At 43.8% G+C, this 115343-nt stretch carries 83 protein-coding genes and 1 pseudogene (1 of these 84 running past the window's edge); 44 read left to right on the forward strand and 40 right to left on the reverse strand.

Annotated features, from left to right (window positions below):
- From ABDW33_RS21015 to ABDW33_RS21070, 12 genes and pseudogenes are all read left to right on the forward strand, one after another.
- Positions 1–1460, forward strand: a pseudogene (locus ABDW33_RS21015) (hypothetical protein); the annotation flags it as partial.
- Positions 1461–1679: 219 nt separating this feature from the next.
- Positions 1680–2057 (forward strand): hypothetical protein, encoded by a 378-nt coding sequence (locus ABDW33_RS21020; RefSeq protein WP_343692065.1) that lies wholly within the window; start codon positions 1680–1682, stop codon positions 2055–2057.
- An 875-nt stretch (positions 2058–2932) separates the two neighbouring features.
- A complete protein-coding gene (locus ABDW33_RS21025; RefSeq protein ID WP_343692066.1) occupies positions 2933–6022 on the forward strand; it encodes a TonB-dependent receptor in 3090 nt (1029 codons plus the stop codon).
- A gap of 35 nt (positions 6023–6057) precedes the next feature.
- Positions 6058–7482, forward strand: coding sequence for a RagB/SusD family nutrient uptake outer membrane protein (locus ABDW33_RS21030; protein WP_343692067.1), 1425 nt, complete (start codon positions 6058–6060; stop codon positions 7480–7482).
- 276 nt (positions 7483–7758) lie between these two features.
- Entirely contained in the window at positions 7759–10137 is a 2379-nt protein-coding gene (locus ABDW33_RS21035; protein ID WP_343692068.1) for an ABC transporter permease, read from the forward strand.
- A 387-nt stretch (positions 10138–10524) separates the two neighbouring features.
- Positions 10525–11103: an RNA polymerase sigma-70 factor gene (locus ABDW33_RS21040; RefSeq protein WP_343692069.1), complete on the forward strand. Its 579-nt coding sequence runs from the start codon at positions 10525–10527 to the stop codon at positions 11101–11103.
- Between the two features lie 100 nt (positions 11104–11203).
- Positions 11204–12367, forward strand: a complete 1164-nt coding sequence (locus ABDW33_RS21045; RefSeq protein ID WP_343692070.1) for a FecR family protein — start codon at positions 11204–11206, stop codon at positions 12365–12367.
- Positions 12368–12778: 411 nt separating this feature from the next.
- Positions 12779–16123: a SusC/RagA family TonB-linked outer membrane protein gene (locus ABDW33_RS21050; protein WP_343692071.1), complete on the forward strand. Its 3345-nt coding sequence runs from the start codon at positions 12779–12781 to the stop codon at positions 16121–16123.
- A gap of 14 nt (positions 16124–16137) precedes the next feature.
- The gene (locus tag ABDW33_RS21055) at positions 16138–17598 is read left to right on the forward strand and encodes a RagB/SusD family nutrient uptake outer membrane protein (protein WP_343692072.1); all 1461 of its coding nucleotides are present in this window, start codon (positions 16138–16140) and stop codon (positions 17596–17598) included.
- Between the two features lie 68 nt (positions 17599–17666).
- The gene (locus ABDW33_RS21060; protein WP_343692073.1) at positions 17667–18917 is read left to right on the forward strand and encodes a TlpA disulfide reductase family protein; all 1251 of its coding nucleotides are present in this window, start codon (positions 17667–17669) and stop codon (positions 18915–18917) included.
- A gap of 18 nt (positions 18918–18935) precedes the next feature.
- Positions 18936–19385 (forward strand): protein-disulfide reductase DsbD domain-containing protein, encoded by a 450-nt coding sequence (locus tag ABDW33_RS21065; RefSeq protein WP_343692074.1) that lies wholly within the window; start codon positions 18936–18938, stop codon positions 19383–19385.
- 36 nt (positions 19386–19421) lie between these two features.
- Positions 19422–20567 carry an AhpC/TSA family protein gene (locus ABDW33_RS21070; RefSeq protein ID WP_343692075.1) on the forward strand — a complete coding sequence of 382 codons (1146 nt, stop codon included), beginning with the start codon at positions 19422–19424 and terminating at the stop codon, positions 20565–20567.
- A 92-nt stretch (positions 20568–20659) separates the two neighbouring features.
- Here ABDW33_RS21070 and ABDW33_RS21075 read toward each other — a convergent pair whose 3' ends face one another.
- Positions 20660–22213: a family 43 glycosylhydrolase gene (locus ABDW33_RS21075; protein WP_343692076.1), complete on the reverse strand. Its 1554-nt coding sequence runs from the start codon at positions 22211–22213 to the stop codon at positions 20660–20662.
- Positions 22214–22459: 246 nt separating this feature from the next.
- Between ABDW33_RS21075 and ABDW33_RS21080 the strand changes: the two genes are divergently transcribed.
- Positions 22460–25645 (forward strand): two-component regulator propeller domain-containing protein, encoded by a 3186-nt coding sequence (locus ABDW33_RS21080; RefSeq protein ID WP_343692077.1) that lies wholly within the window; start codon positions 22460–22462, stop codon positions 25643–25645.
- Between the two features lies 1 nt (position 25646).
- Positions 25647–26411: a response regulator gene (locus tag ABDW33_RS21085; RefSeq protein WP_343692078.1), complete on the forward strand. Its 765-nt coding sequence runs from the start codon at positions 25647–25649 to the stop codon at positions 26409–26411.
- A gap of 15 nt (positions 26412–26426) precedes the next feature.
- Here ABDW33_RS21085 and ABDW33_RS21090 read toward each other — a convergent pair whose 3' ends face one another.
- The 5 genes from ABDW33_RS21090 to ABDW33_RS21110 form a co-directional block, all read right to left on the reverse strand.
- Positions 26427–28337 carry a RagB/SusD family nutrient uptake outer membrane protein gene (locus ABDW33_RS21090; protein ID WP_343692079.1) on the reverse strand — a complete coding sequence of 637 codons (1911 nt, stop codon included), beginning with the start codon at positions 28335–28337 and terminating at the stop codon, positions 26427–26429.
- A 9-nt stretch (positions 28338–28346) separates the two neighbouring features.
- Positions 28347–31613: a SusC/RagA family TonB-linked outer membrane protein gene (locus tag ABDW33_RS21095; RefSeq protein WP_343692080.1), complete on the reverse strand. Its 3267-nt coding sequence runs from the start codon at positions 31611–31613 to the stop codon at positions 28347–28349.
- Positions 31614–31956: 343 nt separating this feature from the next.
- A complete protein-coding gene (locus ABDW33_RS21100; RefSeq protein WP_343692081.1) occupies positions 31957–33060 on the reverse strand; it encodes a glycoside hydrolase family 88 protein in 1104 nt (367 codons plus the stop codon).
- Positions 33061–33236: 176 nt separating this feature from the next.
- Positions 33237–34133 carry a hypothetical protein gene (locus ABDW33_RS21105; protein ID WP_343692082.1) on the reverse strand — a complete coding sequence of 299 codons (897 nt, stop codon included), beginning with the start codon at positions 34131–34133 and terminating at the stop codon, positions 33237–33239.
- Between the two features lie 353 nt (positions 34134–34486).
- Positions 34487–35293 carry an alpha/beta hydrolase gene (locus ABDW33_RS21110; RefSeq protein WP_343692083.1) on the reverse strand — a complete coding sequence of 269 codons (807 nt, stop codon included), beginning with the start codon at positions 35291–35293 and terminating at the stop codon, positions 34487–34489.
- Positions 35294–35904: 611 nt separating this feature from the next.
- Here ABDW33_RS21110 and ABDW33_RS21115 point away from each other — a divergent pair.
- Together ABDW33_RS21115 and yidD are read left to right on the forward strand one after the other, a co-directional pair.
- Positions 35905–36132 (forward strand): hypothetical protein, encoded by a 228-nt coding sequence (locus ABDW33_RS21115; RefSeq protein ID WP_343692084.1) that lies wholly within the window; start codon positions 35905–35907, stop codon positions 36130–36132.
- A 3-nt stretch (positions 36133–36135) separates the two neighbouring features.
- The gene (gene yidD, locus ABDW33_RS21120) at positions 36136–36399 is read left to right on the forward strand and encodes a membrane protein insertion efficiency factor YidD (protein WP_343692085.1); all 264 of its coding nucleotides are present in this window, start codon (positions 36136–36138) and stop codon (positions 36397–36399) included.
- A 314-nt stretch (positions 36400–36713) separates the two neighbouring features.
- On the opposite strand, the gene ABDW33_RS21125 is transcribed toward yidD, so the two are convergent.
- Together ABDW33_RS21125 and dxs are read right to left on the reverse strand one after the other, a co-directional pair.
- Positions 36714–37922 (reverse strand): MFS transporter, encoded by a 1209-nt coding sequence (locus ABDW33_RS21125; RefSeq protein WP_343692086.1) that lies wholly within the window; start codon positions 37920–37922, stop codon positions 36714–36716.
- Positions 37923–38034: 112 nt separating this feature from the next.
- A complete protein-coding gene (gene dxs, locus ABDW33_RS21130) occupies positions 38035–39966 on the reverse strand; it encodes a 1-deoxy-D-xylulose-5-phosphate synthase (protein ID WP_343692087.1) in 1932 nt (643 codons plus the stop codon).
- Between the two features lie 75 nt (positions 39967–40041).
- Between dxs and ABDW33_RS21135 the strand changes: the two genes are divergently transcribed.
- The 3 genes from ABDW33_RS21135 (at position 40042) to hxpB (ending at position 42815) form a co-directional block, all read left to right on the forward strand.
- Positions 40042–41448, forward strand: a complete 1407-nt coding sequence (locus tag ABDW33_RS21135) for a PLP-dependent aminotransferase family protein (RefSeq protein WP_343692088.1) — start codon at positions 40042–40044, stop codon at positions 41446–41448.
- Between the two features lie 126 nt (positions 41449–41574).
- A complete protein-coding gene (locus tag ABDW33_RS21140; protein ID WP_343692089.1) occupies positions 41575–42102 on the forward strand; it encodes an N-acetyltransferase in 528 nt (175 codons plus the stop codon).
- A 20-nt stretch (positions 42103–42122) separates the two neighbouring features.
- Entirely contained in the window at positions 42123–42815 is a 693-nt protein-coding gene (gene hxpB, locus ABDW33_RS21145; RefSeq protein ID WP_343692090.1) for a hexitol phosphatase HxpB, read from the forward strand.
- 272 nt (positions 42816–43087) lie between these two features.
- Here hxpB and ABDW33_RS21150 read toward each other — a convergent pair whose 3' ends face one another.
- On the reverse strand, positions 43088–45700 hold the full coding sequence (locus ABDW33_RS21150; RefSeq protein ID WP_343692091.1) for a glycoside hydrolase family 3 C-terminal domain-containing protein: 2613 nt from the start codon (positions 45698–45700) through the stop codon (positions 43088–43090).
- A gap of 336 nt (positions 45701–46036) precedes the next feature.
- Between ABDW33_RS21150 and ABDW33_RS21155 the strand changes: the two genes are divergently transcribed.
- Genes ABDW33_RS21155 through ABDW33_RS21170 form a run of 4 tightly spaced genes read left to right on the forward strand, consistent with a single transcriptional unit; the run spans position 46037 to position 48970 of the window.
- Positions 46037–46369 (forward strand): metalloregulator ArsR/SmtB family transcription factor, encoded by a 333-nt coding sequence (locus tag ABDW33_RS21155; RefSeq protein WP_343692092.1) that lies wholly within the window; start codon positions 46037–46039, stop codon positions 46367–46369.
- A 55-nt stretch (positions 46370–46424) separates the two neighbouring features.
- Complete coding sequence (locus ABDW33_RS21160) at positions 46425–47252, forward strand: arsenite methyltransferase (RefSeq protein ID WP_343692093.1); 828 nt, start codon at positions 46425–46427, stop codon at positions 47250–47252.
- An 11-nt stretch (positions 47253–47263) separates the two neighbouring features.
- Entirely contained in the window at positions 47264–48316 is a 1053-nt protein-coding gene (gene arsB / locus ABDW33_RS21165; protein ID WP_343692094.1) for an ACR3 family arsenite efflux transporter, read from the forward strand.
- A 9-nt stretch (positions 48317–48325) separates the two neighbouring features.
- Positions 48326–48970, forward strand: coding sequence for a protein-tyrosine-phosphatase (locus ABDW33_RS21170; protein ID WP_343692095.1), 645 nt, complete (start codon positions 48326–48328; stop codon positions 48968–48970).
- Between the two features lie 228 nt (positions 48971–49198).
- Here ABDW33_RS21170 and ABDW33_RS21175 read toward each other — a convergent pair whose 3' ends face one another.
- The 5 genes from ABDW33_RS21175 to ABDW33_RS21195 all read right to left on the reverse strand — a co-directional run bounded on the left by ABDW33_RS21175 (position 49199) and on the right by ABDW33_RS21195 (position 54829).
- Positions 49199–50179 carry an aldo/keto reductase gene (locus ABDW33_RS21175; RefSeq protein ID WP_343692096.1) on the reverse strand — a complete coding sequence of 327 codons (981 nt, stop codon included), beginning with the start codon at positions 50177–50179 and terminating at the stop codon, positions 49199–49201.
- A gap of 488 nt (positions 50180–50667) precedes the next feature.
- Positions 50668–52269 carry an alpha-L-fucosidase gene (locus ABDW33_RS21180; protein ID WP_343692097.1) on the reverse strand — a complete coding sequence of 534 codons (1602 nt, stop codon included), beginning with the start codon at positions 52267–52269 and terminating at the stop codon, positions 50668–50670.
- Positions 52270–52389: 120 nt separating this feature from the next.
- Positions 52390–52848 carry an ester cyclase gene (locus ABDW33_RS21185; RefSeq protein WP_343692098.1) on the reverse strand — a complete coding sequence of 153 codons (459 nt, stop codon included), beginning with the start codon at positions 52846–52848 and terminating at the stop codon, positions 52390–52392.
- Positions 52849–53060: 212 nt separating this feature from the next.
- Complete coding sequence (locus tag ABDW33_RS21190) at positions 53061–53783, reverse strand: NADP-dependent oxidoreductase (protein ID WP_343692099.1); 723 nt, start codon at positions 53781–53783, stop codon at positions 53061–53063.
- Positions 53784–53926: 143 nt separating this feature from the next.
- Positions 53927–54829, reverse strand: coding sequence for a helix-turn-helix transcriptional regulator (locus ABDW33_RS21195; RefSeq protein ID WP_343692100.1), 903 nt, complete (start codon positions 54827–54829; stop codon positions 53927–53929).
- A gap of 709 nt (positions 54830–55538) precedes the next feature.
- On the opposite strand from ABDW33_RS21195, the gene ABDW33_RS21200 reads away from it, so the two are divergent.
- From ABDW33_RS21200 to ABDW33_RS21225, 6 genes are all read left to right on the forward strand, one after another.
- Complete coding sequence (locus ABDW33_RS21200) at positions 55539–59885, forward strand: CusA/CzcA family heavy metal efflux RND transporter (RefSeq protein ID WP_343692101.1); 4347 nt, start codon at positions 55539–55541, stop codon at positions 59883–59885.
- 12 nt (positions 59886–59897) lie between these two features.
- Positions 59898–61100 carry an efflux RND transporter periplasmic adaptor subunit gene (locus ABDW33_RS21205; RefSeq protein ID WP_343692102.1) on the forward strand — a complete coding sequence of 401 codons (1203 nt, stop codon included), beginning with the start codon at positions 59898–59900 and terminating at the stop codon, positions 61098–61100.
- Positions 61101–61206: 106 nt separating this feature from the next.
- Positions 61207–62067, forward strand: a complete 861-nt coding sequence (locus ABDW33_RS21210) for a bestrophin family ion channel (protein WP_343692103.1) — start codon at positions 61207–61209, stop codon at positions 62065–62067.
- Positions 62068–62143: 76 nt separating this feature from the next.
- Positions 62144–62500, forward strand: a complete 357-nt coding sequence (locus tag ABDW33_RS21215) for a DUF805 domain-containing protein (protein ID WP_343692104.1) — start codon at positions 62144–62146, stop codon at positions 62498–62500.
- A 266-nt stretch (positions 62501–62766) separates the two neighbouring features.
- A complete protein-coding gene (locus ABDW33_RS21220) occupies positions 62767–63576 on the forward strand; it encodes a helix-turn-helix transcriptional regulator (protein ID WP_343692105.1) in 810 nt (269 codons plus the stop codon).
- Positions 63577–63655: 79 nt separating this feature from the next.
- Positions 63656–66121: a TonB-dependent receptor gene (locus ABDW33_RS21225; RefSeq protein WP_343692106.1), complete on the forward strand. Its 2466-nt coding sequence runs from the start codon at positions 63656–63658 to the stop codon at positions 66119–66121.
- A gap of 36 nt (positions 66122–66157) precedes the next feature.
- Here ABDW33_RS21225 and ABDW33_RS21230 read toward each other — a convergent pair whose 3' ends face one another.
- The 8 genes from ABDW33_RS21230 to ABDW33_RS21265 form a co-directional block, all read right to left on the reverse strand.
- Positions 66158–67042 (reverse strand): hypothetical protein, encoded by an 885-nt coding sequence (locus ABDW33_RS21230; protein ID WP_343692107.1) that lies wholly within the window; start codon positions 67040–67042, stop codon positions 66158–66160.
- A gap of 21 nt (positions 67043–67063) precedes the next feature.
- Positions 67064–67876, reverse strand: a complete 813-nt coding sequence (locus tag ABDW33_RS21235) for a hypothetical protein (RefSeq protein ID WP_343692108.1) — start codon at positions 67874–67876, stop codon at positions 67064–67066.
- 82 nt (positions 67877–67958) lie between these two features.
- Positions 67959–68819, reverse strand: coding sequence for an AraC family transcriptional regulator (locus ABDW33_RS21240; protein WP_343692109.1), 861 nt, complete (start codon positions 68817–68819; stop codon positions 67959–67961).
- Positions 68820–69007: 188 nt separating this feature from the next.
- Entirely contained in the window at positions 69008–71644 is a 2637-nt protein-coding gene (locus tag ABDW33_RS21245) for a PAS domain S-box protein (protein ID WP_343692110.1), read from the reverse strand.
- On the reverse strand, positions 71641–73701 hold the full coding sequence (locus tag ABDW33_RS21250) for a tetratricopeptide repeat protein (RefSeq protein ID WP_343692111.1): 2061 nt from the start codon (positions 73699–73701) through the stop codon (positions 71641–71643). The genes ABDW33_RS21245 and ABDW33_RS21250 overlap by 4 nt, the downstream gene beginning before the upstream one ends.
- Positions 73698–74939 carry a hypothetical protein gene (locus ABDW33_RS21255; RefSeq protein WP_343692112.1) on the reverse strand — a complete coding sequence of 414 codons (1242 nt, stop codon included), beginning with the start codon at positions 74937–74939 and terminating at the stop codon, positions 73698–73700. Before ABDW33_RS21255 ends, ABDW33_RS21250 begins: the two co-directional genes overlap by 4 nt.
- 5 nt (positions 74940–74944) lie before the next feature.
- On the reverse strand, positions 74945–75259 hold the full coding sequence (locus ABDW33_RS21260) for an STAS domain-containing protein (RefSeq protein WP_343692113.1): 315 nt from the start codon (positions 75257–75259) through the stop codon (positions 74945–74947).
- The gene (locus tag ABDW33_RS21265; protein ID WP_343692114.1) at positions 75240–76436 is read right to left on the reverse strand and encodes a response regulator; all 1197 of its coding nucleotides are present in this window, start codon (positions 76434–76436) and stop codon (positions 75240–75242) included. Before ABDW33_RS21265 ends, ABDW33_RS21260 begins: the two co-directional genes overlap by 20 nt.
- 932 nt (positions 76437–77368) lie before the next feature.
- Here ABDW33_RS21265 and ABDW33_RS21270 point away from each other — a divergent pair.
- Positions 77369–78574: a glycosyltransferase gene (locus ABDW33_RS21270; protein WP_343692115.1), complete on the forward strand. Its 1206-nt coding sequence runs from the start codon at positions 77369–77371 to the stop codon at positions 78572–78574.
- On the opposite strand, the gene ABDW33_RS21275 is transcribed toward ABDW33_RS21270, so the two are convergent.
- From ABDW33_RS21275 to ABDW33_RS21290, 4 genes are all read right to left on the reverse strand, one after another.
- Positions 78563–80134 carry a glycoside hydrolase family 2 TIM barrel-domain containing protein gene (locus tag ABDW33_RS21275; protein WP_343692116.1) on the reverse strand — a complete coding sequence of 524 codons (1572 nt, stop codon included), beginning with the start codon at positions 80132–80134 and terminating at the stop codon, positions 78563–78565. The genes ABDW33_RS21270 and ABDW33_RS21275 overlap by 12 nt on opposite strands.
- A gap of 1 nt (position 80135) precedes the next feature.
- Positions 80136–80666 carry a hypothetical protein gene (locus ABDW33_RS21280; protein WP_343692117.1) on the reverse strand — a complete coding sequence of 177 codons (531 nt, stop codon included), beginning with the start codon at positions 80664–80666 and terminating at the stop codon, positions 80136–80138.
- Positions 80667–81082: 416 nt separating this feature from the next.
- A complete protein-coding gene (locus ABDW33_RS21285; protein ID WP_343692118.1) occupies positions 81083–81775 on the reverse strand; it encodes a hypothetical protein in 693 nt (230 codons plus the stop codon).
- Positions 81776–81823: 48 nt separating this feature from the next.
- The gene (locus ABDW33_RS21290; RefSeq protein ID WP_343692119.1) at positions 81824–84097 is read right to left on the reverse strand and encodes a hypothetical protein; all 2274 of its coding nucleotides are present in this window, start codon (positions 84095–84097) and stop codon (positions 81824–81826) included.
- 153 nt (positions 84098–84250) lie between these two features.
- On the opposite strand from ABDW33_RS21290, the gene ABDW33_RS21295 reads away from it, so the two are divergent.
- The 9 genes from ABDW33_RS21295 to ABDW33_RS21335 all read left to right on the forward strand — a co-directional run bounded on the left by ABDW33_RS21295 (position 84251) and on the right by ABDW33_RS21335 (position 93558).
- On the forward strand, positions 84251–84457 hold the full coding sequence (locus ABDW33_RS21295) for a hypothetical protein (protein WP_343692120.1): 207 nt from the start codon (positions 84251–84253) through the stop codon (positions 84455–84457).
- 39 nt (positions 84458–84496) lie between these two features.
- Positions 84497–84661, forward strand: a complete 165-nt coding sequence (locus ABDW33_RS21300; protein WP_343692121.1) for a hypothetical protein — start codon at positions 84497–84499, stop codon at positions 84659–84661.
- Between the two features lie 108 nt (positions 84662–84769).
- Positions 84770–85375: a sigma-70 family RNA polymerase sigma factor gene (locus tag ABDW33_RS21305; RefSeq protein ID WP_343692122.1), complete on the forward strand. Its 606-nt coding sequence runs from the start codon at positions 84770–84772 to the stop codon at positions 85373–85375.
- A 75-nt stretch (positions 85376–85450) separates the two neighbouring features.
- Positions 85451–86476 (forward strand): FecR domain-containing protein, encoded by a 1026-nt coding sequence (locus tag ABDW33_RS21310; protein ID WP_343692123.1) that lies wholly within the window; start codon positions 85451–85453, stop codon positions 86474–86476.
- A gap of 76 nt (positions 86477–86552) precedes the next feature.
- On the forward strand, positions 86553–89699 hold the full coding sequence (locus ABDW33_RS21315) for a TonB-dependent receptor (protein WP_343692124.1): 3147 nt from the start codon (positions 86553–86555) through the stop codon (positions 89697–89699).
- A 9-nt stretch (positions 89700–89708) separates the two neighbouring features.
- Positions 89709–91229 (forward strand): RagB/SusD family nutrient uptake outer membrane protein, encoded by a 1521-nt coding sequence (locus ABDW33_RS21320; RefSeq protein ID WP_343692125.1) that lies wholly within the window; start codon positions 89709–89711, stop codon positions 91227–91229.
- Between the two features lies 1 nt (position 91230).
- A complete protein-coding gene (locus tag ABDW33_RS21325; RefSeq protein ID WP_343692126.1) occupies positions 91231–92352 on the forward strand; it encodes a hypothetical protein in 1122 nt (373 codons plus the stop codon).
- Between the two features lie 205 nt (positions 92353–92557).
- Entirely contained in the window at positions 92558–92992 is a 435-nt protein-coding gene (locus ABDW33_RS21330) for a hypothetical protein (RefSeq protein WP_343692127.1), read from the forward strand.
- 50 nt (positions 92993–93042) lie between these two features.
- Complete coding sequence (locus tag ABDW33_RS21335; RefSeq protein ID WP_343692128.1) at positions 93043–93558, forward strand: hypothetical protein; 516 nt, start codon at positions 93043–93045, stop codon at positions 93556–93558.
- 13 nt (positions 93559–93571) lie between these two features.
- On the opposite strand, the gene ABDW33_RS21340 is transcribed toward ABDW33_RS21335, so the two are convergent.
- The 11 genes from ABDW33_RS21340 to ABDW33_RS21390 form a co-directional block, all read right to left on the reverse strand.
- Positions 93572–94456 (reverse strand): glycerophosphodiester phosphodiesterase family protein, encoded by an 885-nt coding sequence (locus ABDW33_RS21340; RefSeq protein ID WP_343692129.1) that lies wholly within the window; start codon positions 94454–94456, stop codon positions 93572–93574.
- Between the two features lies 1 nt (position 94457).
- Positions 94458–95837: a RagB/SusD family nutrient uptake outer membrane protein gene (locus ABDW33_RS21345; protein ID WP_343692130.1), complete on the reverse strand. Its 1380-nt coding sequence runs from the start codon at positions 95835–95837 to the stop codon at positions 94458–94460.
- A gap of 18 nt (positions 95838–95855) precedes the next feature.
- Positions 95856–99041, reverse strand: a complete 3186-nt coding sequence (locus ABDW33_RS21350) for a TonB-dependent receptor (RefSeq protein ID WP_343692131.1) — start codon at positions 99039–99041, stop codon at positions 95856–95858.
- Positions 99042–99121: 80 nt separating this feature from the next.
- Positions 99122–100126 (reverse strand): FecR domain-containing protein, encoded by a 1005-nt coding sequence (locus ABDW33_RS21355; protein ID WP_343692132.1) that lies wholly within the window; start codon positions 100124–100126, stop codon positions 99122–99124.
- Positions 100127–100176: 50 nt separating this feature from the next.
- On the reverse strand, positions 100177–100776 hold the full coding sequence (locus ABDW33_RS21360) for a sigma-70 family RNA polymerase sigma factor (protein WP_343692133.1): 600 nt from the start codon (positions 100774–100776) through the stop codon (positions 100177–100179).
- A 171-nt stretch (positions 100777–100947) separates the two neighbouring features.
- Entirely contained in the window at positions 100948–103311 is a 2364-nt protein-coding gene (ppsA, locus tag ABDW33_RS21365) for a phosphoenolpyruvate synthase (RefSeq protein WP_343692134.1), read from the reverse strand.
- 6 nt (positions 103312–103317) lie between these two features.
- Positions 103318–104148 (reverse strand): universal stress protein, encoded by an 831-nt coding sequence (locus ABDW33_RS21370; protein ID WP_343692135.1) that lies wholly within the window; start codon positions 104146–104148, stop codon positions 103318–103320.
- Positions 104149–104158: 10 nt separating this feature from the next.
- On the reverse strand, positions 104159–104989 hold the full coding sequence (locus ABDW33_RS21375) for a hypothetical protein (protein ID WP_343692136.1): 831 nt from the start codon (positions 104987–104989) through the stop codon (positions 104159–104161).
- A gap of 126 nt (positions 104990–105115) precedes the next feature.
- The gene (locus ABDW33_RS21380) at positions 105116–105547 is read right to left on the reverse strand and encodes an Hsp20/alpha crystallin family protein (protein WP_343692137.1); all 432 of its coding nucleotides are present in this window, start codon (positions 105545–105547) and stop codon (positions 105116–105118) included.
- Between the two features lie 281 nt (positions 105548–105828).
- The gene (locus ABDW33_RS21385) at positions 105829–107256 is read right to left on the reverse strand and encodes a L,D-transpeptidase family protein (protein ID WP_343692138.1); all 1428 of its coding nucleotides are present in this window, start codon (positions 107254–107256) and stop codon (positions 105829–105831) included.
- A 3-nt stretch (positions 107257–107259) separates the two neighbouring features.
- Positions 107260–108081, reverse strand: a complete 822-nt coding sequence (locus ABDW33_RS21390) for a hypothetical protein (RefSeq protein ID WP_343692139.1) — start codon at positions 108079–108081, stop codon at positions 107260–107262.
- Between the two features lie 374 nt (positions 108082–108455).
- Between ABDW33_RS21390 and ABDW33_RS21395 the strand changes: the two genes are divergently transcribed.
- The 5 genes from ABDW33_RS21395 (at position 108456) to ABDW33_RS21415 (ending at position 112236) form a co-directional block, all read left to right on the forward strand.
- A complete protein-coding gene (locus ABDW33_RS21395; RefSeq protein ID WP_343692140.1) occupies positions 108456–108623 on the forward strand; it encodes a hypothetical protein in 168 nt (55 codons plus the stop codon).
- Between the two features lie 69 nt (positions 108624–108692).
- The gene (locus ABDW33_RS21400) at positions 108693–109838 is read left to right on the forward strand and encodes a site-2 protease family protein (RefSeq protein WP_343692141.1); all 1146 of its coding nucleotides are present in this window, start codon (positions 108693–108695) and stop codon (positions 109836–109838) included.
- Between the two features lie 77 nt (positions 109839–109915).
- Complete coding sequence (locus ABDW33_RS21405; RefSeq protein WP_343692142.1) at positions 109916–110320, forward strand: response regulator; 405 nt, start codon at positions 109916–109918, stop codon at positions 110318–110320.
- An 11-nt stretch (positions 110321–110331) separates the two neighbouring features.
- Positions 110332–111375 (forward strand): zinc-dependent alcohol dehydrogenase family protein, encoded by a 1044-nt coding sequence (locus ABDW33_RS21410; protein ID WP_343692143.1) that lies wholly within the window; start codon positions 110332–110334, stop codon positions 111373–111375.
- 12 nt (positions 111376–111387) lie between these two features.
- Positions 111388–112236, forward strand: coding sequence for a universal stress protein (locus ABDW33_RS21415; RefSeq protein WP_343692144.1), 849 nt, complete (start codon positions 111388–111390; stop codon positions 112234–112236).
- 73 nt (positions 112237–112309) lie between these two features.
- On the opposite strand, the gene ABDW33_RS21420 is transcribed toward ABDW33_RS21415, so the two are convergent.
- From ABDW33_RS21420 to ABDW33_RS21430, 3 genes are all read right to left on the reverse strand, one after another.
- Positions 112310–113365, reverse strand: a complete 1056-nt coding sequence (locus tag ABDW33_RS21420) for a response regulator (RefSeq protein WP_343692145.1) — start codon at positions 113363–113365, stop codon at positions 112310–112312.
- 114 nt (positions 113366–113479) lie between these two features.
- Positions 113480–113911, reverse strand: a complete 432-nt coding sequence (locus tag ABDW33_RS21425; protein WP_343692146.1) for a hypothetical protein — start codon at positions 113909–113911, stop codon at positions 113480–113482.
- A 318-nt stretch (positions 113912–114229) separates the two neighbouring features.
- Positions 114230–115343: the end of a sugar-binding domain-containing protein gene (locus tag ABDW33_RS21430; protein WP_343692147.1), read on the reverse strand. Its footprint extends 1718 nt past the window's final position; only the last 1114 of its 2832 coding nucleotides appear in the window; its start codon lies beyond the right edge, outside the window; the stop codon is at positions 114230–114232.

Consider the following 115343-nt stretch of genomic DNA (forward strand, 5'->3'; position numbering starts at 1 on the left):
GTATTCAAGGTGTAAAAGGAGATAAGGGTGATGCAGGAGCAACCGGTCCGCAAGGACCAGTCGGCCCTCAGGGGGCAACGGGGCCACAAGGAGACAAAGGGGATAAAGGAGATACTGGTGCCACTGGCCCGCAAGGTATTCAGGGTGTAAAAGGAGATAAGGGTGATGCAGGAGCAACCGGTCCGCAAGGACCAGTCGGCCCTCAGGGGGCAACAGGGCCACAAGGAGACAAAGGGGATAAGGGAGATACTGGTGCCACTGGTCCGCAAGGTATTCAAGGTGTAAAAGGAGATAAGGGTGATGCAGGAGCAACCGGTCCGCAAGGACCAGTCGGCCCTCAGGGGGCAACAGGGCCACAAGGAGACAAAGGGGATAAGGGAGATACTGGTGCCACTGGACTGCAAGGTATTCAGGGTATAAAAGGCGACAAAGGAGATATAGGAGCCACTGGTCCACAGGGTATTCAAGGTGTAAAAGGAGATAAGGGTGATGCAGGAGCAACCGGTCCGCAAGGACCAGTCGGCCCTCAGGGGGCAACGGGGCCACAAGGAGACAAAGGGGATAAAGGAGATACTGGTGCCACTGGTCCTCAGGGAGCAACGGGGCCGCAGGGTGCAACAGGCCCGCAAGGAGACAAAGGGGATAAAGGGGATAAAGGAGATACAGGTGCCACTGGCCCACAGGGAGCGACCGGTCCTCAGGGTCCCACTGGTCCACAAGGAGCTACCGGCCCACAGGGCGATAAAGGTGATAAAGGAGATACAGGTACAGGCTTTGCCAACGGGACCACCGGTGGCCAGATTTTTCTTACCAATTCCTCCTCCCCCTATTCCCCGGCGCCACCTGTAACAGTAAACGGAGACGCCACCCTGAATGCTTCCGGAACCATTACTATCGCCAACAATGCCATCACCACGGCCAAGATCAAAGATGCAAACGTTACGGTCGCTAAAATATATACTACCTCAGGAACCGCCAGCAGTTCTACTTACCTCAGAGGTGATGGTACATGGTCTACACCCGGTGGAGGTAAAATTGGCATAATTGCCGCTAACACCCAGTCTCAAAGCCTGGTTGCCGCTTCCACCACATCATATGGTAGTTTAACATTCAATGACTATAGTTTTCCTGCTACAGGAATGTTTGATGGAAGTCAATATACAGTATCTGAAAGTGGCGTGTATCTAATCACCGTCAACCTGGCAATCAAGTATTCTGGTTCTGGTACCGCCCGGCCGGGCATCCTTAACACGACAAAAGGAACTATTATAGCATGGGGAGTTGCAACAGATTATTCAGGGTCATACCATGCATCTGCTACTGCTACAGGCGAGGTCACAACAGTGGTTTCTTTAACTTCAGGCGATAGGATACAAGCTATTACATCGAGTACTTCTACAGCACAGTTACCCATCACTAGTGATGGAACAACAAGGTTGTCCATTATCAAGTTATTTTAACTGTGCATCCGCTCACAGGGATAAAGATGCCTTTTATCTCACATGGATATTTATATTGTCGATATAGAAATTTAAGAATTAGAGGCCGGATATATATCCGGCCTCTAATTTCGATACAACCATAATAAATGGTGAACTGTTATCGTTATTGATGTACCCACTGCTATACCAATACAGTCCTTCTCCCTAGCTTTATCCCTTCACCCTAAATATCCACTTATGTTAAACGTCCTTCAACTCACGATTTTACTTTGTAGCCTGTTCGCACACACCACCACTCCTACTTCTCAAAAAAACGTAAAATCTCCGGCAGCGGTTCTGACCTTCCAGTTATTCGTTTACTCACCCAGTCAATCTTACGCCGGTCTTGAAGCTACTATCCAGAACGTCAACACCGGCGAAACAGGCGTTTTACAATCATTCCAGGTCATTTCAGACAAGGGCGTTTTCCAGTTCGGTACAGCCGGTGACGAAGGACAGGTTTTTAACCTTACTGTAAAATCAGGTACGACTACAGTCGCTTCAGGTACATATACCATTACAGCTACTAATACACACCAGCATTACGTAGCAACCACAGTGTACATGAGTTATTAATGAAATCAAAGATTATAGTTATGTCGTTTACTGTTCTGCCAGCGGGTAGAGTGGTGATCTTACTATTTTAATACATAAGTTTAACAAAAATAACTCTCCATCTTTCCTGATCGCGTGTTTCATAGAAGCTGAAACGCCAGTTTGCATCGTTTTAGAAAAAGAATGCGTCTTATGTAGAAGCACCTTTAGCAATCAGTTTAACAGGAATTGCTGTTGGTTCAGGATTGGTTCTATCATGCTTACCCACAGTAAAAAATAGTTTATTGTAAGGGCCTGATAAACGATTCGTTGATAGGTTATATTTAGTACACAACCTCCAAAGATACCCTGAAAAATTCATCTTGATATTTTTCGAAATCATCGGTAAATATTGCCAGATCATTACCCTTTAAAGGTATAACCAAAGAAATCATATTCTACGATCTTGGTAGACTAATTTAAGTATCCTACCTTCGCAGCAGAGCAATACTAAATACAACAACTTGAACTTAAAGTGAACGATAAATACTAACAAGAAGGAGAATGCCCTCAACAAATGCCAACCACCATATTACGGTATTGTGTTCTCTTCTATTACATAAATCAAAATCTAAAAAACAGGCGATTTAAACAATTAATTAAAATCTTTCAATGTGCAATCATAGGCAATTTTATTTGCCTGGCAGTTGGCTATTGCTCATTTAAATCCAAACAAAAACAAAAAAACAGTAAACATGAATGGAGGCGTTAGTACTGCCGCCAAGGACACTCGTGCCAGCCCGAAAATACCAAAACCGAAACATACTAACATCTTTTATTAACTAACAACATTGTTGTATTGCATCGCACAATGCGGTGCAAGCTTTTATCTATCAACATAAAATCTAAAAGGATTAATGATGAGCAAAACAAAGAATTTTGCCAGGGTACTTGCTATTGCCTTTATGTTGGGGGGACTGCTTTCCCCTAACTTTATGGTGGCACAGCAAAGACACTCGATTACAGGAACTGTGACGGACACGAACGGCCAACCAATTCCAGGGGCAACGGTCCAACTGAAGGGAACAAAATCATTTGCAGTGGTAGGCGCGGATGGAAAATTCAGCTTAGAAATCCCTGCTAATAATTCATCGGATGAGGTAATAGTTAAGTCACTGGGGTTTGAAACTACTACCCAAAAATTAGCAGCTAATGCACAGATTCGCCTGAAGACAACTACCGGCAATCTTGGAGAAGTGATTGTAGTTGCATATGGTACATCACAGAAAAAACTGGTAACAGGCGCTGTATCTACGGTTAATGGTACCGAACTGGCAGACAAGCCATTTACTTCTCCTGACAAGACACTGCAAGGAACGGTTGCCGGCTTGCAGATTACCTCTTCATCAGGTGCACCGGGCTCAAATACCGATGTACGTTTACGTGGTATCGGTTCTATCAATGCCAGTTCCAGTCCCTTATGGGTAATTGATGGTGCGATCGCTAACTCCGGAGATCTTACCAGTCAAACTACGACAGCCAATGCGTTAAGCACACTCAACCCGGACGACATTGAAAGCATCACAGTGCTGAAAGATGCAAGTGCGACCACCCTCTATGGGTCAAGGGCTGCAAATGGTGTTATACTTGTCACGACTAAAAAAGGAAAAGCCGGGAAAAGCCAGATTAATTTCAGTGGAACATGGGGAGGTAATTCTAATGCATTCTGGAATGAGAATAACAGGCCTATGACCACTTCGGAATATGCGCGGGCATTCACACAGGCAATCATTAACGGTGGCGAGGCTTCCGGCACAGATGAGGCTAAAAAGGTTATGGTAGAAGATTATGGTGTCGACACGACCGTAAATACCAACTGGCGTGATATTGTTTTCCAAACCGGATTGCAAAGCCAATACAACCTTAGTTTATCAGGTGGTAACGACAAAACACAATATTATACTTCCAGCGGGTATTTTAACCAGGAAGGAGCTACTATTGCCTCCCACTTCAAACGCTACAACGGTGCATTATCATTAAATTCAAAGGTAAATGACCGGCTCTCGTTCAGTACCAACATTAATGGTGCGTATGCTGACCAGAGAACGCCCTCCAATAGCGGATATTTCTCGAACCCGGCTGGTGTAATCTACTTTGCCCTGCCCTGGTATTCTCCAAGAAACGCAGACGGGTCTTTAAATTACGGGTCTGCAAACGACTATGGTGGAGGAAATGGCAACTTTCCGCTTGTTGCCGGCGATAATTATAACCCGCTAATCATAGCTGCCTGGGATAAAAACGTTACTCGTAACGTGAACTTCAGGGGAGCGGTTTCAGGTGAATATAAAATTTTGCCGAATCTCAAATTTACCAGCAGGTTCAGTGCTGAATATCTATATATACATGAATATAAATATTACAATCCTTTCTACGGAGATGGTTATGCTACAGAAAATCCAGGTTTAGTTAAGATCTACAATACCAACATATTTGACTGGACATTTACAAACCTGTTAAACTATCATGCTAACCTGGACGACAATAAAGATTTTACTATCGACGTAACCGCAGGTCAGGAATCTTATAAATTCAATAATAGCTATGATAATGCAAGTGCGTCAGGTATGCCTTTGAATCTGAAACTTACCAATGCAGTCAACGCATCCAATCCACTATCTTTTGAAAACGGCACTGCATACAACGCCACCAGTTCGTACCTGTCCAGTGCTACATTCAGTTTCAGGAACAAATACGTACTTTCCGGTAGTTATCGTTTAGATGGTTCTTCTGTATTCGGTTCAAACCATCGATGGGGTAATTTCTTTTCTATCGGTGCATCGTGGAATATCAGCGAAGAAAACTTTGTCAAGCAGATCAACTGGATTAACCTGCTTAAGTTAAGGGCCTCCTATGGCGAAAATGGTAACTCACTCGGCTTTGGTAACTACCAATCCATCGGTACATATGGATATGGCTATAATTACGGAGGGGACGTAGGTAGTGCCCCTACCAATGTGAAAAATGACGACCTTACCTGGGAGAAAAATAAGAATGCAGACATCGGTGTGGACTGGGCGTTCTTCAACAACAGGTTGTCCGGTACCATTGATCTATATAACCGTAAAACAGCTAATTTGCTGGTAACAGTTCCATTATCTTACACCACCGGTTATAGTGGAGGAGAATTAATGAACGTAGGTGCAATGACAAACCGCGGCATTGAGTTCTCCATCTCCGGAACACCGGTAAAGACAAAAGATTTTTCCTGGAATGTATCCTTTAACATTGCGCACAACCGCAACAGGGTAAATAAACTGTATGAAGGCAACCCTATCAGCAATGGTAGTTTCATGATAGCAGAAGGACATGACGTCCAGGAATATTACCTGAGAAACTGGGCAGGTGTTGACAAGACAAATGGAAATCCGCTGTGGTATACAAATGGAGCCGATACAGCGACAACCAGCACAATATCAAAAGTCAGCAAAGACTTCACCGGAAAATCAGCATCTCCCAAATGGTTTGGCGGATTTACAAATACATTTACCTATAAGCAGTTCTCCCTTTCTGGTACATTCTCATATAATTTTGGGAACTACTTAGCTGATAATTATGCCTCCTACTATAACAGCGATGGCGCATATTACGGTTCAGAAGGCCAGTCCAATACGCAACTGCGTGCATGGACCCCGGAAAACACCAATACCAATATACCCAAATTGTCAACAACAAATTCTACCTCTTCCTATGCATATTCTACGAGGTATTTGTATAAAGGGAACTATATCAGGTTAAGAACCGTACAATTTACCTATATAGTGCCAGCTTCACTATTAAACAGGTTCAAAATTGCCAACGCATCAATTTATGTCAGTGCAACAAATTTCTGGACATTCGGAACAGACAAATACCTGCCATTTGATCCGGAACAGGGTATTAAGAATGTGGCCAATTTAAATGCTCCGGCAGTTAAGACCTTGTTAGGTGGTTTGAAAATAGGGTTCTAATAGCATTTATTAACTATTGACAATTCAGAATTATAATGAAAATACATACATATAGGTTTCTAATCCTGCTAATAACGGCATCATCCATTTTCGCATCCTGCTCAAAGGACTTCATTGAAAAACTGCCGGAAGATGCTGTTTCTACGTCTGAGGCTATTGTAGATAAAAGTTCAATGCAGAGCGCATTAAATGGTGCTTATGCGGCATTGAGAAGTCTTGGCGTCTATGGAGCTGACATACCGGTTATAGGAGATTTGCTGGCGGATAATTCCTTTGTACAAACAGGTAACACTGGTAGATTTCTAACTATTTACCAGTATACATTTATTAGTGATGATAGTTATTTTTCAACTATCTGGAATAATTCCTATACCGCCATCTTACGCGCTAATAACATCATCAACGCATCCCCGTCAGGAGATCAATCTGCAATTGCAGCACTCAAATCGCAGGCTTATGCAATCAGGGCTTTGGTGTATTTTAACCTGGTGAATATTTATGCGCGCAACTGTGATGACACTACCGGCTTAGGCGTACCAATTGTATTGGAAGACAATCCTGCCAATAAACCCAAAAGAAGTACTATCGGTACGGTGTATACTCAAATAGAAAGTGATCTACAAGCCTCACTTGCTAATATCGGAGACTATACCAGCTCTATTACTATCAGTAAATACGCAGTGAAAGCATTGCTGGCCAAAACATATTTTTATGCCAGGCAGTATAGCAACGCACTGGCGGCTGCGCAGGATGTGATTGACAATTCTGGTTTTACGCTGACATCATCAACGGCGGATTATACATCATTCTGGGCTAATGCAGCAGCAAAAACGGATAAAGTGGAAGTGTTATTTGAAGTAGATGCAGATGCGACAAATAATAATTCCTCCAACGATCTCGCACGCTTATATAATAATGGTTATAATGATATTTATTGTGATTCCACCTTTTATCGTTCCTACGCTGAAACGGATAAAAGACGCACATTACTGCTGGAAGGCACTACCAAGGTTGGCAAGAGTGCAATTGTCGTAAACAAATATCCCAATGGCGGAAATTCGGACAGGGACAATATCAAAGTGATCCGTTTAGCGGAGGTTTACCTGATTGCAGCTGAATCGGCAGCCAGGTTAGCACAAACAGATGTCGCATTAGGTTATTTAAATACGCTCGCGCAGAACAGGGATAACAGCTTGACTGCATATGCTTTGAGCGGGCAGTCCCTGATTGATGCCATCATCAATGAAAGGCGTAAAGAGCTGGCTTTTGAAGGGAATAGAATTTTTGATCTGAACAGGTTGGGGCTAACAGTTGTAAGAAGAGTTAACCAGGGCGGGCTATCGGTTGCCAGCAACTATCTTTCTGTAGCATACAGTGACTTCAGAAGGATTGGACCTATCCCTTATACAGAAATAAAAGCAAACTCAAATCTGGCTGATCAGCAGAACCCATCTTACTAATTATCTAAACGCCTGTGTCCCCTGGCACAGGCGTTTCTTCTTTTTACAATCCGCCCCCCGCCTCTCCCCGATCTGAAGCTGGCCAGACCGTCACCGATCTGACTAAAAAAATAATAGTGTTCAGAATCGGACGTTTTTTAATTGAAAACGAACACAGCGGCTTCGCAAGCACCTCTATAATCAACTGTAAATCAGCCGCATAATAATCCGGCATTGTCTTGGCATAGCGTTACCCCATATCCTGCCATTACATCTCAACGAATGAATTGATAGATCATGATTAGAAATATCTTCAAACTGGTTTACCGGAATTTTCTACATAATAAAGGTTTTTCTGCAATTAACATTATAGGCCTTGCAATAGGTATGGCGGCGGCAATACTCATTATGCTGTGGATACAGAACGAAGCGAGCTATGATGAGTTTCATGCGCATAAAGACAGGATATATGAGGTCTGGAATCGCGTGCCAATTGAAGGTAAGGTCACTTGTTGGAATTCCGTATCCTCCCTGACGGGTCCCATCCTGGAAAAGGATTTTCCTGAAGTGGAGCGGGCAGCCAGGGTAAAATTGAACAGCAATTTTCTTTTTTCAGTTAATGATAAAAAAGTAATGAAATCGGGAGCTACGGTTGATACCGGCTTTCTCCAGATATTCAGCTTCCCGATGCTAAAAGGCAATCCTGCTACTGCACTGAATGACGTGCATTCGATCGTGCTTACTGAAAAAATGGCTAAAAGTCTATTCGGCAACGAAGAGGCGATGGGCAAAATTATTAAAATTGAGAATAGGGATAATTTCACTGTTACCGGTGTGCTAAAAGATTTGCCTGGCAATACAAGATTCAATTTTGAATACCTGCTACCCTGGTCATCTTTAAAATACGGGGAGGGACAGGATTTAGGCTGGAACGACAACAGCACCCCTACTTATGTAATGCTGAAGCCGAATGTAAACTATGCTGCTTTCGCCCCTAAAATAAAAGAATTAAAACAGCATTACAGTAGCGAAGCTAAAATGATGAAATGGGAAATGTTTATTTATCCCCTTTCCCGCTGGCGCCTGTACTCAAGCTTCACTAATGGCGTGGAAGACAACGGCGGGCGGAATACATTCGTCAGTATATTTGGCATCATCGCCGGGTTAATACTATTGATTGCATGCATCAATTTTATGAACCTGAGTACCGCAAGAAGTGAAAAGCGGGCGAAGGAAGTAGGAATACGAAAAGTAGTGGGTGCAGGGAAATCCGCTCTCATCAGCCAGTTTATCGCAGAATCTGTTCTTATCGCTTTCCTGGCCGGTATTATAGCTATCATTATTGTTCAGATAAGTTTGCCCGGTTACAACGAGCTTGTAGAGAAAAAACTATTCATAGACTTTGGTAATGTATATACATGGGTTATATTTCCCGGGTTTGTCCTGTTCACCGGTTTACTGGCCGGCAGTTATCCTGCCTTCTTTCTTTCTTCTTTCCAGCCCGTTAAGGTGTTAAAAGGTACTTTTAAAAAAGCAAATGCATTGGTAACCCCAAGAAAAGCGTTGGTTGTATTGCAGTTCACCTGTGCGACTATGCTTATCATTTGTACGATCATTGTAAAACAACAGATAGATTATGCCACAGACCGGACAACAGGGTATAACAGAGACAACCTTATTTATCATTTCATGACGGGAGATATACCTAAGAACTATACATTAATAAAAAATGAATTGATTCAATCTGGTATTGCAACCTCGGTTACAAAAACAAATTCGCCACTTACTGAAAGGTGGAGCAATGGATGGGGACAGAACTGGGAAGGTAAAGATCCCAATGATAAAACATCTTTCGATCGGTACTTATCTGATGAAGGATTGGGGGTTACTGCAGGCCTGCAATTTATAAAGGGCCGTGACTTCGATCTGGAGAAATTCCCCACCGATTCAACCGGGTTAATCATCAATGAATCATCGTTGAAAGTAATGAAGTTCAAAGACCCGCTTGGTAAAGTGGTAAGCGATCTTGGCATTGACTGGCATATTGTAGGGGTGATTAAAGATTTTATTCTTACAAGCCCTTATGAGCCCACCAGACCCATATTGATATGTGGTGCGAAGAGCCGTTTCATGACTTTCAAGGTGATGCAGATAAAACTAAATGGGAATAACGCTACAACACAAAACCTGAAAAAGGCAGCAGCTATTTTCGCCAGGTACAACCCGGACTATCCTTTTGAGTATAAGTTCGTAGATGAAGCTTATGCGGAGAAATTTGATAATGAACGACGCCAGGGGACTTTAGCCGCTTTATTTGCAGGACTGACTATTTTTATCTCCTGCCTCGGCTTATTTGGCCTTGCTACATATATGGCAGAAAACAGGATAAAGGAGATTGGTGTGCGAAAAGTGCTGGGCGCATCTGTCACCAGCATTACGACACTACTGTCCAAAGATTTTGTAAAGTTGGTCATTATATCATTTTTAATTGCAGCACCATTAGCGTATTGGAGCATGTATAAATGGCTGCAAAACTATGAATATCGCGTTAGTATTCAGTGGTGGGTATTCTCGCTTGCATGCTTATTATCAGTGACAATTGCAATATTAACAGTAAGCTACCAGGCTATTAAAGCAGCATTATTGAACCCCGTGGATAGCCTGAAAAAAGAATAGCTTTCTATGAATTTATAGTAACCATACGTCTGAATTCACCAACATCCGGATGCAAGACAACGTGGACCAGTCGAGAGATCTAAATTATTTATATAAATATTATAGGAGGAGAATACAACTCCATCTTCATTGCTACCCTGATTTGAGTATCAGGTTTCCCTCTTTCCCCAGGAAGTTTGAGATTACCTATTGGTCGTATTATAGGACAGATCCTGTAAAAAATCAAGAAGTTATTTTGAATATTTAGACTTCTTTCATAAATTACGTACATTTTTTTGCGCTTAACGAAATGTATAAACTTACTGTGGCTTCATAACTGCCGTTTAGTATATATATTTAGAATGTGATTAATTATAATAATATATCGGGATACTTTATACTATTAGGATGCAAAAGCTAACATGTGAAAGGGAGCGGGAATTACTTAATGAGCTTACACTTGACAATGAGCAGGCATTCGCCATACTTTTTCACAGCTATAAAAATAAGCTTTATGGGTTCATTCTGGGGATTACCTCCTCAAAAGAAATTTCAAAAGACATTGTCCAGGACGTTTTTTTAAATATATGGAAAATGCGGCGCCGCGCAGGCGAAATTGAAAACTTTAATGCCTTAATTTATCGTATGGCAAGGAATGCCGCGCTTGATCATCTGAAGCGGGCTTCGCGCGAGTCTACGGTACTCTCACATCTAAGTGTGATCTCCAAAGAAACTACTTCTCATGATCCTTTCGAGGATATCAAAGCTGCAGAAATTAAAGCAAAATACGAAAACGCTTTAAAAAAATTACCCAAACAACAACGCCTGGTTTATGAACTTAAACATCTTCAAGGGATTGAATACGCGGAGATTGCTAAGAAACTGAGTCTTTCTGTTCCAACCATAAGAAGCCACTTTAGAAATGCGCTGAATGCATTAAAATCCAACCTCTTTCTTACCCTGGTCATCATAATTACCCGATTTTAAAAGTCAGAAAAAAAAATCCCGCATCTTTTTGCACGTTTTGATCTTTTGAGCGTCTTACAGATATACGCATGGGAAACCTGTGCTAACTAAGTTTAAAGAAATGTCTGAAGATAGAATAAGATTTTTACTGTCAAAATATATCCACCGCCAGTGTGACTCACAGGAAGAAGCAGAATTGTTCAGCCTCTTCAGGCAACTTAGCGATGAACAAAAAGACGAACTCCTGGCCAATACCTGGACTGAGTTTGAGTCCAGCCAGGAACTTCCGGAAGAAGAGGCAGAGCAAATACTGGATGCTATTCTGACCAGAAAGAGCCGTTTCCCACTTAAATACATCTCAATCGCCGCATCCGTACTGATTGGCGTGTCTATTGGTGCATATTTTTTACTGCACTCCCATAAGCAGTTATCTGCTGATAATGATAAGATTGCACTCGCTGATATCAGACCAGGTGAAAATAAGGCTGAACTCACCATGGGGAATGGCAAAAAAATAATACTTGGCACCGGCTCACAAAAAATTACTATTCCGAATACAGACGTTGTGATTCAGGAAAATGCCAATGGATCGCTTACTTATAATAAGGAGGCGATCACTGATAATGAGCAAATAATCTACGATACCCTCAGGACACCGAAAGGAGGTGTTTACCAGTTAAACCTGGGTGACGGTACTAAAATCTGGCTGAACACAGCAAGCGCCATCCGTTTCCCAGAAAAACCAGGACATAGGAGCCGCGATGTGGAGCTCCTTTATGGCGAAGCGTACTTTGAGGTACAACATCGGACAGATGCGCCTTTTACCGTTAAAACTGCAGCGGGTGTGATACGTGATCTAGGTACGCATTTCAATGTTAACACAGGGAATGGCCATGTCGCCGCTACCCTGTTGGAGGGTGCCATCCAGATTGAAAGAAATAACAGCATAAAGAGGATAAAACCAGGTCAGCAAGCCTTATTTAATAGCGAAAAATTATCCGTTCATGAAGTGGACGCTGAAGAAATGATTGCCTGGAAAGACGGATATTTCATGTTTGACGAATCCCTGGAAAGCGCCATGCAAAAGATCAGCCTGTGGTACGATGTTAAAGTTGAATATCAGGATGAGGGCATAAAAGGAATTCCGGTACTGGCCACCATCACGCGTTATAGCAATATCAGTAATGTCCTGAGCATTCTTGAAATGACGAAAAAGGTCCGCTTTAAAATTGACGGCAGAACAGTTAAAGTTTTTTATTTCAACCAAAATACTACTAATAAGTAAAATCACGATTACCAAAAACCAACGAACAGCATGAAAATAATTAAATGATCTTTTCTGTAAAAGGAAAAGGAGTGCTGGAACACTCCTTTTCAAACTTTTAAATCATTTCCGCTGTAATCGGAAATGAACGTTTTCTATAATTCACGATTTAAAAGCATGTAAATGTATAAAATTTCTGCAACAGATTTTATGCAGCACCCTCGCTGTGCCCTTAATATTTTAAGGAATGTAAAGCTATCTGCTATTCTTTTACTCTTGTTATTGCTACAACTGAGTGCTTCCATTCAAGCGCAAAGTATTACACTCAACCAAAAAAATATTTCCCTTGTAAAAGTGTTCAGAGAAATCCGAACCCAAACCGGCTATAGCTCAGTATGGTCAGTTACTGATGAAAAAGATAAATTAGTAAATGTGGCTTTTAAGAACACCCCCCTGGAAGTCGCACTTAATCAAATACTTACACCCTATGACCTGACTTATAATATTGACAGGGAAAATAAAGCCATACTGATCCATCCAATACAAACAAGTACTGCAACTACTGCTGCCGTGCCGCTCATAGATGTGAAGGGCATTGTGGTGAATGTACTGAAACAGCCACTGCAGGGCGCTACGATCAAGGTAAAGGGGTCAACCAGGTCTACGCTATCGGGTCCAGACGGATCGTTCCGACTGACGGGAGTTGCTACCGATAACACGTTGATCATCTCTTTCGTAGGTTATGCTAACAGGGAACTGAATGCATCGACAGATCTGGGTATAATTCAGCTTGAGTTTGCTGTTAATGATCTGCAGGAGGTAAAAGTTACCTATTCTACCGGTTATCAGACATTGTCAGAGGAACGAAGTGCTGGTGCTTTTTCTAAACCAAGTCTGCATGCGATGTATGACAGGTCTAACAGTACTAATATCTTGCAGCGGCTGGATGGCTTAGTACCCGGTTTAACAGTAAATAATGCGCCTGATGCTGGATCCAACCCTTTTTTAATCAGGGGGCTGACCTCGATTAATTCAACAAGAGGTCCCCTGGTAGTTGTTGATGGTGTTCAGGCTCCGGATAATTCCATCCAGAATATCAATATGCAGGACGTTGCGGATATCACCATACTCAAAGATGCCACCGCTGCATCTATCTGGGGTGCTAAGGCTGCAAACGGTGTAATTGTAGTTACAACTAAAAAAGGGAACCCCGGTGATAATCTGAAAATTGATTACGATGGATATTACAATTTTCAGGGTACTCCCGACCTAAGCTATATTCAGAAAATGAATAGTAGCCAGTTTATCACTACGGCAGAGAAACTGTTCCCTCAATACGTTGGTGGTAATTCCTGGAGTTCTGTACAGTTGATAGCACCTGTTACACCTCACTTACAATATCAATATGACGCATACAGAGGCCTTATATCGCAGGATCAGGCTAATGCGGAGTTAGACAGCCTTTCCCGTATTGATAATGCTGGCCAGGTTAAAAAGTACTTTTACCAGCCTGCGGCGACCACCAATCATACCATATCTGTTTCCGGTGGCGGAAAGGCATACGCTTTCTATGGATCGGCTAATTATATAGGAGTAGTAAGCAATACGCCTGGTCAGAAAGACAACCGGTACAAGCTTAATTTACGACAGGACTTTAAATTCAATAAAAACCTTCAGGCTTACCTGATAACCGATTTAACGAATCGCATTACAAGTAGCAACAATATAACCGTGCCAAGCCTGGATTTGGTACCTTATCAGCTTTTCGCCGATCCGGCAGGCAACCCGCTAACGGTGAACCATATGGGTAACTATAGTGATGAGCTTCGGGAAGATTACCAGGCAAGAAGCCGTATTAATCTGGATTATTCGCCGTTGCAGGAAATCAACAGAGGGTATTCTAAAGGAACGGCACTATCCACCAGGATCGTGAGCGGAGTAAAACTAAAGATTGTAAAAGGACTGCACTATGAAGGAACCTATGGCTATACTATCAATTCTTCAAAAAACAGGGTTGAGTTGGATCAGAACAGCTACCAGGTGAGGGATGAAGTGATGAGCTTCACGCAGGCGCCAACGATCAATAGCACACCGGTTTATAATGTTCCGGCATTTGGCGGACGACTTACGGCCACTGATGACATGCTGAGAAACTGGACTGTAAGAAACCAGTTGTTTTATGACAATAATTGGCAGGATAAGCATCAATTTACCGTCATGGCCGGGCAGGAAGCAACCAGCAACTCCCCAATTTCGACGACTGTGATTTATAGAGGATGGGATGATCAGCTGCAGATAGCAAGACCTGTCAACTATGAATTATTAGGTGCTGGAATTACCGGAACAGTCAAGGGAGGCACAATGACTTTAGCTAATAATATAACAGGAGGAGAAGGTGTTATAACAAGAACATCGTCCTACTACGCCAATCTGGGCTATACATATAATCATAAATATACCCTGAACAGCAGCTGGCGCGTAGACCGGAGTAACTTATTTGGCTTTGACAACTCAGCCCAAAACAGGCCGGTTTGGAGTATTGGTGGCAAATGGGCACTGGGCAGCGAACACTTTATGCAGCCTGTCACATGGTTAAGCCGTTTGGATGTCCGTCTGACCTACGGCATCACAGGTAATGCACCTACGCCTGGTACTGCTGCGTCCTGGGATATATTACATGCTGAAACAAATGTAAATTACCCGACAGGAGTAGGCCTGATCGTTACTGCTCCCGCAAATAAAAAACTATCCTGGGAACTCACTAAAAACTACAACTTCGGTTTTGACTTCGAGATACTGAACGGCTTATTGCACGGATCGGTGGATGCTTATCTGAAGAAGACAAATAATCTGATAGGAACCCTAAGCACGGCTCCACTTACGGGGTATCCTTCAGTTATTGGTAACTACGGAGACCTGGACAACAGGGGAATTGATCTTTCCCTCAATTCCCTGAACATCAGTACGGGCCTTTTCACCTGGTCTACTTCATTTAATCTGGGGTACAACAAAAATAAAATCACGCAACTAGCCAATCCTACTCCAATTACAACAGGACCGGGCATGATCTCCACAAGATTTTTGGTAGGACATCCTGCATTTACAGTATTTGCCTACAACTATGCGGGCTTAAACGATTCAGGCGATCCTCAGATAAAAAAGGCAGACGGAACCATTACCTCAGGGCCCAATGAATCGACAGCGCAGGACGTAGTTTATAAAGGTACTTCGCAGCCGGTTTATAGCGGCGGCCTGTCTAATTATTTTCGTTACAAAAACTTTGGCTTAGGAGTCAATATTATCTATAACGGTGGTAATGTCCTGTTTCGCGATGTTAATACTTTCTGGTCTGGCGTGCCTTACGCTAATTATATGCACAGTGAGTTTGCAAACCGCTGGAAAGCGCCAGGTGATGAGAAGTCTACAAACATTCCCCGTTATGCTGCTACAAGTGCAGTGAGCGGCAACAGGAATACAAATTATTACACCTATGCCAACTCCAATGTTTTCAATGCATCGTTTGCAAAAATCCGGGATATTACTTTATCCTACGATCTCAAGGGTGTTCTTCTAAAGAGAATTCACGCACAGGCTGTTTCATTCCGGGCACAGATTTCCAATCTGATGCTATGGAAAGCAAATGATCTTGGCATCGATCCTGAGTTCCAGTCTCTCGGAAACATTGGCCCAACGCTCACAGCTGGTAGTACGGGGGCAATAAGAAACCTGCGTACCGGGCAGGGAACAATAACATTAGGTGCCCATATCACACTTTAAAAAAGCTTACAGTCATGAAATCTTCAATACAATACTTTTTGATGACGTCGCTTGTCTGCGCCATGCTACTCGGCAGTTCCTGCAAAAAAAGTTTTTTGGAAATACAGCCCAAAGGATCACTGATTGCGCAAACTACGAATGATTATGAGCAGATATTAAATGGCATATACCTGCAAACTACACTATCGGCGCCCGTATATCTGGGGGATGATGTTGCTTTACAGAAAACTTATATAGACGGAGTACCATTAAGAGTGCAACGTCTCTTTAGATATGAAGACAGGGTGTATGAGTCTAATGAATTGCCGCAGGAGATAACTGCAGCTACAGGCTATATTCAGCGATTATACCTTTTTAACAAAATAATAAACGAGGTAATGACCTCCTCGCAAGGTACTGATCAGCAAAAAAAACAGTTATTGGCCGAAGCGAAAGTCGGCAGGGCTGTTTGCAACTTAGCCTTTCTAAATGATTTTTCATTACCCTATAACCCTTCGTCAGCTGCAACTGATCTGGGCATCCCAATCATAACCACATCTGATGTTACCCGCACATCTTTTACCCGCTCAAGTGTTAGCGAATGTTACTCGGCGGTTATTAAAGATCTTACAGAAGCATTACCAGATGTAGGCCCCCTGGTGCATAGACGCAGGTTTTCAAAAATGGCTGCTGAATTCTTCCTGACCAAGGTATATATGAATATGCTGGATTTCACCTCTGCCCAAACACATATTGACGCCGCATTTTCTGAGTTATCAGGATCGACGATTCCCCTGGCGTTGTATGATTACAATGTGGTCCTGGATCCTGATAACGACAGCACCTGGTTTCCGGTTAACTTTTTAGGAGCATTGTCAAATATGCCACTTGCAGCTAATAATAGTCAAACTATTTACAACATCTCAACTACCGTGTGGGGATTAGATTTTGCCGACGCAATAGTTTATACACCTCATGTCGCATCTCTTTTCGGCGCAACTGATAAACGTTTGTTGCTTTATTCTGACACTGAAATGTTCGGCACTTTCATTTACCCGAAACAAGTTCGTCGTTATCCGAACTTTTTCCTTGACCAGGGACCGACTTTACCTGAGATGTATTTAATGCGGGCGGAGATCAATGCCCGGAATGGTAATCTTTCAGACGCGAAAGCAAACCTGGAAGCGCTCAGGTCTAAAAGAATGCCGGCTGCAGACGCCACAATACCTTCCTCCGTTGCCTCTGACCAACAGGCACTGGTACACTTTATTCTTGATGAGCGGGTAAGAGAATTTGCGCTATCAGGCCTGCGGTGGTCAGACATGCGTCGTTTATCAGTAGATCCCGTTTACCATGATCATATTCGGCCGAATCATGAGCTCATTGACGCTGACGGGAATGTCGTACAATCTTATACATTAAAGCCGCAACGTTACGCCATGAAGTTCGGAGAACTTATGTTAAACCAGAATAAAGGGTTAGTAGATAATCAATAATAGTTCGTAGCGGATCGTTTGATCACGCTGCCTTTAAATTAAATATCATAAAATCTAAAATTCAAAATATGAGAATTAATTCATTGTTTAAGGTCTTCAGGGGATTGGGTATTGCGCTCATGATCAGTTTGACAGCTAACGCACAACAACCCAATCCTCTCGCGGACAAATTTGAAGAGTTCAAGATACTTGGTAAAGTGCAGGACCAGGAAAAATTTTATAACGATCTGATTAAAAAACAACCCATAAATACTACCAATCAAAAGATATATAACGCGTTCCGCGCTGAATTGGCCATAAACTGGCTGTCACAGGAAAACATAGAAAAATACAGAGAATACAGGAAGACGACCAATATTGATAACGGACTTCAACTTTTTGAATTAACAAATGTACTGGAGCCATGGGCAGATGATAAAAAACATCTTGATTGGATCACTGAAATCTCGAACGAATTTATACCTGGTCTCGAAAGCGGTGCAATTAAGGATGAATTTGAACGCGCACACGAGATACTCCTGGAAATATCCGCCCTGTCAGATAGCTACAATGGGCACACTCCGTCTGCTTTAGAAAAAATTCAAAAAGCATTATTGGAGCCTAAGATGAGGGATATGAATTATTTCAAGGATTCTAAACCCAATTTTATTAACCGGTACGCGATAATACTGGCAGCTTCAGGTCAGGACCAGAAAGCGATAGATACGCTATCTGCTGCCGTTCGAAATGCAGAATCCAACCCCAGGTTGCTGGCAACGCTTAAATCTATTTATGAGAAAGTACATCCGGGTGAGTCAGAAAAATACGCCACAGCACTTCAAACAGAAGCTTATCAGCACTATTACAATGAATTGGAAGCCAACTGGGAGGCAAATGGGAAGTCTGCACCAGATGTTGTGATTTATAAGTTGAATGGAAAAAACTTTAAAGTATCAGATTATAAGGGAAAGATCCTGGTGATTGATTTCTGGAGTACTATCTGCAAACCCTGTATAGCTGCTTTTCCTGCTTTTGAGCGTGTAGCAGCGGAGTATAAAGATCAGCCTTTCCAACTATATGTAACAGATATTGCAGAAGACCAGGAATCTGTTCAGGCATATGTAGACCACACCAGGCTTGCATTGGACGTATTACGGGATCCTGATATGAAGCTTTTTAAAGCGATAGGAGCAAAAGGAACGCCTCATAAATTCATCATCGACCCACAGGGAGTTATTCGTATGCAAGGAATTGGTTATGCAGGTTCTTCAGATCGCGAATATTATAAATTGAAAGCGATGGTAGAAATTACAAAAAAGCACGCTGCAATTAATAATTAATATAAATATAAGCTTTAAATGAAAAAATCTGTTGTCCTGCTGGTCATAATAACTCTTTTCACATTCAAAGGGTTTGGCCAGCTATTAGAACCGGTCAGGTGGAATTATACTGCTAAGAAAACAAGTAAAAATGAAGCTTCAGTATATATAACTGCTACACTGGATAAAGGTTGGCATTTGTATTCCCAGTATGTTAAACCTGGTGGACCGCAACCAACCAAATTTAAATTCGAAAAATCCGGGACTTATGATCTGATGGGTAATACGATTGAACCAACACCAACTGTTCGGCTGGAACCCGAGTTTATGATGGAAGTTGGCTATTTTGAAACTTCCGTAATATTTCAACAAAAGATAAAATTAAAGGGGAAAAAGGCAACTGTAAAAGGTGCGGTGAAATTCATGGTTTGCAACGATGAACAATGTCTCCCGCCTGAAGAGGTAAAATTTACCGTTGAAGTCCCTTAACTATAAAATCACCACACTAAAGTTTCAATAATTTATATGAAGAAATTAATGATTGCCGCCTGGTTAATGTCTCCGTTAACTGTATTCTCCCAGGGCAATGGCAAATATTTAATTGAAGGCAAGTACGGCGCATATAACGCACCAGTCAGGGCTTACCTGGCATATACTGTGAATGGTAAAGACGTATTGGATTCTGTAACGCTGAAAAACGGTTATTTTAAATTTACAGGTAAAACATACGCTTCGCCGGTATCTGCCACTTTAATTTTTGATCCGAAAGGGATTCGGACAAATAGTCTTGAACAGTGCACAGTTATTTTAGAACCGGGCACTATCAAGGTTGAGGCAAAGGACAGTACAGTTCAAGGTATCCAGGTAACCGGGACGCCTTCTAATAATGATTATACCGACTTTAATAACCTCGTAGATGCGGAATTTGATAAAATGATCCCTGAGGACAAAAGTTTCATGGAAGGCAAGGTATCGCCTGCATCCACACCGGATTATGAAGCTAAATTGGAGGCATTTAAAAAGAGGTATAGCAAACTGACGACTACCGCGTATACAAATTTTATACAGTCCCATCCTAATGCAATGCTCAGTTTAGAGATATTGCCGAAGGTGGCTTATGAACAAACGTATGATGCAGTAAAACCGTTGTTTGACGGGCTAACAGCGCGGGTAAAAAACAGCCCCGCAGGTAAAAAATTCGCGGAAAGCCTCCGGCAGATGAAGGCGACTGCAATTGGACAAAAGGCACCGGATTTCCAGATGCCTGATATAGGTGGAAAACCGGTTAAACTTTCTGCTTTTCGGGGCAAGTATGTACTTCTTGACTTTTGGGCATCCTGGTGCGGACCTTGCCGTGCTGAGAATCCTAATCTTATTAAGATGTATAATAAATTTAAAGACCAGAATTTCACTATTGTAGGTGTATCGCTTGACAGGCAAGACAGTAAAGCACTATGGTTAGCTGCGATCAAAAAAGATGGGTTGCTGTGGTTGCAGCTTTCTGATCTTAAGTTCTGGGATAATTCGGCCGCTAAGTTATACGGCGTTCGTGCAATTCCACAGAACTTCCTGATTGATCCCAACGGGAATATTATCGGCAAATCCTTATTTGGAAAAGAGCTTGAGGCGAAACTGACTGAAGTACTTATCCCGGCAGCTGCAAGTAATTAATCTGTGTAATACACAAGGTTTAAGAAGCGCCCCGATATTAATCAGGGCGCTTTTCTTTAAGAAAGGATTGGCGTGATATGCTGGTAACCTTATCAGTCACCTATCGGAATAGGAGTACTAACGCCCACCGCTTCAGCTATTCCAAAGTTGGGTGATCCGTCCGAATTCCACGTCAGCTTTTGTATCCTGGCTGTTCTGCCTCCGTTTGTAGTCGCGGCTACACTGCGCGCATGATATACAAACCAGTTTTCGGTATGCAACACATTGTTTGCGTCCGTATAACTACTGGTAAAAAAGCCATTGTGTCCTGGTCCGTAAACATTGTTCGCATCATTCCTGACAAACACCTGCTTCTTATTTATCCAGTTGGCCGCAACGGTGGGATCACCGCCACTTACTAGCTGTATCTGCGCCAGGCAATAATTATCACTCGTATAACGGCTTGCTGAATATATAACGAATACCGGGCTGCTGGCATCTTTCTGTAGCATGATGGGACCTTCATTCACACCCAGCCCTATTGAACTGGGCTCATATTTCTCCCAGGTATTGGTAGGCGATGATATTGCTACCCTCGCACCGCTAATCGTCCAGGGGTTAGACATCGGAGCCAGATAAATATGTTGTTTATATTTGGTAGCCACACTTTCCCAGCCTGACCATATGAAGTAATTTTTTGTGCCAATGGTCAGCACCGAACCGTCAATAGCCCATTGATCAGTTGAATCAGATATCTTTCCTTTGAATGTCCAGGTTCCGGTTGTAGGGTCGGCATTAGGATTTTCCAACACGAACATGCGGTGATTATCATCGCCTCCTGTATCATCCGCAGCGAAATATATATACCACTTGCCTGACAAGAAATGTAATTCAGGCGCCCAAATATTAGATGAATACGCTGTACCTGCCGGAGGCGTCCAGACGATGGTCTCAGGCATAGCCGCCAGTAGTGATATGGATGGGGTTTTCGTAATGCCTATTTTATTGCCTTTCGTATACAGGAAATAATAATAACCATCCCTTTGTGCTATGAAGGGATCGGGACGACTGGCTGTAACCAAAGGATTCTTAAAATTGAGGTTACGAAATTCAAAGAGATCCTGTGTACCCGTTACACCAATTTTCTGCCTGATTTTTCTGCCGGGTATACTATCTTCAGGATCAACCACCATTTTCATACCTGTTTGCTTGTTGGTCAGTGAAAAAACGTTATTACTGCCGGAATAGGCTATTGCCCATCGTTGCGCATCAGAGCCATCGTCAGTTCCCTGCAGTAATACATCGCCGGAAGTTGCCGATGGCGACTGGAGACATTTATTACTGGTGACATTGACCAGCTTATAATAAGTGGCATCGATTTTTATAAGTTTCCATTTCTGTCCGTTATTGGGGAACCAGTTCCACTGCTGAATTTTTGCACCTTCAGCCGTTGAATTGCCGGTTACTTCAACTACCGGGCCGGCTGGTAATGAAGAAATACCCCTGATGCGATAGATAGCACTATCCTCCAGTGTGCCTAACGGAGGTGCAACACTGATTGTTTTGGGGAGACTCAACTGGGTAATGCTCTCCGATTGCTTTTTGTTACAACCGGCCGTCAGCAATGTGATGACAACAACAGTGCTGGTAAATAGCTCGTTTTTCATAGAGAATTGTGGTTAAGTGATTGGGTTTAGTGCCTTTCAAAATAAACGAATGGATAGTACATAATCTGTTCAACTTTTTGTCGATTTATCTCAACTCATTTACGATAGTCAGCGGAAAGAAACCGGACGGCGATAGCACAGGTTATTTTGCAAATAAAGGCATTCCCCTGCTGAGCCAGGGTCCAAATTTTTATCTGAACAGGATAGGATATTTGATCTCATATAGTTATATTTGACTCCGGCATTATGAGATTTCCACGTTATAATATTTTGCTGATCTTACTGTTATTGTTCACAATTTCTTCCTGTTTTAGCCAATATTATTTTAAGCATTACCAGGTGGATGATGGACTGGTACACAATGCGGTAACTACTATCATTCAGGACCGTACGGGTTTGATCTGGGTTGGCACCCGTGGTGGTATCAACCGTTTTGACGGCTACTATTTTAAGGCGTATAAAAACAATAATGATCAATTCGGTAGCCTGGGCAACGATGCCATAAACTGTATTGCTGAGGATAAAAAAGGAATGATCTGGATAGCCACCGGCAAAGGGCTTTTTAAATACAACCCGTTCACAGAAGTGCTCACTGAGCTTGAAACTGATCCAAAAGAATATACCAACAATCTTGTCATTGATAAGGACAATAACCTCTGGTTCCTTATTAAATTCTCACTCTACAAATACATTCAGGCAGAGAATAAGGTCGTGAACCTGAAAATAAAGGCGTCCTGCATTGCGCTGGACTCAAATATGAATTTGTGGATGGGCGACGATGATGGTAACATTCATATGTACGATCCAAATGAAAAGCCCGGTACCAGGGTAAGGATCGTAGATAAAAATCTGCCTGCAAATGCTCGATCTATCAGCAAGATATACCCTGTTCCTAATAAGGAACTATTGATAGGTTGCTTTAAACAGGGATTAAAAAGTTATGATACTAAAACCGGTATCATCAAATCATTATCACTCGATACCGATAAGAACAAAGATATTTTTGTAAGAGACATTGCGGTAGATCATGATGGGCAATATTGGATCGCTACCGAGTTAGGGATTTACATTTATAACTTAGCCACCGACAAAAGCACCTGCCTGAGAAAAAGAGCCGGCGATCCTTATTCGCTGGCTGACAACGCTGTTTACGCTATATACCGGGACAACGAGGGAGGCATGTGGGCCGGTACTTTCTTTGGTGGGTTAAATTACTATTCGAAGGTCAATGCGCGGTTTGAAAAATATTATCCATTACCAGGCGCTAATTCGATTTCAGGCAATGCGGTCAGGGAGATCTGTGCTGATAGCAGCGGCCACCTATGGGTTGGTACCGAAGATGCAGGGATCAACAAACTGGATCTAAAAACAGGCATATTTACAAGCTATACTGATACGGGGAAAAAAGGAAGCCTCTCCTATTCCAATATTCATGGGCTGCTTCCCTGGGGTAATGAGCTATTTATCGGCCCTTTTTTACAGGGCATGGAAATCATGGATATGCACACCGGTTTAATTACAGATCGTTTTAAACTGATCAGTGACAGCAAGGGCCGGATAAGTGATTTTGTTATTTCATTCCACCGTACAAGGAACAATAAACTACTCGTCGGCACTGCCTACCGTAATGCGGGGCTATTTGAGTATGACAGGCAACACAAAACATTCAAACGCATCAACGAGATACCATACAACACTTACATCTTCGATATATTTGAAGACTCGAAAGGAAATATCTGGACAGGCAGTGTAAAGGAGGGAGCATTCTATTATAATCCTACAACCGGCCAGCACGGTAATATACGCTTCAGCGATACGACAAAGGGCCATACTATCAATGAATTCCCCGTGTATAAAATCTTTGAAGACAGTGAACATACTTTATGGTTCGCCACCACTGGCTGTGGACTGATCAAATTAAGCCCTGACGGGAAAAGCATCCGTAGATATACTACCGCCAACGGACTACCCAGCAATGTAATATATAGCATCCTGGAAGACGATTCAAAGCATTTGTGGATCAGTTCGTCCAAGGGTCTTATTTCATTCGACCTCCATTCTGAACAGGTAAAAGTGTACACTAAAGCCAACGGATTGATCACGGACCAGTTCAATTACAACTCGGCATACAAACATAGCGATGGTAAAATGTATTTCGGCTCCGTTAAAGGTATGATAGCCTTTGATCCGGCGCAATTTAATCAGCAGGAGCCCAGCCCTCCTACCTATATTACAGGATTCCAGATCAATAATATTGAAACGATACCTGGTGGGTATAACAGTCCCCTTTCCAAATCTATCTTATACACGGACACTATTATATTGAAATATGATCAGAATAATTTTAGTATTGAGTTTGCCGCGTTGAACTATTCATCACCTGAAGCTACGCGCTATAAATATTTAATGAAGGGCATTGATCAGCCCTGGACTTATCTCACGACTAACCGGAAAGCCTATTTTACGGATCTGAGTCACGGCACCTATGAGTTTGTTGTTCACGCTGAAAGCAATACCGGAAGCTGGGCGAGCGAAGAAAGACGCCTGGTCATCAAAATCCTGCCTCCATTCTGGAAAAGCAGGCTTGCTTACATTGTATACCTCCTACTCTCAGGCACGGTTATCATCCTTTTGGCCCGGTTATATCGCCGATACCTTGAGCGTAAAAACCTGCGTAAGCTGCAATTGTTTGAACACGAAAAAGAAAAGGAAATATACCAGGCGAAAATCGAATTCTTTACAGGTATCACACATGAAATACAAACACCACTTACGCTGATAGCCGGGCCAATAGAATGGTTGCTCAAGAAATTCAGTCAGGATCCTGCTATTAAGAACAGCCTCTCTATAGCGGAGAGAAACACGAGGCGACTGACAGAACTGACCAATCAATTACTGGATTTCAGGAAAACGGAGGTAAGTCAGTTCAGTCTGAATTTTGTGAAAACCGATATCATTGCACTGATCAGTGATCTGCTGACGAGCTTTACAGAACAAGCCGCGAGGAACAAAATTGAGCTGGAGGTAGTAGTACCGGAAAAACACTTTATAGCCTTTGTAGACAGAGAAGCCTTCGTTAAAATCTGCAGCAACATCCTGTCTAATGCCGTTAAATATGCAGCCAGCAGGGCCACGATTAACATACACCCTGTAAACGACACTGATGAATATTTTATCATCAGGTTTCACAACGATGGCAAAGGGATACCCGAAGAATTCAGAGAGGAGATCTTTAAGCCCTTTGTAAGGGTACGAGGTAATGACAAGCCGGGAACCGGTATCGGTCTGTCACTGGCCAAATCGCTCACTGAGTTGCATAATGGATCGTTGCGATTGATTTCCGGCGAAGCTGATCTGGTTATTTTTGAACTACAACTGCCCATACATCAAAAGTTTGAATTTCAATTAAGCAGTTGGAAAAAGATAAAATAGTATGACTGAAAGTATTCTTATTATTGATGATAATGAAGATATCCTGGAATTCCTGTCCGTAGTTTTGAGAGATGCTTATACTTTGCATCTTGCTGCCGATGGAGAAATCGCACAAAACATTTTAGACAAAGAGATCATTCACCTCATCATATCTGATATTATGATGCCTGGTATTGATGGGTTTGAGTTGTGCAAGCTCATCAAATCCAATGTGGAATACTGTCATATTCCCATTATTCTATTGACATCCAAGAATACCTATAAAGCGCACATAGAAGGGCTGGAAGTAGGTGCAGATGCTTATATCCAAAAGCCATTCTCGACAGAATTGCTGCAGATACAGATTGCTAACCTGCTCAAAAACCGCCGTAAGATAAAAGAACATTTTGCCAGTTCACCTTTTGAAGATGTAAGGATAATGGCGCATTCCAAAACCGATTATGCCTTTCTAAAGAAACTGGACGAATATATCAGCAATAATATTAAAGATCCTAATATTGATATTGATATGCTCGCCGGGCACATGTTCATGAGCCGAACAACACTGTATCGAAAAATCAAGTCCTTATCCTCACTATCTCCAAAAGAATTAATTGACCTTACGCGTCTTAAGAAAGCGGCAAATTTAATTGCCTGCAATGAATTTTCGTTGTACGAAATTTCGAAGATGGTCGGTTATAGCTCGCAAAGCCTTTTCAGCCGTAATTTTCTGAAATATTTCAAAATGTCGCCGAATGAATATGCGAATTCATTGCCAAGGGAGTAAGCAGGCAAGTCCTGCTTAATTTTTATCTTCATCATTTACAGCATCTTCCCACTTCGTCCACATTTCTATTCCAGAAGCATACCCGTTATAGCCGGGATTCTGGCTTAGCTTCCCATAGAGGTTTGCATCGATCGCTGATTGAGGAATCGGCCAATAGATGTTATGAGGTGCCATTGTATATGATCTGCCCTTTACAGTCACTTTGTTTTTGTTATAGTAATTACTGTAGTGCTGTATGCGCTGATACCAGTAACTATTGTCAGAGAGGGTCGCTGCATTGTAAGTATTTCCCCATTCATCACTTTTACCACTCAGGGCCAGACTGTAGGATATGCGACTTAACTCCATGTGCCGCCATTCTTCCATCCATAGTTCACGGCCACGTTCATTGACAATATCGCCGATAGTGACGGTCGCGTATAACTGCCGGCATTGTGCTCTCTGTCTTACAACATTTACATCCTTGGTGGCGGCGCCTATATTTCCTTTATAAAATTCCGCTTCAGCACGAAGGAGATATGTCTCCGCCAGACGATAGCAATACCAGTCTGCCGCCCCCCCCCTATTATTATTACTTGCAGCATTTCCTATATGATCAGGGTCGTTTACGAAGACTTTGTAATGCGGCCAATCGAACCAGTTACGTACTGTATCTGAGCACAAAATTTTACTGCCCTCGTAAAGTCGCAGGTTTTTACCGAAATACGCGGCATCAGAAGGATCATTATATTTCAGCGAGTCCATTCTTGCCCAGTTTCCCACCCTGCTGTTGTGCCGGAGATCGGCAGTATCATTGATCCCATTCACATACCAAAGATCCTCTGTTGCAAACCAGGTAGGCCGGATCATAGCTATACCGCGTCCAACAGCTGAGTTAAAATCAAGATTAGCCCGGTAGGATTTACTTGATGATGCGTAGCATTGCATAAATTTTCCAGCGGGTGAAACCAGGGTAGATATATTCCACATTGGCCCCCAGTTACGCATAGTGCGCATTTTTATGGCAGCATCTGTATTATCACGGTTGGGCATTGCAAGTATGGCTTCTTTATTTGCTATAATGCATTTGTTTACCGGGCGGTGCAGATCCCATATGACGTTCCTGGTAATATGCCAGGTAGCTTCCAGCGGGCTTTCGAAGGTACCAAATGGTGCTGTCATTAATGAATAACCTGAATTATTGATCAACGTATCGGCCTGTGCGATTGCTTTATCCCATTGGCCTGTGGCGAGGTAGCATTTGATCAGCAGCTGACGGCAGGCACCTTTATTGATCATTCCTATATGAGACATGCCGGACTGCTCCGGTACCCATTGCACGGCAGCTTCCATATCGTTGGTAATCATTTCTAAGATCGCTTCCCGACTGGTGCTTTTATAGTTCTGCTTGGGCGTAGAGGGAATCTGGGTGATTAAGGGCACATTGTTAAACTGAAAACACAAGGCAAGGTAACGAAAGGATCTGTGGAAGTAGGCCTTGCCGATGTAGTCATGTTTTGTTGCCTCATCCAAACCGGGTACTTTATCGATAAACGTGGTGATTGTATTGGCATACTTAATACCATTATAGGTTTCTCCCCAGAAAAAACTCATCATGTTCACATCGTTCGTGTACATGCCATCGGTAGGTGTAAGGCGTGTTGCCACATCTGCAAAGATACTTCCGTCATCTGTTTTTGCCGATACGGCCATGTCTGACAACATATACTCGGTATTTATGGGAACTGAAATATCCCTTGTTGTAATGTAGCTCCAATAGCTACGCAAATGTTTGTCGCACATCGCTATTGCAGCATCAAGGCCTGATTTGGTAGAAAAGGTTTTTTCCGGCTCATAAAAAGATAATGGATCCGGATCAAGGTATTTCTTATTACAGGCAGTAATGATCACTATGAAGAAAACGATTATTATATAGTAATTTTTCATGGGTAAATTTTAGAAGGTGAGGTTTAATCCAAGTGTATAGATACGTGGAGCAACGTCTCCGGTTTCTATATCCCAATAGTCCCAGTTCTTATCTTTTTTCCAGACGGCCACATTGCGCACTGTAGCGTATATTCTCAGGTTGTCGATCTTTGCCGGGGTAAGTAGTCTGTGTGGCATAGCAAAGCCAATAGTAAGGTTATCCAACCTGATAAAAGATCGATCGAATAGCCTGTTTGGGGCCGCTACTCCGGAAGGACCTCTGGCATCCAGGCGTCCGAAGAAATCACTGGGATTGTCAAGGGTCCAGTATTTCTTATAATAGGTATTGGCATTATAGGTAACCTGGGAAACACTATTGTCCTGGTTCAGGTAAGCAGTGCTCAGGCTCTTATTGCCCCAGTAAGAATAGATATTGAACGAGAGATTGAAATTTTTCCAGGTAAAATCATTTCGCAATGACCACATAACGGGTGCGGTTGTCTGGCCAATGAATTCCTTATCGCTATTATTATACACCGCTGTCGTAGTACCATCAGTATTTTTAGTATCATCTGCTGTATAATTATTTGCAACTTTAGGATCGCCGGGTCTTTGGCCGTACCTGGCAGCTTCTGCTGCTTCATTCACCTGCCATATTCCTGTTACACGGTAGTTCCAGATGGCGCTGATAGGTTGTCCGATAAACCATCCATTTGATATATCATCGGATTCTTTTGAGGAGACAACATTTCCATTCGCATCTAACACATCTTCGTAGCGGTAATACAGGTGCTTCACGGTGTTTTTGTATTTCGAAAATCCGAAGGTGGTATTCCAGCTAAAGTCGGGTGTTTTTATATTTTGAGTATTGACGGATATTTCAAAACCTTTATTTTGTACTTCTCCTAAATTGGTGGTGATATTGGTAAATCCTGAAAAATCAGGTAGCGACTGACTCATGATCATATTTGTTGTGGGCATGAAATAATAATCAAGCGTAGTACTAATCCTGTTGTTCAGGAAGGCGAGGTCTAGTCCTGCATTGTATGCGGTTGTTTTTTCCCAACGCAAATGTGGGTTTGCCATACGATCGATCCTTAGATAATAGTATTGGACATAATTGCCGTTGACATCGACGTATCCTTGTGTCGTTGCACCATTAGCCAGATTGGCAAGTGCGATATAGGGGTTGGCAAGTGACCTGTTCCCGTTCTGTCCATAGGACAAGCGCAGCTTACCATTATTCAATGGGGTCCACTTAAAGAAACTTTCATTCGTAAATGTCCATGCAATGGCTGTTGAGAAAAAAGTCGCCCGAGGATTGGAAGTGCCAAATGCAGAGTAGCCGTCACGACGCACGGAGGCGGTCACCATATAACGATCATCGTATGCGTAGAACAAGCGTGCAAGCATACCGTCAGCTGTTTCGTGAGAGTCGTCGGTGTTAAAACTGCTGTTAAGCGGATCACCGGTAGATGTTTCATGGAATCCCAATGCATCACTCGGCAGGATATTGCGGGCATTGATCACATCACTCCAATAGTGCCTGTCTTCTGCTTCCTGCACCAGGGTTATATTGACAGTATGCTTTTGTGCAATTGTCTTTTCCCAGCTGAGAGTATTATTCAAAGACCAGTCAAAACGTTTGCTCCAGTTGCGGTCTACACCATGATTAATGGCCAGCCAGTCGGGGTGCTCTGACGATTCAAAGTAGCGGTTATAATACCATTGATACCTGGGGGAAACATTGAAAGAGTATTTGATATTAAAAGGCAGTTTCACTTTGGCGGAGAAAATTGTATTTAGTACAGTATAGCCTCTTTCAAGTTTCATATACTGTTTATTGAAATCAAAATTATATCCTTTGTTTGCAGTCATCTCATCTCCCATGGGGTGTACTTCCAGGTTTCCGTCCTCATCTTTGTAAGCTGCAAAAGGGCTGTTGTTAATGATCTGTGATCCCCAGTTCACGGCAATATTTCCATCAGACCGGTCCTGGAAATTCACATTGGCACTGATATCCAGCCAGTCGGCGACCTGGCCATCCACTTTCAGGTTGGAACGTACCGCCCTGTAATTGTCACCAGCCACCACTCCCTGGTTAGACAACATACCGGCAGATAAATAGTAATTAATTTTGTCACTGGCACCGGATACGCTGAGGTTATAGTCCTGGTTAACGCCGGTGCGGAAACTATGTCTGTACCAATCGAAGGATTTATTCTGCAGATAGTTTTCCAACGTAGTGAATTGGAGACCTAAGCGTTCAGCCCGGATCCGGTCATCGGATGCGCCACTTGTATTTGTTGAATAGGCTCTCCATTGGTCGATAGTGATCCCATATTTATTGAGCATTTTGTCGGTGGGCATTTCATAATATCCCAGTTTACCTGCGGTGGCAGTTTCTGATATATATGGTTCATAGCTGCCTGTAGTGGTGTTGATGCCATAAGTACCGGCAGTATACCAGTCTTCGCGGTATTGCATATATCCTTCGGGCCCAAACACCTTCCTGTTTGCAGCCATTTTAGAAAGCCCGAGGTTGGTTGTCAGGTTAATAACAGGCTTACCTTTTTTGCCCTTTTTTGTGGTGATGATCAGTACACCGTTAGCGGATTTGGCGCCATAAATCGCAGCTGCAGAAGCATCTTTAAGGATGTCAATCTGATCAATATCATCAGGATTTATTTCAGACAATTCTCCGTAAAAGATCATACCGTCCAGTATGAGCAAAGGATCATTATGTCCTCCATCAGTATACACGGAGCGCTGTCCACGAATACGTATGGTACCTCCTCCTTTTGCAGAAGGATCGAAACCTACGCTTACTCCGGGTGTACCGCGAATGACGTCCTGGACTGTTTTCGGATTCTCATCTGCAATTTTATTGGGGCGAATGGAGGATATTGCCCCGGTAAGATCTTTTTTCTTCATGGTTCCATAACCAATCACGACTACATTATTTAAGTCGTTGGTAGCTGGTTGCATGATGATGGTAAGGGGTTTTCCAGCTGGTATTACTTCTTTGGTGATATAGCTGACGTGTGAGGCTCTCAGTGGCACTCCTTTGGCGGCCTGAATACTGAAGTTTCCGGACGCATCTGAGTTGGCAATCACGGTAGTTCCTTTGACTGCGATTGTAACGCCGGCAATTCCATTTCCCAGTGAGTCAGTGACGCGGCCTGTTATTACCTGATTTTGTGCAGCGGCATAAATGGGAAACAGTAAAAATAATAACGCAGGCAGTAAGTACCGCTTATACAAAGGAGAGCTTGTTTTTGTATAGTTTTGCTCCATAATCATCGGTCAATTTATTATTAGGTTGATTTTGGCAAATAGTACCCCGGAGCTATCTGTTGATGGCTCATCATGTGTGGAATTTTTTCTTCAAGCTATCAGGAGATAATACTTTAGGCCTGTCATAAGTGGAATATTCATCAGCGCGAACCCTGCAAGTGTTATCTTGAATTTTCTGTTAGTATTTATTTGATCCCTAATCTCTTTTTCTGATCTACGTGGTTGATATACTATTGCGAAGTAATCATTCTTTTTCTGTTTGGATTGTTCAACTTTTTGTCGAATCATTCCAAAGTAAGGTAACCGTTGGTGGGATTGTCCAGCGCCACCAACGGTATTGCAGTTATTTTCCCAGGAGTGCAGTTGCGCACCACAGGTAAGGGGCTTGTCCATGGAGGTCACCCGCATTGCGGGGGCGGTCATGATAATATTGTTTATCATTCTTTTTACCGGTACCAATACAAACTTCTGTTACATTATTGCGTTCATCAATGTGGGCAACCATTGCCTGCCATGCTTTCAGGGCTGCGGGCGCATATGCAGCTGCATCTAACCAGCCTTGCTGAACTCCTATTATAAATGCATAGGTAAACATTGCGGTGCCGGATGTTTCAGGCCAGAAATCGGCCTGATCGATCAGCTGGTTCCACATGCCATCCGGCCTTTGATATTCTTTCAGGCTTTTCATCATAGCGAGATAGCCTTCCATGATCCGTGGGCGGTCTTTGTGGTCTCTAGGCAGGTTGCGAAGCAGATCTGGCATGCCAACAGCCATCCAGCCGGCACCTCTTGCCCAGATGTAGAGAACATCAGGGGCGTGATAGAAAAGGCCGTTCGGGCGCTGTAATTTATCCAGGTAGAGGACCATTTCTTTTGCTGCCCTGTCGATGTACTTGCGGTCGCCGGTCACTTTGTAGGCTTCGTTCTGTACTACGGTGATCATGTACATATCGTCGATCCACAGGCGGGTTTGCCATGAATAACCATTGTCTGCCCAGGATTTCTCTTCCGGTTTTGCATTGTCAGGCAGTTCCCATTGGGAATCGGCGTAGGCAAGACCTATTTTTTTATAGCGTTCGTCTTTGGTGATCTGGTAGAGTTTAAGTGCCACGCTGCCGAACATATTGTAGTCAACATGATATTTAGGAGGCAGGAGTGGCTTTTCGCGGGTAAAGAACGGTTCAAATTTGTCTTGTAAGAGTTTGATCAGTTTTGGGTCTTTGGTTTTTACAGCATAATCCAAAGCCCCATTCCAGGTGCAGACTTCGGCATAGTGGATGTATTGGCCGGCATAGAGTTCGTGCCTGCCGTCGACGAAATGGTAGGCTAATCGTTTGCCTATATCATTAGGGCTGGACCCATTAGGAAATTTGGTAAAGGGGTTTTGCTGGGCGAATGTAAATTGGAAAGATAAAATTGTTAGTAAGAAAAGAAATAACTTTCGCATAACGTTTTATAAATTTTAGTTCTTGTTTATTCCCGATCAGGTGTTCGCATATTGCGACATCATTTTTACTGCACCGAGGCAGGAGTTATGCGAAGAAATAGAATATTTTTAACAGGTTTTGTTCAGTTTTTTGTCGATTCAGGTCAAAAATCAGGGTGGTGTTCTGCGTTTCCTTGCTATACCTGGTCTGCTTTTCGTTTCACAATTTCCTTCCAATAGCGGCAAAAATTTACCTTTCGCTTTAAAAGCACCAATCTGTTTTCTTTAACTACAAATTCAGTTACACCAAAATGATCTGTACTTTCGGGATTGTAATCCCAGGTATAACCCAAGCCGGTAAATGGATAATTATAGAAAAGGGCTACATCATCGTAAGACCCTTTTGTAAAAGTCAGATAGTATTTAAAGTACTGCGGATCGGGGTAATGTCCTGATAAAGAAACTTTCATCGCAGAATCAAAAGCTGGCCTGAACAAGTCTTCCTTCCTTACCCAAAATTCATAAAAGGTGTTATTTTCTGAGTTCGGCTTTAGCCCTAATAATTGCAATATTCTGTATCTCTTTAGAGAATCATTCAATTTTAACAGATCGTGAGTTGCTGCAAAATGCTCCAGATCATTCCGCGTAGTAAGAAATAAAGTATTCTTAAATAATTCACCCCCAGATTTATATATCGCTACCTTATCACTAAAATGCCTGACTGATACATCTTTTTCAAAAGTACTTTTTAATAGAGCTACCATTAATACATACGGCTCCCCATCAATGGTTGTATCATCTTTTATATCTTCAATTCTGGTCAACCTATCTGCGGTACGATTAAACTTTTCCGCCACGTTTTTTATCGCCAGCGCCTGGGCAATACTGTCCACATTAACCAGCTTCATATCAGCGTCCACCTTTCCCATCCAACATTGCCGAAGATACCAGGCTCTTATCTGACAAGGTTCTCCTGAAAGAATATTATTTGCTGACGCCTCATCCAATGCATGTATATATAACAACGAATCCACCTGTTGGCCACAAACACTAATAGAAATAAACAAAGAAGCAATGAATACGATAATCTTCATAGGTCATAATTTTAAAGGTTCAATAGTTAAAAGATCAATCAGTTTCGTACCGAACTTGCTGGCGGTTTTAAAAACGCGATTCCCTGCGAAAAAACATCATTAATAATGATTTACTACTATCGAAATTAAAACTTCTGACAATGATAGAAAACACCAACTACCTGGTATTTATTTCCCTGAAAAGGGAATAATATCTTTTGAAATTTTATCATCGGTAAGTTATAGTGTTGGAGATTATCTGGCAGAGATTCATCTGGACATATGGGGATCTCTAAGCAGAACTGATTGGGAGGAGGAATATTGTCACGGACTTTGGATATCTGAACGCCATTTTAAAGTAGCCCTATTTGTGCTTATCTACCTAAGAAAGGAAGAATAATACCGGATAGTATTTCTGCTTTACCCATCAGGCTAACATGGCTGCTATTCGGAATTATTGCCAGTTGTGATTTGGGTAGTCCTGCGAAATCTCCTATTATACCTCCACCTAGCAGTTGATAAGTACTGGCGGTGTATTCTAAGTCGACTCCGTCATTATCGCCCATGATCATTAACACAGGTGATGAGAGATGTTTGATATTATCATCTCCTAAATCAAAATCCTGACCTGCAAATTTGACCATTTTTGTAATGAATGCTGCCCAGTGAGCAGGATCGGGTGCTACCGAATCGTAGGCTTGTTTCATTGGTGTATTGGCAAACAGTTCCGGCGTTATTCCATTAATAGCTTCCCGTACCTGTGGCTGCCAGCCAGTCCTTTTGTATACACCCGAAATGATCACCAGCTTCCCTACCAGCTGTGGATATGCAATTGCTAGTTGATAACATACGGGAGCGCCGAAACTGTACCCGATTACATCCGCCTGTTTAATATTAAGATATTTCAGCAATCCAGCTACATCGTCTGCCAATGCTTTGTAGGAATAAGGGCGGTCAATATCGGCGGTATGGCCGTGCCCCTGCATTTCCAGGGCAATTACTTTGTGGGTTTTAGATAATTCCGGTATGAGCTGGCCCCAATTGGTACCAATGGTCATAAAGCTGCCATGGAGCAGTACAATCGGAGCACCCTCACCATAGGATTCATAATAGATTTTTAATCCATTAACGGGTGCGTATCCGGATGTTGTAGGTTTTTGCTGTGCTAAGGATCCTGTCATAATGAAAATTATCAATGATAATGAGAGTATGGTGTTTTTCATTTTCTGTATTTTACTGGTACAAACGTACATTGTTCTCTCAAAATCCAGGAGGGGTAATTACGACAATTGAGGGGGGGATTTGGAACATAGGAATACCAAACCTTTAAAATTTAGTAAAGGAAATCAAGCGATCTTACAAGTATGCGGGGAAAAGCGTCCTGGTACGCTGTCAAACCTATTCGGGGGGCTGGATCACTATCAGTTATCAGGCCATTAAAGTAGTGATGGTTAATCCTATAAAGAGCTTAAAAGTGAATAACATACATTCAATTTTAGCATAGGTGAGTATTTTCCTTCACTTTTCTGAAACTGATTCAGCAAAAATAAAAATTTAACCGACGGCGCTTCAATTACTTTGAAGCACCCTCAATTTTTTATTCAATCAGCTCCGGGAACTTAAATTAAACAAGTTGATTGGGTGTTAGTCCATTTTCTGCACAACCGGACAGCGAACTGAATACAGGATTTTTCCCCTTTTTCAGGTATGCAAATTATTATTTCACGCTATCAAAGTAATTTAGTGGAAGAAAGCAACCAGCAATTAACATGTTCAACTAAAAAAATAACCAATGGAATTCAAAGTAGTCCCTTTTATGGCACAAATAACAAGAAATGACACTTCGTCAACTGTGGCAAAACAAATGCAAATCATCATCGACAATTATGCTAATCAAGGATGGGAATATACACGTATGGATTCAGTAGAAACCCATATAGCTGCAGATCAGGGATGTTTTGGAGTAGGAGCTAAACCATCTTTTGTAACAACTTATACTGTACTCGTATTTAAAAAGTAATCTATGAAATGGATGTTTATTTTTCTCATACATATCTACTGGCTCATTCCCAAAAAATGGCGAAGGCATTGTATTTTTAAACATACCTGTTCAAACTATGTTTACCAAACGACGAAAGAACAGGGATTCCTTAAAGGAATTAAAGCCCTTAAACAACGCATGAAGCAATGTACACCTTATTATGCTGTATATATTATGCATGACCAGGAAGAATGGGTTATCTTACAGGATAGTGAAGTAATAGCCAGAAAGTTTACAAACGTATAATCGGCAACGGGCAGATTGACACAAGTCATACGATCAATTATGGCTGGTTAGATTACCTCAGACACTTACGTCAATTCCAAAGTCCCAATGTATCCGTTATGCATAAAAATACACATGCGGGCACTTTTCACAGGTCATCGAAAATCAGCAAATATATTTAATGTCTACATCTTCCTAGGTACGCAAATTGAGATTAGTAGATTTTTTAAGATGACAAGAGTTCCGGAATCAATAAATTCCGGAACATATAATTTACTCACAGGATTGCGCCATAATCAACATTCTATGAATGATCTGCATTAATCTCAAAACAATCACTTTTCCTTTCTAAATGCAAAAACAGATAATACACACCCCAGGGCAGCCATCAATCCAAATATCATAAAACTCTCATTCAACCCTATAGTTATAATAAGACTAAATACCAGGCTACCCAGGCCATAACCCATAAACATAACAAACGCAAATAACCCAATTGCCACTCCCTTCTGATTAGAAAGCGTAGTAATAATTGCCGCAAAAAGAGGATGTGTCATATCAAAGCCAAGCGACAAAGTAGCGATCAAAATACAGGAGAAAAATATTGAATAATTCATGCCCAGCAAAAATGCTGAAAGCGCCCCCACAAAAATACCTATTGGAATAATCCTGTTACGACCATAATTATCTGCCAGCTTGCCCAGAAAAGGACCTAATAGAAGCCCCGGAATGCCATATCCCAACAACGCCAATCCTACCCCTTTTTCGCTTAAATGATAGTTGCTGAAAAAGAAGTATCCGGTCCACGCAAATACCCCGCTATGGAACATTGAATTAAAGAGTACAAACATATAAGTTCGCCAGCCTCTTGGCAACAGGAGAATTTTTTTATACGAAATGAGTGTATTCTTCAATCCGAAAGGCTTCTCATTTTTCTCCTGGACAAATTTTTTATAATTTATCAGTAGAATCGCCAAAATAAACAAGCCTATTGTCGCCACAATCCAGAACAACATCTTCCATCCCACATAGGCCGTCAACAAAGCACCTGAACTGGAACCGAATGCCGTACCCCCAGCCATAAAACCAAAAAAAACGCCTAATGCATGCCCTCTTTTTTCGTAGGGAAACTGATCTCCAATCCAGCCAATCGTCGTAGGTGCCACCCCGCCGGCTATTAACCCTGTCAGTAATCTAAGAATAATCATTTGATTGATCGTATTTGCAAAACCTGTACAAGCGGTGATCACTATAAAGCCGGTAATAGAAAATATAATCACCGGAAACCTGCCATATTTGTCCGACAGAGGAGCATATATTAAAGTAGAAAAACCATAACTCAGTAAATAAGCAGGTTCAATAAAGCTCACATACCTGACAGACACATGGAAAAGTGAAGACAGTTGAGGTAAAATAGGGGCAACCATAAACCCCTGAAAGAAAACTATAAAAGTACCTAATGATAAAATCACGACAAGAGACAATGAAGGAGAGGTATTGCTCAAAGTGGCAAAGGTATTTCGGATTGCTTTATCTGCATTCATCTAAATAAACAATTTAACCGCACAAAGGAAATAAAGAAACTCATAGCACGACCGATACAGCAGCTGAATGTTTTACTGGTACAGTTGAAGTGCCCTATTCAAAATAGCTTATTCAAAAAGCCGGAAGTATGTTGCCTGTGTTTCCGGTCATAGCAAAACTGCCATGCAATTCCCTGATCAGGGCAACGAGCGTATTTTTATCATATCCATATATTTCATGGAGCTGCTGCTGTGTACCCTGGGTAGCGAATGTATCCGGCAATCCCAGCCGCTTTAAGACTGAAGAATATCCATGATCAACCATAAACTCCATTACACCGCTACCCACACCACCGGCAATACACCCGTCCTCTATGGTAATTACGATAGCAAATTTTTGAAATACAGCATGTAATAGCTTTTCATCAAGTGGCTTAAAGAACCGCAGGTCATAATGTGCTACTTCTATTTGTTCAGCAGCCAGTTCCTCATACGCTTCTTTCACATATTGTCCGACGGGGCCAAGAGACAGCACGGCTATGTTATTGCCGTCTTTAATCCTTCTTCCCCTCCCTATTTCCAATTTTCGAAAGACACCATTACTGTCGTTGTCTATTCCGGTTCCTTTAGGATAACGAATTGCAAAAGGACCTTTCTCCTGTTTGTCCTGTGCAGTATAAAGAAGATTTCTAAAGTCTTCAAGGTCCATTGGCGAAGCTCCGATGATATTGGGTATACACCGAAGAAAAGAGATATCAAAAGCACCGTGGTGTGTCGGTCCATCAGCCCCAACTACCCCTGCCCGGTCAATGCAGAATATAACATTTAACTTTTGTAAGGCAACGTCATGAATAACCTGATCATAAGCACGTTGTAAAAAAGTGGAGTAGATAGTACAGAATGGTATTAACCCATCAGCAGCGAGGCCTGCCGAAAAAGTGACAGCATGTTGCTCTGTAATACCTACATCAAAAACACGATCAGCCATCTCCTGCTTCATCGCCGTGAGGGCACTTCCCGAAAGCATGGCCGGTGTTATTGCTATTATACGTTTATTTTTCCGGGCGAGCGTAGTGAGTGTCTTTCCAAATACTTCCTGAAAAGTATTCATCTTATTACCCGGTGCATCTTTACATCTCACACCGGTCAATTTGTCAAACTTTCCGGTTGCATGCCAGCTTGGTGTATCTATCATCGCATGCTGAAAACCTTTTCCTTTCACAGTTACGCAATGTAACAATTTAGGTCCGGGTATGTGTTTGATTTTTTCTAACAAACCTGTTAGCTTTTCAATATCGTGCCCGTCTACCGGACCGAAGTACCGAATATTCAGCGCCTCAAAAAGATTACTATAGCTTAAAAAGCTGGTCTTTATGATTTTCTCCAATTGCCTGATCCTGGCAAATGGCCATTTGTCCTGTTGTTTCATAAGAGACAATAAATTTTTGATGTGTAATTTCAGTGCATTGTACTTCTTACCTGTAGTCAATTCCGTAAGGTAATTTTGAAGCGCGCCTGTGTTCGCATCAATCGACATATTGTTGTCGTTTAATATTATCAGCATATTGGCCTGTTCGAATCCGGCATTATTTAGCCCTTCAAATGCCAGCCCGGCGGTTATTGCACCATCACCAATGACAGCGATATGCTGGCGTTCATTCTCATTACGATACCTCGCCGCACAGGCCATACCCAATATAGCTGAAATGGAAGTGGAAGAATGGCCGGTTCCAAACGCATCAAACACACTTTCTTCTATGCATGGGAAACCACTGATTCCTCCCTGTTTTCTATTGGTATGGAAAAGGGGCCTTCTTCCGGTGATAAGTTTATGTGGATATGCCTGGTGTCCAACATCCCAGATAAGTTTATCTACCGGTGTATTGAATACATAATGCAGTGCTACGGTAAGTTCTACCACCCCCAGACTTGAACTGAAATGCCCCCCGTTCAATGAGATCTGGTCGATAAGATAAGCTCTCAGTTCTTCACAAAAACCCGGTAAAGACGATAGCGGAAGACGCCGTAAATCACCGGGGGTATTGATATTATAAGCCAAAGCCATTTCGTTAATTTTCTCAAAAGTAAATGCATTAAATTTGTGGTACAGGTACAGATTTGGTAAAAACTATCAATACAGATGACAACATATAAGTTCGAGGCGTTTACTACCATAATTGAAAAGAACATCCGGAGCGGCATTTTCAAGCCCGGGCAGAAGCTACCTTCTGTGCGGGAGATTAAGGAACAGTACCAGATAAGTATCAGCACTATACAAAACGGCTATGAGCATCTTATTATAAGCGGATTGGTGGAAAGTGTACCCAAGTCAGGTTATTTTGTTAGTAACCAACCGGAAAGGGCACACGAGCCTGTAAAAACCAAACATCGTCCAATAGCCAGAGATGCAACTTTTAAAAATAATCTTGCACTCACCACCTCGTTAATGATGGGAAGGAAAATATCCGAGTTTAACGTAGCAGCTCCGGGTGATTTGTTAATTCCGCAAAAGCTGTTGTTACGTACAATGCAGCAGGTAATAAGAGAAAAAGGTACCGGACTGTTACGCTATTACCCTTCAAACGGTTCGCATGAGCTTCGGGAAAATATCGTTAAGCGGGCAGCCACTTATCAAACCATCATCAATCCGGATGAACTAATGATCACAGATGGCGCATTGCAGGCATTGTACATTGCATTGGCGGCGATCTGTAATACAGGTGATGTCATCGCTGTGGAGAGCCCCTGTGTATTTTCAGTTCTGGAGGTAATAAGGGTTTTAAAATTAAAAGTGATCGAGATCCCTACCCGTCCGGCCACTGGATTTGATATAGACTTCTTTAGAAAAGCATGTCAGAAAAATGCTGTTAAAGCTGCCATTGTAACGCCTAACTTCCACAACCCGACAGGTGCAATATTAACTGATGAGCAGAAGAAAATGCTATTGTCTGTTGCCCATCAATATGATGTAGCAATCATTGAAAACGATATCTATGGCGATCTGTATTTCCAGGGACACAGACCTGCTACTATAAAAAGTTTCGATGACAGCGGGCTTGTCTTAACCTATTCATCATACGCTAAAACATTGGCACCCGGCATCAGGCTTGGCTGGCTTAGTGCTGGCAAATTTATGGAGCGTGCCGAACAGATAAAATTCGCTTTGGGTAGTACCATTTCACCACTGTATCAGGAAACGATCAACCGGCTGCTAAGCGGTAGTAGTTATGACCGGCATGTAAGGGCATTCAGGATGCAGCTGGCAAAAAATGCTTACTTCGCCATTAATTTAATTACAACCTACTTTCCGAAAAACACCAGCATTGCAACGCCATCAGGGGGATATAATATATGGGTCAGGCTACCAAATGATACCGATATGATTCATTTTTATAACCAGTGCGAAAAGATTGGCGTTCGATTTACACCGGGCTCCACTTTCTCGTTTTCAGATACTTTTGAAAAATACTTCAGGGTAGTCATTGCTGATACATTTTCCCCAAAGCGAATTGAAGCTATAAAGCTTGCCGGGCAGCGATTGCGATGAACTTAGAACCGCAATTTCTCAATAACCATATTAGCCTGTTAATATGCAATCTGTACCGGGCATAATTACAACATGTGTATTGCATATCCTCCTGATAAGGTAATTAGATTTGCCTAAAAAAGGAAAATGGATATCATCACAAAGTTTATAATAGCAACGGATGAAGGAAAAGGTGTTATATTGTCCTTAACAAGAGAACTAGCAAAAGAGAAATTCTCCTCAATTCTTGAACAAAAGATCTTAGAAGAATATATCGATAAGCATTTTAATAAAAAGCAACTGGTAGCAGAAATGAATGACTTATCAAATCAATGGCTGGTGGTATATGTTGATAATAATCCTGCAGGATATGCAAAGATTACCTCAAAAGGGGAAAAGCCCCGATCACTGGAAAACAAGCGTGCAGCCAGAATAGCTGATTTGGCAATACTCACAAAATATCCGGAGGTTGAAGTAAAGCATTCACTTCTGGACAAGTGCCTGCTGGTTTGCAAACATCATGAAGGTATCTGGATAAATGAATATGCTGCAAATCCATTGATTGATTTTTTTGAAAGTAAAGGTTTTGAAAGACAACCGGAAGCCAGTCGACTGGATGATCTGGCGCTACCATCTGTCTACCTGGTCTATTTCAATGATACAGGTAAAAAATAGGGATTTAGTACTTTAATAAAATGATTGAAGCTGTAATTTTTGACATGGATGGTTTGTTGATAGATTCTGAGCCATTCTGGAGAACTGCTGAAAAAGAAGTATTCGGAAACTTAGGCATTGATGTAACAGAGGAGGAAGCCACTGTAACCAGTCGGATGACCACCAGAGAAGTAACTGAATATTGGTATCGCCGTAAGCCCTGGGAGAAGAAAACTTTAGAAGAAGTAGAAGATGCCGTTATACAAAGAGTTGGCGAACTTATTGATCACGGTGGCGTAATAATGCCGGGCGTTATAGGATTACTTCAGCGTTTTAAACAATCGGGTTGTAAAATAGGCCTGGCTACAAATTCGCCGGATTGTCTTATTCCAAAGGTGCTACGTAAGCTAGCTATTGAACATTATTTTGATGTTACCATATCCTCGGATTTTGTAGCCAGGGGCAAGCCAAGCCCTGACATATACATAAAGGCAGCCTTCGAACTTGCTACTATCCCGTCAAACTGTATCGTATTTGAGGATTCAAAATCTGGTGTTCGTGCCGCTGTAGCCGCAGGAATGAGCGTGGTTGTAGTCAACAGGCAGGTAGACTTCAATGAGGCTGGATTTGAAATAGCTGACGTGAAGATCCGGACACTCAATGATTTTGGCGATGATCATATTGTGTTATTGAACAACAACAAGACAGGTTTTGAAATCAGGCCAACAGACTGATATTATATAGGACAGGGCCCGAAAGCATTTTACCTGGATGACCGACGTACTCAATTTAGATAATATTGTGGATTGTAGCCGATTTAACGACGCTTACAATGGATGGCAGATAGCGGTGAATCTTTACCTGGTTGCCGGTAAACGACGTATTGATGCCGGCAGCGCTCTATTCGTATTCGAAGGCATAGCAACTCATTATCCGGATTTAAAATATGAAGTCTCATGTTAACAACATAACATGAGACTTCATATTTTCCGGTTTTGCCGTTAATCTACCGGATCATCATTGTATGTGATAACACTTTATCCGTACCCGCATTCTCCACTCCGGGCTGCCCCCCTCCTATGCTGATGACTGTTTTTCCTCCGGGCTGATAGATCTTCCCATTCTCATCAACAAGCGAAAGCTCTTCCTTTGTAAGTGTAAAAGCCACTTCTTTACTTTCACCGCGTTTTAATGCTACACGTTGAAAACCTTTCAACGACCTTACAGGCGCATTCGCTACTGCCGGGTAACTTACATACAACTGCACCACTTCATCACCATCAAATTCCCCGGTGTTGGTCAATGCTACAGTGATATTGACAGGGTCCCCCTTACGGGCATTTTCCGGCGCCTTCAGCCGGCTATAGGTGAAATGAGTATAGCTTAACCCATATCCAAACGGATATAAAGGTTTCCCTTTGAAATAACGGTAGGTCCTGTTATGCATAGCGTAGTCTGTGAACGAAGGCAGATCTTTGTCGGAAGCATAAAAGGTCACGGGCAGGCGTCCTGAAGGATTATAGTCCCCAAATAACACATCAGCAATAGCGGTTCCTGCGCGCTGCCCTCCATACCAGGCATTTAAAATGGCGGGTATATGCGCCTGCTCTTCCGGAATGGCGATAGCACTGCCCGTCATCATAACAAAAATGACCGGTTTACCGGTTTGCTGTAAGGCAGTCAGCAGCGCTGTCTGTACTTTGGGTAGCATGATGGTTGTCCGGTCACCGCCATCGAACCCTGGCACCTGTACGGGCATTTCTTCTCCTTCCAGTTGCGGTGAGATACCGCCGGCAAAAATGATAGCATCTACATCCTTCAACCTGTTAGCTAAAGCGGCAAAATCTGTTTTTACCCTGTCGCCAGCTTTGATGCGGATGGAGGCATTTCCTTCATTTTGATAATACTCCACTACCAGTTTGTAACTGCTGTCTTTTTGAACGGGTAACGTGAAGGGCCTTGCTCCCCAGCGGTTTTTTGTCCAGGCATCAACAACCAGACTGTCGTTGATAAACAGGCGATATCCGTCATCTCCATCTATTTCAAAATTCATCGTTTCTGTAGCTGCTGCTTTCAGCGATGTGGTATACCTGGCTGAATAATGGATGGTCTTCAGATTGGGAGCAGGCGTTTCGCCCTCCGCCCAGTAATGATCAATATCCTTTTCTGTGATTGTCAGCACAGGCGCGCCTTCCAGCCGCTCGTTCGCAAAATATTCTGCCTGTACGCCCGGCCTGCCCTTAAACGAAAGCATAGATGTGAGATCCCGGTAACGCAATAGGGTATCATTGGTATGATTGATTGCCTTTTCGTAAATAATTGTCGCATCAGTTCCCAGTTTCTGCCTGATCCCTTCAACAACTGTCACTACGTTGGACGGCGTTCCGTTATAGTTGCCAAGAACAGCAATTTTATTATCGGCATTAGGCCCTATCACCGCTATCTTCCTGATCTTTTTGCTAAGGGGCAGTACACCGGTTGAATTTTTAAGTAAAATGATAGATTCTCTGGCCATTTTCAGGGCATGGTCATCATGTTCCGGGGCTTCCAATACAGAAGCCGGCGTTTGCGCGTATTTCACCTTTGATACCGGGTCGAACATTCCCAGCCGGAAACGGATGGTAAATAATCGTTTTAATGAAGTATCCAGTTGCGCTTCGCTTAACAACCCGGTTTTCACTGCGTTTATCAGCGAATAATAAACCGAGGTGCCGCACTCAATATCTGTAGAATGAATGAGGGCATCTGCAGCTGCGGCGGTAGCATCCTTATGCGTTTTATGGTATTTGAAAAAATCGTCTATCGCCCAGCAATCACTGGTTACGTAGCCGTTGAATTTCCATTGCCTGCGAAGAATATTGGTCATGAGCAAATCATTGCCACAACAAGGCTGACCATTTACGGCATTATAGGCGCACATCACGCCGGCAACGCCCGCATTGACAACGAGTTCGTGGAAAGCCGGCAAATAGGTATCCCAGAGGTCGTGCAGCGAAGGGTTGAAGTTATCGGAATGCCTGCTGGATTCCGGCCCACTATGCACGGCAAAATGTTTGGCACAGGCGGCAGCCTTCAGGTATGTGGGATCATTCCCCTGAAGTCCGCGTACAAAGGCTCCGCCTAGTTTGGCAGTCAGGTATGGATCCTCACCGTAGGTCTCCTGTCCCCTGCCCCACCGGGGATCGCGGAATATATTGATATTAGGCGTCCAGTAAGTTAACCCCATATACCGTTCATTGTTCTTTCCTTCTGCTGTTGCCTTATTGTGAACTGCCCTCCCCTCGGTGGCCGAAAAATCTGCCATCTGGAATATGGCAGCAGTATCCCAGGTGGCAGCCATGGCAATGGCCTGCGGATAAGAAGTTACATGATAAGGAGTGCGGGCAACGCCATGAAGCGTTTCATTCCACCAGTCATAGGCAGGTATACCAAGATGCGGAATGGCGGGAGCAGCGTTGAGCATTTGCCCAACTTTTTCTTCCAGTGTCAGGCGGTTCACCAGGTCGTTCACACGCTGGGATACAGGCAGGGTGTAATCCCACATGGGAAAGCTTTTATATTCCTGCCCCAGGGAAGTGCCGGTCACAAATATGCCTATAAACACAATTAGCTTTTTCATAACATGAATGTGGTTCTATTAATGGAGAATATCAACAACTGGGTTATAATGTCATTCGGACAATTATTAAACTTATTTCAAATAACCCAATTATCAAACTTATTTTTTATCAAACTGTATAAATAAAACCTGGTGTTCCGATAGTTATGCTTCTTCGTTCAGCATGTAAACTTCATCAGGGCAGTTTTTCAGCAAAGAAATAGCATTGAGCGGATCAAAAAGTCCAAAATTGACCGTAGTTTATTTTTACAAGTAATCGATATACCCGGACTTTCTCAATAATCCTGCAAAAAAAAAGATTTGTATACTTCAAAAAAACTATCGTAATATTGCGATATGGGATTAACTAAATCAGATCTGTTTACCAAAGAGCAAAACGAGCTGGCCAATATGGCAAAAGCCATCGCCCACCCGGCGAGGATTGCGATTTTGCAACACCTGGTAAAGATGAATGCCTGTGTAACGGGAGACCTGGTCAATGAACTCGGGTTAGCCCAGGCTACAACCTCACAGCATCTAAAGGAGCTCAAAAATGCGGGTATAATACAAGGGACAGTAGAAGGTGCCAGCGTATGCTATTGCATCGATCCCAGGGTCTGGAAACAGTATAAAAATGTATTTCATGCTTTCTTCGGTGAGGTAAAAATTGAGGACAGCCGCTGCTGTTGATTTTTTTTGCCCACAACCATCGCAATATTGCAATTATACGATAATTTAAATTGCTATGCAGACAAATGAACAACTCAAAACGTTAGTGAAACAAAAATATAGTGAAATTGCTTTGCAGGATAAGGAGACAAACCAGTCATCCTGCTGTGGGTCGGGCGCTTGCTCTACGGAAGTCTACAATATTATGAGTGAAGACTATAGCGAGCTGGGAGGATATTCCCCGGATGCTGACCTTGGGCTGGGATGTGGACTGCCGACGCAGTTCGCAAAGATCCAACAAGGTAATACTGTGATTGATCTGGGCGCTGGTGCGGGTAACGATTGTTTTATTGCTCGTCGCGAGGCTGGCGAAACAGGTAAAGTAATCGGTATTGATTTTACACCGGCCATGATTGAACGGGCAAGGGAGAATGCGGATAAACTGGGATATAACAATGTAGAGTTCAGGCTGGGTGATATTGAAAAAATGCCTGTGGGTGGTAACGTGGCAGATGTGGTAGTGAGCAATTGTGTGTTGAATCTGGTACCTGATAAGGATAGGGTGATGAAGGAAATTTTCCGGGTATTAAAAGCAGGTGGACATTTCAGCATTTCTGATATCGTTTTGGAAGGAACACTGCCAGGAAAATTGCGGGAGGCTGCGGAGATGTATGCCGGATGTGTATCAGGGGCTATCGAAAAACAACAATATCTGCAGTTGATCATTGATAACGGGTTTAAGAATATGACGGTGCAAAAAGAAAAAGCGATTCATATCCCGGACGATATTCTGGGGAATTATTTGTCTGCAGAAGAGATAGCGGCTTTCCGTTCGGGTACGAATGGTATTTACAGTATTACAGTATATGCCGAGAAGCCTTGTTGTGCTCCCGGCTGTTGTTAAAAAACAGATGAATGCAAAACTGTAATCCTGTTCATCGAAAAAGCCTGGGTTTTATAGACAGGTACCTCACGCTCTGGATCTTCCTGGCGATGGTTGCTGGTGTGACCGTTGGCTATTTTTTCCCATCCTCAGCGGGTCTTATCAATTCATACACTACCGGCACTACTAACATTCCAATTGCCATTGGGTTAATACTTATGATGTATCCTCCTTTGGCAAAGGTGCGATATGAAGAGCTGGGAATGGTATTTAGAAATACCCGTATACTTTCCGTTTCTCTTTTACTGAATTGGGTAATAGGACCTTTATTGATGTTTGGATTGGCCGTTTTCTTTTTGTCTGATCAACCCGCTTATATGACCGGCCTGATCCTGATTGGATTAGCAAGGTGTATTGCGATGGTAATCGTCTGGAATGAACTTGCAGAAGGGAACAGGGAGTATGCAGCAGGTCTTGTGGCACTGAACAGTATCTTCCAGGTATTACTATATAGTGTATATGCCTATCTATTCCTGACATGGCTACCGGGTTTACTGGGGCTTACAACGGCTACCGTAACAGTATCTATGGGTGAAATTGCACGTAGTGTGGGTATCTACCTGGGCATTCCCTTTGCCGCAGGTATGATAAGCCGGTATGTGTTGATCCATGTGAAGGGTGAACAATGGTACCAGGTAAAATTTATTCCTTTTATTTCACCCGTTACCCTTATCGCACTAATTTTTACAATTGTCGTGATGTTTAGTCTGAAAGGGCAAATGATCGTGGAGATACCATTTGACGTTGTGAAGATTGCAATACCGCTGGCGATGTATTTCACCATTATGTTTATAGTGAGCTTCTTGCTGGGGCGAGCTATGGGAGCTGACTACAGCAAAAATGCGTCAATTGCGTTTACCGCCGCAGGCAACAACTTTGAGCTGGCAATTGCGGTGGCAATTGGCGTGTTTGGCATTCATTCCGGGCAGGCATTTGTTGGGGTAATTGGACCGCTGGTAGAGGTGCCGGCACTGATTGCGTTAGTAAAGGTCGCCTTCTGGCTGAAAAAAAAGTATTACAAGTAAACGCTACATATGGATTATCAATTGTTGCCTGCGATCAGGCAGTATCTTTCAACGGCTGAAAAGGATCATGGTTTGATTGGGGCTGAGCGGAAAGCAGCATTACTTAAAATTGCGAACGGGGTTGCTGCATCATTAGCAGCTACGGAAAAGGCTGCACTTATCTATGTATGTACGCATAACTCGAGGAGGAGTCATATGGGACAATTATGGGCAATGGCAGCAGCAGCCTACTATGACATCCAGGGAATTACCAGTTATTCAGGGGGTACAGAAATCACTGCATTTAACCCCAGTGCGATTAAAGCATTACGGGAAGCGGGATTTAATATTCAGGTACCGTCTGCTGCTGTAAATCCACATTATCACATTGAATATGCATCGAATGCACCGGCAATTATTGCTTTTTCGAAGAAGTATATGGATGCTCCTAATCCAGTCGCTGATTTTATCGCTGTCATGACCTGCTCACATGCGGATGAAAATTGTCCTTTTGTAGCCGGGGCGACACTGAAAGTTGCGACTCCCTATCAGGATCCTAAAGAAGGAGATGGTAAACCGGAGCAGGAGCAGGTTTATAGGGAACGATGCAGGGAGATCGCTACAGAGGTATTATATACATTCAGATTGGTATCGGAAATGATAAAGCCGGTCTGACTACAGGCCGGCTTTATCAGAATCATTTATAAGATAGTTCGTTCATCTGCTGAAATAGTAAAATTCGGGTTTGAAAAGAACACATGTTGCTGAGATGACTGTTTAATCACAAAAGTATCAACGCCATGTTTGCAAATCGCCTGAATTAACGACTACGCGGGATATTACAGTTACCACTGCCCGGACGTCGGCAACAAGATAGCCCGACACCAAAAATCATCCCTCGTGTTATAACATCATCATTTCATTCCAGAACGTAGCAGGAATATCCGCCTTGGTCATTTTCAGATTTTTTTCTACCTGTTCCGGCCGGGTAGTGCTCAATGCAATACTTTTCACACCTGGGGCAGTAAGGCCGAACCTGATACAGGCGGTTGCCGGCGTGAAATTATATTTTTCGCAAAGTGCAAAGAATCTTTCTCTCCAAATCAGCTTTGCCTGCCCGCTTTCCGCCGTCTTATCCACCGGCTTGTAATTGTAATAATCCCCTCCTGTCAGGAAGCCGCCGTTAAACACGGCTGAATTGATGACAAATACGCCCTTGCTTTGCAGGTCATGCATGAAAAGTGCCAGCTCCACCGGATGATCATAGAGTGTATAACTATTGGCAAACATTACCCAGTCCAGTTGTACATCTTCTGATAACCGCCTGATGATACGCCAGTCTTTTGCCCCGACTCCCACAGCCATTACTTCTCCCTTTTGCTTCAGGTCGTTCAGTGCTTTATAAGCCAGTAAAATATCGTCATACAGGTTTTCTTCATGCGACTTATCAGTAGCTTTTGCCAGGTATTCATCCGGATCATGTACCGAAACAAAATTGGCCTTGTAGGCGCCCAGCAAATGATTGCCCTGTTCATAACACTCCAGGATGCCATCATAGCCGATACGCTGAACGGCGTCATATTTCAGCCCTTTCCATACACCCGGCTCAAAAGTAGGCTCCTCTCCTTCCAGCGGTACACGTAACCATCCGAGTTTGTTGCTGATGATCACATCGGCTGGCGAAACATTCAATTCCTGAAGGGCTTTGCCCAGGCATTCCAATGCAAGACCGGCACCGTATTTTCCGGCAGTATCAAAGGATGCAGGCGCATCGGTGTGGGTAATGAATTCTTTTACAATGGCAGTTTTGGTGGTCTGAGGTAGCTCCTGATATAAATTACCAAGGCAACTGGTTCCCATTATAACTTCCGGCAATTGCAGCATGTGCAGATAATTTTAACTGTCTAAGTATCAATCTTTCAAATATGTGACTTCTTCATAGAAATACCATTATACAAAAGCGACATTCTTGTATAGTATTCCGATGTCTGTTAGTTAAATTGCCTATCGCTTTCGATTTCTTAACAGGCACCGTTATGAGGAATCGCTTCACCTTCGCATTACTGAATACAGAGGTAACTAATTATCCCGATATAAACAGGCCTTCCCTGATAAATAGTAGCATTTGCCTGCTTTCAGACTGTGAATTACAGGTTACATTATAAGGTCGGCGCTATCTCATATGGGAATTACTATGCTTGGTTAACCTACCCGGTATCAGAGCGCACTAAGAAACAAATAAGGGGCATCTTCAGCAACAGGAACAGCTTTGGGTCAACACAGCATACTTTCAATGGCAATCATTCTTTAATGCTCATTATATAAACACCCGGTGTTTATTCAACAACACCGGGTGTTTCCACTTCTACGTTTTAACTAATTTTCAATGGCACAGCATAGAACGGCTTCACGGGTAATTCGACTGTCAATCCTTCCGTTGTGCGACTGAATGACAACGGCGCTTCACTTCCCGGAAGTGACACCTTGCTGATCGTGCCCGGGTAATGAGGACTACCGGCAGCCAGTGATTTTATCAATACTTTGCCGTTGTCAGGGAATTCCATGACGGTTGCATACAGGGAGTTCCCTTTGGTTACAAACCTGATATCAGCAGCTGTATAGGGCTTTCCCTTTCCTTCATTGAATCCCTGTGCACTGAGCGGAGCCGCTCCTTCCAGGGAAGGGCCTTCTCCAAATACCTTCCAGGGACGGGTGCCGTAAATGCTCTCCCCGTTTGCAGACATCCACTGCCCTATTTCTTCCACGATGCTACGTTCCTGCTCATCAATTGTACCATTTCCTCTCACAGGAATATTCAGTAACAGGTTCCCATTCTTACTGACGATATCGACCAGCATCTGGATAACCATTTTAGCACTTTTATAGCCTTTTCTCTCGTAGATCTCCCTGTCGTAATGCCAATCCCCTATACAGGTATCCGTTTGCCACGGAAGGGGCTCCACACTGTTACTCTGGCCCCGTTCAATATCCCACACCATACATTGTCTCTGTTGCTCGTCCAGGATCTTACCGTTAATTACCACCTCCAGCGATTTCCGGGTTTTGATACTCCGGTTATAAAAATGAGCCGCAATACGCAATCCGGCATCACTGACAGGCCATAGCGGCAATGCTGTATCGTCAAAATAGATCATATCAGGATCGTATTTATCGATCAGATCTATGGTTCTGTTGTAAAACTTTTCGCAGTAGGCGGTTGTCGGTGGGCAAACACCATTTCCCCAGCCCCATTGCCGGTGGATGGCTCCATTATCGTAGCTATTTTCGCTGAGTGCATGGTTCTGGGCATACAGATCCTGTGGATCCAGTCCATTCCACCACTTACCCGTTCCATCTTTTTTTGTCAGCTTACCATCGTAGGGAACACCGGCATAGGGTCCCTCCTTATCTGCCCGCTGGGCGGGCTCCATCCAGCTCCAGGTATGGGCCGCATGCACACTTACCCCGAAATGCAGTCCCTGGTTTCTGGCTGCTTTCACCCATCCGCCTATGATGTCTTTTTTGGGACCTACTTTAAGGCTGTTCCAGGCAGGTTGATATTTGCTGTTATACAAATCCAGGTTGTCATGGTGATTGGCCAGCGCCATGAAATATTTTGCACCTGCACGTTTATAAAGGTCCACCAGGGCTTCCGGTTCCCAGCTTTCTGCTTTCCATTCATTGATCACGTCCTTAAAACCGAATTTGGATGGATGACCATATTTCTGCAGATGGAATTTATACTGCCGGTAGCCCTCGATATACATATGCCTGGCATACCAGTCACCTGCCTCTGGCTGGCATTGCGGGCCCCAGTGTGCCCAGATACCAAACTTCGCATCCCGGAACCATTCCGGTGTCCGGTATTGCTGCAGGGATGACCAGTTTGGCTGGAATGGGCCTTTCAACATGGTTTCTCCACTGCCCGAAAAAGCAGCTAACCTATCTGAGAACAGCAAGGCTGGAACTGCCATGCCTACTTGTTTTATGAGCGTTCTTCTATTCACCGGATAATCGTTTATTGCAAGATAAAAAATCAGATAATGGATTCAATTGTACAAAACTGACAATTTTATGCACGATTCCGATGATGATTAATTGGACCGAACGGGCCATGCACCCGTTTGCAGCAGCATGGTCAGCCAATCTTCCAGGTGCCAGGTTTTTTCTATCCTGCCATTTTTCAGGTGATGAAACTCATGAATGGCAATGGTCAGTTGCCGGTGTGTCGGCGCGATTCCCATGAATTCATGGCTATGTGTGAAGACCATTTCCGCACGTACTCCGGCCCGTTCATACGTGCCAAAAATTTCAAGTATATTGATCCTTACATCCGGGAACGCCTGTGTGAATTCCTTTACAAGCGCTTTATATCCTGCCGGGCCTTCCTGTTGGCCGGGAGCCAGCGGGATATCCTGCCAGCCGGGGGCCAGCACCTGATCTGCTAAACTATAATCCCGGTTAGTAAAGACGCCGTAAAAGGCTTCTAATGTGTCGATTTCCTGTTGCGTTAAGGCGTGAACCAGGCCTTGTTCCGCTTGTGTTGTATTCATGATATAACAATATTGGGTGGAGAAATGAATTTACTTTACTTCAACTACTACCTTGCCGGTTGCCCGGCCTGAGGCGACCAGAATCTGCGCCTGTGGCAACTGGTCGAAAGTAAATACCCGGGTAACATGCGGGGTGACTTTGCCGGATTCTATCAGGGTGCTGATATCAGCAAGGAGCGATGCGGAGGAATTAACGAATACACCTTTGCCGGTTACACCTGCAGCAGCCAGCTGATCTTCCAGTGCACCTGCAAAATGAGGTTGTAAATATACCAGGCGGCCGCTTTTTTAATCACGGTAATTGAACGCGCGATATGGTCAACTGAATGGATGGTATCGATCACTACATCCACATCACTTATTTTCGTCTCAAACGGGACAGCCGTATAATCCAGGAATTCATCTACACCCAGATTGCGCACAAAGGCTTCGTTTTTGGCTGAGGCGGTTCCCGTTACATAAGCGCCCCGCGCTTTGGCAAATTGCACGGCAAAGTGGCCTACACCTCCGGAAGCGCCATGGATGAGGACCTTTTCTCCCTGTTGTAGCTGTCCCAATGTAACCACAGCCTGCCAGGCAGTCAGGGCTGCCATGGGCGTGGCGCCAGCTGCAACAAACGATAAATTTCGGGGCATGAAGCTTACCTGTTCTGCCGGAGCAACTACATGTGTAGCATAAGTACTACCGAGCCCCGGCATATTTATTAACCCGTATACTTCGTCTCCGGGTTGAAATGTCTGTACACTTCCGCCGACCTGTTCTACTATACCGGCTACGTCCCATCCCAGAATTACCTTTTCGGGATAGTTGCCACCAGTGATCATCTCCAGCATATTCTTCGCATCGCGCACCTGTATATCGATTGGATTTATACCGATTGCTTTGGTACGGATCAATACTTGATTTGTACCGATTGCTGGCGTTGGGAAGGTCATTTTCTTCAGGTTTTCGACACCTCCGTTCTATTCTAAAATATAAGCTTCCATTTCAATAACTATTTGTTTGTTGAAGCAAAATTAGTATTGAATGGATCACAGGAAAAGGCCGATTCAAACGAAAAATGGTACAAATCAAACTATTAAGACCTGAACTGATTGGGAGTAATGGCCCCGTGCTTTTTAAAGAACCTGACGAAGTTAGAGGTATCTTCAAACCCAATACACCAGGCAATTTCCGATATATTCCAGTTTGTATGTTTTAATAGTACGCGGGCTTCCGCTGCTAATCGTGCTGCAATTAGCTGGGTAGTGGTTTTACCAGTGGCTTCTTTCAGTACCCTGTTCAGGTGATTAATGTGCACATTGAGTTGGTTAGCAAATGCAGCCGCTGTCTTCAGGCGAACCTGTTGCATGGCAGACTCTATGGGGAACTGGCGTTCCAGGAGTTCATTGAACAATGATGCAATACGTATACCGGCATTTGAACTTATACCTTCATTCACGGTTATCGCAGGACTTAATTTGAGACCGGCATGAATCATTTCAAACACCTGGCTACGCAACACGTCATACTTATAGATGTAGTCTGAAGATATTTCCGTAAACATGGCGTTAAAGCGTTCCATGATCTGTGTTGCCTCTTCATCCGTGATGTCCAGAATAGGGGTGCCTCCCGGCTGGTATAACGGATAATCTGTGATGTTTCCAAAGCCTTTCATGTAATCTTCCGTGAACACACAAAACGCGCCCACCGGCTGTGTATTTTGCGGTGTCCAGTTGTACGGAATCTGCGGATTGGCAAACATGAGCATGTTTCGGTGCACCGTGTAACTATTGTCGGCGTATTCAACCAGATGTGCCCCTCTGATCAGGGCAATTTTATAGTAGTCCTTACGGCTATAGGGCATGGGGTAAGGTGCCATTGGTCCGGTGTAGTCCTCCATGGTAAACACGTTGAAATGCCCGGTTTTACGGAAAATTTCGCTGGGCAGGATGCCCATTTTGTCCCGGTAAAATTCTTCAAGTGACTCTGTCTTTTCCATCGTTTAAGTGAATGAAGCCGCGACACGACCAGCGCTGAAGATTTGTCCGGAATGCTTCCTTCAGTAAAAAGACAAAAACGGGCAATGTCTGTGGCGTAGGCCAAATGTACGACATAAAGTTACGGCTGTCGCCAGTTGAAAAATTGTCCGGATCAAACAGTCTGCGGTAAAAAACAAACAGGACGCTTTGGATCCGTGGCCGGGGTTAACCATATTTTTTTTATTACATGCAGTTAAACTAACAGATATATTTATATTTGCCGCATGAAATGGGCTTCATTCATATTTACTTTCATCATCCTGACGCAGGCCTTCTGGCCCTGTTCGGATAGTTTGCTGCCCAATATCGCCGTTCATGCAGAACATGCACAGAATGAAAGTAAGAAGGAGGCAGGTTCAGATCTATGTGGCCCGCTTTGCACATGCAGTTGCTGTGCAACCCCATCCATTATACAATTAGCTACTCATTTTGCAATTAAGCTGCAAATATTATCTCCTGTTTATTTTGAATATACACCCGCGGAATATCGTGGTGTTTCAATGAGCATTTGGCAACCTCCCCGGATGACAGCATAAATTTTAACAGCCCATACCGGGTATTTTCCAATTCAATTTATTGGTGCAATGATTTGCTATGCTACACTTATGCATGCCCGTAGGCAGGCACAAGTAGTATATGCGCATTGCCTGTTACTTCTACCAGAGCAGTATGCTAAATAAGATTATTAAGTTTTCGATAGAAAATAAACTGATCATCGGGTTATTTACGCTTGGATTGATCATATGGGGGATCTATTCCCTGAAAAAGCTACCTATTGATGCGGTGCCGGATATTACAAACAACCAGGTGCAGGTGATTACCTCCTCCCCTTCCCTGGCGGCGCAGGAAGTAGAAAGGCTCATTACATTCCCTGTAGAGCAGGTAATGTCTACCATCCCGCAACTGGAAGAGGTTCGTTCTATTTCCAGGTTTGGCCTCTCTGTGGTAACGATTGTATTTCATGATGATGTAGATATTTACTGGGCGCGTCAGCAGGTAAATGAAAAGCTCGCTGAGGCAAAGAACAGTATTCCGGGGAACCTGGGTAATCCAGAGATATCTCCTATCTCTACTGGTCTCGGTGAAATATACCAGTACGTAATTTCTGCCCGGCCGGGGTATGAAAAGAAATACGGTGCGAGGGAACTCCGCACCATCCAGGATTGGATCGTACGACGGCAGTTGCTGGGCACACCGGGGATTGCCGAAGTAAATAGTTTCGGAGGATTATTAAAGCAATATGAGATAGGCCTGGACCCTGAAAAACTCAGGAGTTATAACCTGAGCATTACAGATGTATTCGATGCACTGGAGGTCAACAACCGGAATGCAGGGGGCGCCTATATCGATAAGAAACCAAATGCTTACTTTATCCGGACGGAAGGACTGGTAGGGAGCATCGACGATATTAATAAGATTGTCATTAATAATACGGCTGCAGGATTACCGGTTTTAATCAGGGACGTCGCTACCGTACAGATCGGAAATTCTATTCGTTATGGCGCATTGACCCGCGCTACAACAGAGATGAACGGAGAGGCTGTAGGGGGGATTGTAATGATGCTGAAGGGCGCAAATGCCAACCAGGTGGTAAAAGAGGTAAAGGCAAGGATTACGAGGATTTCGAAAACGCTACCGGATGGGGTAATAATAGAGCCTTTCCTGGACAGAAGTGCATTGGTAGACCGGGCTATCGGAACAGTGGCGAAAAACCTGATAGAAGGTGCACTGATCGTCATCTTTGTACTGGTGTTATTCCTGGGTAACCTGCGTGCAGGACTGGTGGTGGCATCAGTGATTCCTTTAGCTATGCTGTTTGCCATTGCGATGATGAATTTATTTGGGGTATCGGGTAACCTGATGAGCCTTGGTGCCATTGACTTCGGACTGATTGTAGACGGCGCGGTGATCATTGTGGAGGCGACCATGCATCATTTGGGGATGCGGAATGCCGGACGGCTCAACCAGCAGGAAATGGATGAAGAGGTATATGCGTCTGCTGTTAAAATCCGTTCTGCCGCAGCCTTTGGGGAGATCATCATCCTGATCGTATACCTGCCTATTCTGGCATTGACAGGCATTGAGGGCAAGATGTTCCGTCCCATGGCAGCAACCGTCTCTTTTGCGATCCTGGGCGCGTTTATTTTGTCTCTTACCTATGTGCCGATGGTATCAGCCCTGTTTATGAACAGGCAGACCGCTCATGCCGCCAATTTCCCGGATCGCATGATGTCACATATCCACAAGGCGTATGCCCCCATTATAAAGGCTGCCATCAACAAAAAGTTGCTGGTGGTCTGTATTGCCGTCGGCATGCTCCTGGTCAGCGTATTTGTATTCACCCGCATGGGCGGGGAATTCATTCCCAACCTGGAGGAAGGTGATTTTGCAGTTGAGACCCGTTTACTTACCGGGAGTTCACTCTCACAAACCATTGACAAAGTGAACCAGGCATCTGCGATACTGGTAAAAAAATTCCCGGAGGTAAAAGAAGTGATCGGCAAGATCGGGGCAGCAGAAATACCTACCGACCCGATGCCTATGGAAAGCTGTGACCTGACGATTGTATTGAAAGACAAAGATCAATGGGTATCTGCAAAGAACAGGGAAGAACTGGCGGAGAACATGAGTGATGCGCTAAAGCTGGTACCGGGTGTAACGTTCGGTTTTTCGCAACCCATACAACTTCGTTCCAACGAGTTGATCTCAGGTGTGCGGCAGGACATAGGCATCAAGATCTTTGGCGATGACCTGGATGTACTGACAACATTATCCAGGAAGATCGGCAGGATTGCAGGCACGGTGAGCGGTGCGAAAGACTTATACCTGGAACAGGTGGAAGGTTTGCCTCAGATCATCGTCAGGATAAACAGGGACAGGATTGCACAATATGGATTAAATGTGGAGCGGGTAAACCAGGCTGTAACGGCGGCTTTTGCAGGACAATCCGCGGGGCTGGTGTATGAAGGAGAGCAACGGTATGACATGGTGGTCAGGTTCAATGAGCAACACCGCCAGGATATTTCAGATGTAAAGAACATTTACGTCACCGCACCGTCGGGTATCCAGTTACCGCTGGACCAGCTGGCAGATATCACTTTTGAACCGGGGCCCAACCAGATACAACGTGAGGATACCAAGCGCAGGATTATCGTGGGCCTGAATGTAAGGGGCAGAGACATTCAAAGTGTAGTCCATGAAATACAGCAAAAGATCGATCAGCAGATTAAATTACCTACCGGTTATTATATCACCTATGGCGGTCAGTTTGAGAACCTGCAGGCAGCGGGTTCACGTCTGTCTGTCGCTGTTCCCATTGCACTGGCACTCATCCTGCTCCTTTTATATTTCACGTTTGGATCGGTGAAGCACTCCCTGCTCATATTCAGTGCGATCCCCATGGCTGCCATTGGCGGCGTATTTGCTTTACTGCTGCGGGGCATGCCTTTTAGTATTTCTGCTGGTGTGGGATTCATCGCGCTGTTTGGTGTGGCAGTATTGAATGGCATTGTCCTCATCACCGAATTCAACCGTCTCCGAAAGGAACATACATACTCCCTGGCTGAAGTGGTACTAAAAGGAACAGAAGTAAGATTAAGGCCGGTATTAATGACCGCTACAGTTGCTTCCCTCGGGTTTCTGCCGATGGCAATATCTACCGCTGCCGGTGCGGAAGTGCAGAAACCATTGGCAACGGTGGTTATTGGTGGGCTGGTCACTTCCACGATATTGACGCTGATCGTACTCCCGGTGTTATACATCATTATCGAAAACTGGAAAGGCTTCAATAAAAAAGCCCTGATTTTACCAATTGTTTTACTGCTGTCGTTGCCTGCCATCAGCCAGGATCAACGACCGCTCACTATGCAGGATGCTGTTGAACTGGCGCTTCGTAATAACGCCGGCATCAGGTATGCGGGTCTGGAAGTAAACAGGCAACAGGCATTGAAAGGCACAACAGTGAATATGGGTAAGACCAATGTAGACTTCCAGTACGGACAGTTTAACAGCAATAACAGGGATAATAATATCACTATATCGCAGGGCATTCCTTATCCGGGCGTGTTTAAAAACAAGGGGCAATTATCCGACGCCAGAATAGAAGGAGCTAAACGAGGCCTTGCGGTCAGCAAAAATGATCTCACCTACGATGTCCGGAGTACGTATACACAGCTTAGCTATTTTTATGCACTACAGGTATTATATGAGCAGCAGGATTCCATTTTTGGCAATTTCCGGAAGGCAAGTGAACTGCGATATCAGACAGGTGAAACTACCCTGCTGGAATCTACCACTGCACAAACGCAATATAATGAGATCCGCAATCAGATGGAAAAGAACCAGGCAGACATCCGGGCATATACAGCCGCATTAAAACGCCTGTTGAATACAGACGACACGATTACATTGGTGAAGCAGGATTTTAAACCTGAAGAGTTCAGGCATGCGGATAGCTTATCTGCCGTCAATCCTGTTATTGCACAGCAGCAACAGCAGATTGAGATTGCAGACAAAAACATCCGGCTGGAGCGTTCACTGTCGGCACCAGATTTTACGATCGGATATTTTAACCAGTCGATCATTGGCATGCAGAACGTAAATGGTCAGGACGTCTATTTTGGTGGGGGCAAGCGGTTTCAGGGAGTGCAGGCTGGTATCGCTATCCCGCTCTTTTACAAGCCTTATGCCGCAAAGATCAAAGCGGCAAAGATAGAGAAACAGGCGGCAGAAAGCCAACTGGAGCTATTCAGGGCCAACCTGAAAGGTGAATTTAGCCAGGCGTACCAGGAGCTGCAAAAGAACGCGCGCAGTATACATTATTATGAAGAAAGTGCCCTGCCCAATGCGATGCTGATCCTAAAACAATCCCAACTGGCATTTCAGAATGGAGAAATCGGATATATAGAGCTGATGCAAAGTCTGAAGACATCCTCCGATATCCGTCTGGGTTACCTGCAGGCCATTAATCAATACAACCAATCCGTTTACCGAATCAAATACCTGGCTGGTATATAACAACATTAATGTATGAAAAAGAACCATCCTTTCATTATAGCTGCGGCATTTTTCCTGTGTGCATGTGGCGGAACTAAAACTGATAAAACAGCGGAAGCTGGAGAAGCAAATAAACCAGCAGGTGAGAACATAGTAGAGATCTCTCACGCGCAGTATGAAGCCATTGGAATTAAACTGGGTTCTGCAGAAATGAAGCCGGTGAGCGGACTCCTCAAGGTAAACGGCTACATAGATGTACCTCCGCAGAATCTTCAGAGTGTGACCACCCAGATGGGGGGGATCATTGTCTCTACACCTTTGCTGCAGGGGAGTAATGTCACCAAAGGCCAGGTAATTGCTACGCTGGAGAACCAGGATTATGTGCAGCTGCAACAGGACTACCTGGAGAGCAGAAGTCTGCTGGAGCTGAATGAAGCCGAATATGAAAGGCAACAAACACTGGCCAGTCAAAACGTAAATTCCCGCAAAACACTGCAGCAGGCAAAGAACCAGTACCAGGTAGCACAAGCCCGGGAAAGTGCCTTAAGGCAGCGCCTGCAGCTAATTAATATCAATCCGGCTTCCCTGACAGCGGCAAACATTCGTAGTCGTATTAATATTTACGCACCTATTAGTGGCTATGTCACCAAGGTGAATGTAAATAGTGGCAAATTTGTAAATCCGAATGACGTGATGTTTGAGATCGTGAATGGTGCTGAGCTGCATGTGGAATTGAATGTATTTGAGAAAGATGCGGCGTTACTGAAAGCGGGCCAACAGGTACGTTTCAAACTCGCTGGTGATAGCACGGAAAGACATGCAGTAATTCAGCTGATAGGCCGTGAGATCAAACAGGATAAAACGATTACCGTGCATGCTATCGCTACAGGAGGTAGTAATGCCTTTGTACCGGGCACCTACCTGACTGCAAAGATTGAAATAGGGCAAAAAGAAACGCTGACGTTGCCGGAAAATGCAGTAGTGAGTTACAGTGGTAAGAAATACATATTTATTGCTGCTGCGGCACCGGATCATGGAGATAAGGGGAAAGTGATCGCTGAACAAAATGACAGTGCAACCTATTATTTTGATATGCAGGAAGTAAGCGCAGGGGAATCCGATTCCGGGTTTATCCAGGTGGAATTACCAGCCAATAAAGACCTGAATGGGAAAATTGTGCTACAAGGGACTTATGACCTGTTGTCTAAATTAAAGAACAGTGAAGAAGAGGAATAACAGGTAACCAAAAACCAGGAGCCTGCATCTTTCTTTCGATACAGGCTCCTGTTACAGTGAACGGAATTGGAGAGAAATTTGTTATCCCTATTTAAATCATCCATGTATGTTATTAAACAAAAGAATCTCCATTTTATATTTTATCAATATCATCCTGCCGGACCTCATTGCCATCGTCCTGTACGCGATCCTGGTCGGCATTGCAGATATATATTCGTTCTTCAAATCGTTCTCCGTTCCCCTGGCTGTGACACTATCACTTGGTACAAGCCTGTCCCTGCTATTGGCATTCAGAACCGGGCAATCCTACGACAGGTGGTGGGAAGCAAGGCAGATATGGGGCAGTATAGTGAATGATTCCCGCACGCTGATCCGCCAGCTCCAGGCGTTCAGCAACAATGACCAGGTAGTTAAAGAGGCCATTGAGCGGCAAATAATCTGGTGTTTTGCTATGGGGGAGTACCTGAGAAAGTTACCTTTCAGTGAGCGTGTCAATAATTACCTGGCCTATCATGACATCAACCCGGATCAGGCCGCCAATTTATTGTTGTCCGAACACAGTAAGGCCATAAAAACTGCGGGGGTCAATGCTTACCAGCAGGTACAACTTGATAGTACAATCATGCGACTTTGCGACGCCATGGGAAAATGCGAACGAATCAAGAATACTGTTTTCCCACGATCGTATAGCATGCTGATTCATTTTATTATTTACGTATTTGCAACATTGCTACCCTTTGGGATTCCGGATGAAAGTCCCCTGATGGAGATCGGGTTGACTATTATCATCCCCGTTATCTTTATTGCCATTGAAAAAACGTCCATCCTCATGCAGGACCCGTTTGAGAACAGGCCTGTAGATACTTCTGTAACAGCCATTGCACAAGGCATAGAAAAAAGCCTGAAAGGAATGATCGGGGAGACAGTGAGTCTGCCACCGGCGAGTGACACCTACTATGTGCTATAGATCGGCATGAAATTAAAAAGATATTTCATATCTTTAGACTGTATAATCTCAACCTGTTATCCTTAAACTTTTGTGAATGTTTAAAAACCCGTTCTCTTTTGAGGGCCGTATCCGCAGACTGGAGTACGGACTTACAGCGCTTATGTATTGGGTATTAATGATTTTAGTTCAGGTGCTGGGGGAAACCGCGCCTTTTCTCTTCCTGATAATCCTTCCCGCCATCTGGGTGATGCTGGCACAGGGTTGTAAGCGATGCCATGATGTAGGTAAGAATGGTTTCTGGCAAATCATTCCTTTTTATTCCCTTATCCTGATTTTTCAGCAGGGAGATCCTGAAATGAATGAATATGGCTTTCCGCCGCTCAGAAGTGGTGAAATGAACAAAAGGTCACTTGAATCGGAGATCCAGTCAATCGGGGAAAAACCGGAATAATGGTCTTCAATATATCAGAAAAACCTGTATCATTTCTGAAGTGCACCCCTATAGTTAGGCGGGTTATAAATTAGTTACGCGGCTTGAGTTCGGTATTGCACTGGGCTCAAGCCGTTTAGTTTTTATAATTATCTATATAGTTCCTGATACAGGCATTTTAAATGCTGAGATACCGTTCTATTCAATGCTGCGGTCATAGTTTTATTGTTGCTGCATTTCTTTTTATACCTGTTACAGATCAATGTACTTTGTATCTTCGTAAAATCATGAGCGCCATCCCAGTAAAATCAAAGATCCCGGCTGACCAGCAACTCAAGATCAGTCCTTTCAAGGAGGTGATCAAACCGACGGTTCCCCACAAGCATGCCAACTACTATGAGTTGATTTTACTGGAACAAGGGGGTGGTTATCACCAGATAGATGACCATCAGTATGACGTATCCCCTCCTACTGCATATTTCCTGAAGCCCGGACAAACACATTGCTGGAACTTTTCATGCATCCCTATCGGTTTCGTAATTCTCTTCCGGGAAGAACTATTGACCCGGGAATGCCTGGATATTGTTTACCATCTGCCAACCACCATCTCGCTTAGCAACAGTCCTTCCCTGTTCGAGCTTGCTAAACAGTTTTGTCAGGATTACCGTATCCCTGCATCCCAGGGAGTTTTAAATACCTATCTACAACTGATCCTGCTAAAGATGAATGAAGAAATGGCAACGCCGGCACCAGGGCATCAGTTATTCAGTCCTGTATATTACCAGTTTAAAGCGCTTGTCAATGAGCATTTCCTGAAGATAAAGAAGATACAGGTCTATGCTAAAATGCTCCATCTTCCCCCGGCCCAGCTTACATCTATCTGCAAAACCGCTTCGGGCAAAACACCTGGTATGTTGCTGAACGAGCGCATCGTACTGGAGGCAAAAACGCTGTTGTCCAATACCCATCTTTCTATTAAAGAAATAACAGACGCCCTCGACTTTTCCGATGCTTCGAACTTTGTAAAGTTTTTCAAGCTCTACACGAACCTCACTCCAGGGCAATACCGCGAACTGGCGTTCAGCAGGCAACAATAAGATACCATAGAATCATGCTTAGGCACCATGCGAAACCCAACCGGTCAAATTACTTTTGGCTTTCGATAGCCACTTTTGTATGAAACTTATTCGCCCGGTTCTCCTTCTCATCTGTCTCTTTGGTCTTTCTTCTACAAACGCGCAAATCCTTTCTGTCAAAGGCAGGATACTGGATGCTAAAAGCCAGCTGCCTGTTGAATACGCCAGCGCGGCCCTGTTCAGAACGGTTGATTCTGCGCTGGTAGCAGGAAGTGTGTCTGATGCCAATGGCAAATTTGAGATAAAAAAAATCGTACCCGGCAGGTATGACTTAAAAATCACCTTTCTCGGGTACGAAACTAAAGTTATCAGTAACCTGGTAATAACCGACGCGGGACTGAATACAGGCGTTATCCATATCGCTCCGATGAGCAGTATGCTGCAGGAAATAGGTATTTCAGGTCAGGCGTCTAAAAATCTCAATAAAATTGATAAGCAACAGTACAATGCGGCACAATTTGAGGCGGCCCGGGGAGGATCTGCTATTGATGTCATCAAGAACTTACCTTCGGTGACTGTTAACTCCCAGGGAGAGATTTCCATGCGGGGAGCAATGGGATTCATGGTTCTGTTAAATGGTAAGCCGGTACTGGCCGACGTGCAAACCGTACTGACCCAGCTACCTGCCAACGCCATTGATCGTGTAGAACTCATTACCGCTCCCTCTGCCAAATACGATCCGGATGGCAGAAGCGGCATTATCAATATCATCACCAAAAAAGGTACAGCTGATCATCTCTCCCTGACCATCAACGCGCAGGGAGGACTTCCCTCCACGACCGACTATGGCAACCAGGAAAAACCCCGGCGCTTTGGAGGCGACATGGCTATGGCATTTAAAAAGGGGAAATGGGATATTTCCGCCGGAGCAAATTATACCCGCAATGACAACGAGGGATACCGGGAAGGCGATGTATATACAAAGAACTTTGACAATAATACCATCACCCGGTTCCCTTCAAACGGCGAACGCAGCTTTGATCGTTATAACTATGCAGGGCGGGCATCGTTCAGCTTCACCCCCGATTCGAACAATACGATTTCCGCCGGCTTTTATACAGGCAGGCGATACCAGTCACGATTGGCTGACCTGCTATACCACAACACTACTTCAGATCTTACAACCGGCGCCCTCGTACACAGCGCCACTTACTTCAACTCAAACCTCCAGCGAAAAGAAGGTTCTTTCAATCTGGGTAACCTCGATTTTACGCATACCTTTTCCAACAAATCTACCCTGTCTGCCAGTGTACAATATGAGCACGATAACCTGCACGGCGGCACCCTCAATCGCAACCTGCAGTATCCCAATACAAAAGATACCATCCAGTTTGTAAACAATCCTTACCGTCGTCCCATCAGTGCATTCCGGGCAAAGCTGGACCTCAGTACACCAATCGGCACAGGCAAACTCGAGAGTGGTTTACAGTACCGCTATGACACGCAGGATGGCACTTTTGATTACATTGTAACTCCAGCTACCTCTCAGCCCGATATCGATCAATTCAAAGGCACTATACATGCCGTCAATAAGATCTACTCCGCCTACAGTCAATACGCGGGCAAAAGCCGGGCACTCGAATACAATGCCGGGCTCCGTTACGAATATGCAGAAAGGGCCGTGCATTTGTCATATGATATTCATCCACATATACTTAATCTATCCAACCTTTTTCCATCCGCAAATATCCTATACCATTTTTCAGGTTCCTGGAGTGGTAAAGCAGGATATAGCAGACGCGTACAGCGCACCAGTAACCTGGAACTCAACCCGATTCCTGAACGGGAACATTCTGAAACGCTGGAGGAAGGTGATCCGGATCTACTCCCGGAATTCGTGGACCTGGTAGAAGTTGGTGCCAACTATGCTTTTAGCAAAGGCACTTTATTTGGTACTTTGTATTACCAGCATATTCAAAATCCCATTCAACGCCTGAATAGCGTGTATGCAGATACTATCCTGAACCGGGTGTATACAAATGCCGGCACGGCTAAACTATTCGGTGTGGAGACAGGGCTGAATGTGACACCCGTTACATGGTGCACACTCTACCTGGGAGCGAATATTTATAACTATCACGTATATGGGAATATTAAGATCCTGGATGAACCAGTCACTGTCTCCAACAATAAATGGGCGTATTCCATAAACGGGAATGCCAGTTTCCAGCTAGACAAAACCTGGAATGTGCAGTTTAGCGCCAACTACCTCTACAGGCGCCCCACAGCACAGGGACAGGATGGATCTTTCTTTGTACCGAACACCACTGTGAGGAAAAGTATCATGAAGGGTAAAATAAAAGTCTCCCTGTTGTGGCAAAATATGAACATGGGTATACTGGGCGCAAATAAACAACGAATTACAACTTACGGTCCGGCATTCTTCACGACAACAAATTATATATCGGAGACCGACGTGTTGATGATCAATGTAAGTTTCACGCTGAATCGCTTTGCAGGTAAGCTAAAACTACCTGTGAGTGAAACCGGTGAAAGGGAGTTTTAAACCGAAAAAGGCAGTCATTACAACTGCCCTTATTCGTTACTTTGTCTCCCAATTGTTTTTAAGGTAATACGCCAGGTAAATATCTATCAGGTGCACACCTCCATAGTCAGGATATGCCGCCAGTATCTTTGATTTATACGCTTCCTTTGTTCTCGTGTCTGCCAGTGTTTTATCAACAACATCCAGGTAGTCGAGATCCGCTTTTAAGACCGAACGGCCAGCAGGTTCTCCATGGCCGGGAAGGATCAGGGTATATTCCTTTTCTGCCTGGATCTTTTTCAAAGCCTTCCGCCATCCATCTGTATTCCCGGATATAAACAGGTGCGTTTTATTGTAGACGATATCCTGCGCGATATAAGTTTTGGCAGCTGGTATTTTAATGATCAGTGATGCTGCCGCTTCATTATTCAATGACTCTTCGAAAATAAAGGTCACCCCGTCTATCACCTCCTTCCCTGCAGATACCGTGTGCTCAGGCACATGTAATGATTTAGCAATGATACCGCCAAACTGCTGCTGTCTTTGCTGCAGGGTAGTTAATCCCTGTTTTTCAATATTCGCTTTCGTTTCAGGCAGGGCATACACCTGCACATCCGGAAATGCATCCCCAAAGCCTATATAATGATCCGGGTGATCATGGGATATATAGAACCTGGCGACCGGCTTTTTCAGGCTATCGGTTAATTCCTTTACCTGCTGAGCATAAGGTGCAAAAAACTGGCCGTCTACTACGATGAGCTCATGCGGTAATTCTATCACATGCGTTGTATTCGAGAACATTTCAGGTGGCGCCACAACGGTATAGATTTTCATATTCTTCGTCTGTGTGGCCAGGATCACTTTGGCTTTAGGCAGTGTCTGTGCGACAGCAATAGTTGTACTTACCAGGAATGCACCCAGTACATAAATGACCTTCTTCATATATAGATATTATTTGAGTGGTTATTTGAACAGTTTAGGTATATAGATATCTATCAGCTTTTCACCTGCGTAAGATGGGAATGCCTGTAGAATTGCCTTTTTATAGTTCTCTGGTGTCGGTTGTTTTGCTAAAATTCCGTTTACCGTCTCAAGGTAATTCAAGGCATTGTCTATATCGGCCTTAGTAGCAGGCATACCATGTCCAGGCAGAAGCAGATCATAGTCCGGGTCGTCTCTGATCTGCTTCAGGGCAGCTTCCCAGTTTGCAGTAGGCCCTGTAACAAATGCATGAGTATTATGGTAAAGAATATCCTGGACGATGGCAATACCCAGTTCAGGTAATTTAATATTAAGCGTAACAGGGGATTCGGTGTCCGGAATACGTTCGAAAATGAACTTTGTTCCACTGATCACTTCTTCTCCAACCTGAACTGCTTCTGTTGGTAATGCCAATTTTCCGGGCACCAGCTGCCCCATCTGTTGCTGTTTTTCTGCCAGTTCGCGCGGCCCGGATTGTTGTAAAGCGGCCATGATTTCAGGCAACGCATATACTTTCACATCCTGGAAAGCATCTCCCATACCCAGGTAATGATCGGGGTGGTCATGTGTTACATAAAACCGGGTAACAGGCTTTTGAAGGCTATCAGCGAATACCCTGAATTCATGACCGTACCGGGCAAAAAACTGGCCGTCTACCAGGATCAGCTGATCCGGCAGTTCGATAATATGCGTGGCATTGGCAAAGAATGCACCGGGAGATACCAGGGTATGGATCTTTACTCCTTTTCTTTCCCTGACAAGGCAGGTAGTGGCTGCTGGCAACTGATTCATCATGTTCCTGTTTTTTTGCGTTAATCAGGATACAAAGTTACCAGGGTGATAGGGTGCTGATACTATCAGAATGCCCTAATAGTTATCATTTTGCATATTCCTTTCGATATGCTGTCGGGGAGACTTTAGTAGCATTTTTAAAGAACCGGATAAAGTTCGACGGAGCGGAAAAGTTATATTCATAACTGATCTCTGCAATAGTCTTATTAGTTAGTAACAATTCATTCTTGCATGACTTCAGCAACTCGTTATGGATGATGGTTTGGGCATCCTTACCAAAAAACTCCTGGCACAACTGGGTCAGGCGGTTCCTGGTGATTTGTAATAGTGCTGCATATTCTTTTACGGTTTGCTTCTCGCGGATATGCTGTTGGATGAATGCTTTAAAACGGAGCATTTCCTGGTTATTATACAAACCTTCTTTTAGCTGGTAATAAGCGATATAACTACGGTTCAGGAGAATGAGCAGCTGGTACAAATATGCACGCAACAGATGCAGGCTATCGCCGGCATGTTTTCTGACTTCCTGCTGCATGCTATTCACCACTTGCTGATAAGCTGTCATTTCGTGAACAGTAGCAGGCAGTAATGGTGGCACTTCTGTACTGTTGAACAGGTATAACCTGTTTAAAAAGGTTGTATCTTTCAGGAAGGCTTCCATAAAATCGCCTTCAAAGATCACCATCATACAATCAGGTTTTCCCTTCAGGCTCCACTTTCTGGGTTGTAAGGGTGGTACCATCAGAATCGCAGGGGCTGTGATATCCAGTTTTTCAGCCTCCAGATAAACGGATCCTCCGCCATCAAAGAAAAAATAGATCTCATAAAAATTAGAGGCGTGTAATTCTTTCAGGGAAAATGTCTGCCCGGCTATTTCAGCGATATTGAAACAGTCTACTAATTGTTCTTTACCATATTTGTCTTTCAGGAATTGAATCTTTATCATTTATCCGGTCGATTATTTTTAGAATACGGCCCATTGGCTGAACAATAGATGTTCACCCGGGCAAAAATAATATTTACTGATTAATTAGCAGATTATTCATGCGTGACCGGCAGTTGTATATGCCTGGTTTAAAACAATAGCATCGACAGCGTTTGGCAAAGGGTTGTCAGCAATGCTGAATATTTTTGTTATCTCTTGTTTTTTTCCTTGTAATCAATCAACAATGTTACTCCTATCTCTAATTCCTCTAATACTTCATTCAATGCAGGTGCTCCCATATTTTCTAATTTCCGGCTAAGTTCTGACAGCCGCTTTAAACCCATAGTGGCCGATATGCCATATAATTTGTGTCCCAAAGCTTCATGATTGATCCCCTCCCCTTTTATTGCTATCTCTTTCTTTATCGCCCAAAACTCTTCCAGACAGGCTTCTAAAACAGGAACGACCATATCCATGTCTCCTACATATTTAATCAGATCAGACTCCGAAAAATGATCTGCTGGTCCAGGGATAGCCTCTTTTACCAGCCATTTTTCGATTATATCCAGCAAGGCATCTTCCTGAAAAGGCTTTGACAGGAAATCATTCATACCTGCTGCAAGGCACTTTTCTTTTTCACCGACAAAATTATCGGCGGTCAGTGCGATGATGGGGAAAGTATTACCATATAAAGCCCTGATTTTTTTTGTCGCATCATATCCATTCATCCACGGTAATTGTATATCCATTAATATAAGGTCTGGTTTATCCACCTCGGCTTTTTCTACTGCCATCAGACCATCCTGTGCTTCGCTCACCTTGCAAAAAGGCAGAGCTTTACTGATAATTGTACCAGCCAGCATCCTGTTTACCTTATTATCTTCCACTATCAGGATGTGCTTCTCCAACTTCCCGAGCGTTAACCTTAACTTTTTGTGGTCGGCTACATTGTTTTGATCCCGTTTGAACATACCCGATAATGTACTTGCTTTTATCCGCCCCATCGGAAATGGATAAGCATCTGGCTGAAATTCACTGCTAACCGGTAAAATAAAATTGAACGATGTGCCCTCTCCGGGCTGACTTGTCAGCGACAATTTACTATCCATCAACGCCAACAGCCGATTTGATATATTAAGTCCCAGCCCGGTTCCCCCATACCTACGGCTGATGGTCTGATCAGCCTGCGCAAAAGCTTCAAAAATCCGTTGCTGATGTTTTTCATCTATACCAATTCCTGTATCTTTCACTTCAAATTTAATTTTCCCATCCGGCATAGGTGCTATATGCAAAGCGATATAACCATGGTCTGTGAATTTTACAGCGTTTACCAATAAGTTTAACAACACCTGCTTTAAGCGGTTCGCATCGATCCAGATGTGTGTTGGAAGTTCGGGTACGAATTCAATAAACATCTCTATTCCTTTCTTATGCACCTGATGGCGGATAATGTCACACACTTCTGTCGATAATTGTAACAGGGGGTATTTATGTATTTCAAGTTCTAACTTGTTTGCTTCTATCTTCGAAAAATCTAAGATATCATTGATAATATTTAACAGGGTTTTGCCTGATTCCTGAACTATTGATATGTATTCAAATTGCTTCTCATTCAGCTCAGATTTCAATGCTAAATCTGCATATCCTATGATTCCATTGAGCGGTGTTCTTATTTCATGGCTCATGCTCGCCAGGAATTCAGATTTGGCCTTATTGGCTGTTTCTGCCTGCTGCTTGGCAATCTTAAGCTCATCCCTGTTTTTCTGTATAGCAATGCTAATTCGTTTCCTTTCATCTATGTCCTGGAAAGTGCCATACAATCTTATACAGCTGCCATCTTTGAATTCTGCATTCCCGATCGCCCTTACCCATTTTTCCTTTCCCGTGAAAGTTATCAGCTCAAGTTCCAGGTCATAAGGCTCTCCACTGTTAATGGCATTGGCAACAGCCTGATTGACCAGTTCCCGGCTATTGCCTTCCTTAAAGAATGACACCCCGGTTGCTAATTGGGGTACAAAAGACGGCGGGGCCTCATGAATCTCCCGCGTGATGGGAGACCAGAAAACCTGAAAAGTCCTGGTGTCTAATTCCCAATAACCAATCCTCGCCACCCGGTTTGTCTGTTCCAGCATTTCTTTTGTACGCTTCAGATCAGATTCAAGTGAAAACCTATCTGTAATATCCAGGGCTGAACCTATTACATAGAGGGTACCATCTGCTTTCTTTTCCAGTGCGTTGTTATATAACCATATTCTACTACTTCCATCTTTATGTTGTAAATGCATTAAACCTTTATGTCTACCCGGAACGGGAAATAGAGAAAGGTAAGTTTGCAAATCACGATGATAACGAACCGGCACGATATCATATAGTGTTTTCCCGTTTAAGTCCTGCACCGAATACCCTAACCCGGCTGCAGCGGCGGGATTAACGGACAGCAAATTCCCTTCCAGGTCATGCTCGCACAAAAAGGCCTGCACATTCCTGAAGAACGTATGAAACCTTTGTTCTGCAGCTATGATTTCGCTTATATCATAACCACGCGTATATAAGTCTCCATTAACAGGATCAATGTTAATATTCCATTCAAACCAGCAATAACCATCGTCTTTCTTCAAAAACCGATTCCGTAAACTGGTAGCACCCTTCTTCAGACCATTCCTGATAACATGTTTGGTCAGCTCAATGGTGTCAGGATCTAAAAATGATTGAAATGATCTTCCCTCCACATCCTTTTCTGTCCAGCCAAAGACAGCACAAAAAGACGTATTGACTGTTTTAAAAATTCCATTTTTATCCAGCAGGCATAGCGGATCACCGGATAAGTTAAAAAATGTGTCGCTCACTTTTCTTTATTTTTATCATGAAACCAATTCCTGTAAAGGCTCTTTATTACCCAACGGGCTCTTATACCGATTTCAGAATACGTATAACCCACTACTGTAGAAGATGCGCTGTTACTATGTAGATAATAGACTGTAGCTTCAAGGTTATTTACAGGCCGGTATCCCAGGGACAAGGTAATTCTGTAAATGGCCTGGTAGGCAGCGTGCTCTATCTGTTGATAACCGCCGGCAAGGAAAGCCTGGTAGAGGAATTTCCTTTTAGGTATCTGCAAATTCTCGATAGTAGCAAACACCTCATAACTTGTGAATACCGAGGGACTGAAATATTTGAGTGGTTCCTGTACCTTGAAAACCATCGTATTGAAATTAAAACCTGCTTTGACTACCGGATCTGTCTTAAAATTGTAATAGAGTGAAACGAATAAAAGCGAGCGGTTATTATTATCTGAGTATGCTGTATAAAAATATTGCGTATAGAGTCCGGCCCGGAATGGAGTCGCCAGGTTGTAAGTAACTATATAGTTGTGAAGCTTTATATTACTGTTTATCAGGTCGGCAGTAAAATTTTGTACTTCTGACCGATACCGGAATTCCAAGATGTGCCATTTGGCTACCTTAAATTCCGTGCCCACGTCTGCCAGCAGGTGTGTATTGTCCGCTGTACCTTTTAGCCTGGATAAATTCAAACTCCCAGTGATCAGCCAGGAAGGCATTAATCTCCAGCGAAGACCCACTGCATAGTTTTCGTTATCTGCGGTTACATTTCCATTCCTGCTCTCTGCATGGCGCAATCTGTATTCCACATTCAATCTGACTGGGGTGGCCAGATCTACACCCAATGATACCTGGTAGTTGTAAGCAATATTTCCTCCTTTATCATTACTCCTGTAATCCTGTGTACTTACGGAGGGGGCATGGCGAAGGATGATCCTGTCCAGAAACTCCTTTGCATCTTTCTGATCCGGGAAGTATTTAAGTGTCGAAAGTACATAATTCCTGGATGCAGCGTCCTGCTCCTGGGCGAATAACGCGTCGGCGGTGCCAAGGTTGGCATCAAAGGAATAAGGAACTTTTCCAAGCGCGGATTTAAAAAGACTAACCGACCGCGCGTAATCCTTATCCCAGGTGAGTAACGCTGCCCGACGCACCAGGATGTCCGGATTGCCGGGATACAGCCTATCGAGGGTATCCAGTTCTCTGAACGCCTGTTTAAATTGTTCGTTCCATCCCAGCGCATTGACCCGTCCTAACCTTGCTTTCAAATAGGCTGTACTATCTTTTGATACGGTTATCGCCTCATTGGCATATTGCAATGCACGCTTTTTGTCTTTCTGCAGAAAGGATAAATAAGAAAGGCTGAGTAAGACATTCAGGCTATCCTGCTTTAACTGCAACATCTCATGAAACATAGCTGCTGCATTCTTGTATTGCTGCTGTTGTATATATAGCTGACCTAATGCGAAAGAAGCCTCCTTATCATGAGGAAAAATCCGGAAAATGGCGTCCAGTTGTTCCTTAGCGGATTGATATCGCTGTGTTCGGGCCTGCAGATCTGCGAGTCCCAGCCGGGTGTATTTAAGGCTGATATTTGCATTGGCATTATCCTGCTGAATAGATAGCGCCCGGTTAATGAAAACAAGGGCAGAATCGTATTGTAATAGCGAAGAATAGGCATTTCCCAGTCCAAGGTTGACAGGGAAGCTTTCCGGATGCGCCTGTAGCAATTTAATATATAGACTTTTGGCCTCGCCATAAGATTTTCCCCACATATAGGATTCTGCAATATTCAGGTTCACTTCAAAATCCCCAGGGAATCTTTTTTCCAAATCACCGAAGATCTTCTGCGCTCCCCCGATATCTCCGGTAAGGCCAATAGCCCTGCCATAGCAGATCAATGCCGTCCTGTTCTCCGGGTCCTTTGCGAGATAGCTTTTAAAGAAAACTGCCGCGTCAGCAAATCGTCCATTTTCCAGGTATGTAAAGCCGGTCTGCATATCCTGCTGACTAAGCGCTCTGCCGGATACGAGCAACAGTAAGATGGTTATCAGGTATCTCATAGCGGATTGATTACCTTTTCATTGAATGGTTTATAATAAAATAGTTGCAGGCCTAGCAGCACAATAATAACCGCTGCCATTAAATATACCTGGATATTGATCACCTGTAAAAAGCTATTGTGAATAAAACAAATCAGGAATACCTGCATTACACCTGCCATAAGAGAGCACCATACCGGTAAATATCTTTCCAGAGACAAATTGTAATAAGTAAAAACATTCGCACAGGCAAATAGGCCTGTAGCCAACGCATACTTCCAGAGGAAAGGTGCAACGGCGATATAATTACTTCCAAACAATAAAGTGATGACTGGTATCGGGACCTGGTAACAGACCAGGACGATCATTGCTGCAACACCTGCTACCACTAAGAGACTTCCCGTGAAATATGCCAGATGTGGCCTGCCCTCTTTTTCCAGACGTATGACAATGGGGAACAGTAAGGTAACTACTGTCCATGTGCTGAAATACACGATCCTTCCAATTAAAGCCATGGCGGCATATAATCCGGCATCCACCGGCGGAAAAAAATGTTTTACCAACACTGTATCACTATTGTTTATCAGGATCTGACTACATTCGTAAATCAGGATGACTGACAGGAATTTCAACAGTCCATACCGGTCAAACCCCTGCGGTCCTTTTTCAGGCGTAGCAACAATAGAAACAAGGTAAGAGGCAACTAACGACAAGGTGATGGCGAAAGTTATTCCCGGGATTCCTGTTCCGGCTTTATAAAATAAGATACTTAAGACCAGTCTGACCCACATTTCAGTCTGGTAGGTAACCGCCAGACGACCAAACCTGGATGCTCCCTGAAGCATGCCCCTATTAACACTCATCAATAAGTAAAATGGCAGTCCGGCACCAAAGATAGGGAAGATGTAAGGAGACTGTGTATGAAAAAAATCCTGCAAATAACCCGCACCGGCACATAGCAATAAAAAAGGGATTATACCCATAAATAGAGCCAGTTTACGAACCCAGCGGATGACTGCGTAAGGCTCAGCGCCATCAGATCCGGCTATATACCTTGCCGCCGTCATTTGAAATCCAATAGCAACAAAGGATATTAATAACAACAGCGTAGCCAGTAATCCAACTTCCGAAAAATCGGCCGGGGGTAACCAATGTCCTAATAGAAGATTAATGCCGTAATTACCTAAATTCACGATGAGGGTACTTACAAACAGGAACACTCCCTGCCTCAATAATTTATGACCACTTTTTTTCTCCATTTACTTCATTCAGTATATTTGAGTTGAAACCACCTGTCATATTTAGTGAGGTGCAGCATAGCGGCTAACTTCCCATTTTTTTTCAGCTGCAGGACCATAGAACCGTTTAAGGCCATCATCCACTTATACACCTTAATGAGTAAATTTAACCCGGCAATATCGACCTCTTCTACACGGCTACCATCAAGTATTAAACATTGACAGCCTGATTGTATGATACCTTGTAGCTCGTCGCTGACGGCTGCTGAGTTCATTGCGGTTAATTGTTTGGAAAGTGCATAGCAGTAGTTTGAAAGCGTTTCATTGGACAGGTGTTGCATTGGATATTGTGTTTTTTTCTTGCGGGTGATAAGAACGGTAATAAGAAGCAATCTTCAGCAACTGTGCGACTATTTTCAAGGAATCTTTCATAGACAACTTAGATCCATCAGCATGGATCCATCTCTTGAGCGGTTGTTCATATATTAACTGCTGCACTGAATCCTTTCCATAAAATTTTTTCATTCTCAGGAAAATCTCTACGTCAAACAACCAACGGGTTATAAATTTATCATTAAAGACATTTTCTGCCACTTCTCTTGCCATAACTTTTGCACCACACTGGGTATCCTGGAAACTCATACCGAGTATTTTCCGGATGATCAGGTTTATTATTTTACTGATAACTTCCCTTGCACCGTTTTTTGTAATATTCGCACCTATACGACTGATCCTGGATCCGCTTACCAACTTGTATGACGATGTTTGAATTGTATTCACCAGATCATTGAAATCTTTAAAATCTGTCGACAGATCAGCGTCCAGATACCCGATAAAATCAAAATGCTTGTCCTCCACCAGGTGCAATACGCCCTGCCTGACAGCCTCGGCCTTCCCACCGTTTTGCGGCATATTATAAACACTGATCTTTTCCTCATTGCCTTTCTGTAGTTCCAATAATACTTCCAACGTATTATCTTTACTACCGTCATTTACAAAACACAAATGATATCCTGCGTTCAGGTTTACAAAATCTGAGAACACTTTTCCTGCCAGTCGTGTCGATTCGTTATAGCAGGGTATAATGATGCCTACATACTTCTTCTGTAGTACACCGGAGGGTTCATCAACAGGCTCCCCCGCATACTCATAACCATATGCCCTGGCCAGCTGCCGTTGCACCCTGCTCACCAGTTCCCGGATGCCTACTGGTTTTTCAACATAATCGTCGACGCCCAGTTTAAAGGCATTTACAATAATTTCCTCTTCCTCGTTAGAAGACATAATGATAACTGGAATTGTATCCATCTTCCCTTTACGGATATGAGACAGCACTTCTATTCCTGAGCGTTCGGGCATATGATAATCAATCAATGCCAGGTCAGGTCGATGGGTATCATAAACATCAATTACTTCCTGCCCATTGTATGCAAAATAAATTTCATGCCCTTGTTGCTGCAGCGCTGCGCCTACAAATTTCAGTATATATGGCTGATCATCCGCCAAAAGAATTTTCATAATCTATGGATATGGAGTTAAAAAGTTCACATTATACATGAACAGTCACATAAATAATCAATCCGGCTACAGTTTGTTTTTCACATGCAAAAAAATATTCCTTTCATTTGGCAGCTAACACTATCTTTATAAGCAGATACTCACTCAATCAAATGTAAGAAAAACTATTATTTCACATTTTCATTATGCCCTTCACACTTTCGCATATCGCTGCAGTATTACCTTTCCGAAAATACACCCCAAAAACACTTTCTTTCACCGCACTGGTTATCGGAAGTATGGTACCAGACTTTGAATACTTTGTTAGAATGACATTATACGGTCATTATGGTCATACCTTTTCCGGCATATTCCTTTTTGACATTCCAATGGGACTGATATTATATGGCCTCTATCAGGGTATTATACAAATGCCCTTTATAAGCCATCTTCCACCCTTCCTTTTTGTTCGTTTTAGTAATACCATTATAACAGACTGGAGAAAATATTTACGTACCAATTTCCTGTCTATACTCCTTTCTCTTATGATAGGCATTTTAACGCATTTCATCTGGGATGGTTTTACCCATGATGATGAATACCAGGTAGCCAGGTACGTCCCGATACTTTTACATAATGTGCCTTTTAGAGGGTATTACATCTCTGTTCATTTTATATTACAAATTTTAAGTAGCATTGTTGGCTTAATGGTTATTTTTTTCTGGGCGATGCGACAACCCAAGCAACCTGTTCAGCCGTTACCCCTCGTCCAGATAGTCAGATTCTGGTTATTGGTGATAGCAGGTTCGCTCCTGATCGGATACTTACGTTACCTTGCAGGTATACCCAACGAAAAACTTTTTTTCCAATACATTGTTATATCTATCAGCTCGTTCTTATTGAGCCTGCTATTAGTATGTACCTATCATAGGATTGGAAATAAATAACTGACTATGTTACCTCTTTTGAAAGTAGCGGTAGTGACTACTTATCCTCCGGGTAAAGGCACTTTGAATGAATATGGATTTTATCTGGTTAAATACCTGCGCCTGAATAAACAGATCAGGGAGTTAATTCTAATTACAGATAAGCTACCAGACAATGAAAGTTACAGTCTGGATGATGAAGGCTGCCCGGTCACTGTAGCACCATCATGGACATTTAATGGGTGGGGCAATCCACTTGGCATACTAAAAACTGTTCGCAGCTACAAACCAGATATTGTCCTGTTCAATATCCAGTTCCTCTCATTTGGAGATAAAAAAGTGCAGGCCGCACTTGGTTTATTTACGCCCCTGCTACTTAAAACCTTTCGCTTTCCTTCTGTCGTCATCCTTCATAACATCCTTGAAAGGGTCGACCTGAATAATGCCGGAATCACCAATAACAAGCTACTTTCCCGATTATATAATTTAATTGGCACTTTATTGAGCCGCCTGATCCTTTCCGCAGATCTCGTTACCGTGACAATTTCCAAATATGTAGAGATTCTGGAACAAAAGTACCATATCAACAATGTGGCACTGGTACCACATGGCAGCTTTGAAACACCCCCTATGCCGGATCCGGTATTACCGCCCGGCCCATTGAAAATAATGACATTTGGCAAGTTCGGTACTTATAAGCGGGTGGAAGTGTTAATTGAAGCAGTGGAGTTATTAAGAAAAACTACAGATATCCCTATGGAAATTGTCATTGCCGGTACGGACAGTCCGAATCGAAAAGGTTACCTTGCGGAGGTGCTGGAACAATACAAACATGTACCCGGACTAATATTTACAGGTTACATAGCAGAAGAAGACGTACCTGTAATTTTCAGGGAAAGTGCCGTTGTTGTATTTCCCTATACAAGCACGACGGGTAGTTCCGGCGTATTGCACCAGGCAGGTAGTTACGGAAAAGCCGTGATCCTTCCCGACATTGGTGACCTGCAGGAACTTATAAAAGAAGAAGGATATGTCGGTGAGATCTTTCATCCTGATGATGCTGTCAGCCTTGCAGCTGCAATTGACAAAGTGGTGAGCAACGACGCCTACCGCATATCACTGGGCCAGCAAAACTACCTGGCTGCTGTTTCTCTCCCAATGGATAATATCATTGACTGGTTCTATATTCACTTCCTGGGAATACTGGGTAAAACAAAAAGATTATCTTCTTAAAATATCGGCTCCGGGCTTACGGGTACCATTCTCACGTAGTATGCCAAAATGGGACTGCGGCGTTCTCCGCCAGGGCAATTTACCCACCACAGCTTCCGGTGCATGTGTAAAATCATAAAGGGTCCATACCAGTGAAGGAATATTATACCGATCCAATATTTTCTGCACTTCCCGGAAGTAGTTCGCCTGTTTGGTTTCGTTTGCTCCAAACGGCGCCCACATACCTCTGTAGGTAGGCATTCCGTACTCTTCAAGGACCAATGGCTTGCCGGTCACATTTTTCCTCAGCGTAATAACATCAGCTTCCAATTGCGACGGGCTGCGATAAGAATGAAAAGAGATAAAATCCAGTTCACTGGCGAAAGCTGTGGCATTTTCAGGGTGTGCCCAGCCAATTGTGACCAGGTGGTTAGGGTCCAGCTTTTTTGCCATTCCGGCTACCCATTCGAGCCAGTCGTTGATATTTTTCTTTGACCAGTCGTTATAATCCAGATCCGGTTCGTTTTTAAGATCCCATGCCATAATAGCCTTGTGACCCCTAAAGACAGTCAACACCAACTTTAATTGCTGTTCCATAGCAGGGTAGTTCATCAAGCCATAATCGCCTATAAAATCAAATAGGGTAATAATCACTTTTAACTGATATCGCTCTGCCAGGTTTAAGAGTTCCTTTAACTGAGTTATCCTTAAGGGATTTACATTTCCCCCGTTAAAGTCTGCATAATTGACAAAAACCCTGACGACGTTAAATCCCAGATCTCTTATAATACTAAAGTCCTTTCGGACAGTACTGGTATCGAAGGAGGGCCAGAAATCCGTCCATGGCGTCTTCTGTGGATAGTAGTTGATACCGTGTGGAAGAAAGGGCTGTCCGTTCAGCATAAAATCCCGGCCCTTTACAACCACCATACCTTCAAAGGCTGGCTTTAGCGTATCTTCCGATTGGAACCTAACCGGTCTTTTTTGCTCAATTGCACTTATTTTCCAGCGATCATCCTCCAGTAACATCACCACATCATAGCCCCTGGTTTCTATATTTGACGCAATGATCCTTTTTGCTTTTTTATCATAAACGCGCCTGACGACCTTCACCTCATCATCGCTAAAGGCTGCAATCTGTCCATCTCTTGAGAAGAATTTCATCTTTACATGATGATCGAGATCTACCTGTTGCACCAGTATATGCTTTTCCTGTAGTCCCTTAATCCCTTTTTTAATTCCCGGCAGAAGGGCTGTTGTATAGTAATCCTTTAAACGATTGGTATCCCCTGTGAGATAGCTTATTTCCTGCTGCACCCAGCTTCCCAGGTAGGCTTGCATAATTTCTGCCCGGTTATAATCTGCAGGTGGCCGACCACGAAAGTCAATTGAAGGCAACCAGGTGACATCCTGTATGAAATTAGTATTGCCTAATTGCTGAAGATTCAATGCGGTTGACCGGTCTGCACCTTTATTGAAATAAGCCCATACCTTTGCCAGTGCGCCTATGCCAGACACTAATATAAATAGCGCAACTATGCTAAAATAAATCCTGTAATATTTCAAATGACGTAGTCTCATTTCAATATTCAAATTTAGGTGTATTAAAAACCAGCACTACAGTATTACTTTCAGCCCCAGTAGCAGTAACAGCATTGACTTTAAAGACGCCTGTCCGTACCGGATTCTGCAAATAAATTGTAGCAATACCACCAATGGTATACCCGGTAATTGTTCTTATGCTATCATTACCCTCATAACAATTAAAATATACGATTGATCCTTCCGGCAAAATATTTCCATATTTATCAACCAGCCTATCTGAAAATATCTTAAACGTTTGCCTGCCATCTGCAAAAGTGCTATGAACAGATGCTTTGATTCTAAAATCTATCGGGTCCCCACTTACTTCCAGGAAGTCCATTTCCCTGCTTGCGACTGCACCTACCGTAGCCATTGCAAATCCTTTTCCACTTATTGTGCCACCACTTATATCCACGGCCGCGATTCCTCCATAAAGGCGGTCTTTTCCACTTGTTCCGGCTTTATCTGGATGAATAATTGAAAAACCAACCCGTGTGGTGTCTGGTAATAAATTGCCAAATGTATCCATTGGTATTATTGTCATCATCGTGCTATCCTCCCCCCCTGTTTTGATGGATTTAGGCCCCAGGTAAACAGAAAGCGGGCGGGCAGCATGTAAAGGGCTTATATAAATTTGTTTAACGCTACACAGGGTGCTATTGACAAAAGACTGAATTTTTACGATTCCACTGTTCTTAAATTGCCTTTTAAGCAGGGTGTCCTTTCCCATTTTTATGTTTACCATCTCAATGCCCCGGCTGTCATCTATGAAGATATATACATCTCCGTGGCTTTCTCTCCTGCTCTTTATCTGTAGCCGCAATTCATCGCCTGCATAGCACGTATCAGCAACCACTATGTCTACGCAACCTCTTGCAGGCGTAGGCCCGTAATAGCAACTGGTAAAAAAAACCAGCAAAAGGAATATGTTCAAATAGCGATTCATTAATATATTGTTGGGCTTCCGATAAAACTATTAATACTTATACGAACAAGTGCACGGGGATCATTTAGCATAAATTTATGAGGACGTTGCAAAAGTCCATTTACATAAAAGTCACCGTCCTGTCCTTCCCTGATAACGTGGATCCTATTCAACATAGGAAATGAAAAGGCGAATGATTCCTGGCCCTGAGGTCTGATACCATCTCTCAGGAACAGGTGATCTACCCACTTCACCGCTCCATTGTTATCATAAAAGGTAAATAACAATTGAGGAACACTGATTTCTTCCACACCGTAATTGATTAAATCACCGCTTATCCATTTATTAGCGGTATCAATGCTTACATTTTGTACGCCATTGTCTCTGTATAAATCTTTGTTAGCCACTACAGCTCTGGCAAATAACCGGAAAGAAACCGGCGCGTAACTAAATGTAGCTGCAGAGAACTCATGTGGATCGAACTTTAATGGTTGTTTGTCATCATCTTTTAACCAGGCGGTTTCTTCAAACGCTATTTTGAATGGTATCTTTTCATGAGGCAATACATTATGAATGGTGCCAAATTTCACATTGTAATTGACCAGCTTTCTTCCATATTGATCATATAGTTCTGCTTCTATTGTAGTATGAGCTGGCAGATAACTCGTATTCATCAGTTCCCCTACTACGAGGTACTGTCCGTTGTATTGCACAAGGCGGGCTGAAATAATCCGGAGCGAGGGTCTATCCAGGATATCCTGCTATCTGGTATTACCTGTAGAAATGACCCTCCTTCCCTGGCTATGAAAGCTGACAATCCCTTTTTCCATATGTTCATCTGCGACTATTGGTGCTTCAAAAGACGGCGGATCAATCAACCAACCATTGTGATCTCTTACCAATTTGAAATCTGTTTGTACCAGGTATTTTTCGAGTGGAGTTACCCACCAGGACATAACTTTTGCATGAATTGTATCACGATGCTTTTGCGGCATCTTTATGGCGATGCTATCCAGCTTGCCATAAGAAGCCAGTAATCCGTCTCTGACTGATAACTGGAGCACATATTCATCCAGCGAAATTTTACCGGGAATAAAATAATCATGTGCCTCCTCATACTGTTTGAAATCCAGGGCATGGTAATAGGCCTGTAATAGCAATACCGGATCACGCCGGTAGCTGTGTAGCATATTGTGTAATCCTACTCCGGAAGTGATTATCAGCACTAAGATCGTCCACAAAAAGAGCCAGCGGTTACTTTTATCCGGGTGATATGAGGTATCTGTAACAGGTAAGAAGGGATGAAACAGGTAACGTTTACGATTGATGAGGAGTAATGTAACAAGTATTATAAACGTCGAAACCGGTAGAACAGCCCACATTTTAGCCTGATAGGGCTGGATATATTTTCTTGGTAGTATGGTAGGTAAAGGCGGAATATCATGCTTCTGCCACACCATGATGCCATTTTCAAGCCGCTGAACCCTTTCCCATCCTGCAAAGTAGAGCAAAGGATCGTAGAACTTATCGTTCGAAAATATAAATTTAAGATGATATTTTTCGGGTATAGTAAGGAATTGTTGTAATGAGCCAAGCCCTGGAATTCCTTTGAATTTCGAATTTTCCAGGCGTTCAAGTGGCCGGGTAGTCATCTCAGGTACCCTGCGGGCCGAATGGTAGTTACCATCTATAGATAATGCATTCGTCTGCGCAGAGAGCCATGCCATCTGGTCTCCAAAACCGAGTGTCATAAACCGCCAGCGGTTATGTTCGTCACGGTTGAGAAAATTAACGATAGGCTGAACATCTATTGACGCCGGCTGAAGAGACCTATATTTATGAAAATTGAGAATGAACAGCGCCTGGCCTGCTATTACACAAGTCAATAGCAGGAAAAGGGAATGGTATACCAACCTTCCGTAGCGGCTGATAATCCTTGCCCGGATATCTCCTTCCACCAACCTGCGGAAAAAATCACCTATAAACGATATGCCAATTACAGTGGCCCAGAATGTAAATCTGTCAAGTGTCAGGATATTAAAGGCATTATTACCTAAGATCATTTTTGGAATAGGAGTCGTTCCCCCTGTACCCAGGATCAATAGCAGGGTAAATGATAAGCCCAGAAAGATGTTCCGCCGGTTGTACAAACTTCTGAAGATAAAGGGCAACATCAGGATTGTAAATCCCATGGGAATGAGGAAGAACATCAGCCCACTGGAGGGAACTGCAATAAAAGAATCTCTTGAGCCATGAGGAATGGGTACCTGGCTGATGGGATCTGTTTTTGACCAATACCAATATGGGAAAATAATGGTTACAATTCCAGCGACCAATAATGAGAAAAACGAAAAAAACTGGAACCAGCGGTTGATGACGACTATTATAAACTGGCGGACCACCTCCCGGAAACGCCCCTCAAAACCGGCTACATCAAGCAGGGCTGTCGCTATAATGGGTGCTATAAAGAATACCACGCCGAATATTGTGGTCACGTGATGTGAGGCAACCGTCACCCACAACAAGGCAATTCCAAGCACCAGGTAGCGGGGTTGCCTGGTTCTGAACCAGGCATAGACTTCAGGCAGGGCATTGATCAGGCAGGCGATGCCCAGCATAGTTGGCAACTGACCATAAATGTGAATGGTCTGTATGATGGAGGAAGCCAATACAGCAAATAGCGCAGCATAGGCCGCTGAGCGCTGAGGTACCCACAACTGGGCAAACCGGTAAATCCCAATGACAAAAAAACAAAGTGCACCAAGAATGACAATGATAAAACCAAACTTCAGTCCGCCAACAAACGAAAGCAATGCTATTAACTGATGCACAAGGGGCGGGTAACTGGTGACCGGGAAACCGGTATACCACCTGTATTCCCAGGGGTCAAACCACGATCTTGCATAATGGTCAGCAAAGAAAATATGAACAAAGGCATCGTAAGTGAAATCCAGGTTGTATAAGAGAGCAGACCCATGTAGTAACAAAGCGAGTAATATGGCGATCAATAGGAGTCGGTCTGCTTTAGGGGGCATATCAATTTCGTTCAATTTATATATTACATATAAAGACGAAAATGGTTCAAATCTGATCCTGATTTATATATATACACATCCATAAAATACAAACCAGTTGGTATTGCCCATCCACACTATAATCGCGATCTTCATTGATTAATACATACCTATATGGAATTAGTTGTCCTTTTTCATGGGTTCCAGGGATCCCCCAGGGTGATGGCCCCGATTGCGGCATTAGTGAAAGAGGCAGTATACACCTTCAAAGCGCCCCGTGCGTGGGCGCCCAATGTAAAAAAGGTGATCCTTCTCGCAGGTATGAATAACGGCTGGCAATTCGATTTCCACGCTACCCCCCTGATCTCTGCAACTATTTAGCTGCTGAAGCCCATTGGCAACTTTCTCACCCAACTGGGCATGCAGCTTTCCGTGTACCAGGTGAAACGCGGTGGTACGTTCATTACACAACTGAAATTGCAGACAATCGCCTTGTATGAAGCGCAAAAATCCACAGGCGCAGATAGGGAAATCAGCATCCAGTTATTAGGTACAGTGAAAGATCCTGACGAAGTTTTAAAATAAGCTTGTCATAACAACTTGCTTATCTAAGACAACAGAAATGGCGCTTAACATTTTCTTAATAATCAGACTAAAATCAAGATTTTACCTTTACGTCCAATATACAAAGACGTGCCAATCAATTTCGATAATGAACAATTGACTTCAGCATTAAAGCTAGGTAGTGAAGATGCCTTTGCATATATATATAACCAATACCACCAGGCGATCCTTAAAAACATTTACCGGATGGTATTTGATCAGCACGAAGCCGAAGACCTTTTACAGGAAGTATTTATTGCCTTGTGGAATAATAAACATAAGCTTAATCCCACGCATTCAGTTGCCGGATGGCTGTTTACAGCAAGTTATTTCAAAGCGTCCCTTCATTTGAAGAAAAAACTAAAAAAAAATATTGTTCCCCTATTGGAAGAATTCAATGATTTCCTTAGCTACGAAAATGATTCCACCGCCTATGAAGAAGAATTTTCACAAAAGCTGAGAATACTCAATAGTGCTATAGAAAGACTTCCGCATCGTAAAAAGCTGGCTTTCACCTTGTACCGCCTGGAAGGCAAATCTTATGAAGAAGTGGCTTCTCAACTATCCATTTCCATAGAGAGCGCCAAAGATTATGTAAAATCAGCATCAAAATTATTAAAACAGGATATTCAATCCCAGCCCTATTTACTGTCATCCACAGGTATGGGTATCCTTCTTCTGTTGCTACAGGTTTGAGTGGAGACTTGTTAACAATTTCGTAACATCAAACGACACCCCCCTTTTTTCAGTTCCGGATACTTAATAGTAGATATGGAAGAACTATTATTGCTTATCCGGAAATATAGAGACGGAAATGCCTCCGAACAGGAGAAAGAAAGACTATTCAGGTTATTTCTTGCGCATGAGGAAGAGATCATGCTTCAATACAAAATGGACTTTCTTGATGATCTGAAAAATGATGTGAGGGTGATTTCCCCGGATCGTTCTGCCGACATTTTTGCACAAATACAAGCGAATAAATCCAATGCCACTGGTAAAAGCCGCATTGTTTCTTTCAGGTGGCTTGCAGCAGCCAGTGTGATTGGATTAGCCCTGCTGACTGGTTATTTTTTCACGAACCAAAAGACGCGATCCATACCATCTATAGCGATGACCGTACATCACTCCCGGCAGCATATTATTAAAAACAGTTCCGGCGCAACAATAAAACGAACGCTGGAAGATGGTTCCATTATTACAATTACAGCTGGCAGTACGATTACATATAACCTCCCATTTGAGACTAAAAGGGATATACAATTGACCGGTACAGCGACCTTTGATGTCGCAAAAGACGAAGCAAAACCATTTACCGTCTATACAAACAGCATTGGTACTACCGCTTTGGGTACCCGGTTTACAGTGCGCTCTACCGGCCGTAACGTACTTGTCCAGTTATTATCCGGGAAAGTAGTTGTAAGAGCAGTAGATACAACTCTTTTTGCACAGCAAATCTACCTGAAACCGGGTCAGCAATGCACAATTGATCCATCCCAACATACACTTGCCGTAAGTAAGTTTACAATAACAGACAAACAAAGACCGGGTGAAGTCATACCATCTGTCAGCGCTGACATGGCCATTCATTTTAGTAAAACACCACTACAGGAGGTGTTTAAAACAATCGGTCAGAAATATCACAAACGGATCATTTTTAACACCTCGGAGACGAGACCTGCGTCGTTCTCTGGTTCCTTCCTGCCATCAGACTCATTTGATATTGTATTGCAGCTGATTTGCAACACAAACGACCTGACTTATAAAGAAGAGAACGGCGTCATTTTTATTTCAAAGTAAACAACATTATTATCCAACTTAAAAGGTCACTTGAAAAAGTGAAAGGCACTGTATTGCCTGTTCTAAAACAACATTTATGGCATTCACACTACAACAATTCCGATGGAAGTTACTTGTACTGCTGCTATTTTTTTCTTCTGTACTAAGTGCTCAGCAAACTACACAGATCAAAGGCTCCGTCATCTCGGGGTCAGGAGAAACGTTAGAAGGGGTTTCCGTTAGTATTTCCGAAACCGGCAAAGTGAACAAACTGGCGACTGCTACGACAAACAATAAAGGCGTTTTCCTTATTACGAACTTAAAGGCAGCCAACCGCTATGATCTCATCTTCACGCATATAGGGTACGAAGATCACCTGGTTACAGCCTACGAGGTAAATAATAACGAGAACAATTCCCTGGTAGTGAGATTAAAACAGGTTTCCAGCAACCTGAACGAGGTAGCCGTTGTTGGGTATGGTACGCAAAAGAAAAGTGCTGTTACCGGTGCCATAACCACTATTAAGTCTGCTGACTTTAATGACCGTCCTATCACGCAAAGTTCACAGCTATTCTATGGATTAGTACCCGGCATTTTTGCCAACGCCAATACAAGTGAGGCTGGTAATGGCCAGGTGACCATCAGGGTACGAGGGGTCGGTACATTGAACGATGCAGGGGCGCTGGTGCTTGTTGACGGGATAGAAGCCCCTATTGACAACATCAGCCCGAATGACATCGAGTCGGTAACCGTATTGAAAGATGCTGCGGCAGCCGCGATTTATGGTTCCAGAGCAGCCAATGGCGTCATCCTGGTCACCACTAAAAGAGGTAAATTCAACTCTAAATTACGCGTAGGTTATAACGCCTATGCCGGCATTGCATCACCGACCGTACTACCTGATATGGTATTGGATAATGCAACTTACCTGAAATTGTATAAGGAAGCGGCAACCAATTCGAATGTCAGCACCACAGGAATTACAGATGATGCTATTAACAGATACGCTGGTATGCCCTCTACCAATTGGTTTGACGTAATATTCAGAAAGCAGGCGCTCCTGCAGGACCATACCGTCAATCTGAATGTTGGAAACGAGAACCTGTCCACCTATTTCTCACTGGACTATTTAAACCAGGAAGGCATCGTCAAAAAACAGGGAAGCCAGCGATATAACTCCCGCTTAAATGTGGATATCAAATTATCTCCTGCTGTAAAAGCTGGCGCCTCATTTTCTTACAGTGTATCTCCTGCGGATCTGCTGACCAAACAAGGACCTGAGTATATTACGAACAGTACAGATGTCAATTCACTGGATGGTAAGGGCAGCCTGGCTTTTGAAGCGGCCCTCTCACAGCACCCTTTAGTCCCGGTATATGATTCCCTGGGCAGGTATGCCACTCTCGAACAGAAATTGGGAATCCAGCGTAACAGGAACAACGGACAGGCAATCCTGGACAACGAATCGTTGCGGCAGGAGGATCATAAATTCCTGGGGAATGCCTACCTGTCTTATGAACCCATCAGGAACCTCGAGATCAAAGGTACTCTGGCGCTAAATGACCAGCGGGTCAGTTACCTGGATACCAGAAAACAATATCAGAACTATGATCCGGTCACCCATAACCTTGTTTCTACCGTCGTACCGGGTAGTTACCTGACAGATGTACAGAATTTCAATAAGAACGTCACGTCTGTACTACAGGCATCCTATAAGGTTCGGATCAAAAAGCATGGCCTGAATCTGTTGGCGGGTATCAATCAGGAATCGGCTACTCAAAAATCAAATGCCATATTACAAACCGGATTTCCAAGTACAAGCCTGGTTACACTAGGCAACGGCGCCACGACACTGGTAGCCAATACTACACAGGGTGAATGGGCGCTCCGCTCCTACTTTGGCAGATTGGGTTACGACTTTGCCAACAGGTATTTATTCGAAGTAAACTTCCGACGGGACGGTTCCTCCAGGTTTGGCCAGCATAACCGGTTTGGTAATTTCCCATCATTCAGCGCCGGCTGGGTGTTATCAAACGAAGCTTTCTGGCAGTTCAGGGCAGTTAATTTCCTGAAATTAAGGGCTTCTTATGGTACGCTGGGTAACCAGAATACTGCTTTATATCCATTTGCATCACAAGTGACCTTCACCAATAACTACCCTGTCAATAACACCAATACAGGTGGCGGCGCCATCAATGTTTTAGGTAATCCTGATTTAAAATGGGAAAGCACCACTACTACCGATTTAGGGATCAATGCCAGCTTATTCAATTCGAGCCTCACCTTCGAAGCAGACTACTTTTCACGGAATACAAAAGATATCCTTACACAGATCAATAATCCGCTTACCCTGGGCGTGCTTAATCCGACAATCGTCAATGCTGCATCCGTTGTGAACAAAGGTTGGGAAGCCAGTTTAAATTATAACTTCTATCTACACCAGGTACACGTATCCCTTGGTGGCAATGTGACCTATGTAACCAATAAAGTCACTGCCATCAATCCAGCTTTGACCTCTCAGAGTGACAAAGTAGAATTAAACAGTACTTCAGCTATCTGGCTCATCAGGGGACAACCTATCAATGCGATCTATGGCTATAAAGTGGCTGGCATCTTCCAGAATACAACGGAAATAGCCAATGCACCAGATCATTCCCTATTTGGAAATCCGCAGCCTGGTGACTTCAGGATCCAGGATACAGATGGAGATGGCAAGATCACCAACAAAGATAAAGTTGTATTGGGCAGCCGTCAGTCCAAATGGTTGTATGGTTTTAACCTGAAATTAAACTACAAAAGATTCGACTTTGCAGTACTGTTCCAGGGAGTGGGTGCTGTTTACACGTACCAGGCACGCCAGGTAGGACCCTTTGCCTTCGCAGGTATCCGGAAATACTGGCTGGACCGTTGGACGGCTGAACATCCCAGTACGACGATCCCCAGGTTATGGGTAGACAGAAGTGGCTATAACGGCGCTTCGATAGAAACGTTGCCATCTTCATTCTGGGTACAGAATCTCGCTTACCTGCGCATTAAGAATATTCAGTTCGGCTATACCATCACAAAAGAGATGGTACAAACGCTGCCGGTGAGCAGTCTGCGTATCTATGCCAATGCACAAAACCTTTTCACCTTCACGAAATACAAAGATTTCGATCCGGAAAGGCTTACGACGCAACAATATGTAACGAATTCACTTCCTCAGCTGAAAGTATTGACTGTAGGTGTTAATGTTCTTTTTTAACAAAAAAATATGCAAAGAATCATCATATTATTGACGGCCGCCAGCTTATTATTTGGATGTAGCAAAGACTATCTAAGTAAGCTGCCTAAAGACACTTTATCACCGGAAACATTCTATGCTAATGGTGATAATCTGAAGATTGCGCTGATAGGCATATACGATGCACTGCAATCAGAAAATAATTTCGGTAAACTACCTGACCTGGAAGGGATTACAGATAACGGGGTACATTTTAAGTACGAGACAGAATTAATTTCCTTTGCACAGGGTATTACAAATGCCAATTCCACTCAACGGTTTGCGACTTACTACCAGTCAGCTTATCAATTGATTCAAAGAGCCAACCTGGTGCTGGACAACATTCATGCGCCGGGTAATGTGATCACGGCAGCCGACAGAATAGCCATAAAAGCGGAGGCCAGGGCACTGAGAGCGTTGGCTTATATGCGGCTGGTGTATTTATACGGTGATGTTCCTTTTTATACGACTAATATAGATCTGGCCACTTCCAAAGAATTAAGCCGCACGAACAGGGATACTGTCATCAATTTTATACTGGGAGAGTTTCAGTCCGCCGCCGACTCACTGAGTATAAAGCCCTACAACAATGAAAAAGGGCGACTCACCAAACAGGCTGTCCTGGCCCTGAAAGCACGGTGCATGCTATATGAAGCCAGAATGCAACACCAGTCGTGGGCAAGTGCCTGGACTGCGATACAGCAGGCTTTAACCACGGCTGACGCTGCGGGCAATGGCCTGAATAGCACATTCGAAAGTACCTTTACAATTGCGAACATCGACAATAAAGAAATGCTCTTTGCCTGCAAAGGAAATGATCTGGACAAAATGGCCAATATATACACGTTCTTTGCCGCAGGCGGTGGTAACCTCTCTCTCTCAGTACATACCAACCTGGTAAATGACTTTTACTGTACTGATGGCTTGCCGGTCAATTCCTCTCCATTATACAACGCAGCTTCCCCTTATAACAACAGAGATCCGCGTCTGAAAGCCAGCATTTCCACGCCTGGGGATACTTATTCCACTGGCACACAGTTATTAGCTTTCAATGGACACACTACCATTGGTGTGTTGCAAACTAATTTTGCGATGAAAAAGTTCACTACTATCAATGGTCTTGCCCAAAATCAGGGGCAACTGGACTTCCCTGTCATCCGATATGCAGATCTCCTCTTAATGGCGGCAGAAGCAGAAAATGAGGTGAATGGTCCTACCGCAAATGCATATGCGGCCATCAATAAAGTGAGGGCAAGGGCGGGTATGCCGGTTGTAACTACCGGTTTATCTGCCAACCTTTTCCGACAAGAAGTAATTCATGAAAGAAGGATTGAGTTCGCATTTGAAGGTTTACGCTGGTTTGATCTGGTCACGCTTGGCATTGCCGACAGCGTAATCAATAATATCGGGGAACTGAACCGGAAATTTGTGTCCCATCAGCAGGAACTATTTCCTATTCCTCAAAGTGAAAGAGACCTGAATCCTAACTTAACACAAAATCCAGGATACTAATATGAAGATTCACTCCCTGATTTGCCTGTTGGTGTTACATTGTCTCCTGATCACCAGTGTTAAGGCTACTTATATAACTGTTCGTCTCATAAAAGACAAATCTTCCAGATGCACACAACCGGCTGTATTGAATTTACAAAATAAACCTTCTGCCTATACCATTTCTACAAAAAAATGGTACAATGGTGAAAACGAGCGGGAAATATTCTTCGTACTGGAGACAACAGACTGTCATCTGCCGTCAGAATACATTACTATCGAAGCGCAGGGTGTAACTATCCAGCGGGCGATCATCGGGAGAACAGATGTTCCCTTCACACATACAGATAACCAATATCGTCTCGCACTTATCAATGACACCACTGATGGCATGCATATACAAACACCCTATCAAAGTCCCAAAGGCGGACCATTTGTATGGATCTACCATAACTGGAAAGAGAGACTAAATGGTGATTACCTGAAAGCATCTTATCCCGGGAAAGGGCTGGCTGCAGCACTCAACTATGAAATAGCCTGCCAGGAGATGCTAAGACTGATGGGGTGTATGAGTGGTTTACACCAGACATTTAAAGGGGAATTTATCCTGCTGAACTGCGAATCATCAGCACCGAGGGCGCATCTTGATTATCCCCCTCACTGGCACCTCCAGCATTGGGAACATGGATATAACGCGGAATTCGGGATTGACTGGAGAAAGGAGCAGTATATTATCCCTCATTATTACCTCGATAGCGTAGGGAATATCATTCGCAACCAGCAAAGTGTGCACCAACAGTATCATGTCAAAGAAGGGATAAAGAGTGAATTTCTACCGGGAGATACTGCTGCATGGAATGACCTGGAAGGCAATCCTATTTTCAAACAGGTTATTACAAGCGGAGGTCTTACATTTATTCTTCCCAATGGGGAGCTTTGGCAATTGCTTCCCGGCAAGCTCGGGGCGTCTCAGTCGGTAAGCATCTATAAAACGGGTTCCTTCCAGGCAGAGGTAACTGTGGAGGACAATAACGCAGCGGGAAAAGTGTCTATTGCCATTGTATATAGCAATTACAAGGTCTGGCAGAATGTGATCAATTATGATCCGTTTACGGGAGTTATGCAAAAAGTATCTGAAAGATAAGCGCAGATGTAGCAATGCCCTGATGCTGGTGTAATGAAGGCCTGTATCTTTCTGATGATACAGGCCCTTTCTAATTGGGCACCTTATGAAAGTGTTTGTTGTTTTAATAAATTTACCTGGAGGTATGCTGGTTTTAATATATTCCAACAGAAAATACTTAGCTTTATCCCGCCACTTACTTTTTCACACATTATACCTATAGCAAATGTATCTGCTTCTTCCATTCGTGCTATTGCTCACAGTATGTACCGGCGATCCTAAATTTCCCGGCCACCTTACAGCAACGGTTATGCCCAATGATACGACAGGTCCCTGGCATGCGCCAAACCCTATACCGCTGAAAAAAGATACGACCCTTATATTATATTACAATGCCATTTCCTGTTCTTGTGCGCAATGGACGGAATATCGGGAGGGATTTCCGGATTCAACCACGCAATTCTACTACTTAGAACCTGCAAATAAAAAATTAGTCGACGCGGAATCCTTATGGGATGGCCGCAGCCTGCCGCTGGCCGTTCAGGTGAGGGGACAGATCATATCCTACTATAGTTATCCCAAAGGATACGTAACGAAGGGAAAACCGGATCCTGCCAATGTATTCAGGTATACCAACATCAAAGTTGTTAAAAAGCGCTAACCGGTTCAACAGGATTAACTGTCAAATTTACCATTCAAAATACTTTGTACATGTTTTCACATGTCATCATCCTGATAGCAGAAGCCATCTCGACTCATCAGCTTAATAAAGCTACAGGCAAAAACATTACCGCCAACTGGCAAAACGACTTTACATTACGCATGCAAAAGGCCTACAACATTTTAGGATGGATCTGCATAGGTATTGCCGCATTTAGTATAGTCCCGCTCATAACCGGGCATCCAAATAATATCTATTTATTTATACTGCTGCCTTTTGGTTTGCTGTTTTTTGGCGGCGCAGGTTGGCTATTTATCCTGTATTATCGTAACCACCAGGTGGTTTTTGACGATACCTATATTGTGGTAACGGGCCCTTTTAAAAAAGTGACCACGTCCAGGTGGAATAAGATCGTTACCACTAAATTCAATAACACGACAGGCCTCCTAACACTTACTGATGAAGATGGTCAGAAGCTCCGGATGAATCAACACCTGATAGGGTTGCAAAAATTCACCCATCTGCTCACGGCAAAAACCGGTCTTTACGCAGGTATAGAATATTAAAAAAAGGGTTGCACTACCTGTGCAACCCTTTTTTATGAAGGTAAGCCAGCAACGCAGCTGGTCTATCTGTCTGAATCACCATAAACCCTTTCGACAACAACCAGTCCCAGCTATCTTTTGTATTGCCGTCGTCAAAAGCCATGTCATCGTAATGCCCGCCATTTAGGCTACTCCACAGTGCATTCACCCATAGCCTGCAGTCTTTTGCGGGGAGCGCTGACAACATCGAAGAAGTATCTCTTTGGAATATTAACTCAAATGCGGCAGGATGCAGCTGTTCCAGGTATGTATGCATGGTCATGGCAGCGGTACTGTCATCCAGGCTCACGATCGGCATATACAAGGCCTTCGCTATAACTGCAGGATGTTCCGCCTGCAGTACAGCCGGCGCTACCTGTCCTTTAAATATGCCATGATCTACAGTGCCGGTTTTTTCCAGTACAGCATAGGTTTCTTCCATACATTTATAGCTCTTGTCCAGGTTGACCATTACCTTTCCTTTCATCACCAGCATGGCTTCCTCGAGCGTGGGAATACGATGAGTGGTGGGCACTCCTGCTCCATTACGCAGGTAGAGGGTTTTCAGGTAAGCCAGTGTCAGTTCCTTTACTTTCCCTTTGCCGGTGGTAGTACGGTCTATCGTTTCATCATGCATAAGTACCAGATAACCGTCAGCAGTTTTCTGCACATCTGTTTCTATGATATCCACACCCATATTAATCGCATATTGAATGGCTGCCAGGGAATTTTCCGGTGCATTGCGCCAGTCACCACGATGTGCCGCTACCAATACTTCTTTACCCCGCGGATTCTTAAACTCTTTGATGATGGCATCTACAGGTCGCTGTGCCATGGCCGTCGTACCTGCAAATAAAATTAAGGTCAGTAATTTTTTCATATTAGTATCCCGGGTTTTGTTTAATGGATGGATCGGTATCTATCTGTCCCTGTGGCACAGGCATCAGGAGATTATGCGTATCAATATTACTGATCACGCTTAGTGCTTTGCCCGTGCGTAACAGGTCAAACCAGCGGTGCCCCTCTCCGATCAGTTCCAGTCGTCTTTCTGTTGCAATGGCAATGCGCAGATCGTCCTGGGTGATAGCAGTCGTACCTGCAAGTCCGGCCCTGGCACGGATAGTATTGAGGTAATTGATAGCCATTGCAGTATTCCCCAATTCATTCTCTACCTCTGCCAGCATTAATATCACATCTGCGTATCTCAGTACTACCACATCGCTGCCCCCATCAGTAATGACGGTTGTTGGTTTTGTTAACTTTTTACAAAATGGCACACCGGCAGCAGTCACGTCCACATATACGCCTTTTCGCCTGTCGGCGCTGGTGTATAGACTATACAATTCCTTTGTAGGCAGGTTATGTCCTTTAGCACCTGTTTGTGTGCCGGAAGGACTGAAGATCTGGAACATCGCAGAGCCCTCCGTATTGCCGTTCACGCCCGATGCAAATTGCACCGCGAAAATAATCTCCGCGTTGTTTTCATTGCTGATGCTGAATATATCAGCCGGGTTGCCCAGCAGCTGGTGCTGGCCGGAGCTGACTACCGCATTGAGCAATGTCTTAGCACTACTATAATCCAGTAAGGTCAGGTATACTTTAGCCAGCAATGTCTGGGCAGCTGTCTTCACAACCCGGCCTTTCTGTGTGGCAGTTGCAGGCAACTGTGCGATCGCTTCTGTCAGGTCTTTTTTAATCTGGGTGTACACATCTGCCGCCGCGTTTCTGCCCTGTCCGAAATAAACATTGGGATCGCCCGTTTCCTGTGTTACCAATGGAACATCGCCATACAATCTTACCAGGTTAAAATACAGCAGCGCCCTGATAAACTTCATTTCTCCCTTCCGGGCTTCCTTTGTTGCATCGGCAGCATAGGTAATCTTGTCTATGCGGTTCAGGACCAGGTTGGCTTTCTGAATGGCATAGTAGGACTGCTGCCAGGTACTCATTATTATTTTGTTGGAAGGGACAACCGTAAACTGGTCCAGCTGTCCATAAATGCCATCATCGTTAGCAGGTACCTCATCATATGTATTGTCCGAAGGTATTTCTGTGATCGCCGGCATGTATAACCCGTATAAACCCGGATCCTGCAGGTTGCCGTAAGCGGCATTTATATATTCTTCCGCTTCTGTTTCGTTGCGGGGAAAACTACCTGCATTCTTCTCTGTAGTAGGTTCCTGGAATAATTCTTTTGTGCAGGCGCCCTGGGTCAGCAACAGGCCAATTACTGCCGGTATGATGATTATATTCTTTTTCATTTGCTTGAATTAAACTGGTTAGAAAGTAACATTACATCCGATGATAAATGATCTTGCAACCGGATAGTTGGAGTTCGACAATCCATTGGTGAGCACATTATCTGTTGATGTCGCATCGGGATTGTATCCTTTGAATTGTGTAATGGTGAACAGGTTGTTTCCACTCAGATACACACGGGCTGCTGAGATGCCGGTTTGTTTCAACCATACGGCAGGCAGTGTATATGCCAATTGTATATTGCGCAGGCGCAGGTAATCGGCGTTCTTGAAGAACATATTTGATGTACGTGTCAGTTTCCTCGAGTTAGAGAAATTACCCATATTCGGCTGGGCAAAGAAACCATTGGGATTATCTACAGGGTGATACCGGTGATCAAAATAATACTGGCTCGGCATAGAGAAACCTTCGCCGGATTCATCGAAGAATGCCATCTGCCTGTCATAAATCTTTCTGCCCTGAACGCCGACCAGGGAAAAATTCAGTTCCAGGCCTTTATAGCCAAAGCTGTTGGAAAAACCGTACGTAAAATGCGGATTGTAGGTACCAAAGCTCATACGGTCGGCGGTGGTAATCTGCCCGTCTTTGTTCACGTCTTCTACGATGTAATCACCTGTCACCGTGCCATTCATGTGTGGCGTATTATTGATCTGGTCCTGTGTTTTATAAATGCCGCTCACTTTGTAACCATATAACTCTGCTACGGAACCACCTACACGGGTCAGGAAGTTGCCATCCGCTCCGCTGATGATTTGCTGCTGACCGGGTGCCAATGCTAATACTTCGTTCCTGTTCGTAGCGATATTGGCGCTAAAGTTCCAGTTCAAGGGACCCAGTTGAATATCACTACCGGATAATTCCATCTCGAACCCGCTGTTCTTTACTTTCCCGATATTCTGAATAGAGGTGCTGTACCCCGACTGGTCAGGCACCGGCACATTCAGTAACAGGTCTTTGGTAATCGCGTTATAATAATCAGCAGCAATATGCAGTTTATCCCAGAACCCGAGGTCAATACCTATATTCGAAGAGGTTTTTGTTTCCCAGGAGAGATTAGCATTCGGAGTGGTAGTAGCAGCAAAACCAGGGGCCAGAGTACCACCAAAAACGTAGTTATTAGCACTCACGAGTGCCAGTGAGCTGTAAGATCCGATCTGGTTATTACCTGACTGGCCCCAGGTAGCCCTTATTTTAGCGAATGTAAGCGTCTTAGACGCGGGGAAGAAGTTTTCCTTACTCAGTATCCACCCCGCGGTCAAAGAGGGGAAATTACCCCATTTACGGTCGTTTCCGAACCGGGAGGAACCATCTCTTCTGATCGTGGCAGTAAACAGGTACTTATCATCGTATGCATACTGTGCACGTGCCAGGTAAGATATCTGTGCCCATGTGTACCTGGATTCGGTAGCAGTGAATGAACTGGCGCCGCCGATATTGGTAATATTATCATCTGCCACACCGGTGCCGCTTACATAGGTGGTAGAACCTGTTTCTTTCTGGAAGGTATAACCACCCAGCAGGTCCAGGTCATGCTTCCCAAAGCTATGGGTATAATTCAGGGTATTCTCCCATAGGTAGTTGTAATTGAATATCTTGGTTTCGCTGGTCACTGCCGGTTTGGGGGCAGCACCTCTATACTGGCCAATGTAGGAGGGATTGTAAAAGTCGTACATACTGCTGACCAGGTCACCCCCTAACAGGGTTTTCAACTTTAAACCATTCAGGATCCTGTACGTCAGAAACCCGTTGCCAAAGTTCCTGAAGAACATTCTTTTATTCTTGATCTCTTTCGCCAGCGCTACCGGATTCTCTGCCAGCGCACCATCTTCCGGGGTATTCGCTATAATCTGTTTGCTGATGGCCAGTGAACCATCTGCATTATAGGGGCTAAAAAACGGGTACATAATTTCTGTAGCAGCAATAGGATCGCCCGACCAGTCCGCATTGTTATTGAAATACTGCTGGTTATTGAAAGACGGATTCATACTGATACCCAGATCCAGGCGGTCCGACAACCGGCTGTCTATGCGGATTGTACCGCTATAACGTTTCAACCCGTTATGAATTACAATACCCTGCTGGTCGAAATAGTTACCTGCTACATAATAGCTGGTTTTAGCAGAGCCGCCGGAGAGTGCCAGGTTGTAACTACTGATCTGCCCCTGGCGAAATATCTCGTCCTGCCAGTTAGTATTTGTGAGCCCGGCCTGTTTTTCAAGCCAGGGTTCCAGGTAATTCAGGCGTAGTTCCCGCAGGCTCGCCCCTTTTGATACACGGGTAGCGCGATCATCAGTGATGCTCCTGTTAGCCGGATTTTTTGACACGTACCCCCAGTCACGTGCTTCAGTAAAAAAAGTGGCCGCATCATAGGCATTCACATATTTTACCTGGTCTGCTCTTGATTGCACACCCGTATAAACGTCCAGGGAAACTTTGAACTGATCAGCTTTTCCTTTTTTAGTGGTCACCAGGATCACCCCGTTTGCAGCGCGGGAACCATAAATGGCTGCCGATGCGGGGTCTTTCAGGATGTCTACGCTGGCAATATCACCCGGGTTGATGGAGTTCAATGAAGAGCCTTCTGTGAGTGGAAATCCATCTACAACGATCAAAGGGCTCCGCCCGGCCGTGAGTGTCCCGATACCACGGATCACGATCTGGGGATCAGAACCGGGTTGTGCGGATGCTTCGTTGATCACAACACCTGCAGCTTTACCAGCCAGTTGCTGGGCAAAGGAAGCGGCGCTATAAGTGCTCAGGTCTTTGGATCTTACCTGCGAGATGACACCCGTTACGCGGTTACGGGATTGCTGTCCGTAACCAATGACCACCACATCACTCAGTGATTTCGTAGCCAGTTTCAAACGCACCAGCAGGGAGTTGTTATCCCCGGCATTGATCAGGTAAGCCGGGGCGATATATTTGTCGTAACCAACAGCAGAAAATACGAAATCATATTTTGTACCGGCCTTCAACCGATCAAAAGTATATACCCCTTTTTCATTCGTGATGGTTACCTTGATAATTTTGCTATCAGTCTCATTCATTTGTACGGTCACGCCTGGCATGGTTTCGCCTTTCTCGTTCAATACCATTCCTTTCATCTGTGCTTCCTGTTGTGCATGTACAGTCAGGTGTAACAACAGCATAAGGACCGAAAGGCATCCTGTAAACGGCCATAAAAATCTGTGATGTTGCTTTTTCATTTTGTTGTTTGAAAATTTTTGACAATAGGTCACCATACCGTCTCCGGAGACAGTAGTACAGTATCTTTTAAATTTGTTTGTTATTTTATTTTGCTGATGACGATCCTGCTGCCTTCCTGCTTCCAGGAGAGATCGTTCATGGTGCAGATAGCAGCGAGTACTACCTGTGGAGCATCTGATTGCTCAAAGACACCGGTAAAAGTCAAACCACTTACAACCGTCGAATCCAGGTCGATCTGCAGGTGGTAATGAGCTCCCAGCTGGCGGAACACAGACGTCAGGTTGGTCTTATTAAATGCCATGATGGTAATGTGTTCCTGTTTGGCCGGGGTAGCCGCTACCTCGCTGAAATCCTGCACACGGCATCTTTTCTGGGTGGTGCTGGCTACGAATTCCTGGCCTGGTGTAAGGTAGATATCCCGCATTACCATGCTACTTTCCTTAATCGCCCGTATCACGACCTTTCCTTCTATTAACTTAACTGAAATGCTGTCTGTTGCGGTATTGATATAAAACGAAGTTCCCAGTGCGGTTGTCTTAAACGCCTTTGCAGTGACACTGAAAGGCCGTTTATCATCATGTGTGGCATGAAAGAATGCAGCCCCATCCAGTAAAATATTTCTTTCCCCGGGCGTGAACTGGGGAGCGTAGCTGATTGTACTTCCCGGCTGCAGTTTCACCTGTGATCCATCTGGCAGATTAAATATTTCTGTAGACATGCCACCGTTGCGATGCTGTATCATCCCGGGTGTATTATCAGCCAGTTTTCTGTTGCCGGAATGATTAAAATACAGTACGCTGCCGCCGGCAAACAGGATCAGCATTGCCGCTACGGCCCATTTCAGCCAGGCGCGCATAGGTATTACCTTTGTGCCTATCCCGTTATGCAAATTTTGCAGTATTGCTGCTGAAACTGTTTCAGACAAAGGTGCATCCTGAATAAAAGACTTTTGTTCATAACCCTGGCGCAGGTACTCCTGCCATGCCTCTTCATGACTATCCAGGTATTGAAACAAATAATTCTTTTCAGCTTCAGTAGCAGTACCTGCCCAAAATTTTGCTATTAGTTGATTGATCTCTTCCATGTTCACTGATAAATACTCAGGAAGAAGTCGAAAGGGGATGCTTTTCTATGTTACCAAATTGTTAAGGCCACAATCAGGGAAAGTGTAGTCATACCGGTAGCTGACGGATGTTCCTGCGCATATGCACGTATAAAGCGGACAGATTGTTTGAGGTAGTCCTTAACAGATGTAACAGAAATACCCATAGTGAGTGCCACCTCTTCGTAAGGCCGGCCTTCCAGCCGGCATAGGCGGAATACTTCTTTTTTGCGGGCAGGGAGCTGATTGATAGCAGCTTCCACAATGGCCAGCTGGGTCTGATAGAGATCTTCTTCCAGGGGCTCTTCGTGGGGAATGATATCGGGGTAATGTGCTTCGGGTACAAGCACAATGGCGGATTTGAGTTGTTGCTTCAGGTAGGAGGCTGCTTTGTTGTAGCTGACCACGAAGAGCCAGCCAGCGATGGAACGGTCCTGCCGGAGTTTATGACGATTTTGCCACAGCGCGATGAATACTTCCTGCAACAGGTCTTCTGCAGCCTCCGGTTGCCTTACCATCTTCATTATATTGGCGTATACGACCTGCTTGTATTGATGATAAAACGCATCAAAGGCAGCCATGCTTCCGCGGGAAAGCTGCTGTATCAACAATATTTCTTCGCTGGCACTCACTGTTGACTGATTTGGTAAATGAGAAGTTCATGCGAAGGTAATTATTGAAAATAGAGAGGAAGGTTATGAAATTGTTATTCAATTCCGGGGCGGGTCTGTTATCATACCAACAAAAAAGCTGTTCCAATGATACCATTGAAACAGCTTTATAAAACAGCAAACTACCATACGTCAAACTAAATGTTCCTCCTTCATCGCCATTTGAATCTGCTCAATTCCCCTGAATAAAGCATCCGGCGTAAAAGAAATACTGCTGATACCAAGTCTCACCAGGTACAGGGCTATTTCAGGGAAATCACTTGCCGCCTGGCCACAGAAGCCGACAGGTATGATCTTTTCATGGGCCTTCCGGATCGTCTCCCCGATCATTTTCAGCACCGCAGGATCTTTTTCATTGAACAGATCTGCTATCAGCGTCGCATCCCTGTCTATACCCAGGGTAAGCTGTGTCAGATCATTAGACCCAATGGAAAAGCCATCGAATATGGCGGCCAGTTTTTCGCCCATTATCACATTGGCAGGTATTTCTATCATCACATACACTTCAAGTCCCTGCTGCCCCCTTTTAAGCCCTAATTCAGACATATAACCCAGTACCTTCTCCCCTTCTTCCACCGTGCGGCAGAAGGGGATCATTACCTTCACATTGGAAAAGCCCATTTCCTCTCTCACTTTTTTGATTGCTGCACATTCCAGCTTAAATCCATCTTTATATAAATCATGACAATATCTGGATGCTCCCCTGAATCCTAGCATAGGATTGGGCTCTACCGGTTCAAATTGCTTCCCGCCTAATAATGCGGCATATTCATTTGTTTTGAAATCACTCATGCGTACGATGACCGGTTTAGGATAGAACGCTGCTGCAATAGTACCTATTCCCTGCGCTAAACGATCAATAAAATAGGTTGGTTTATCCGGATAACTGCCCGTTAGCTCTTCAATTTTCTCACGCGCTTCCTGGTCCTTCAATTCATTAAATTTCACCAGTGCCATAGGATGCACCCCAATAAAAGATGCAATGATAAATTCCATTCTTAGCAGTCCCACCCCTGCATTCGGATAAAACGACAATCTGAATGCCTGCGCAGGATCACTGATGATGAGCATAGGTGATACAGTATCCGGGAGTGATAAGGTGTCGAGATTCTTCTTTTCCTCTCTGAACGGGAGGATACCCTCGTATACGATACCAGTATCTCCTTCACAGCAGGAAACAGTGACAGGCTGTCCTTCCTTAATCTTTTCCGTCGCATTCCCACATCCTACAATGGCGGCAATACCGGTTTCACGGGCCACAATAGCCGCATGACTGGTTCGTCCACCGGTATTCGTAACCAGTGCACCTGCTTTCTTAAACACGGGATCCCAGTCAGGACTGGTGGTATTCGTTACCACAATGTCCCCGGCATTTACCTGCCCGGCCTCAGACGGTGATGATAATAACCTGGCAGGACCTGTTACCACTTTATTGCCAATGGCGAGTCCCTTACAAAGGGGATTGCCCTGCTGTAACAGCTGCCAGGCAGACAGGTATTTCCTGTCCTGCTTGGATTGCACTGTTTCGGGCCTCGCCTGTACAATGTACAGCTGTCCATTCAGACCATCTTTGGCCCATTCAATGTCCATTGGCCGGCCATAGTGTTTTTCAATATCCATTGCCCAGTCAGCCAGCTGCAACACCTCCTGGTCTGACAGCACCAGCTCGCGCTGCCGGGATACAGCCACCGCAATATTCTCCACCCCCGCACCATGTTCCTGGAAACATAACATCTTATCTTTACTACCAACCCGTTTTTGGATAATTGTACGTGTCGGCTTAAACACCAGGTATTCATCCGGCACCACCGCACCCTGTACGATGTTTTCACCCAGTCCCCAGATGCCATTTATTAATACGACATCTCTGAAACCAGTATCCGGATCGAGCGTAAAAATCACACCGGAGGAAGCCAGATCAGAGCGGACCATCAGCTGTACGCCAACTGACAAAGCCACCTTTTCATGCTGAAATCCGTTGTCTTCCCGGTACTTGATAGCCCTGTCTGTATACAAAGAGGCATAGCATTTAACAATAGCATCGAGCAACGCCTGCTCTCCCCTGATATTCAAAAAAGACTCGTGCTGTCCGGCAAAACTGGCATCCGGCAGATCTTCTGCAGTAGCGCTGCTTCTTACCGCGACTGGTGATAACGCTTCGCCGCATAACTGCCGATAGGCTGGCAACACCTCTGCAATGACCTCTTCCGGTAAATGACCATTGAGGATCAGCTTCCTGGCAGCGGCTCCTTTTTCTGACAGATCAGACCAGTTGCGCTTGTCAAGTTCACGCATCAACTGCGCCAGCGGCTCCCATAAATTATTGTAATCGAGGAAGGACCAGAATGCAAACGCGTTGGTAGCAAAACCATCCGGCACATGTATACCACTTCCGGCAAACATATTATACATTTCACCCAGTGAGGCATTCTTCCCTCCCACTTCGGGTACATTTTTCAGGCGTATATCATCAAAACGCATAATGAAGCTTTCCATCTCCTGCTATTTATTATGTGCAACAAAAAGCGGCCATTGATGCTCCTTTACCAGTACATCGGCCATACTTGTTTTGAAGAGCATTGATAAAGCACCACGCTGGTAAGCCCCCAAAATAAGCAATGAGTCTTTTTCCTGTTTCCGCATGAACCTTGGTATTTCTACTTCCGGTACGCCTTTCAGCAAATGATAATTCGCCTGCGGCGTGTGAAGGGCAATTAACTCCTTCACCATATCATTGTACAGCGTAACTTCGGGTAAATCGACAGTTAATACCTCCAATGGTAACGCACTTAATACAGGCAATAAATAGCTAAACATCTTAAAGGCATATATAGAAACAGGTGAACCATCATATAACCAGAACACCTTTTTTATATCTGAAAAATGCTGGGGCAGTATCAACACCGGGCATCGCGCGCCGGCCAGGATCTCCTTTACAAAATGCGTTGGGGGATCCTCTGTGTACCGGGTCATAGACTCACTCACATCAATCAACAACAGGTCCGCATACCTGCTCTCCTTTAAGAGATCACGGATAGCCAATTCCCGATCGCGGTGCACCAGGTAGTTTACACTGGCCTCCTTACAGGCTTTTTCAAAACGGTCTACAGCTGCATCACGTTCTTGTCTGTCTTCCCGAACCAGGTCTTTTACACTATCATAGGCATATTCCTTTTCATTGTACAACTGGTAAATACCACGACTTGTATAAGTAGGATCTTCCAGGAAAACACCTGTAATGAGCGCATCATGCTGGATACCCAATTTCACAGCATATTGAAGGGTACTGTCTGAAAACTTCAGCCCATCAAAAACAGCCAGTATCTTTTTCATAATCTTTGTTTCAGTGGTGAGCAATAAATACAGCCTGGCTGACCATTTTTATAACCGGATCTGCATGGCTGGGACTAAAGAAATTGGAGAGCAGATTCCGCCCATAAGCGCCCATTACTATAAAAGATTTACTCCTGTCATAAAGTAATTCGACCAGCCCCATTTTTACGTTTCCTTCTGTGGATAAGAAATCAAGGTAGTTGTAATGTGCATGCATCCACTCCCTGAATTTATATCTTTCTTCGGGGGTTACATCCTCAGGATTAATACTGATCACGACGGTCTTCAGCTCGTTCAGTTGCGGGAAAAGATAAGTGAACTGTTTAATGGCATGAATGGAGGATGCCTTTCCATCATACGTAAATACCAATTCGTCAATTCCTTCAAAACTGGCAGGCATGATCACAACGGGGCATTCGGCATTACCCATCACATCTTTGACAAAATCAGAAGGAGTGCCTTCCCTGTTTGCACTGAATGAAGTACCGACGTTCAGCAACAGCAGGTCTGCATACCTGCTTTCCAGGATTAGTTCTGCCAGCGGATTTCCCCGATCTCTATGTACAGCGCAATCAATACCCTTGCTTTCACACGCCGTTCTGAAGCGTTGAATATTCGCATCACAGGTATGTTGTTTCAATGTAACAGGTTCGTCTGTCACATTCAGCCCGGCATTTACGGCGGCGGTTTTAATCATGCTGTCTGTTCGCATTTCTGACTCATCATTTTCAAGGAAAACAGCCAGCAATTTTGATTTGGCCAGACCAGCGATATAACCCGCAAATTCCAGGTTTTCAAGATGCAGATCAAGCGCATCTGTTACATAAATGATCTTTTTCATAGCGATGAGGTTTACAGTTGAAGGTGTCTCAAAAGCAGGCTGAATTGTTTCAACGAACATTCATTCCGCCAGCAGTCCGATTAAAACCGGATGGATGTACTTTTGAGACGACCTTCACTTTCTTTGTTACTGAATGACAATATGCTTTGTACCGTTCGCTCTGCGGGCTTCTTCTGTCTTTGGCAGGTATAATTTCAGGATGCCGTCTTTATACTTCGCTTCCACTTTTTCTTTGATCACACTGGCAGGCAGTCTGAAACTCCTGGAGAAGCTACTGTAATTATACTCCTGTCTGGTTGGAGTTTCGTCACTTTCTTCGGCTTCAGCACTGATGGTAAGAACATCATTTTCTATATCGATTCTGAAATCGTCCTTATCCATTCCAGGGGCTGCTACGGTAAGTTTAAACTGATCTTTTTCCTCTGTAATATTTACGGCAGGTACTGTAGCAGTAAAAGTTTTACCACCGTTAAAATCGAAGAAATCTTTCCAGGGTTTAAAATAATCGTCAAATACGGAAGGCAGAATGGAAGTTGCCTTAGTTAATTCCTTAGACATAGTTACCTCCTTGGTTTTATAATTATGAAGAATATTGGGATTATACTTTCTAAATATCAGGGTCATTTTACAATATGAATGTACATCCGTTTCTATACTGAAAACAATGATCCGGAGTACGTGAAATATTGACTTTCATCACTATCGACGACATGAGCGCTAAGTGCTGATTCCGGTTCCTGCAATAGCTTTTTTCCTCTTACCAGGTTCAAAGTGTATTCCCGGTAATAATGACGGGTGAATGTACACTTCGTAACACAGGGTATAAAAATCGTATACTATCAGATTTTAACTTTGTTGTAAACGTCATCATAAAACCGGATTACCCCGTTTGGATCCGGCCAGGCAACTTCATAGAGTATAAACAGTGGTACCGGGTGTTTGAGAGGAAAAATAAGTTGCCCATTGCCAGCCGCCAGATCACATACAGTGGACGGTGAATTTGCCAGAAAAGGATGCAGGGCCGGTTCCAGCATCTCTGCCAGCACGTCCACATTTTCTACCCGAACACAACCATGGCTGAAATACCTGCTATTGAACAGGAAATAACTCTTGTTAGGTGTATCGTGTAGATACGTACTATAAGGGCTATAAAAATTGAGTTTGATTATACCCAGTGAGTTGTCACAACCAAATAGCTGGCGCAGTGTATAGGGAAAATTGTTCTTATTTAACTGCTGCCATTTAATGCCAGCCGGATCTACCACCTTACCCATTTTATCCAGCACCTGGTAATTCCCATAATCCAGGTAATCGGCAGGTGCTCCTTTGATAGCCGGCAGTAATTCATTTACAGCTATCTCATGAGGTACAGTCCAATAGGGGAATAATATTACCTCATGTACTTTACTAACAAGAGGCGTAGTGGGAGTAGCCGGTTTTCCTACTATACACCGGGTATAAAAGCGTACTGAATCTTTATAAAGGTAGAACAGGTTTGCTGCGGGAATATCAACGATGATCACCGGTTCTTCCTCCTGTATACAATTGAGCCATCGCCAGGTATTTAAGGCCTGCTTTAGTTCATACAGGCGTTTTTCCATCGAAATATTCAGTTCCTCCAGTATCGCCTGCCTTACATGGCCATCTTCCAGCATCTCAAACATACGCTGGGCTTTCCTGAGCATATTTCTCAGGCTATCTTCACTGACCGCGTAATTAAGCGAGTCTGTGATCCCCAGCTGGTATAACCTTTCGATAAGTGGATGATTGGTACTGTCCAATTGTTCAGCAATTACAGGAGTGGCTGCAAGCGACAGGCGGCTGTACAGCACGGCTAATTGCTGCTTCAGTGCTGCATACATCGGATTGTGTGGCTCCAGTCTGGACGCCAGCGTTCCTAAACGGTGCTCCCTGAGTGCATACACAATACTATCCCTGATGTTCATACAGGTGGGATAATAATTGAGCCCGTTGTAAGTAATTCGGTTCGCCTGCCTGCCATAGGCGATATCAGAAAAAAATGAAGTAGCAGCATCCGTAATTGCATTATCGACACTGAGCGTATCCCGAATGACAGTAGCTGACTGTACTTGTCGGACCGTTGTATAGGCATAATCCTTTTCATCCAGACCAAACAACGCCGCCTGGCCGAATAACTGAAAAAGCAGCTGGCAGTTCGCTGTATCAGACAACCAGCGTATATGCTGGCTGCTTACAGGAAATGGCAGGAACAGCCCGAACAAAAAGAACACCAGCCAATGTTTCATACATTACGAATGATGAGCGATAAAAACAGGGTATTTATTCTCATAAATATCACTGCAGCAAAAACTCTTCTTAAATATGTCTGACCACCCTGAGCGGCCAAAGGCACCGGTTACAAGCATAGGATGCTGAATATCCTGCAGCCAGGTATGGAAATCCTCCAGTTTATAGAGTTCCAGTTGCCGGAAGGTCAGATCACTGTAATGCCTTGCTGCCAGTTCTTTTATATAATCTTCATCTGGCAGGGAATTGTGCAATCTGCGCGTAGCGTATACAAGTGTCGTCTGTCCCTTACACAAGTCGCCAAAGAGATAGGCAAACATTTTAATAGCAAATACGGAAGACCGTGTTCCATCGTAGGCAAGAATAATATTCTCAGGGAAATTAAATTTTTCCGGTGCTACAATTATGGGACATTCAGCATCATGCAGTATGTCCCTGAGGAACTCGTCAGCGTATTCACGCTGCAGATTATCATAAAACTGCTGACTACCGATAATCAACAGGTCTGCGAACCTGCTTTCCTTTTGTAACTTTAACAATGAGTAAGAAGATGGATCCATATGCACCCGAAATTCGATATCGTCCCTGATACAGTTATCTTCGAACCTGTCAATATTCTTTTTTATTTTACTTTCATCGATTTCCATCTGCACTGGTACATACATCCCCCCACCCCCGAATACATAATTAAACTCCGTAAAATCAAGCGCTGGCAGAAATACACCGATCAATAATATTCTTTCAGTTTCATTCAATCTTTTGGCGAACTCGTATGCTCCATTGGAATAATGTGTGCCATCAAAGGCAATGACTACTTTCCTCATGGCTGTGGGATTTAAAATTAAATAATGGGCAACAGTTAAATTTCCGAAGATCGGCAAGTAACAAAAATGACTTTCATCAGGGATGATTTTGACATCTATGACTGTTGCAAGGATAAAATCAACGAAAAAAGTGACGGATGTCATTGATTTGTCTATCTACGACATGGTAACTTCAGGTTGTTAATAAAGGAATTTGATGTTTGAGCGATATGCAAAAGAGTGCTTTTTTCACAACCAATACACCCGGGAAAAATGAAGGATAGTGACCGTAATTGCTATCCTTCTTTTGTAACGTGATGTAAAAAACAACAACAGGAGGAATTATAGTCAGGTGTATTACTGCAGGCAACCAGGTACTATTAACTTATTATGATATGATCCCTTGTACCGTTGCCAGGAAAACCCTGATTACAAGTCAACACGTCCAGGCCAGTCCCTACAGTGTCTTGCGGACTGGCCTTTTTAACAAGGCTACGGTGATCCGCGTCAATCTTTTCTTTGACCAGGGTCATTTCCTGGCCGGCTGGATGGATGTAATTTAGAGACAAGGCCGCACCCCAACAGACTGTTTCTACTAGTATCTCTTTCCTGTAATGACAAAATAATAGCGGATGAAAAATTCATTTAAAATATTAATCATTAAAGGGGTTCCCATCCAACTGCATTGGACATTTCTGCTATTAATCATATGGGTATTGGCCATGCAGGTAATCGGGAGAGAGCCGCTCAATACTGCAATATTGACAATAGGTGAATTATTAGCGGTTTTCGTATGTGTATTATTCCACGAACTTGGTCATACCGTGGCAGCACGACATTACAATATTCCCATCAGTAAAATACAATTGCTCCCGATTGGAGGACTTACTTACTTTTCCAAACAACCGGCCACTCCCCGGCAGGAAATAGCTGTCGCCATAGCAGGCCCACTTGTTAATATTTTTATTGCGCTGGCAATGATTCCGCTTTTACCCCCGGGAACCTCTTTCTGGAAGGTAGGCGTTATTTTTAGCAGCCTTCATAGTGGGAATTTCTGGCATTTCCTGTATAATATCAATCTGGCACTTGCGATTATTAACCTGCTGCCGGCATTACCGCTGGATGGAGGAAAAGTTACGAGAGGAGTATTAGGACTTTTCTTCTCTTCTTATACAGCCTTTCAAAATACATTGATCATTACAAAAATATTCAGTTGGCTGATGGCCGGTGCCGGTCTGCTTACAGGCAACCTGTTATTCATCTTTTACGGATGTTTCCTTCTCTTCGCTTCATCCATTGAAAAAGACAACTACGTTATTTCCTATCTTCTGAAAGACGAAAATGTAGGAGATGTAATATGCCATGACTATAAAACGCTTGATGTACATATATCCCGGCAGGAACTGCTGAATGCTATCTGTAGTAATAATGACCGTTACTACGTATTGACAGACAAGGATAATATTGTAGGCATACTGGACAGGGAAACCATTTTATTTTCATTACTAAACAGCAGGGAAACTGTTGCTTTAAAAGATATGATTCTTCCGGATATAGTGCCCGTACAGGCTGGCAACAAATTAACAGACATCTGGAATCAACTGCCGTCGAAACCCGATGTTTATATACCGGTCACTTCAACTAACCAACAGGTAATTGGTGTGATCAGCCGGGACAATATCATCAGTAATATCTTACAACATGCAATAACTGCACATAAGAAGCCATTAGCATTTGGGTGTATCATTCCGCTATTACTTTCATTAATGACCAGTTAAGATGTTCTTATAACAGATCCGGCCACCACAGCACTACTACTGCATACTACTTCCTGACTATTTAAATATATACCACAATGAAAGACGAAGCACCTAAGGTTGTATATCTCGTGGAGGATGATTCGGATGACCAGGAAATTCTGATGGCGGCAATTCATCAGATCAATCCACGCATCACAATGCAGATATTTGAAAATGGGAAAGACTTCATCAACTGCCTGGACGATAATCAGTCCGGAGAACAACCTTCGCTCATCATCCTTGATTACAATATGCCTTATTATACAGGTGCAGAAATACTAAAGAAGCTGAACAACCTGCATTGCCTGAAAGGCATTCCTAAAGTGATCTGGAGTACAGCTGCAGACAGGATCACCCGGGATGAATGCATCAGCAATGGTGCTATTAATTATTATGAGAAACCTTTTACTTACAAAGGATATTTTCAGCTGGCTGCAAGCATGCTCCGATACATTCTATAAAAACTATAGTTATGAAAGCACTCGTCTATAAAAATATCGGGCAGGTGGCCCTTGAAGAAAAAGCCAAACCCGGGTTGATTGCATCTACCGATGCGATCGTAAAAATAATAAAGACCACGATATGTGGTACCGACCTTCATATAATAAAGGGAGATGTAAAAGAAGTGGTCTACGGGCTCACACTGGGGCACGAAGGAATAGGCATTATTGAGGAAACCGGTGACAATGTCTCCAACTTCAAAAAGGGAGACCATGTACTTATTTCCTGTATCACCTCCTGCGGAAAATGTGATTACTGCAGAAAGGGCATGTACTCCCACTGCCACGAGGGCGGCTGGATCCTGGGACACCTGATAGATGGCACACAGGCTGAATATGTAAGAATACCTTACGCAGACACAAGCCTGTACCACATACCCACAGGTACCAATGAGGAGTCGCTTGTAATGCTGAGCGATATATTCCCCACAGGATATGAATGCGGCGTACTGAACGGACAGGTGCAACCTGGAACAACCGTAGCGATAGTCGGCGCAGGGCCTATAGGCCTGGCAGCACTTACCACTGCCCGGTTCTTCTCTCCGGCAGACATCATCGTGATTGATACAGACAGCAACCGGCTGGAAGTGGCCAAACAGATGGGGGCAACGCATGCCATTAATAGCCAGCAGGAAAATGTAGTCGCTGCTGTAATGGCACTTACCGGGTACGAAGGCGTCGATACAGCCATGGAAGCGGTGGGTATACCTGCCACCTTCGAACTGTGTACCCAACTGATACGTCCCGGAGGCAAAGTAGCCAATATAGGCGTGCATGGTAAACCTGTATCCTTAGCCATGCAGGATTTGTGGTCAAAGAATATTACCATTACCACCCGACTGGTAGATACCTGCAGCACTCCTATGCTCCTAAAAACAGTGAGCAGTAAAAAACTGGATCCTGCCTCATTGATTACCCATCATTTCAAATTGTCAGAAATAGTAGCTGCCTATGAAACTTTCGGCAATGCAGCCAAAGAAAAGGCACTGAAAGTGATCATCAGCAATGAATATTAAAACTTATATACAATGAAAAAGATACTTGCCGTCATTGATGCTGTCAACTATACAGCCCAACAACTGGATGCAATTGCCGCTGTTACCTCCCTGCACGAGCATACCCTTACAGTGCTGATGCTGGAAGACACCAAAAGTGCCAATCAGCTGCTGTCAGCGGCCGGCATGGAAGGCCTGGCAGGAGTATACTATCAGAAATTGCGGGAAAGTGAGCATGAGAAGAAAGAGCTCATTGAAGATAATTACAGCGCGATAAAAAAAGATTGTAAAGAAAAACAGCTGACCTGCACTATCAAAAATATCAGGGGTATTGCTGAAGATGAAGTGATCAGCGAAAGTCGCTTTGCGGACCTGCTTATTATCGGGAAAGCCCTTTCCTTCCCTTACCTGTACGACACCAATCCAACCGGTTTTGTCAAAAATATGCTTACTCATGCGCAATGTCCTGTCATGGTATTATCTGAAGAAAACCACCTGATAGATGGAGTGGCATTCTGTTACAATGGCACCTACTCCTCAATGTACGCCATCAAGGCATTTGCAGCACTGTTTCCGGACCTGATTAACAGGCACTGTGAGATTGTATATGTCTGTGAAAAAGGGGAAAAAACAATTCCCTATAAGGAGCATCTGCAGGAATACCTGAAAGCATATAATGCGCACCTGACTTATAAAATATTAACTGGTAAGCCTGACAGCGCCATTCAGGCTTACCTGGATACCAAAACGGACCTGATAGGTACCTTCGGTGCATATGGGCGTAGCAGGGTATCCCGTTTCTTTAACAGCAGCAGTGCAGATAATATTATCCGTAACCTGAAAGGCCCCGTATTTATTACACACCCTTCAGGTCATTCCTGACACGGGGGGGAAGTATCTTTCCCCCTTCTCTGTATTGTATCACGGAAAAAGCAGAAGCATAGAAAAGTGGAGGTCAATTACCCAATTGATTGAGTTTTCCTATGTCCAGCAGGTAAATAACGCCATTTTTGATATCTATTAAATGCTCCTCCTTAAAATCGGCCAGGGTACGGGCAAAGGATTCTTTTGCAACACCTGCAATGGCGGCCAGGTTTCCCCGGCTGAATTTAATGCCGACACTGCTGTCGCCGGCCACGTTATATTTGTGAAAGACAGTAAGCAACGTATCTGCGGCTCTTTTTCTCAGTGAGTCATAAGCCACTCTCAATAACTGCACCTCTTTTTCTTCTATGGTATGGGTTAGCATGCGAATGATCCTTTCACGCGCATGCCTGTTGGATACTGTCAGTTCTTCAAAGTCTCCGATAGGAATAATAGCCATTGTTACCTGTCCGATGGCTTCTGCAGTATCACTGTAGCGCGTCTTTTCCAGTACAGGGAGGTAACCCAGAAATTCCCCTTCCTTGTATAGTCCTGAAATAAACTCCTTTCCCTCTTCATCTATCCTGAATGTTTTAACCAGTCCTTTCAGTATGAAATACAGACAGGAAGGATGATTACCTTCCTGATAAATGATCTGCTTACTTTTGATGGTACGTATATTCCGGTCTTTAGTCAGGTTTGTAAAGGGATCCTCATCCGCTTTATTCTCCTCTTCGGTCGTTAACGGCTTTACTTTGACGGAGCTTATCCTGGCATGGGCCGCCTTCCTGAGCTGGCATTCTATCGCACTTAGCAACTCTGAAGGGTCAAATGGCTTGGTGATATAATCATCTGCCCCCATATCCATGCCTTTTCTGATCTCAGCTCTTTCTGATCTGGCGGTCAGGAAAATAAATGGAATTTTACAGGGTTTGTCATCTTTGTTCAGCATTTGCAGGACAACGAAGCCGTCGAGAATCGGTAAAGTCAAATCGCATACAATGAGATCCGGATGCTTCGACTCAGCAAGCATCAAACCCTGCTTGCCGTCGGCAGCAGCTATTACCTGATAATCGGCCATTTCAAGTATCTCAGCGATATTATCCCGGATTTCCTGGTTATCTTCAATGATGAGTATTGTAGCCATAAGGGGTATGGATTACTCAGGTAAATAATGTGGTGTGCTAATTGTAGGTGCTAAATAATAATTTAATTTACTAAAAATCAGGGAAATATGCAAAAGAAAGGTGTTCGGGGATAATTATTCTTTTTTCAGGAGTATCACGCACGCTATTGACAATAATATAGTACAGGGAAATGATGACCCTGCCCCCAGCGGCGCCAGCGCCAATAAATAAACTATTGCTGCCAGAAATGCCGGTTTACGGTTATAAAGAATACCCGTACCTACCAGCAGCTGGAAGACCATCAAAATGAGTATATACAATGTGATATGTAATAAAAATACCTGCCCAATCAGGTATTCATAAACGGGAAGCGCCGCTATCCACTCATAAATGTTATAGGCCTCCGGCCTGTAAATGGCCTGCCAGGTATTGACCAGTGCTGCGACGAGAAACATTCCGCCAATAATCATCCGGCCAGCTCTTTTAAACCAGATACTTATTAACAAAATCAGCAACGCGCTTATATTAGACACCAGATAAGTGGTTGACAACAAATTCCCTCTCATAAAAAGTGTTTAAGCATCATCTAATTACTACCGCATACATTTCGCCCGCTCATGCCGGCACCCGCCTGCTCATTTTTCCAGTACGGTATCATAATTTAGGCTGATTCTCAATCACTACCATTAACATTGGTCATATCGGGGCATGATCAAATCAGCCCACTTAGCCCCCCGGAACAAGATGTTGTAACGCTGTTATTAATTTACTTATCAGATGCAGTAAAGTTTTTCCCAAACCTGAAAACACATATTTTTTTAGCGCATATACTGAGACGACATTTGAAACAAAGGTGATAGATAAGAGAGAAGTTGTGGTGCCACTTAGTTTAACAATGCGCCTATCTTTTCCGCCGTCACCGGTACTGTCGGATTGAATAACTGACCAGCCATGTACTTTTTGATACTATATAACAACTGCTGTGCTGCTATCCTGTTATCCGCATCTGTTACCAGATCTATACCGCACAACATCAGCTTCCCTTTACCGACTTTACACTCATATAACAACCCCAGGGATCTTGCCGTTACCCAATCATCTATGACTCTGATGACGGGGCGCATATTTTTAGCAATCGAATCAGCTATAATGACACTCGAATGGCTCATTGCATCCCACCATTGCCAGTTACTGTAATAATCAGTCGGAAACTCATTCAGGGCAGGATGTCCGGGATTACACAATATGCCCAGGGTGTGAGGGGGCTGCCCTTTTGTCCAGGCTGTATTCCAGAAGATGCTTGAAAAACCGACAGCTACATCGCCACCACACCCATTTTTCACACCGCCTTTTTTGAGTGTTAACAGCACACGGCCACCATTTTCCAGGATTGATACCGCTTTCTTATCCAACACCTGTGTGACCAATATGTCTTCTGCCAAAGCCGGCTTTTCTGCAGGATACACAAAAAGATCCCAGCTATTGCTGTATCCGTTCACGGTTACTGTCAGCGTCAGTTTTGAGGCCCGTTTTATTGTCTTCAGGTCCTGGCTGATCTTTCCCAACTGGAAGCAATTGCCCAATGGGATATCCCTTTGGCTCAGCACGCCGTTAAACAGCACCTTTCCTTTTGCATCAGACAATTGCCAAACGGGCCTTGTGTTCTTAATCACAGTCGCACCAAAATGCGCTACCTCGACCGGAACACTCAACTGCTCACTATTCAGATAAATCATTTTCGGCAACCTGGCCAATGGTACTGTCGTGTTGCAAAATTGTTTAAACTCCTTTGCTGTTACATACCCCTTATTCTGCCAAAAGGCATTTAATACGCCTACCAATGCTGTACCCTGCCCCGGAAAATCATACAGGCCGAGTAACTGAAAGCCGCCAAATCCCGGTGTTCTCAAAGCAGCTTCTATATCCGCTTTATAACACAGTACCTGCAACTTTCCTGACGCCAGCAGGAAACTATCTGCCAGATGTCCCAGGCCATTC

The organism is Chitinophaga sp. (genome assembly GCF_039596155.1).
In the GTDB taxonomy this organism is placed as follows: domain Bacteria; phylum Bacteroidota; class Bacteroidia; order Chitinophagales; family Chitinophagaceae; genus Chitinophaga.

Bases quoted from the DNA above. Each gene is read 5' to 3' on its own strand.
- ABDW33_RS21190 (WP_343692099.1), bottom strand. From the start codon at position 53,783: ATGACCTTCCCAACGCCAGCAATCGGTACAAATCAAGTATTGATCCGT.
- ABDW33_RS21315 (WP_343692124.1), top strand. From the start codon at position 86,553: ATGGCATTCACACTACAACAATTCCGATGGAAGTTACTTGTACTGCTG.
- ABDW33_RS21045 (WP_343692070.1), top strand. From the start codon at position 11,204: ATGTCTGAAGATAGAATAAGATTTTTACTGTCAAAATATATCCACCGC.
- ABDW33_RS21030 (WP_343692067.1), top strand. From the start codon at position 6,058: ATGAAAATACATACATATAGGTTTCTAATCCTGCTAATAACGGCATCA.
- ABDW33_RS21425 (WP_343692146.1), bottom strand. From the start codon at position 113,911: ATGAGAGGGAATTTGTTGTCAACCACTTATCTGGTGTCTAATATAAGC.
- ABDW33_RS21375 (WP_343692136.1), bottom strand. From the start codon at position 104,989: ATGAAAAAGATCATTTATGTAACAGATGCGCTTGATCTGCATCTTGAA.
- ABDW33_RS21185 (WP_343692098.1), bottom strand. From the start codon at position 52,848: ATGAATACAACACAAGCGGAACAAGGCCTGGTTCACGCCTTAACGCAA.
- ABDW33_RS21235 (WP_343692108.1), bottom strand. From the start codon at position 67,876: ATGATGAATCAGTTGCCAGCAGCCACTACCTGCCTTGTCAGGGAAAGA.
- ABDW33_RS21320 (WP_343692125.1), top strand. From the start codon at position 89,709: ATGCAAAGAATCATCATATTATTGACGGCCGCCAGCTTATTATTTGGA.
- ABDW33_RS21300 (WP_343692121.1), top strand. From the start codon at position 84,497: ATGCAGCTTTCCGTGTACCAGGTGAAACGCGGTGGTACGTTCATTACA.
- ABDW33_RS21265 (WP_343692114.1), bottom strand. From the start codon at position 76,436: ATGAAAATTCTTTTGGCGGATGATCAGCCATATATACTGAAATTTGTA.
- arsB (WP_343692094.1), top strand. From the start codon at position 47,264: ATGCAAAACTGTAATCCTGTTCATCGAAAAAGCCTGGGTTTTATAGAC.
- ABDW33_RS21020 (WP_343692065.1), top strand. From the start codon at position 1,680: ATGTTAAACGTCCTTCAACTCACGATTTTACTTTGTAGCCTGTTCGCA.
- ABDW33_RS21215 (WP_343692104.1), top strand. From the start codon at position 62,144: ATGTTTAAAAACCCGTTCTCTTTTGAGGGCCGTATCCGCAGACTGGAG.
- ABDW33_RS21230 (WP_343692107.1), bottom strand. From the start codon at position 67,042: ATGAAGAAGGTCATTTATGTACTGGGTGCATTCCTGGTAAGTACAACT.
- ABDW33_RS21355 (WP_343692132.1), bottom strand. From the start codon at position 100,126: ATGGAAGAGATCAATCAACTAATAGCAAAATTTTGGGCAGGTACTGCT.
- ABDW33_RS21400 (WP_343692141.1), top strand. From the start codon at position 108,693: ATGAAAAATTCATTTAAAATATTAATCATTAAAGGGGTTCCCATCCAA.
- ABDW33_RS21080 (WP_343692077.1), top strand. From the start codon at position 22,460: ATGAGATTTCCACGTTATAATATTTTGCTGATCTTACTGTTATTGTTC.
- ABDW33_RS21295 (WP_343692120.1), top strand. From the start codon at position 84,251: ATGGAATTAGTTGTCCTTTTTCATGGGTTCCAGGGATCCCCCAGGGTG.
- ABDW33_RS21075 (WP_343692076.1), bottom strand. From the start codon at position 22,213: ATGAAAAACGAGCTATTTACCAGCACTGTTGTTGTCATCACATTGCTG.
- ABDW33_RS21095 (WP_343692080.1), bottom strand. From the start codon at position 31,613: ATGGAGCAAAACTATACAAAAACAAGCTCTCCTTTGTATAAGCGGTAC.
- ABDW33_RS21240 (WP_343692109.1), bottom strand. From the start codon at position 68,819: ATGATAAAGATTCAATTCCTGAAAGACAAATATGGTAAAGAACAATTA.
- ABDW33_RS21340 (WP_343692129.1), bottom strand. From the start codon at position 94,456: ATGAAAAAATTACTGACCTTAATTTTATTTGCAGGTACGACGGCCATG.
- ABDW33_RS21115 (WP_343692084.1), top strand. From the start codon at position 35,905: ATGGAATTCAAAGTAGTCCCTTTTATGGCACAAATAACAAGAAATGAC.
- ABDW33_RS21260 (WP_343692113.1), bottom strand. From the start codon at position 75,259: ATGCAACACCTGTCCAATGAAACGCTTTCAAACTACTGCTATGCACTT.
- ABDW33_RS21290 (WP_343692119.1), bottom strand. From the start codon at position 84,097: ATGCCCCCTAAAGCAGACCGACTCCTATTGATCGCCATATTACTCGCT.
- ABDW33_RS21195 (WP_343692100.1), bottom strand. From the start codon at position 54,829: ATGGAAAAGACAGAGTCACTTGAAGAATTTTACCGGGACAAAATGGGC.
- ppsA (WP_343692134.1), bottom strand. From the start codon at position 103,311: ATGGAAAGCTTCATTATGCGTTTTGATGATATACGCCTGAAAAATGTA.
- yidD (WP_343692085.1), top strand. From the start codon at position 36,136: ATGAAATGGATGTTTATTTTTCTCATACATATCTACTGGCTCATTCCC.
- ABDW33_RS21405 (WP_343692142.1), top strand. From the start codon at position 109,916: ATGAAAGACGAAGCACCTAAGGTTGTATATCTCGTGGAGGATGATTCG.
- ABDW33_RS21035 (WP_343692068.1), top strand. From the start codon at position 7,759: ATGATTAGAAATATCTTCAAACTGGTTTACCGGAATTTTCTACATAAT.
- ABDW33_RS21380 (WP_343692137.1), bottom strand. From the start codon at position 105,547: ATGTCTAAGGAATTAACTAAGGCAACTTCCATTCTGCCTTCCGTATTT.
- ABDW33_RS21255 (WP_343692112.1), bottom strand. From the start codon at position 74,939: ATGGAGAAAAAAAGTGGTCATAAATTATTGAGGCAGGGAGTGTTCCTG.
- ABDW33_RS21060 (WP_343692073.1), top strand. From the start codon at position 17,667: ATGAGAATTAATTCATTGTTTAAGGTCTTCAGGGGATTGGGTATTGCG.
- ABDW33_RS21170 (WP_343692095.1), top strand. From the start codon at position 48,326: ATGGATTATCAATTGTTGCCTGCGATCAGGCAGTATCTTTCAACGGCT.
- ABDW33_RS21345 (WP_343692130.1), bottom strand. From the start codon at position 95,837: ATGAAAAAGAATATAATCATCATACCGGCAGTAATTGGCCTGTTGCTG.
- ABDW33_RS21395 (WP_343692140.1), top strand. From the start codon at position 108,456: ATGATCCCTTGTACCGTTGCCAGGAAAACCCTGATTACAAGTCAACAC.
- ABDW33_RS21385 (WP_343692138.1), bottom strand. From the start codon at position 107,256: ATGAAACATTGGCTGGTGTTCTTTTTGTTCGGGCTGTTCCTGCCATTT.
- ABDW33_RS21025 (WP_343692066.1), top strand. From the start codon at position 2,933: ATGATGAGCAAAACAAAGAATTTTGCCAGGGTACTTGCTATTGCCTTT.
- ABDW33_RS21350 (WP_343692131.1), bottom strand. From the start codon at position 99,041: ATGAAAAAGCAACATCACAGATTTTTATGGCCGTTTACAGGATGCCTT.
- ABDW33_RS21275 (WP_343692116.1), bottom strand. From the start codon at position 80,134: ATGAGACTACGTCATTTGAAATATTACAGGATTTATTTTAGCATAGTT.
- ABDW33_RS21220 (WP_343692105.1), top strand. From the start codon at position 62,767: ATGAGCGCCATCCCAGTAAAATCAAAGATCCCGGCTGACCAGCAACTC.
- ABDW33_RS21415 (WP_343692144.1), top strand. From the start codon at position 111,388: ATGAAAAAGATACTTGCCGTCATTGATGCTGTCAACTATACAGCCCAA.
- ABDW33_RS21325 (WP_343692126.1), top strand. From the start codon at position 91,231: ATGAAGATTCACTCCCTGATTTGCCTGTTGGTGTTACATTGTCTCCTG.
- ABDW33_RS21250 (WP_343692111.1), bottom strand. From the start codon at position 73,701: ATGAGATACCTGATAACCATCTTACTGTTGCTCGTATCCGGCAGAGCG.
- ABDW33_RS21270 (WP_343692115.1), top strand. From the start codon at position 77,369: ATGTTACCTCTTTTGAAAGTAGCGGTAGTGACTACTTATCCTCCGGGT.
- hxpB (WP_343692090.1), top strand. From the start codon at position 42,123: ATGATTGAAGCTGTAATTTTTGACATGGATGGTTTGTTGATAGATTCT.
- ABDW33_RS21180 (WP_343692097.1), bottom strand. From the start codon at position 52,269: ATGGCAGTTCCAGCCTTGCTGTTCTCAGATAGGTTAGCTGCTTTTTCG.
- ABDW33_RS21140 (WP_343692089.1), top strand. From the start codon at position 41,575: ATGGATATCATCACAAAGTTTATAATAGCAACGGATGAAGGAAAAGGT.
- ABDW33_RS21160 (WP_343692093.1), top strand. From the start codon at position 46,425: ATGCAGACAAATGAACAACTCAAAACGTTAGTGAAACAAAAATATAGT.
- ABDW33_RS21410 (WP_343692143.1), top strand. From the start codon at position 110,332: ATGAAAGCACTCGTCTATAAAAATATCGGGCAGGTGGCCCTTGAAGAA.
- ABDW33_RS21225 (WP_343692106.1), top strand. From the start codon at position 63,656: ATGAAACTTATTCGCCCGGTTCTCCTTCTCATCTGTCTCTTTGGTCTT.
- ABDW33_RS21310 (WP_343692123.1), top strand. From the start codon at position 85,451: ATGGAAGAACTATTATTGCTTATCCGGAAATATAGAGACGGAAATGCC.
- ABDW33_RS21110 (WP_343692083.1), bottom strand. From the start codon at position 35,293: ATGACAGGATCCTTAGCACAGCAAAAACCTACAACATCCGGATACGCA.
- ABDW33_RS21370 (WP_343692135.1), bottom strand. From the start codon at position 104,148: ATGAAAAAGATACTGGCTGTTTTTGATGGGCTGAAGTTTTCAGACAGT.
- ABDW33_RS21175 (WP_343692096.1), bottom strand. From the start codon at position 50,179: ATGCTGCAATTGCCGGAAGTTATAATGGGAACCAGTTGCCTTGGTAAT.
- ABDW33_RS21090 (WP_343692079.1), bottom strand. From the start codon at position 28,337: ATGAAAAATTACTATATAATAATCGTTTTCTTCATAGTGATCATTACT.
- ABDW33_RS21105 (WP_343692082.1), bottom strand. From the start codon at position 34,133: ATGAAGATTATCGTATTCATTGCTTCTTTGTTTATTTCTATTAGTGTT.
- ABDW33_RS21040 (WP_343692069.1), top strand. From the start codon at position 10,525: ATGCAAAAGCTAACATGTGAAAGGGAGCGGGAATTACTTAATGAGCTT.
- ABDW33_RS21330 (WP_343692127.1), top strand. From the start codon at position 92,558: ATGTATCTGCTTCTTCCATTCGTGCTATTGCTCACAGTATGTACCGGC.
- ABDW33_RS21205 (WP_343692102.1), top strand. From the start codon at position 59,898: ATGAAAAAGAACCATCCTTTCATTATAGCTGCGGCATTTTTCCTGTGT.
- dxs (WP_343692087.1), bottom strand. From the start codon at position 39,966: ATGGCTTTGGCTTATAATATCAATACCCCCGGTGATTTACGGCGTCTT.
- ABDW33_RS21065 (WP_343692074.1), top strand. From the start codon at position 18,936: ATGAAAAAATCTGTTGTCCTGCTGGTCATAATAACTCTTTTCACATTC.
- ABDW33_RS21125 (WP_343692086.1), bottom strand. From the start codon at position 37,922: ATGAATGCAGATAAAGCAATCCGAAATACCTTTGCCACTTTGAGCAAT.
- ABDW33_RS21055 (WP_343692072.1), top strand. From the start codon at position 16,138: ATGAAATCTTCAATACAATACTTTTTGATGACGTCGCTTGTCTGCGCC.
- ABDW33_RS21150 (WP_343692091.1), bottom strand. From the start codon at position 45,700: ATGAAAAAGCTAATTGTGTTTATAGGCATATTTGTGACCGGCACTTCC.
- ABDW33_RS21200 (WP_343692101.1), top strand. From the start codon at position 55,539: ATGCTAAATAAGATTATTAAGTTTTCGATAGAAAATAAACTGATCATC.
- ABDW33_RS21420 (WP_343692145.1), bottom strand. From the start codon at position 113,365: ATGGCTACAATACTCATCATTGAAGATAACCAGGAAATCCGGGATAAT.
- ABDW33_RS21210 (WP_343692103.1), top strand. From the start codon at position 61,207: ATGTTATTAAACAAAAGAATCTCCATTTTATATTTTATCAATATCATC.
- ABDW33_RS21085 (WP_343692078.1), top strand. From the start codon at position 25,647: ATGACTGAAAGTATTCTTATTATTGATGATAATGAAGATATCCTGGAA.
- ABDW33_RS21135 (WP_343692088.1), top strand. From the start codon at position 40,042: ATGACAACATATAAGTTCGAGGCGTTTACTACCATAATTGAAAAGAAC.
- ABDW33_RS21335 (WP_343692128.1), top strand. From the start codon at position 93,043: ATGTTTTCACATGTCATCATCCTGATAGCAGAAGCCATCTCGACTCAT.
- ABDW33_RS21155 (WP_343692092.1), top strand. From the start codon at position 46,037: ATGGGATTAACTAAATCAGATCTGTTTACCAAAGAGCAAAACGAGCTG.
- ABDW33_RS21390 (WP_343692139.1), bottom strand. From the start codon at position 108,081: ATGAGGAAAGTAGTCATTGCCTTTGATGGCACACATTATTCCAATGGA.
- ABDW33_RS21070 (WP_343692075.1), top strand. From the start codon at position 19,422: ATGAAGAAATTAATGATTGCCGCCTGGTTAATGTCTCCGTTAACTGTA.
- ABDW33_RS21100 (WP_343692081.1), bottom strand. From the start codon at position 33,060: ATGCGAAAGTTATTTCTTTTCTTACTAACAATTTTATCTTTCCAATTT.
- ABDW33_RS21280 (WP_343692117.1), bottom strand. From the start codon at position 80,666: ATGGATACATTTGGCAATTTATTACCAGACACCACACGGGTTGGTTTT.